This is a genomic window from Enterococcus sp. DIV0800, assembly GCF_050559735.1.
In the GTDB taxonomy this organism is placed as follows: Bacteria; Bacillota; Bacilli; order Lactobacillales; family Enterococcaceae; genus Enterococcus_A; species Enterococcus_A devriesei.
In genome coordinates, this window is the sequence record NZ_CP187898.1 from 1,325,340 (window position 1) to 1,440,682 (window position 115,343).

Below are 115,343 nucleotides of genomic sequence, written 5' to 3' on the forward strand. Positions count from 1 at the left end.
TCGCTAAATCAACTTCACGATTTGCCACTAAAATCCCACCAAAAATTGAAGTTGGATCTGCTTCATAAGCAAATTGATACGCTTCGAAAATCGTTTTGCCACTGCCGATGCCACAAGGATTCATATGCTTCAAGGCGACTACCGTTGGTTCGCTGAATTCACGAGCGATGCGGATCGCCGCATCGGCATCCTTGATATTATTATAAGAGAGTTCTTTGCCGTGAAGCTGCTGCGCGTTGGCAATAGAATAAGGAATAGGTAAGGCGTTTTGATAAAAGGCCGCTTGCTGGTGACTATTTTCGCCGTAACGCAATGTTTGTTTCAGTTCATAAGTCAGCGTTAATTTTTCTGGTTCTGTTTCTGCCACTTGCTGGCTTAAATATTCTGCAATGAGCGCGTCATAGGCTGCAGTGTGGCGGAAAACTTTCGCGGCTAAGCTCTTCCGTGTCGCTAAACTTGTTTCCCCTTGTTCTTTTAACTCATCTAATACGCGAGGATAATCTTTTGGATCAACAACCACTGTCACAGCGTTGAAGTTTTTCGCCGCTGAACGCAGCATACTTGGTCCACCGATATCAATATTTTCAATCGCGTCGGCTTCTGTGACTTCAGGCTTTAAGATCGTTTCCTTGAAAGGATACAAGTTCACACAGACAAAATCGATCGGTTGGATATCATGAGCCTTCATAGCATCCAGATGGCTAGCTACGTCGCGTCGGCCTAATAATCCGCCATGGATTTTTGGATGCAGCGTCTTTACACGGCCATCCATCATTTCAGGAAATCCTGTCACTTCGTCAATGCTCAAGGTTGGAATTCCCGCCTCGTCTAAAGCTTTTTTCGTCCCGCCGGTGGAAACGATCTCGATTCCAGCTTGAACCAATCCTTTAGTAAACTCAATAATCCCTGTTTTATCTGAAACACTAATTAATGCTCTTTTCATCATGATTCTCCTTTACAATTTCCGCTAAAACTTGCGGATAAAGATGATGTTCCGCTTGATGAATTTTTTCTTCCAAGCTCTCCAAAGTATCAGTTGCAGCCACGGCTACCCTGCTTTGTGCGATGATTGGTCCAGTATCGACACCATCATCGACGTAATGAATCGTTACTCCTGTTTCAGACACACCTGCTTCATAAGCGTCTTTGATCCCATGCAGTCCAGGAAAATTAGGCAGTAGAGCCGGATGGATATTAATAATAGCTTGCGGAAAGGCAGCGAGTAATTCCTTTCCTACGATCCGCATATACCCCGCCAAAACTACCAATTCAACATCGTAATCCTTCAATAATTTCAACAGCGCTGCCTCGTAGCTCCGCTTGTCAGTGAATTCTTTAAGTTTGAAACTCTCACAAGGAATATTAAATTTTTTTCCCCGCTCTAAAACATACGCATCACGATGATCCGAAAACAGTAAAACCAGTTCGCCAGCGATTTTTTGATCTTTGAATGCTTGAGCAATCACTTCAAAATTCGAGCCATTTCCTGATGCTAAGACAGCGACTTTCATGCCCTTGCTCCTTTAAAAATGATTGGTTCCGCTCCATTTTCAATGACTTTACCAATCACAAAGGCCTCTTCATCACGAGCAGTCAAATCAGCTTGTAATTCCTCTAATTTTCCCGGGGCAACCGCTAAAACCATACCGATCCCCATATTGAAAATTTCGTACATTTCTTTTTCTGGTATTTCCCCGTATTTTGCTAACGCGTCAAAAATCGGCAAGACCGGCCATGTTCCTAATTCAATTTCACAAGCTAGATTATCCGGCAACATCCGTGGCAGATTTTCTACAAATCCGCCGCCAGTCACATGAGCGATTCCTGTAACTAACTCCTTTTTAACTAAAGGTAAGACCGCATCGACATAGATTCGTGTCGGCGTCAATAATTCCTCGCCTAGTTCTTGAGTCAATTCCGGTAATTTTTCATTGATTGAAAAGCTATTTGTTTCAAAGAAAATTTTACGGACGAGCGAATAGCCGTTGGAGTGAATGCCTGATGAAGGCAAACCTACCAAGAGATCGCCGGTGTTGATTTTTTCACCAGTGATCATTTGACTTTTTTCTGCGATCCCAACGGTGAAGCCGGCTAAATCATAATCGTCTTCCCCGTACATCCCCGGCATCTCAGCCGTCTCGCCACCAATCAAGGCCGCCCCCGCTTGGACGCAACCTTCTGCCACACCAGCCACCACTTGCTCCAAGCGAGCCGGAATATTTTTTCCTGTAGCAATGTAATCTAAAAAGTAAAGTGGCTCCGCGCCTTGGGCCACAATGTCATTGACACACATCGCCACACAGTCGATCCCGATCGTGTCATGTTTGTCTGCTTGGATTGCCACCATTAATTTTGTGCCTACACCATCTGTTCCAGAAACTAACACCGGCTCTTTTAATTGAAACGAACTTAAATCAAAGCAGCCGCCAAACCCACCGATTGCCCCCATTACACCTAAGCGTTCCGTTCTATTTACATGCTTTTTGATCCGTTCAACCACTTCATAACCAGCCTCAACATCTACGCCAGCCTTAGAATATGCATTTCCCACACGATCCGCTCCTTATTCATATTAAAGTATTCATTTTTCTCGAAAGCAAAAAATGAGTTTGATCTTCATGCCGTATACCATTCGACTATTTTTTATTCATAGGGCTTATTCCTAATCTTAGAAATCATTTTTCAAAAAACGAAAAATGACTCTTATTGTCATAGCGTATACCATTATTTTAATAAAACGAGGTTTTTTCTTTCAAAGTTGCTTGATAATGTGCTTCGTAATCGTATAACGGTGTTGGATAATCACCATTAAAGTACGCCATACATAGCCCTGAATAAGGTGCGTCAAATTTTAAGCCGATTGCATTGATCAAGCCGTCTTCACTTAAAAAGGACAAGGAGTCAGCTCCAATCATTTCTCGCATTTCTTCAATGGAATGATTCGCGGCAATCAATTCTTTCCGCGTTTGAATATCGATTCCATAGAAACAAGGATAACGTAACGGCGGTGAAGCGATTCGAACATGAACTTCCTTTGCACCTGCTTCTTTCAAAAGATTGACGATTCGACGGCTAGTGGTTCCCCGAACGATAGAATCGTCTACCATGATCACTCGTTTCCCTTCAACTACGCCACGAACGGCAGACAGTTTCATTCTTACCCCTTGTTCGCGTAATTCTTGTGTTGGTTGGATAAAGGTTCGAGCGACATATTGGTTTTTTACCAAGCCCATCTCATAAGGAATTCCTGATTCTTCTGCGTAACCGCTGGCTGCTGATAATGAAGAATTCGGCACGCCGACTACCATGTCAGCTTCGATTGCTGATTCTTTCGCTAAAATACGTCCCATATTTTTGCGGGCGCTATGAACATTGACGCCGGCAATATTAGAATCCGGACGAGCAAAGTAAATATATTCCATTGAGCAAATCGCGTGCTGCGTTTCCTGCGTAAATTGTTCCACTCTTAGTCCGTCGTCGTCGATTGTAATAATTTCTCCGGGATTAACATCTTGGATAAAGCTTGCACCAACGACTTCCAGCGCACAAGTTTCCGAAGCGACTACATACGCCCCATTGACCATTTGTCCGATTGACAATGGGCGAAAACCGTTAGGGTCAAGGGCTGCAACCATTGAATCTTCCGTTAACATCAAATAGGCGAAACCACCTTTGACGGTATTCAAAGCTTCCTTCATTCGCTCACAAAGCGTCGCTTTATGACTACGGCGAATTAAGTGCATCAAGATCTCCGTATCTGAATTGGAATGGAAAATCGCGCCATTTTGTTCTAATTCTTTTCGTAAACTTTTGGCGTTCGTCAAATTGCCATTATGGGCCAAGGCAAAAGCACCATCGTAAAAATTAAATAAGAAAGGCTGAATATTGTCCACGCTGCTATTGCCAGCTGTCGCATAACGAACGTGACCGATCGCAGCTTGACCAGTCAAATGGTTCAACTGCTGCTCATCCTTAAAAACTTCCGACAATAGACCTAGCCCGCGATGTCCGGTTAATTTCCCCGCATCATTACAGACGATCCCAGCACCTTCTTGTCCGCGATGCTGTAAACTATGCAAGCCAAAATAAGTGACGCGAGAGGCATCTGGATGACCCCAGATGCCAAAAACGCCACATTCTTCATTTAAACTTCTTACTTCATTAGACATGGAATGGCTTCCTCCCATAATTCTTGTGCCTGTTTTGTTGCTACGTTGATCGAAGCACCTTCTGCTGTCAAATGAATCTCGTCAGAATCAGTAACCGTCCCGATCATGACTGCTTTATTTCCAGCTAGCGCTTCAAATTCTGCTTGATTTTCTGGTTTAACGGTTAAAACAAAGCGTGATTGTGTCTCAGCAAAAAGATTTTCAACGGGCATCGCAACGGTTGCTTCCACTCCTAATTGATTAGTAAAAGCCGATTCAGCGATGGCTACCGCTAGTCCACCTTCCGCACAGTCATGGGCGCTGGCAATCAAACCGGCTTTAATTGCAGAAAGAACAAAGTCTTGATTGGCTTTTTCCACCGTTAAGTCAAAGTCCATTAATTGACCTTCAATCAATCCTTTTTGCATTTTTTGCAATTCACTGCCGTTGAAATCATTGCTAGTTTCACCAACAACATAAATCAAATCACCAGCTTGTTTAAATTCTTGCGTCGTAATATGACTCAAGTCTTCAATCAAACCAACCATTCCAATCATTGGTGTTGGATAGATGGCTTTGCCATTGGTTTCGTTATACATCGAGACATTGCCTGAGATAACCGGTGTATTCAATGTTCGACAAGCTTCAGAGATTCCGTCAGCTGATGTCCATAATTCCCAAAAGCCTTCTGGTTTTTCTGGTGAACCATAGTTCAAGCAATCGGTGATCGCCAAGGGTTGACCACCAGAAGCGACGATATTTCGGGCGGCTTCCGCTACCGCGATTTGTCCGCCGATTTCTGGATTCAAATACAAGTAACACGCATTACAGTCAGTGGTCATCGCCAGCGCTTTTTGGGTTCCACGAACTCGTAAAACAGCTGCGTCACTGCCGGGACGAACTACCGTATTGGTGCGTACTTGTGAGTCATAGGTTTCATAGATCATTCGCTTTGAAGCGATGGTTGGCTGTTGCAACAATTGTAGCAATACTTCCGAAGCATCCTTCACCTCCGGTTGATACTCGTCCATTGCAGCGAATTCTTTGATCCGGGCAGGTTCGCGTTTTTCATTTTGGTAAACCGGCGCGTCTTCAGCCAAAGCATCGACTGGTAAATTGGCGACTTCAACGTCGTGATGGTACAAACGATACAGCCCGTCATCCGTTACTTCACCAATCGTCACCGCATCTAGCTCATAACGTTTGAATAATTCCACGACTTCTGCTTCATGCCCTTGCTCAACACAAATCAGCATCCGCTCTTGTGACTCCGATAACATCATTTCGTAAGGGGTCATATGGGTTTCCCGTTGCGGTACATCATCTAAATAAAGCTTCAAGCCCGAACCAGCTTTTGAGGCCATTTCCGAACTAGATGAAACCAGACCAGCTGCTCCCATATCTTGGATACCGACTAAAATATCTGCATGATCCAAAATTAATTCCAAACAAGCTTCCAATAATAACTTTTCCATAAATGGATCGCCGACTTGAACCGCCGAACGTTGTTGTTCTTCTCCTTCAACAAATTCTTCAGAAGCGAAGGTCGCTCCGTGAATGCCGTCACGCCCTGTTTTAGCCCCTACATACATGATAGAATTGCCGACACCTTTAGCTTGACCCTTTTGAATGTCCTTGTGCTCCATCAAGCCGACACACATCGCATTCACTAAAGGATTCCCTTCGTAGCAAGGATCAAAGGCTACTTCGCCGCCGACTGTTGGGATACCGATACAATTTCCATAGCCGCTGATCCCAGCGACAATTTCTTCTACTAAATATTTCGTCCGAGGTGTGTTTAATTCACCAAAGCGTAACGAATCTAAAATTGCGATGGGACGAGCGCCCATGCTGAAAATATCACGGATGATCCCGCCGACACCTGTTGCCGCGCCTTCATAAGGCTCTACCGCCGAAGGATGATTATGACTTTCAGCTTTAAAGACAACTGCTTGTCCATCACCAATATCCACGATCCCGGCACCTTCACCGGGTCCTTGAAGAACCTGCGGCCCCTCCGTCGGAAATTTGCGTAGAACGGGCTTTGAATTTTTATACGAACAATGTTCGCTCCACATTACCGAAAATAGTCCTGTTTCAGTATAATTCGGCATGCGACCCAAGATATCTTCAGAAATCAAGCGATATTCTTCATCGGTCAAGCCCCATTCGGCATAGATTCGTTGTTCTTTGATTTCTTGCGCTGTCGGTTCTAATTTCATCATTAGTTTGCAGTCACCTTTCCGAAATTTTTTAAAATAGAGGCGAAGAATTTTTTGCCATCCTCAGAACCTAAAAGGATTTCCATCGCACGTTCCGGGTGTGGCATCATGCCTAAAACATTTCCTGCTTGATTAGTGATTCCGGCAATATTTTCTACACTGCCGTTAATATTTTCTCCTTCATAGGTAAAGACGATTTGATTGTTCGCCTTTAGCTCAGTCAAGGTCGCTTCATCACAATAATAATTTCCTTCACCGTGAGCGACCGGAATTTGAATGATCTCATCCGCTTCATATTCAGAAGTGAATTTTGTTTGGTTATTCACAACACGTAATGGAGTGATTTTGCTAATAAATTTTAAGGACTCATTGCGGCGTAATGCCCCGGGTAACAGACCTGCTTCCGTTAAAATTTGAAAGCCATTACATGTTCCAAAGACTGGTTTGCCTTCTTCAGCGAACCGAATAACTTCTGACATGATATTAGAAAAGCGAGAGATCGCGCCACAGCGTAAATAATCACCATAAGAAAAACCGCCAGGTAATAGTACACCATCAAAGCCAGCCAAGCTTGTTGCATCATGACGGACGTATTCGCAATCCGCCCCCATGATTTCCTTCATCGCCCAATACATGTCCATGTCGCAATTTGAGCCAGGAAAAACAATGACTGCAAATTTCATCTTAGACTTCCTCCATTGCTTGGATTTCATAACGATAAGTTTCCATATTCACGTTGGCTAATAATTTGTCGCAAATTTCCTCGATCATGTCTTCTACTGGGCGATCGCTTTTAGCGACTTTGATCTCAAAATATTTACCGATCCGTACCTCTTCAATTTCGTCATAACCTAAACGATGAACTGCCCCTTTGACTGCTTCTCCTTGGGGATCTAACACAGAATCCTTATATGTTACGTAGACTTTTACAAAATACATGCTTATTCTCCTCGCTTTTCTAATCGATTTAATACTTCTTGATACACAGGAATAATGTCGCCTAAGTCGCGACGATAAATATCTTTGTCTAAATGCTCTTGCGTTTTCTTGTCCCACAAACGACACGTATCAGGAGAAATCTCATCTGCTAAAAGAATCGTGCCATCCTTTTGCCGTCCAAATTCTAATTTAAAGTCGATGAGTTGAATCGCCATTGAATCAAACAATTCAATCAACGCTTGATCGACTTCTAAAGCCATGTGACGTAGTATTGCCAACTCTTCATCGGTCGCAATTTCCAAAAAGCGGATATGATCATCAATGATCATTGGATCGTCTAAGGCATCATTTTTGTAATAAAATTCGACAATTGGCTTTTTCAAAGCGGTTCCTTCTGGAATAGCCAAGCGTTTTGAAAAACTGCCCGCTGCTACATTTCGAACAACCACTTCTAAAGGAATGATTTCCACTGATTGAATCAATTGTTCAGTAGCTGAAAGTCGTTTGATAAAGTGATTCTTGATTCCTTTGCCCGCTAAAAAATCAAAGATTAAGCTGGTGATTTGATTATTTAGTTCGCCTTTACCATTGATTTGGTCTTTTTTTGCGCCATTCAAAGCAGTCGCTTGATTTAAATACTCGACCCAAATGGCCTCTGGATCATCTGTTTGAAATAATTGTTTTGCTTTTCCTTCATACAATAAAGTTCCTTTTTCCACCTTGTTACGCTCCCTTTTTGTGAACATTCGCTACAATTCGCATAAAATCATTCGCTTTTTTATTTCATCCTTAGTGTAACAACTGAAAAAAAATAATTCAACATTTTATCGGATATTATAATTCAAAAACATCTTCATCGTTCGTGTTTTACCAAGAACGCTCATTCCTTTTTCACAAACATTTTTGAGATAACGTTTACATTTTTTAAAATGGGTGGTATATTAAATGCGAATGATATTAATGGAGGAATTGCTTATGTTAGAGACGCCCTCAACAGCTCAAAAATTTCTAGATTCAATGACTGAAATCAACAAGCAACGACTACTGAACGCACTGTTAGGATTAGATAGTACCCATGCCTTGAATTGCAACACCAGCTTCTATTCTTACCGCAACTTAAAAAAAATCTTTAAACCAAATAAAGCTCAACCGATGCAAACACTACACTTTTCCAATACCACAAACGATCAATTAGTCATTCGACAATTGAAGCAGCATTCTTTCTTAAAGAATTCTTATCGAATCGAGATTCGGCTGAATTCCGTCTTATATGACTATCAATTGATTGATTGCTTGCTGCAGCAACTGAACGAAAGCTGCTGTACGGATTTGTTTTCTTACGCATAAAAGCAAAGACCTTCTTACCGAAAACGGCAAGAAGGTCTTTTTCTATTTAATGCCAACACGTTCGAAAACCTTGTCAACATTTTTTAAATGATAATTATAATCGAAAGCGTCGTCCAAATCAGCAGCAGATAAAATGCTGGTGATTTTTTCGTCGGCATCAAGCAATGGCCGGAACTGGGTTTGATTATCCCAAGCATACGCGGTCTTTGGTTGAACTAAGTCATACGCTTCTTCCCGGGTCATTCCCTTATCGATCAATTTCAACATAACCCGTTGGCTATAGATCAAGCCGAAGGTCGCATCCATATTACGCTTCATGTTCTCTGGGAAGACCGTCAAATTCTTAACGATATTGCCAAAACGGTGCAGCATATAATCTACTAAAATCGTCGTATCCGGTGTAATGATTCGTTCAGCTGAAGAATGGGAGATATCACGTTCATGCCACAAAGCCACATCTTCAAAGGCAGTAATTAAATGACCGCGAACGACCCGTGCCAAGCCGGTCATGTTTTCTGAACCGATCGGATTCCGTTTATGAGGCATCGCCGATGAACCTTTTTGTCCTTTAGCGAAAAATTCTTCCACCTCGCGGGTTTCCGATTTTTGCAAGCCGCGGATCTCTGTTGCAAAACGTTCAATCGAAGTCGCAATCAATGATAGGCTAGAAAAATACTCGGCATGTAAATCTCTGGGCAAGACTTGGGTAGAAATTTCTTGTGGGCGGATTCCTAATTTTTCACACACAAATTCTTCTACAAATGGCGGAATATTCGCGAAGGTTCCCACCGCACCAGAAATTTTTCCTGCTTCAACTCCTTTAGCCGCGTGTTCGAAGCGTTCGATGTTACGTTTCATTTCAGAATACCAAGTCGCCAATTTCAAACCAAAGGTCGTCGGTTCCGCGTGAACCCCGTGGGTCCGCCCCATCATAACCGTATTTTTATGTTCCAAGGCTTTTTCTCCAATGATGGCTAAAAAGTCTTGCAGATCTTGACGTAAGATATCATTGGCTTGTTTGTATAAGTATCCGTAGGCTGTATCTACCACATCGGTGCTTGTTAAGCCATAGTGAACCCATTTCCGTTCTTCACCTAGTGTTTCAGAAACCGCACGGGTGAAAGCAACGACATCGTGTTTAGTTGATTGTTCAATTTCTAAAATACGGTCAATATCAAAACCGGCATTTGCACGAATTTTCTCAACATCCGCCTTGGGAATCTCCCCTAGTTCCGCCCAAGCTTCATCCGCTAAAATTTCCACTTCCAGCCACGCATTATAACGATTCTCATCGCTCCAAATATTTGCCATTTCCGCTCTACTATATCGAGGTATCATGTTACGCTCCTTTTTTCTACTTAATGAAAGAATTTTTAATACTATCTGTTTTTAATCCCACGTCTCAGTCTTCTTGATATCATCCAAAGTTCGTTGGATACTATCCGTTAAAATAGTGATATGCCCCATCTTGCGACCTTTTTTCGGCATTGCTTTGCCGTAATAATGAAAGTGCCAGTCCGGCCACAAATCAATTAATTCATAGGTCTTTAAAAGATTCTCGCCTAAAATATTCACCATCACGGCATTCGATAATAATTTTGGTTCGCTTAAAGGCCAACCGCAAATCCCACGAATATGGGCCTCGAACTGACTCAACGAACAAGCTTCAATCGTATAATGGCCAGAATTATGTGGACGTGGTGCGATCTCGTTCACATATAAGGCACCAGCTTTGGTCAGGAAGAATTCTACACATAAGGTGCCGACTAATTCCACGCCTTCAGCGATAACTCTAGCGATTCGACTTGCTTCTTTAGCTACCGCCGTGTCAATTCCCGCCGGCGCGATCGTTTCATGCAAAATATTATTGCGATGGATATTTTCAACGACTGGAAACGTTACGTAGTCGCCGATATTATTTCCCGCTACTTGGACGGATAATTCTTTTTCAAAGGGAATCCATGCTTCTAAGACACAGGTCCCTTGACGCAGTAAATTCATGGAAGGTGCTAGGTCAGCTGTACTTTTTAAAACATATTGCCCATGACCGTCATAACCGCCACGAGTTGTTTTTAAGACGCACGGGTAGCCAATGCCTTCAATCGCATCTTGAATATCCGTCGGACTAATGATCGTCGCGTAAGGCGCGATCACAATATTATTATTTTCCAAGAAAGATTTTTCCATCAAACGGTCTTGACTGATGGCTAGTAAGTCCGTCCCTTGAGGAACATTAGCAAAATGCTGGATTTGATTGATCGTATCAACATCCACATTTTCAAATTCATAAGTAATTGCTTGTGATCTTCTAGCCATTTCTTCTAAAGCCATTTGATCATCATAATCGGCCACGATATGCCAATCTGAAACTTGCGCAGCTGGACAATCTTCTGTCGGATCAATGATTCCCGTTCGAAAACCCATTTCCTTCGCGCTGATAGCCATCATTCGGCCTAATTGCCCTCCGCCTACGATTCCAATCGTAGAGCCTGGTTGTAAAGGTTTAACCAAGTTGTTCACTACTTTCCACTACAGTTTGTGTCATTTGCTGACGTTTCTTTGCTAAACGTTCAGCTACCTTTTTATCATACATTGAAAGCATCTGAGCCGCAAGTAGTCCCGCATTCGTTGCCCCAGCTTTTCCAATCGCCGTCGTCGCCACCGGAATCCCGCCCGGCATCTGAACGATCGATAATAAGGAGTCTAAGCCATTTAAAGCCTTTGATTGCACTGGTACACCAATCACAGGCAAGGTCGTCTTAGCCGCTACCATGCCTGGTAAATGAGCGGCTCCTCCGGCTCCTGCAATAATAACTTTAATGCCGCGTTCTCTGGCCTTTTCCGCAAACTCAAACATTAGATCAGGCGTACGATGTGCTGAAACAACTTTTTTTTCATAAGAAATCTCCAACTCCTCGAGACTTTCACAAGCGTGTTTCATTGTTTCCCAATCAGAGGTACTCCCCATGATAACTGCAACTTCTGGATTCATGATTTGCTCCTTTCATTATTCATGCTTATTTTAGCAAGCAACTAAAGGGAAGTCAAAAGAGAATTCGAATATTATTTGATATTTACAATCTAATGTTCGTGTTTATTTCATAAAAAAGAAAACGCGGCAAACGCCGCGTTCTTTTTTAACTATTTTTACGATTATAACCGTGGAATAATAGATTCAATACAATCGCTGACAAACTACTCATCACGATTCCATTACCAGTAAACATTTGAACCGTTTCAGGCAGCTTCGCGAAAAGTGTCGGCATGGCGTTAAAACCTAAACCAAAACCAATTGAAATTGCGATAATCAATAAGTTTTTCTCATCGTTAAAATCAACTTTCGAAAGCATCTTCATCCCTTGGACCGCGACCATTCCAAACATCACGAGCATTCCCCCGCCTAAAACCGGCTCAGGAATAATTTGCGCCAAAGCTCCCACTTTAGGGAACAGGCCCAGAATAATCAAGAAGATAGCTGAAAAATAAATTGGACGACGGGTTTTGATGCCGGATAATTGAACCAACCCAACATTTTGTGAAAAACCAGTATAAGGGAACGTATTGAATAATCCGCCTAAAATAACTGCCAGGCCTTCTGCACGATACCCACGTTTCAAATCATCCTGAGATACTTTTTTGCCGGTAATATCGCCTAAAGCAAAGTAAACACCCGTTGACTCTACCATGCTGACGATGGAAATAATAATCATTAAGAGAATTGAAAATGGTTCAAACTTCGGTGTCCCAAAGTAAAAAGGCTGTGGGACATGGAACATCGGCGCATGACCAATCGCGGCTAGGTCGACTTGGCCTAATAATGCCGCTAAAATCGTGCCACCAACCAGTCCTACTAATACAGCGATTGAACGAATAAACCCGCGACCAAAAACTTGAACAGCTAAGATCAAGGCAATCGTAATAAAGGCTAATAGTAAATTGGTTGGATCGCCGAAAGTTTTAGCCGATGCATCGCCGCCACCTAATTTCGTTGTAGCAACTGGGATTAGTGTCAAACCAATCGTTGTAATGACTGTTCCAGTAACGATCGGCGGAAACAGCTTTTCAATCTTTGAAAAGAAGCCAGCAATTAAAACTACAAATATTCCAGCCGCAATGATCGACCCGTAGACTGTTCCGACACCCTGTGTTTGTCCAATCAAGATCAGTGGTGCTACTGCTTGGATGGCACAGCCTAGAACAACCGGCAGCCCGATCCCGAAAAATCTGTTGACTGTTAATTGCAAAAGTGTAGCTACCCCACACATGAAAATATCAATGGAAATCAAATACGTCATTTGCGCTTCATTAAAACCTAACCCCGTACCGATCAACAGCGGCACGGCCACAGCTCCTGCATACATGGCTAAAAGATGCTGCAACCCTAAAACTGCTGATTTTCCATTACTTGTTTCGTTTGTCACTCTATGCGTCCTCCTCGATAAATGTCACTTTACCGTCATGTAAGGAAGAGATTCTTGCTAAAGAGACGACTGGAATGTCCATGTCTTCAATCAGTTGGCGTCCATCCTGGAAGGATTTTTCAATTAAAATCCCGATCCCAGCCACGTTTGCTCCCGCTTGTTGACACAGTTCAATCAATCCTTTAGCCGCTTGGCCGTTCGCTAGAAAATCATCGACTAATAACACATTGTCCTCTGCAGAAAGGAATTTACGAGAAATTGAAATGGTGCTAGTTACTTGTTTTGTAAAAGAATAAACGGATGCAGTCAATAGCTCTTCGTCCATTGTTAGGCTTTTTGATTTACGGGCAAAGATCATCGGTACCTTTAAAGCTTGTGCGGCATAAACAGCCGGAGCAATCCCTGATGCTTCAATTGTCACTACTTTAGTGATCTTTTTTTCCGCGAATACTTCTGCCAGACGTTTCCCCATCGCATCCATCAATTCAGGATCTACTTGGTGCGTGATGAATTCATCGACTTTCAGAACACCTTCGCCTAAAACTCTGCCATTTTCTTTAATGCGATCTGTCAATTCTTTCATTATCCATTCTCCTTTTCCTATTTCAAATCGAGTACCATTCCATTTTATTTTCTTTACTATAGCAAGATATTTTGCCGGTCGCATGTCATCTGCTTAGTTAGCCATAAAAAAAGAATTGCATTCGTTCTTGTCGTTTTTTGATTAATACAAAAAACGCACCCCATCTGCAAAGCAAAAAAGGTACGCAACCGTACGATTTTTACTTATAGTCTTGCGTTTACGGCACAAGGTAGAAACTGTCATCCATATTATGACGATATATAAGTTCACTGCCAGTGAAAATTTTCACTGAAGTTTATGAAATATGAAAATTATTATAGCAGAAAGATTCTCACTGTAAACTAGAATCATTTCAAATGAGAAGAATTATAGCTGAATTAAATGAATATCTCACTTTATAATAAGAAGAAAGACGAAATCAATTCAAAAAAATTGGCAATTCAACTAGGATTTGAGAAGATAATAAAAACAAGGAAAATTTTTCTGACTCCTTTACTACATAGCCAGGAGCCTTATTAAAGAATAGATTAGGAGGTTCTTCTAATGATCGATTATTTCACAATATCCGATACTGGCGTAAAAAAAAGCGCACACGCCAGTAATTGGCTCGCGGTTGATAATCCCACCGATGCCGAAAAGGAACAGTTACACGAGGCCTATGATCTACCGAAAAACTTTTTTACCTTAGGTCAAAAATATTCCAATGTCTCCTTTTTCAAAAAATATCAAACCAAGGAAAAGAATCCACTATGCTTGATGCTCTTTGTTGATATCCAATCCGTGGATGAACCTGAATCTTTATCTTCAACAGTTTCGGTATTCTTGACTCCTGAAGTGCTGATAACCGTCAGTGATAATTCGCTAATTCAAGAAGTGCTGCAAAATTTCGAGACGGAAATCTTTACTAAAGCCGGCCTGATTCTCCATATGTTACAGACGATCAATGAACATTATCTGATTTTTTTACGAGAACAACGAAAGACTATCGAAGAAATCAGTCAAGGAACTGCTCACGGCTCTAATAAAAATATCCTTGAACAAACGACCCATACGGAAAAAAATCTCGTATACATCGACAATCTTTTAAAGGAACAATTAAAAACAATTGATCGATTATTGGATTCGAGTCTAGTGGCTTCCGATCGGGATTTAGCAATTGAAATCGAGTTACAGTCTAAACAGGCCACGACTTCTGTTCAAATTTATCGCGAGATGCTAGGCTCTATCAGCGGATTGATCAACAGTATGATGGATAATCGGCTGAACCAGCTAATGAAATTTCTAAACACGGCTTCTTTGCTCTTAGCATTACCAACGTTAATTTTTAGTCTATGGGGGATTAATACCGGTGGATTGCTCTGGCGTGATTCTGAGATTGGCTCCATCATGGTGGTGCTCTTAGCATTGATTGTTTCCATCGTTAGCGGCGTCTATTTATTTAAAAAGGATTATGACGCTTAAGTTAAGAAAGGCTTACGCGGACTCGCTCAGCTTTTTGCCAGTTTTTCTTCTCGCTTTATTGAGATTAGAAAAAGGGTATGCGTGACGACAATCAGAATCATTTTTCGTGTTTTTGGAAAAATGATTCCCTAATTAGGAGTCAGCTGAGCAATAAGACCAAACGATTTCTAAATTGTTTCTCAAATTTCGAAATAGTTTTGCTTATTGCCGATAAAGCTAGTTCGTGAAGCCGGACATGAATATGCCTGCTGTAAAGCGATTTATTCATTTGAAAATTTTATACTTTCTTCATAGTCAAAAAAACAGGCAGCGAGGATGTGAACGCTGCCTGTTTTAACTGTTTATTATTTCAATTCGTTCGCTACTGAGAAGTGTCCAATAACATCAGTGATTCGGTTCAAGTCAACGTTACCGCCAGAAACGACTGCAACGACTTTTTTGCCATTCACATATTTGTCTACTTTACCTGAAAGAATGGCTGCAGTTGCTAAAGCGCCTGCTCCTTCAACGACGATCTTCGTCCGTTGGATCAAATCTTTCATTGCAAGTTCAATTTCTTGTTCAGATACGGTTACCATATCGTCAACCAATTCTTCAACAACTTCAAAGGTTAGGTTTCCAGGAAATTCTACCGCACAACCGTCTGCGATTGTCGCACCAGTTTTGTAGCCAACTTTTTTGCCTTCGCGGAACGAAGCAGTCATCCCATGAATGTTGTCTGCCTGTACCCCAATGATATTGATATTTGGATTAAATGTTTTCATTGCTACCGCGATACCAGAAATCAATCCGCCGCCGCCGACAGGAACAACGACAGTATCCACATCCCAAATTGAATCTAGGATTTCAAGACCAATTGTTCCTTGTCCAGCCATCACGCATTCATCATCGTAAGGTGGGATATACGTCACACCTGTTTCTTCAACGATTTTTTCACAATATGCTTTTGCATCGTCAAAACCAGCACCATGAAGGATTACTTTGGAACCGTAGCCTTCCGTTGCTTCAACTTTCGCTTTAGGAGCTGTTTCAGGCATTACGATCGTGCTTTCGATTCCTAATAATCTAGAAGTCAACGCTACACCTTGTGCGTGGTTTCCAGCAGAAACCGCGATAACCCCTTTATCTTTTTCCGCTTGAGTTAAATGAGCAATCTTGTTGAAAGCTCCACGGAATTTAAATGATCCTGTTAATTGCATATTTTCTAATTTTAAGAAAACTTGACCGCCCGTTTGAGCCGTTAAGAACATTGATTGAATCAACGGTGTTACCCGTCCGTATTGTTTTACAACATTTTTTGCTTCATGGATATCTTCGATTGATACTGGTAATTTTGTCATTGTTTGAGTCATTACAGTACATCTCCCACTTCGGTATAAGTCACATCGATTGAATCTGCTAATGCTTTAGAAACTACTTTACCATTGTATACACTTAGACCTGAAACTAATGATTCGTCAGATTTCAACGCGGCTTCAAGACCTTTGACACTGACATCTTTAAGGAACGAGATATTACCTTTTGCTAACGCGATCGTTGCTGTTCTTGGTGTTGCACCAGGCATATTCGGTACAGCATAGTGGATCACGCCGTGTTTAGTGAAGACTGGGTCTGCATGGTTAGTTGGTTTGTCGATTGTTTCAACCGTACCACCTTGGTCAATCGCGATATCAACGATGACTGAACCTGGTTTCATTGATTCAACCATGTATTCTTTAACTAATTTTGGTGGCTTCGCTCCTGGAATCAAGACTGTCGAGATAAACACATCAGCTTCTTTGATTTTTTCTTCTAAGTTTTCAGTGTTTGAAACTAACACATCAACATTGTGATCTTTATAACGTTCTTGTAATTGTTTGATGCGGTTTTCGTTCACTTCAAGAATGATGACGTGGCAACCAATTCCAACAGCCATATCAGCTGAATTTTCTGCTGCGTTCCCGCCGCCTAAGATGACCACTGTTCCTGCTTCAACGCCGTCGATTCCTGGAAGTAAGATTCCTTCGCCGCCATGTTGTTTTTCTAAATAGTATTGACCTAGATTTACTGCACGACGTCCAGCGATCGCACTCATTGGTTTCAATAATTCTAATACGCCGTTGATTGAGATGTTTTCGCCTGACAAAGCTGTCACGCCAACTTCCATCATTTTTTCAACACAAGCTTTGTTAGCAGCTAAATGTAAGAAGCCCCAGATGATTTGACCTTTTTTGAAGTAGTGGTATTCACTTTCCATTGGTTCTTTTACTTTTACGATCAATTCAGCTGTCCAAGCAGTATCTGTATCAACGATTTTACCGCCAGCTTCAATATATTGTTCATTTGTAAAGCCTGAGCCTGCACCTGCGTTATCATCAACAAGTACTTCGTTTCCTGCTTCAACTAAAATTTTTACATTTTCAGGTGTCATACCTACACGTGCTTCACCTTGTTTTGGATCTTTAATTACGCCTATTTTCATAGCCATTCACTCCCAAAGATTATTTACCAAAGTTATTTAACCTTGGAACATGTTTAATATATCACAATGCTTTTTTTATACAACGATAAGCTTTCAAGTGTTATTGATATCTCATTTAGTTCAAAACAATATTCATTATTAGTTGATCTTATAAACAAAAAAAGCCGTTAAAACGGCTTTTTTAAATAAGAATTTTTTCATTTATTCGAAATGTGTTCTCCTTAAACTAGTCTAACAAATAAATATAATGGAATCGTTCTCGTTCTTTTATGTGATTCTTCGAATTTATTGATTTTTTATTATTTTCAAAAATAGTAGCATTACTAAGTAATTTTACTTTAAAAAGTGCAGGAAAGTTATTCCTTACAACCTGCAAGAACCGAACAAAAAAAGTCGAAGATTACTCTTCGACTTTTGCTTGGCAATCTGGGCATAACCCATAAACTTCTAAACGATGCTTGTTGATTTTATAGCCTGTCAACTTGCTGGATGCCATTTCAACATCTTCCAATCCTGGATAGAAAAAATCCACGATCTTACCACAATCTGTACAAATCGCATGATAATGCTGCTTGTTTGTAAAATCAAAACGACTAGCCGCATCTCCATAGTTCATCTCCTGCACAATCCCTATTTCGACAAATTTTCTCAAGTTATTGTACACAGTAGCCACACTCATATTGGGGAAGCGGCCTTCTAACGAGCGAAAAATCTCATCAGCTGTTGGATGACTGCGATACTGGATCAGATATTCTAAGATGGCATAACGTTGTGGCGTGATTCTTACTCCGCCGGCCTTTAATTCTTTGACCGCTTGATCAACTGCCTCATTAACCATATAAGCCCCTCCTCTATTGGATTCTCTATTAAAATGATACTATTATCTGAGGGGAAATACTAGTTGGATTCAAAAATTAATCTTTTTCGTAAACTTATCGGATTTATTGGAATAATTCAGTAGACAAATAACGTTCACCATTATCAGGCAGTAAAACCAATACTTTTTGACTAGAATCCATTTTTTTAGCTACTTCTAATGCCGCAAATAGTGCCGCTCCTGAAGAAATACCAACTAGAATTCCTTCTTTTTTGGCAATTTCTCTGGCAGTCTCCATGGCATCGCTGCTTTTCACCGGTAAAACTTCATCATAAATGTTAGTATTCAAAATACTTGGAACAAACCCAGCGCCAATTCCTTGGATTTTATGTGGACCAGATTGACCACCCTCTAAAACAGGAGATTCTTCCGGTTCTACCGCATAAATTTTAATATCCGAATACATCCGCTTCAATTCGTTACCAACACCTGTGATCGTACCACCTGTACCAACACCAGCAACAAATGCGTCTAAACCATTTTTTTCAAAGGCATTGACGATTTCTTTAGCTGTCGTTTCTTCATGAACTTTTGGATTCGCTGGATTGTCAAATTGAGCTGGGACGAACCAACCATTTTTTTCAGCTAACTCATTTGCCTTAGCAATCGCGCCTTTCATACCGTCCGCTCCGGGAGTTAAAACTAAATCTGCCCCATAAGCTTGCATTAATTTCCGGCGTTCAACGCTCATCGTTTCCGGCATTACTAACGTTACTGGATATCCTTTAGCAGCTCCGACCATAGCTAGACCAATTCCTGTATTTCCAGAAGTCGGTTCAATAATCGTCATACCTGCTGTCAATTTCCCAGAATGTTCGGCGTCTTCAATCATTCGTAAAGCAATCCGATCCTTCACACTTCCGCCTGGATTAAAGGATTCAACTTTAACGTATATTTCCGCCATCTCACTTGTTGTCATGTGGTTAAGTTTTACGATCGGTGTGTCGCCTATCGTTTCTAAAATAGATTGATAAATTTTTGTCATTTTATTTCGCTCCATTCCTTACCTTATGTAAGTTATATTAACGAAAAAAGAGCAAAGATGCGAGAATTTCGACTTTTAAAGCGCTTCAACCTAGAGTAACTTTAAAGATTTTTTCTAAATAAAATCTTCCCTCAGAGTTTTATTCAAGAAAAAAAGATGAAGCGTGTTGCTTCATCTTACCAATCAATTAAATAGTAATCGTTTCTCCAGGCATGATGGTGGTTGCAGAAGTCCAACCATTATCCGCCATTAACTGGTCGACACTAATTCCAAATTTTTCAGCGATTCCCCAAAAAGAATCCCCTGATTGGACTGTGTATGATTGACCACTTGTTTGTGTTGCTTCACTTCCATTAGAAACTGTTTGCTGTGTTTGTCCTTGATCGGTTGATTCAACCGCTGTACCGGCTCCTGGTGTATCAAAACGAGTCAAACCATACGTTTGAATCAATGAGATTAATTTTCCGGCATACCCAGGGTCTGTCGCATAGCGTCCCGTTAAATAGACTGCTGCATCTTGATAACTGTTCGTATGACTTTTCCATGCGCCTGCATAATAAGAACTTCTTAAAAGGCTCGCATGGGCCTGAAAAGATTCACTGTAGCTGCCGTACACAGCAAAAGGCTCATTCATCGTAACCCACTGACCATTTAAGTATTCTTGGGTACTCATAGTGACTGATGGACCACCGCTGTATTCTTTTACGCCAAATAAATTGTAATACGGAGCACTTGATAATGACGACGATCCAAAGCCCGTTTCAACTAATGCTTGAGCAACCATTATCGATGCGTATAAATCATTTGATGCAGACACTTGCATCGCAGAAGCACCTAGCTGTTCAATAAATGCCGATTGATTTTGTGTTTGCCCGACTTCCGCCGCATTCACTTTTACACTATTGATAGAAATCGCGGCTGGTGCAAGAATCATTGCCGTCCCTAGTAAAGGCGCACTCTTTTTCGCCCTACTTATCCGCTTTTCTTTTTTTTGTTCTCTTATATAATTGTTTCTCTCGATACGTGTTTTAAATTGGCTCATTTTTTACCTCCATGAAACCCTACCTACACTCTTCTTTTTACGTTACTTTGAAATTATAATCCAAGAATAATTAACAAACAATTCAAACAACGTTGTTTCGACAAATTGTCATTACTTCGTAACATGTGTAATGAAAAAGTAGTTATATTTCAGTTTAAATTCTATTGCTTTTTCGAAATACCTTATTTAAATCCGTTAAAAAAGTGAATCAGCTTAAAAACTGATCCACTTTAAAACACAATTGTCTTGTTTACATAATTATTTTATGCTTCGATAGGTTGATTTTGAAAAACCAATTGGTCATCAAATAATTCGATAGAAACTTTTGTCTTAGGCAGCACCCGGCCGGCAATAATTTCTTTTGCTAACGGTGTCTCTACTTCCCGTGTAATGAACCGTTTCAGTGGACGTGCGCCGTATTGCGGCTCGTAAGCTTTTTCAGCGATCCAGCTTTTCGCATCTTCTGTGATATCTAATTGAATTTCTTGTTCTTCTAAGCGATGCGATAAGTGTTGAACGATTTTTTCTACGATTCCTTTCACGTCTTCTAAGCTTAACGGCGTGAACAAAATTGTATCATCAATTCGATTCAAAAACTCTGGTTTAAAATGTCCTCGTAACAGACTTAACACTTGATCCTTCGTAGCTTCTGGAATGTTTCCATCAGCCGTTACCCCGTCCAACAGTACTTGAGAACCAATATTGCTAGTCATGATTAGGACCGTGTTTTTAAAATCGACTAAGCGGCCTTTCGAATCGGTCAGACGTCCGTCATCTAAGACTTGTAATAAAATGTTGAAAACGTCTGGATGCGCCTTTTCGATCTCGTCCAATAAAATAATCGTATACGGATTCCGACGAACAGCTTCCGTTAATTGTCCGCCTTCCTCATAACCAACATAACCTGGAGGTGCTCCAACTAGCCGTGACACAGAATGTTTCTCCATATATTCACTCATGTCGATTCTTACCATGTGATCCTCAGAGTCGAAAAGATTTTCCGCCAAAGCTTTGGCCAGTTCCGTCTTACCGACCCCCGTAGGCCCTAAGAATAAGAAAGAGCCTAGTGGGCGATTAGGATCTTGCAGCCCTGCCCGCGAGCGTAGTACCGCATCACTGACCGCATCCACTGCTTCATCTTGACCAATAACCCGTTTGTGCAGCGTGCTGTTCAAGCTTAGTAATTTTTCCCGCTCACCTTCGACCAATTTCGTGACTGGAATACCTGTCAAACGACCGACGACTTGTGCAATCTCATTTTCGGTGACGGACTCTTGCACCATCCGAATATCATTTTGTTGATTTTTTTCTTCCAAGTCGGCCAATTCTTTTTCCAAGTTCGGAATCGTGCCGTGACGAAGCACGGCCGCCCGTTCTAAATCGTAATTATTTTCCGCATCTTCCAACTCATGCTTGGCTTGGTCAATCTCTGCCCGTTTATTGGAAACGACATTGACTTCTTCTTTTTCCGTTTCCCATTGCAGTTTCATCGCATTGGTTTCTTCCCGTAAATCAGCTAGCTCTGCCTGTAAGCTTTCTAGCCGCTTCTTGCTGGCATCGTCGCTTTCCTTTTTCAATGCAGCTTCTTCAATCTCTAACTGCATTAAACGCCGTGTCACTTGATCTAGCTCCGTCGGCATTGAATTCATTTCCACCCGAATGCTAGCGCTAGCTTCATCCACCAAATCAATCGCTTTGTCCGGTAAAAAACGATCGGTAATATAGCGGTCTGATAAGGTCGCTGCTGCTACTAACGCATTGTCATGAATATTAACCCCGTGATGGATTTCAAAACGTTCCTTCAATCCCCGCAAAATACTGATGGTATCTTCGACGGTGGGTTCCTTGACTAAAACTTTTTGGAAACGACGCTCTAAAGCTTTGTCCTTTTCCATATACTGACGATATTCGTCTAAGGTAGTGGCACCGATCAAATGCAATTCCCCGCGAGCCAGCATAGGTTTCAACAAATTCCCCGCATCCATACTGCCTTCGATTTTCCCTGCACCCACGATGTTATGGATCTCATCAATGAAAAGTAAGATTCGACCATCGGATTTTTTGACTTCTTTTAGAACAGCTTTCAAACGCTCCTCAAATTCACCGCGGTATTTCGCACCGGCGATTAATGAGCCCATATCTAATGAGAAAACCGTTTTGTCTTTCAAATTCTCCGGTACGTCTTTTCGGACGATCCGTTGGGCCAAACCTTCGACAATCGCGGTTTTACCGACACCCGGTTCGCCAATCAGTACAGGATTGTTTTTAGTTTTTCTTGATAAAATCCGAATCACGTCACGAATCTCTTCGTCACGCCCAATAATCGGATCTTGCTTGCCGTTTTTTACTTGTTGAACTAAGTCTACGCCATATTTTTCTAGGGCTTTATACGTTTCTTCTTGATTTTGTGAGGTCACTCGATCCCCTCCTCGCATCTCTTCAATATTTTTCTGTACTTCTTTTTCATTTAATCCTTGTTGATTCAAATATTTCGTCAAGGAATAATTTTTTAGTTTCATTAACGCTAATAGGACGATTTCCGTTGATAAGAAGTCATCTTGAAATTTTTCTCTCAATTTATCTGCTTCATTTAATAAGTTGAACAAATTTTGACTAAGGTTTTGACCATACTGGACATTGCCGCCATTTACTGTAGGATAAGCGTCTAATGCTTGATCCACCTGTTGCTCAAACTGATCCACATCAATGCCTGCATCCGTATAAAAATTACGGCCAAAATGATTAGGCTGTAAAAATATTTTCCATAGGTGGGCAATGTCGATTTCTTGATGATGCCGCGTCACCGCGATTTGTTGCGCTTCAGCGATTGCTTCTTGTAAAGTCGTCGTCATTTTTTCGATATTCATATTCATACCTCCGACAATTATAATCTTTTACAATAATAGTATATTCTTTTGGTCAGTAAAGGTCAAATAATTAGGCAACCAAAAGACAAAATTAATTATTATGAAGAAAAAAGAATTAATGCTACAATTCTTTCAAAATAGAAAGAGAGTGATTCAATGATTTCTCGTGTGATTGGATTCGAAAAAGGTTTCCCGCTTTCTGAAGGAAACCATTTTGAAACGTATGAAGTAATGCTTCCAAAATTAAATAAATTTGATATCGTTGTGAAAAATTTAGCAGTTTCGATTAATCCTGTTGATACGAAGCTGAGACAAAGCGGCAAAGGAACGCAGCAGCCCCACGTTTTAGGCTACGATAGCGTTGGTATCATCACTCAACTTGGTGATAAAGTAGCACATTTACAAGTCGGCGATCGTGTTCTTTTCGCTGGTACTACAAAGCGTTTTGGCAGCTATAGCGAAAACCAAGTGATTGATTCTCGTTTAGTCGCAAGTTTGCCAAATGAACTCGCTACCGATGAAGCTGCCGCGATGCCTTTGACTTTTATCACTGCCTACGAAATGCTATTTGAAAAAATGGGATTGATTCCTGAAGAAAGTCAAAATCAAGGAACCATTTTGATTATTAATGGTGCTGGCGGAGTTGGCTCGGTGGCGACTCAATTAGCCAAGTGGGCAGGCTTGAAAGTTATTACGACTGCCTCGCGTAAAGAGACTAAAGACTGGTCTGAAAAGATGGGCGCCGATCATGTGATCGATCATCATAAAGATCTAACGAAACAATTAAAAAAAATCGGATTTACTCAACTGCCTTACATACTAATTCTTCATTCGACCGATCGCTATTTCACTGAAATGAGTGAACTACTAGAACCTTTCGGTCACCTTGGCTCGATCGTCGCAGCCAATAAAGATTTGGATTTGACTATTTTGAAAAATAAATCCGGCAGTTTTGACTGGGAGTATATGTTCGCTAAGACGGACTATGATTATAAAGTCGCTTCTCAAGGTGCTATCTTAGAATTATTGGTTCGTTTACTACAAGAGAAAAAAATTCACAGCACACTGACGAAGATCATTCCCGGATTTTCACCGGAGGTCTTCTACCAAGCCCATCAATTAGTGGAAGAAAACAACATGATCGGTAAATTAGTCGTTCACTATTAAAGCGGTCATTCCCTTCAAGAAAATTTTAGTTTATTTGCTAATCAACAGTTTTTATTCAAAAAAAAGGAAGCCGACAATCAACTGTCGGCTTCCTTTTTCGCTGCTTTAATTTCATGATTGATTTGCCGCTGCTTGTTAAATAGGACATAGATCATTCCGATTAGAAACGGCAGTAGATAGGTCGCGTACCGATATAATAGCAAAGAGGACACTGCATCAACTCTGCCAACAACATTTCTAAATAATAATACATAGACGAACTCAAAACCGCCGATACCCCCAGGAGCCGGTAAAACGCCGCCAAGAATAACCGTAAAGCTGATCAACGCGACCGTCAGGAAAAAATCGATTTCAGGATAATCTTGGACTAAAATAAAATATGGCAGTAAATACCAAACGACTAATTTCCCCATATTTGAACAAAAAACTCGCAGCACCGCACTCCGGTCACGAATAAACGTTTTAATCGCGCCTCTCAGTGAATAGATTTGTTCGTTTAGCCGATCGACGCCATCCCGTAATTTTTGCCGCTTTAAGAAACGATTACAAATAATTACAAAAAATACTTGCGCATTAATATTCAAACTTAAGAGTAGCAAGGTAGAAATAATTAGCAAAGTAACACCGATACCCGCAATCACTAAAAAAATACCGTTGGAAATATGTGCTTGGATCGCATCCCCTTTCACAATTAAAAAGACGAACGCCCAAACCATCAAGGCGATTTTATAAGTAATCATTCGCAGCGCACTAGTTCCCGTACCTTCAGAATATTTCAGCCCTTTTTTATGATAATAGATCACCTCGGATAAGATGGATCCCGTACCAAAAGTAATAACGCGATAAAAAGTCGAATAAGCTGAAGCAAAAAAACCATCCCGAATCGTGAATCCCGATTGAAACTCGCCAGCGATCGTCTTGATTGTATAGCCTTCAATAATTTGACTGATCAGACCCAAAGCAGTCCCGCCTAGTAGCACCGGTAAAGATGTTTTTCCTAATTCCGCAAATATCTCACCTAAAGAATCGCGAATCACGAAAACAATGACCCCAATCATCACGACAAACAATAAAATATTTAGAATCAGCTTTCGATTTATGGAAGATTTCATTTCTCAGCCTCAATTTCTATTTATTGTTCTAGCCTACCATAAAGAAACACGCAAAAAAAGAAAAAGCTTTAAGCGTGAGCTTAAAGCTTTTTTCTCAATATCAAAAGGATTATTTTCCGTTATTTTCAATAATCTTAACGATCACGTCAACGGCTTTTTCCATTGTTTGTAATGACACAAACTCGAAACGTCCGTGCATATTTTCAGCACCGGCGAAAATATTTGGTGTAGGAATTCCCATGAATGAAATTTTAGAGCCATCAGTCCCACCGCGGATTGGTTCGATGATTGGAGTGATGCCCACTTCTTCCATCGCGCCCTTCGCAAGTTCAATGACGCTCATATCTTTTTTGATAATTTCGCCCATGTTGTAGTATTGATCATACATGTTGATTTCAACACGTTCTTGATCAAATTGGCTATTCATTTTATTTTGAAGATCGGTAATCATTTGTTTGCGTTCTTCGAATTTATCATGATCATGGTCACGAATAATGTACGTCATCTTCGCTTCTTCTACATTGCCGTCTAACGCTAATAGGTGGAAGAATCCTTCACGACCATCCGTTTTTTCAGGACGGTCGCCTTCTGGTAATTGGTTATGGAAATCAATCGCCATTTGCAACGCGTTGATCATCGTATTTTTGGCTGTTCCTGGGTGAACATTTTTACCGTGCATAGTGATTTCAGCTTGAGCAGCACTGAAGGTTTCATATTGTAATTCGCCGATTGGGCCGCCATCCATTGTGTAAGCAAAATCAGTATTGAATTCTTTCACGTCAAATTTATCTGCGCCGATTCCGATTTCTTCATCGGGACCAAAGCCGACGCGCACTTCTCCATGCTTGATTTCTGGATGATTAATCAAATATTCCATAGCTGTCATGATCTCAGCGATCCCAGATTTGTCATCTGAACCAAGTAACGTAGAGCCGTCAGTCGTGATCAATGTTTGATCTTTATAATTTTTTAAGTTAGGAAAATCTTTGACATTCAATGTATATTTTCCGTCAGTGTCTAATTTAATAGTTGATTCGCCATCATAATTTTCAATGATTTGCGGATTCACGCCTTCAGCGTTAAAGTCAGCGGTATCCATGTGAGAGATAAAACCGATCGTCCGTGCTTCTTTGTCAATATTGCTTGGCAAAGTCGCGATCACATAGCCGTTCTTTTCATTGTAGGCAATCTCTTTCATGCCAATTTCTTCAAGCTCTTTCATTAGCTCGTGGGCAAAGGCTACCTGTGTTTGGGTTGAAGGTGTTGTGGTGCTTGTCGCATCAGAACGAGTTTCTGTTTTTACATAGTGTAAAAAACGTGGTAATAAATTTTCGTACATCTTACTCTCTCCTTTAATGCTATTTTATTTAAATGAGAAGGGATTAGTGGAAGTCTCAGACACATAGAAATCGACGTTCCAACCTTCTTCATTTTTCCATTGGTTAAACAGAGCCACCATTTTTTCTTTGCATAATGACTCGATATAATGACCCGGATCGATTACCAGCATTCCCGTCTCTTGCATTTCGTGGGCGGTGTGGTAATACACGTCTCCGGTAATATAAACATCAGCCTTCGCTGCTAGCGCATCACGAAAAAATTTCTCACCGCTACCGCCGCAGATGGCTACACGTTTGATACTTTCTTTTGATTGATGAGGATAAACGACTCGTAATCCTTCCAAATTAAAAACTTGTTTCACTTTCGCGATAAAATCTTCGGTAGGCATGGCCGTTTTTAATTCTCCAACTCGACCAATGCCGAAGTTTTCAGCCAAATTATCAAGTGAATAGATATCATAAGCAGGTTCCTCGTAAGGATGAGCCGCAATCATTGCTGCCACTACTGCTGTTTGCTTCGTCTCTGGGAAAATTACTTCAACCTTGCTTTCTTGAACTTGTTCCGGTGTATTCGCGGAGCCGATTGTTGGATTTGCTTGCTCATTTGGCGTAAAACGTCCGGTACCGTTCATGGTAAAAGAGGTTCCTTGATAATTTCCCTGTTGGCCTGCGCCAGCTTTAGCCAGCGCCTCGCGCATTTTCTTTGCATCAGTCTGGGGAACGTAGACTGCTAATTTTTTCATTTTAACCGTATGGGTATGAATCAGATAGTCGGTATCAATAACTTCGAGCAGTTGGCAAAACCAATCATTCAACCCATTATGAATAATGTCCATATTGGTATGCGCCGCAAAAACTGCGATGTCATGCTTAATCAAATCAGCATACATCTTCGTCTGCACATCATCTGTAGTCAATCGTGAGACCGGACGAAAAATCGGTGGATGTTTAACGATCAGTAAGTCGATCTTCTTTTCGATGGCTTCAGCTACAACGTTGGGGCGAACGTCCAAACTCATCATGATCCGTTTGACTTCTTTGTTCAAGGTGCCGATATGCAAACCAACTGGGTCCCCTTCTTCTGCTAACCACTCTGGACAATAATCATTGAAGCGTTGGATAAATTCATTTCCCTGCATCTGCAAGTACCTCCTTGATCCATTCGATTTCTTGACTGACTGCTTGAATCTTATCTGCCACATCTTGATCGCTTTGATGCAAGCTGGCTAAGATTTTTTCGCTTTTCGCTAGTTTATGTTGCCATTTTTCGATAAAAACCGGGCTGTGTTCTTGTAACAAAATGGGACCGAAAAAAAGTTCCTTCTCTGTATACTCAGGTGTAGTTGAGGCTTTCTCCGCCGCTAAAACTTCATAGATTTTATGATTTTCGGCAACGATTGCTTCTTCGATGATTTTATAACCCTCAGCGACTAACCAATGGCGTAATTGCGGTTCACCGACATTTGGTTGCAGAATCAAACGTTCCTTACCAGACAAACGATTTTTTTCTTTGCCTCGTTGCAAGATATCACGAATCAATACGCCCCCCATGCCGCAAATCGTTATAGCAGAAATTTCATCCGCTAATTCAACGGCTTCTAAACCATCAGCTAGGCGAACATCGATTTTTTCTTCCAAACCATTTTTCGCAACTTGCTTTTGAGCAGATTTAAAAGGCCCTGCTACGACTTCGCCGGCGATCCCATAAGAAATTTTATTTTGCAGCATCAGAGCCACAGGCAAATATGCGTGGTCCGAACCAATGTCGGCTAAGCGAGCACCTTGCGGGACATACTCTGCTGCTTTTTGTAAACGAATTGATAAATCCTTCGCGTTCATTTTTTCACATCCTAAATTTTATTATAACACTCCTTAAAAAAAGCGCCCCTAAAAAGAGCTGAATGACAGCGCTTTTTAATAGGGCGTTTGTTTTTTTCTAAGAGAAATTTCTTTTTTTAACCATTTCGACGATTTTCACCAATGACCCAAATCTCTTGGCTCAGATAGCGAATCCGCTCCATGATCCGTTTTGCCTTCAAAGGCTCTTCATCGCCACGTTGCGTGACCGATAAATGTTTTTCCAGCTGGTCCATGTTGAAGTTCGATGAGAAGAACGTCGGTAATTGTTCTTGCATACGATGCTGCAGAATAACGCCCAACACTTCGTCGCGAATCCACGCGCTCATTGAGTCTGCTCCGATGTCATCAATCATTAAAATCGGCGAACGTTTGACTTCATCCAATTTCGGACCGACTTTATCATTTGAGATTGCTTGTTTCATTTCACCGGCAAAGGTTGGAAAATGCAGTAAGGTTGTTTCAAATCCCTTAACCGCCAATTCATGCGCCACCGCACCTAATAAATAAGTTTTGCCTACCCCAAAATCGCCAACAAGAAATAGCGCCTTATGAAAGGTTTTTGGGCTGTTCTCGTATTGATTAATGAAGTCCAACGACGCTTCTAACGCTTCGCTGCGGCCAGAGGTGACTTCAAAGGTGCGGATAGACGCTTTACGAATATCCTTAGGCATATCTAAAGAATTGACTCGATTACGAATCTCTTCTTCTCGTTTCAGTCGTAACAGCTCATCCGTCGGCACATACGTCACGTCGATGAAGTGGAAATTCAAGCTTAGCTGTGGTTCATAGCCTGGTGCGATCATACTTGGATCACCGGCTAAATATTTTTTCTTTTCTTGTACAAATTCATAGAGCTTGGCGAAAGATTTTTCGATGTCTGTCTGCGATAGCTTCTCTTTATGGTCTTCGATAAAGTCACGAATATCCTTATCAGCTAAGACTTCTTCCATCATTTGACGATAACGGCCATCGACACCACGGCTTTTAATGATGCGATTCAATTCTTTTCCTACATCTTCCACTAGTCATCACCTTCTTTACTTAGATATTCTGCTAATTTGCGATTCAATTCCGCCTCTTTTTCAGGACTAAGCTTAGTTTCTTTCGGCGGCTGTTTAATATGTTCTGGTAAAGCTTCTTTGCGTCCGGTTCCACGTTTTTGATAACTAGGTCGGCTTGGCTGTGTTTTACGTATCAGCTTTTGGTTATTGTCTCGAACGTGGGCAATCGCTGCTTCCGGAGTCGTAATCTTTTTTTGAGCCCAATCGTTGGCAATCGCATTTAAATAATTAGCATTGATTACCGCCTGATTTTGAATCACCAAAATATAATTAACAATAATATTAATGACACTTTTCGGTAATAAATTACGGCCAATCAGTTCTTCTAACAACCGAACTTCCGTGTTGGTTTCATAACCGCCTTTTTCACGTTTAATCGCTCGTAAAAAGGTAACAGGTGGAATTTTTTTGCTTTGATTAATAATTTCCCGTTCTTGCTGAGAAAAGTTACTATCAATTTCTTCCGGCTCTTGTTCCGCTGGCTTCGCAGCAGCAATGACGGGGCTTTTTTCTTTATTCAACAATTGGCGTAAATAATTAAAATTCAATCCCTTTTTTTCACCGGCCGAAGCTTTAGCCACGTATTCCGCTAGATCCAATTCATTCAGACCATAGAGTGTATAAAACGTCTGGAGCTTCTCCCGTTCCTCAAGGCTGATAAACAGATTGAAACGTTTCAATTGTTGTGTAAACAACGTCCAATCGAAGTCTTCCTTTTCTGTAAAATTTTCCGCCGTTTGGTCTAACACTTCACTATGGCTGGCAAAAGCCGATTCATCAAGTCGATAAACATCGCGAAAGCGTTTCGTGATGTTTTGTGTCTTTTGCTTATCCACGGTGACTGGTTTGAAACGATTGATTAATCGTTCATAACGCCGGTCCCCGACCTTATCCATCAAAAGAAAAGACATTAACGGATCTTGAAAAAACTTGTCAGGCGCTAAGGGGATTCGCAGCTGATAAATCAGGTTCATGCCAATTTCATGATCTTCCTGCTGATACGTCTCTAACAATCCGATTCCTTCTAGTTTGTGGCGAGCTTTGACTAAATTCATTAAGCCTGTATCAAGTGTCGCCAATAAATCGGTGTGCATCAAGCTAGGACTTTTTCCCTCAATCATAAGATCGCTGACTAAATTTAAATATAAGCTTAAAGCCGTGCTGCCAATGATTGGCTGATAGAGGTACAGCAGTGCGTTTTGTTTACTTTGATCCAATTGTGGCTCACCGTAGACCGTATAAAAGGTACTGGGTTTAAGTTCATCTGCCACTAAAAAGCCTCCCTATTCTTCGTCTGGCGTCTTGGCTTTATCGACGATTTCTTGTAATTCTTTCAAGAAGACAGACATGTCTTTGAACTGGCGATACACACTGGCAAAGCGAATATACGCAATCTCATCCACTTCCATTAAGTCTTCCATGACGAATTCTCCGATCTGGCTCGTTGGGACTTCATTTTCTCCCATGCTGCGAACACGGTTTTCTACTCGATCCACGATTTGCTCCATCTGTTCCATTGCTACTGGTCGTTTTTCAGCGGAACGAATCAAGCCCCGTAAGATTTTATCTCGACTAAATTCTTCCCGGTCGCCATTGCGTTTGACTACTAATAACGGTGCGGCTTCGATCCGTTCAAAGGTTGTAAAACGGAAGCCACAGCTTTCACATTCTCTACGTCGGCGAATCGCTCGTCCATCATCAGTTTGGCGGCTATCAATCACTCGAGAATTATTATGGTTACATCTAGGACAACGCATTCCTTCACCCCACTCTTTCGTTCTTTTTTTGATTTTATTCTTTGTAATCAGCAATTTGCTGAATCATTTATTCTGTTATCTGTAAACTTCTTTAATCGGTTAATAAATAATGCAAAATCCTTTATATAACATGAGTTTAACATAACCAGCCGGCTAAAAAAAGCGTCGTAACGCTACGACGCCGAAAACTTTAAGAAACAAAATTATTTTCTTTTAGCCACTTTATGACTTGTTCTTGTGTTTTTTCTACTGACTGGCAATTATCAAAGACAAGATCGCCTCGACTTTTCTTTTCTTCTAACGAAAGCTGGCTGTTGATTCGCTTCAAAGCTTCTGATTTATCATACCCATCACGGTTCATGAGACGCTGTAATTGGATTTCTGATGTTACATAAACCACGGCTACTGCATCCATCAAGCCTTCGTAATGTCCTTCAAAAAGCAGCGGTATATCTACAATGACTAGAGCTGATTGCTCTTTCGCTTCTTCTACCTGCTGTTCAATTGCGCTGCGGATAAAGGGATCTAGGATTTGATTCAGCTGCTGACGTTTCTTTTCATCTGCAAAAACAATTTGTCCTAATTTCTTTCGATCCAGTTGACCATCCTTTTGCAAAATTTCCAATCCAAAAGTTGTTATCAAGGCCTTCAAGCCAGCAGTATTTGGTTCAACGACCTCGCGCGCCACGACGTCGCCATCAACAATCGGAAAACCTGCTTTGCGAAAGACCTTTACCACTGTTGATTTTCCACTTGCGATGCCACCAGTTACTCCTAATACATAGCTCATAGTTACACCTTCTTTAATTTCTGACAGTGAGGGCATAGATGTGTTCCCCGTTGCGCGACTTTTATTTTAATAATTGCCGTTCCGCAGCGCGGACACGGTTTTCCCGTTTGTCCATAGACATGCAACTCCTGTTGAAAATGTCCCGCTTCTCCTAAGGCATTCAAATAGGTTCTTATTGTTGTTCCGCCAGCTTCCTTTGCTTTGGCGATCACTTCGATGATGGCTTCCCGTAATTTTTTTACGGCTTGGGGGCTTAAAGAATTAGCTGGTTGTTCCGGATGAATTTTCGCTAACCACAATACTTCATCCACATAAATATTTCCTAAACCTGCTACGACTTTTTGATTTAACAGCAATGGCTTGATCATAGTCGCTGATTTTTTCAACTGATCTTTAAAATCCGCTAATGAAAAATCCTCATCCGTAGGTTCTGGTCCCAGCTGTGTCAGTCCTTTATAGTGCTTCGCCGTACCTTTTTTTAATAAGGCGATCCGACCAAATTTTCGGACATCATGATAGACCAATTCTGATCCATCGGTAAAGATAAAGCGAACATGGCTATGCTTATCTAATGGTTTCGCTTCTGAAAAGAATTCGTACTTGCCTTCCATTCGCAAATGAGACACCATTTCGTAATGAGATAATTGAAAAATCAAATATTTTCCACGACGCTCCACGTCTTCAATCGTTTCACCGATAATTTGCTGCTGAAATGTTTCTACTTCAGGCATTTCAATGATTCGCGGCCAATAAACATCGACTTTTGCGATCGTCTTGCCTTTGACTAAAGAAATTAATCCTTTTCGGACTGTTTCCACTTCTGGTAATTCAGGCATTGCTCTTCCTCCCCGATGTCACTCATTAAAAGAAGAAGCTGGAATCTCTCCCAGCCTCCGCTTATTTTGCTTCGTACCAAGTTTTGCCCCAATTGCTATCCGTTAGCAATGGCACATCTAATTGGACGGTATTTTCCATCACTTCTTTGACTAATTGATCTAATTGTTCTAGTTCACTTTCTGGCACTTCAAAGACCAATTCATCATGCACTTGCAATAGCATTGTTGCTTGCAGTTTTTCTGCTTCCAAACGCTTCGCCATCTCGATCATTGCTAACTTCAAAATATCTGCCGCACTGCCTTGAATAGGTGTGTTAATTGCGGTCCGCTCTGCAAAAGAACGTAGATTGAAATTACGGGCATTGATGTCTGGTAAATAGCGACGACGATTATACAAGGTCGCAGCGTAGCCTTTATCCTTCGCTTCACGAACGCTTTCTTCCATATAACGTTTAACATCTGGATAATTTTCAAAATACGTGTCGATATATTCTTGCGCGGCCTTTCGAGTAATTCCAAGATTTTGCGATAAGCCATAATCGGAGATTCCATAAACGATTCCAAAATTCACGGCTTTCGCATTGCGCCGCATGTTAGGCGTTACTTCATCTTCTGAGACATTAAAGACTCGCATCGCAGTACTGGTGTGGATATCCATCCCATCTCGAAAAGCCTGTTTCAAATGTTCATCACCAGAAATGTGCGCCAAGACCCGTAATTCGATTTGTGAATAGTCGGAAGAATAAATCACCCAATTTTCAGCTCGCGGCACAAAGGCTTGACGAATTTTTCGCCCTTCTTCTAAACGAATCGGAATATTTTGTAGATTCGGATCGACCGAACTTAAGCGGCCCGTTTGAGTCAAGGTTTGGATGTAGCGGGTATGGATTTTATTATCACTTTGGATCACCTTCAAAAGTCCTTCAACATAGGTCGATTGGATTTTTGCCAGCTGGCGATAATCTAAAATATGCTCCACGATTGGTGCCTGCTCACGAAGTTGTTCTAACACATCGACAGCCGTTGAATACCCCGTCTTGGTTTTCTTAATTACTGGCAGCTGCATTTTCTCAAATAAAATCACACCCAGCTGTTTCGGTGAATTAATATTAAATTCTTCCCCGGCATCTTGATAGATTTTTTCTTCGATTTCTTGTAATCGTTTGGAAAATTCGCCCCGCATGTTTTGCAAACGTTGCGCATCCACGGTAATTCCAGCAATCTCCATCTCAGCTAAAATTCGTGATAACGGCAATTCCATTTGATAGAACAATTTGTCTTGCTGCTTTTCTTCCAATTCCTTTTCTAATTTTTCACTAAGGAATTGAATCGCTTTGATCTTACGAGCCAAATGTCCGAAGAATACTTCCTCGTCCTCCGGCAAGCCCTTTTTCGCCCCTTTGCCGTAAACCTGCTCATCTGTTTGAATCTCCGTATAGCCATAATATTGAGCCACACCGGCGATATCATTGCTGTTGTCATTCGTGTCTAGTAAATAGGCCGCTAAAAGAGCATCAAAATTGATTCCTTCGGTTTTACCGACATACCGATTCAACGCAACATAGGTCCGCTTCGCATCGTAAACTTTTTTTCCATCCGCCTTCGCTAACCATTTCTTAAAGGCTGCATTTTCAAAAAGTTCCAACTCAGTCGTCACATAAATTTTCTCTTTACTGCCCCAAGCGACTCCCACAATATCAGAAAGATGGTAATTGTCATCCAGCATCTCAACATACAAAGCGGAATCAGCCGTAAACATCTCTTCATTGAAGGTGCTGACAACTTCAAAATGGATGTCTTCCAGCTCCACTTCCTCTTCTTCCACATTCAATTTGCTTAAAAAACCTTTGAAGTCCATTTCCTTGAAGAACGGAATCAATTTATCCAAATCTTTTCCGTTGTACACCAGTTCATCAATCGAAATTTCGACTGGCGCATCAACTTTAATGGTAGCCAATTCTTTCGAAAGAAACGCTTGATCTTTGTCGTTAATCAAATTTTCTTTCATTTTACTTTTTTTCAGCTCGTCGATATTTTCGTATACCCCTTCGACACTGCCAAATTGTTTCAATAATTTGATCGCGGTCTTCTCACCGACTTTAGTCACACCAGGATAGTTATCCGATGTATCGCCAGCTAGACCTTTCATATCGATGATTTGATTTGGCGTCAAGCCATCATATTTTTCCGCCACATGTTCAGGTGTGTAAGATTCAATTTCACTAACGCCTTTGACGGTAATATCAACTTTGACTTTGTCTGTCGCTAATTGCGTCAAATCTCGGTCCCCCGATAAGACTACTACCTCGAAACCCGCTTCTTCTCCCCGATGTGCCAATGTCCCGATGATATCATCCGCTTCGTAATTATCTAATTCGTAATGTTTCACGCCGAGCCCGACTAACAACTCACGTAAATATGGCATCTGCTCACGAAATTCTCCTGGCGTCTTTGAACGCCCGCCTTTATAATCTGAATACATCGCCGTCCGAAATGTCGTATTGCCAGCATCAAAAGCCACTAACACATGGGTTGGCTTTTCACGTTCCATCACGTTTTCAAACATATTGTTGAAGGCGTAGATAGCATTCGTGTGGAGTCCATTTTTATTTTTGAAACGCTCCAAAGAATTATGCAAGGCAAAAAAAGCCCGGAAAGCCACACTGTTTCCGTCAACTAATAATAATTTCTTTTCACTCATATACTCGACCCCTACTTCGTTTTAATGGATTTATTTTTCAAAACCGAAAAATAAGTTTCTTGCTCAGCACGATTATCATTCCGCTAAACTGCTTGATAAATATTTCTAACTTTTGTTTTCTAGCAGCTCAGCTCTTTAACTACTGCCAAAAGCGGAACTGAAACCTACTTCGTTTTAATGGATTTATTTTCATAAACTAAAAAATAAGTTTCTTGCTCTGTACGATTATCATCCCGCTAAATAGTTTGCTCGATGACTTTAGTTGATATTTCTCAGCAGTTCACCTGTCGAATATTGCTAACTAAAATTGAGCTAACTCGTTAAAATTAAAAGAATTTCGTACACCTACCATTCTACTAATCTCGCTAAAGCAAGAAGCAGAACTGGCAAGTCCTTCGCCCTTCATTTTAACAAAGTCTCTTATGAAAAGAAAAGAATGCGCCGGATTTTTTCAAATTAATTGTTGATCAATGAAACGAAAAAAATAGAGACGAGAAATCGTCTCTATTTGCTGCTTCCAAAGATTCGAAGGAATGAGATGAATAGGTTGATAAAGTCTAAATATAGCTGTAAGGCCATGAAAACGGCCACACCATTACCAGCTTCACCATTGGTTCCTTGATAAATCTTGCGGATCATTTGATTGTCATAGGCGGTGACTCCTGACATCACGACTACCATTAAAATTGAAATAAAGAAGTCAACCGCTCCACTGTGAAGTAAAAAGACATTTAACAGCATCGCGATGATAATCCCAAACAAACAACTTAATGCTGCCCGACCAAGTCCAGATAGATCCCGCTTTGTAAATGAACCCACCAGAGACATCACTAAGAAGGTTGCCGAGGCGGTCACAAAGGCTTGAGTCACTGTGCCAATGTCATACATTGCCAAGGTAACTGCTAACGTCAAACCATTCAAAGCGGAATATATGATAAAACCGCTGATTGCCAATGTCGGATTTTTTTGCGCCTTTACGCCAAGAAAAATAACTAACGCGATCTCGGCGATCCAGATTCCCCAAAAGCCTAAGGGAAAATTATTGATAAAGTTCTGCACTTGTTGCATCCATGGTCCTAATGCCATATATGAAATTACTGCGCTGATTCCGATTCCTAATGCTAGAAAGGCATAGATTTTTCCGTAGAAACGGTTCAGACCAGATACGCGTGTTTCTTGATTATTCATCATTTAAATCATCTCCTATTTGCGGTTGTGGCGGTTTCACCATGACCACCGCGTCTAAGATGCGTTTCTCTTCGTTGTCCGTTGCTTCGACAGCTTCAACAGAGATTGTCACGACATCTTTCATTTTATCCACTTTGATTACTTCAAACTCAAACGTCAATGTTTCATAATGAAATACCGGATCAATAAAATTGATCGAAAAATTCACTACATGAGAACCCGGTCCTGGTAAATGTTTAGAAATCGCACTTGTAATGATCCCCATCAACATGATTGATGGTACAAGCGGCTGTTCATACTCAGTTTCTTTCGCATAGTCGTGTTGGATGTACAAAGGATTTGCGTCATTTGTCAAACCAAGATATAAAAGAATCTGATTATCCTCGATCGATTCCGTTAACGATAACGAGTCACCTTCTTCGATTTCGTCGATCGTTTTGCCTACTTTCCGAGCCTTCATATTATACAAATTCATTCCCTCCGATATATGTTCTATTCAATATTTTAGCAGAATAGAAGGAAAACACAAGCTTGTAACTTCTTCCTAAATAGTTTCGTAAACTCTTTTTGAGAAAGGCAGCAAAGCAAACTGTCCACTCTATTTTTTAAAACCTACAGAAAGATTTAGAATCTACCTGTAGATGATTGATTTAACCTGCCAAAACTTGCAAAAAAGCTGAGACAGTAATTGTCTCAGCTTTTTGAGTCCGATTATAAAACGTTACGAGTGGTATTACTTAGTAAGTCTTCGTAAGCCCGTTCGAACTTTTGAACATCTCCGGCACCCATAAAGACGACTACCGCATTTTCATGATCCAATAATGGTGACATGTTTTCTTCTTTCAAAACTTGTCCGCCTTTTTGGATTTTTGCACCAAGGTCTTCGATTTTTACTTCGCCGGCTGTTTCACGAGCAGAAGAGAAAATATCACAAAGGTAAACGCGATCGGCACGATCTAACGCTTCAGCGAATTCGTCCATCAAAGCGATCGTCCGAGTGAAAGTATGAGGCTGGAATACCGCGATCAATTCTTTTTCAGGATATTTTTGACGAGCAGCATCGATTGTTGCTTTGATTTCTGCCGGATGATGCGCGTAGTCATCAACAATAATCATGTCCGCGACCTTTTTCTCAGTGAAGCGACGTTTTACGCCATTGAATGTTAACATTTCTTCTCTAACCTTATCCATGTCTAACTCTTCGAAGTATGCGACAGCAATGACAGATAATGCATTCAAAATGTTGTGCTTACCAAATGATGGGACAGCAAAACGACCGATGAATTTTTCATCGTGGTAGACATCAAAGGCAGAACCATTCGTCGTACGAACGATGTTGCGGGCTTGAATGTCATCATTGTCAGATAAACCATAGTAATAAACCGGTACATCCGCTTTTAATTTACGTAAGTATTCATCATCGCCGTATGCGAAGATCCCTTTTTTGACTTGTGAAGTCAACGTTTGGAACGCTTCAAATACATCAGCGATACTCTTGAAATAATCAGGATGATCGAAATCAATATTCGTCATGATTGCGTAATCTGGAGCATAGGCTAAAAAGTGACGTTGATATTCGCAGGCTTCAAAGGCGAAGAAGGTCGCATCTGGAACACCGTGTCCGGTACCATCTCCAATTAAATAGCTAGTTGGCGCTAAGCCGTTTAATACATGAGCCAACAAACCGGTCGTACTCGTTTTACCGTGGGAACCTGTTACCGCGATACTGGTGTAAGGTTGGATGAATTGTCCAATGAAGTCATGGTAACGAATGATTTCAAGACCTAATTCTTTTGCACGGGCGATTTCTTCATGGGTATCAGGAAACGCATTTCCTTGAATAATCGTCATGCCTTCTTTGATATTGTCTTTGCTAAATGGCAGAATCGTAATGCCGGCTTTTTCTAAATCACGTTGTGTGAAAAAATATTTTTCGACGTCAGAACCTTGTACATCAAAGCCTTTTTCATGTAAAACTAAAGCCAATGAGCTCATACCTGAGCCTTTGATTCCAACAAAATGATAAAGTGTGTCTTTATTATTCATTTAATCCTCTTCCTTATATGTACAAAATTGTTTGCGGTTCACATTATCATATAAAACGCTGAAAATAGCAATCTTTTATTCTCTAAGCAGGCGCCTCACTCATTATTGTTCAATTGTCGTCAAAAATTCCAGCTTTCCTTGACAACTTCCACAAATATAGCGTGTGGTATTGATTTTGCGACGTCGTTTGATTTTCTGCTGACAACTTTTGCATTGGTAGACTTGATATGTGACAGCGGCTAATGGCGGAGCAAAACGCGAACCACCCGTTTGTTTCAATAACTGTTTAAATTCTAAGTCCTTATGCTGATAACCTCGCCCAGCTAAATGTAAATGATAATGACACAGCTCATGCTTAATCACTTTGATCAACTCGGCTGTTCCATATTTTTCATACACCAACTGATTGAAATCTAAGTCATGGCTACTTAAATGATACCGGCCACCAGTGGTTCTTAAACGACGATTGAAGCTGGCTTTATGACAGAAAGGCTGTCGAAAAGAATCTTGTGAGATCTTTTCGACGAGCACTTGTAATTCTTGATTAGTCATTTTTTTCACTTTGAATCATCGTTAAGCTGATACGGCCCTTTTTGGTATCGACACCTTCGACCCAAACGGTTACCACATCACCGACAGAAACCACGTCGGTTGGATGCTTGACATAGCTTTTGCTTAGCTTGGAGATATGCACTAAACCATCTTGCTTTACACCAATATCAACGAAGGCGCCAAAGTCGATTACATTTCTAACCGTTCCTTGCAGCTCCATACCGGCCTGTAAATCCTCCATCGTCAAGACATCTTGACGTAATAACGGAGCTGGCATTTCATCACGCATATCGCGACCGGGTTGTAATAAGGCTTGCAAAATATCTTTGATCGTCTCTTTGCCAATCGTTAATTGTTTTTGCAACTCGCCAACGTCTAAGGCTTTGATTTTTTCAGTGGCTTCTGATGAACCTAATGATTTTAAGTCAACCTCAGCTAAAGCTAAAATTTCTTTCGCACTAGCATAGCTTTCCGGGTGGATCGCTGTCGTGTCTAAAATATTTTTTGCTCCTGGAATCCGTAAGAATCCAATTGCTTGTTCGTACGCTTTAGGTCCTAAGCGTGGCACTTTCTTTAATTGCGGACGCGAAGTGAAGGCACCGTTTTCGTCGCGGTAATTCAAAATATTTTGAGCCGTAGTCTTATTCAAGCCAGAAGCGTACGCCAATAATTGCGGGCTGGCCGTATTGACGTTGACTCCTACTTGGTTGACCGCTGTTTCGACGACGAAATCCAACTGTTCAGACAGACGTTTTTGGGAAACATCATGTTGGTATTGACCGACACCGACCGCTTTCGGATCGATCTTAACTAATTCTGACAAGGGATCTTGCAAACGGCGGGCAATGCTGACTGCACTCCGTTCTTCGACTTGCAGATCAGGAAATTCTCCCCGGGCAATGTCACTGGCAGAATAAACCGATGCGCCTGCTTCGTTGACAATCACATAAAAAACTTCTTGCTGAATTTGTTTCAACTGGTCTGCTACGAATAATTCTGATTCCCGACTAGCTGTCCCATTCCCGATAGCGACCATTTCAACACCGTACTCTTTGATCAAAGCTTGGAAAGCGGGGCCCGCGGCTTGCCGTTTTGCTTGCGCTGCCGGCTTGTGAGGGTAGATCACTTCGATAGCTAAGACTTTCCCAGTGGCATCTACTACCGCTAATTTACAACCTGTCCGATACGCTGGGTCAAACCCTAAGACAACTTTGCCCTTCAATGGCGGTTGCAACAGTAAATTCCGCAAGTTTTCGCCAAAAATACTGATGGCTTGCTCGTCGGCTTCTTCCGTCAACTCATTACGAATTTCCCGTTCGATCGCAGGTCCAATAAAACGTTTATAGCTGTCCTTGTATGCTTCGCGAACAAATTCTGCAGTAATCGAGCGGCTGTTTTGAATCAATTGACGTTCCAAATAGTCAAAGATTTTTTCTTCTTCCACAACGATAGCTACTTTCAAAATGTCTTCCTTTTCTCCCCGATTAGAAGCTAACACTCGATGAGAGACCATCTTATTGATTGGCTCATTGAAATCATAATACATTTCGTAGACGCCTTTTTCATCTTTCTCCGCGTCTTTGACTTTGCTTTGATAAACTCCTTTATTTTTTGTAAAGGTCCGGACCCATGTCCGAAAGTCGGGATTGTCGCTGATTTGCTCAGCAACGATCTCATGGGCACCTTGCAACGCTTCTTCCGCGTTTGCAACGTTCTCATTAATAAATTCACCCGCTTTACCATAGACATCGCCAGTTTGAGGGAAACTCATCAAATATTCGGCTAACGGCTCCAAGCCATTTTCTTTTGCGATCGTCGCTTTTGTCCGCCGCTTTTGCTTATAGGGACGATAGAGATCTTCAACTTTTTGCACTTTTACCGCTTGCTGGATTTTTTGTGCCAGCTCCGGCGTCAATTTACCTTGCTCGTCAATTAACCGTAAGACTTCCTGCTTACGCTTCTCTAAATTTTCTAAATAATTATAACGTTCTTCAATTTCACGAATTTGCACCTCGTCAAGCGTCCCGGTCATTTCTTTCCGATAACGGGCGATAAATGGAACCGTGTTTCCTTCGCTTAATAAGGTTAATACTACTTTGATCTGCTGCGGACGATAGCCCGTCAATTCGTTATTCAGTAGTTGAATGATTTCTTGGTTCAAACTCTCTGCCATTTCATTTCCTCATTTCATCCAAAATCTTATCTATTTTATCATATTTCCTTGAAGTTTGCTTTTTGTACCTCGAATCACTAGGACAAGATTTAGACCTTTCTTTTTTGTCGCAAATAGTTCGGCAATTCTGACAAAACCAGACCCGTCAAAGTCAGCAAAATTCCCGCAGCCGTTTTAGTCGTTAATTTCTCCCCTAAAAGCAAGACCGAAGCAACGGTCGTTAACATCGGAATCGTATAAATATAAACTGCTGCTCGTACAGCCCCTAAATTTTTCACCGAAAAATTCCACGTAACAAAACACAAGGCAGATGCCCCAATTCCTAAAAATAAAAGATTGCCAAGATTAGTCACTTCTGTCAGCCGCGTAACATCAAAACGATCCACACTTAAAAGAAAGACCGGTAGCATAAATAGCAAGCCGTAAAAAAAGACCCGCTGCGTGATCGCAATCGTCGAATAACCCGATCCGCTGATTCTTTTGATTAATAACGAGTATGAGGCCCAACAAACGGTCGCCAGCATCGCTAAGCCGTCGCCAATCGGGCTAACATTTAATGAGCCCGAAAAACTAATCAACGAAATACCAATCATGGAACAAACAAACCCCAACAAGAAAATACGCGGGATCGTTCCTTCTTTCAAAACAAAGCGGCTAATTAAAGCCGTCATAAACGGACTGATGGAACCAATCACGCCGACATTCATAGCTAAGGTATACGTCAGCGCCACATTTTCTAAATAATAATACAAAAAGACTCCAAACAAACCTGCTGCCATAAAGAAAAATTCTTGCTTCCAGCCTTTGAAAGGAATGAACTTCCGTGACGCTACGGTTAAGATGAAAAAGCCGATCAGAAACCGAATAAATAAAATTTCAATCGGCAAAAAATTTACCAACAATACTTTAGTAGAGATAAATGTCAGCGCCCAAATAACCACCGTTACCCCAGCCGACAAGTGACCCTTGACTGTTTCAGACATAAGCTCCTCCTTTATTAAAATACTATGCCATCTAAGTAAGCGAGTTGCAACCACCTCTGAGCTTTTATTCCACATCACTCAATATTAAGCCGAATCCAACAAAAAACGAGATTCAACACGAATCTCGCCTCTTTAATAATCCACTATTAAAATTCAGGCTGCCACGGTCCATTTAGATTCGGCAGCTCATAATCCGCCACCAAACCGGCTTGATCAAAAACAACGCCATGAAGACTTCCTCCGAAAACCGCTCCACCGTCAATACCGATTTTATTATCCGATTGCCATATGGCTGTCGTCTGCATATCATCGTAGAGCATCGGGGTGATTGTATGCCCAAAGACGATTATCTTGCCAGTTTTATTTTTTCCTTCGTGAAAAGGCTCGCGAATCCATAAAAAATCCTGTAAGGAAGTCTCATGCCAATCTTTAGTTAAATCCACTCCCGCATGCACAAATAGATACTTTCCCCATTCGCAATAGAATGGACGCTCTGCTAAAAAGTCCATTAGCTTTTTGTAGCGGCTGCGGATCATCATAGTGATCTCGGTCGGAGAATATTCCAGTGTCGCACCTTGATGTAACAAGCTCTCAATCGTTTCTTTTCCACCATTATAGAGATAACTAGGAAACCAATCTTCAGGCTTCTCCATAAAATCTAAGAAGTATTCTTCATGATTTCCTCGTAAGTAGACCGCTTGGTATTTTTCAACCAGTTCCATCCCTAAAAGCCAGCATTCCTTACTTTTTGGTCCGCGATCATTTAGATCACCAATCAAAATCAACTGCTGTTTCGCTGGTTCAAATTTTTGCAAAATCTCTTGAAACAACTCATATTCTCCGTGAACATCACCAATCACAAATACTTGATCCATTCCCATCCGCCCCTCTCAATCGAAGACCGCTTTAGTTACCAGACACGACAAAATAATTTCCGTCAGCATCCACAAAATTAAAAATGTATTCCTCGCCAATTTGTGTCAGATCGCCTAGTTGAACATCAACCGTTTGTAATTTTTTATACAAACTAATCATATCATCACTACCAAAAATTAATGCTGGCGATGGTTCCGTCGCTTCATCGTCATTCTTTTGAATAAATGCACGATCATAGATGACTAAATGAGTCGTACTTGCCTCACTCATTGCCACTTCTGCTACTTGCGAACCATCCAACTCCTCAAAACTTATCTCAATAAAGCCTAAACTCTGCCAAAAAGCACTCGCCTTTTTCACATCATCCGCATATAAAATCACTTTTACTTGTTCGTTAAACAAACGATTCACTCCCCATAATTAATCTTAGATCTTAATAGACTCAATATAACAAAGTGCGCGCTTTGATGCGAACACTTAGTATGAAAAAAGCGAATTCTTAATTGATCATTTTGAACTAACTAGCTTTCGTTACAGTTTTATTTATAAAATGGCCATTTCGTTTCAAACTAGATTGACCTAGGAAAAGATGGACTAACAGCTAAATCCTTAATAAGGAAGCATTTTTCAAAAACGAAAAAATGCTTCTATTTTCGTACGCATACGATTTTTCTATACCCGCTAAAGCAGGAAGAAAAACTCGCAGTCGATTCTACACAAAAGGGAATAAATTTTTTTCAAAAATTAATTTTTATTATCATCGACATATTATCCAACTAGACATCTTCCGTTATAGTTCATTTATAAAGTGATCAATTCATCCCAAACTAGATTAAACTGCGAAAAGTTGGACTAACAAAAAAAGCTTGGTTGCGCATACCAAGCTTTTGATGATTTATTATTGATTCACTTCGATTGACGCGTCTTTGTCTTCTAAGATTTCTCGATCTAAATCATGAATACGTGAGCTGGTTACCACACCGGCAACCATGCTGCCGCTGACGTTGACTGCGGTCCGAGCCATATCGATCATTGGCTCAACTGAAATGACTAATCCTACGATAGCAACCGGCAAGTTCATGGCTCCCAGTACGATCAATGATGCAAAAGTTGCACCACCACCGACTCCGGCTACGCCAAATGAACTGATCGTTACAATCGCCATTAACATAATAATGAATTTCAAATCAAACACGTTGACCCCAACGGTGGGTGCCACGATCGTAGCTAACATAGCTGGATAAACCCCAGCACAGCCGTTTTGACCAATCGAAATCCCAAAACTTCCGGCAAAGTTTGCGGTTGCTTCATCTACACCCAATGCTTTTGTTTGTGTTTCGATATTCATCGGCAACGTTCCGGCACTTGAACGTGATGTAAAGGCAAAGCTCAAGGCTGGAAAAGCCTTTTTAAAGAAATTGATTGGATTGACTCTAACACCCAGCAAAATAAGTGAGTGAACTAGTAAAACAACGATCAAGGCACTGTAAGAAGCCAAAATAAATTTCCCTAAGTTGACAATTGCTTCAAAATCACTCGTTGCTAAAACGTTGGTCATTAATGCGAAGACCCCATAAGGTGTTAGACGCAAAACCAAAGTAACGATACGCATAACGATTTTATATAAGCTTTCAATCAAGTTTGCAAAAAATTCTGCTTCCTTCGGTGCCTTGCGACGAACACCTAAAAAGGCGATACCGACAAAGGCCGCGAAAATAACCACGCCAATAGTACTTGTTGGGCGTGTTCCTGCGAAATCAGCAAAAACATTTGTTGGAATGAAAGATAAAATTTGTTGCGGAATTGAGAAGTTTTGGACCATATCCTGACGATCGGCCAATTCTTTGATCCGAGCTGTTTCTGCTGCTCCTTTGGTGAAGGTTGCTCCATCTAAATTGAAGATCATCACAGCTGCGATACCGATCAAGGCAGCGATTGCTGTTGTTGCTAACAGTGTAACTAAGACGTTCGCACTGATCTTACCCAGTTTCTTACTGGATTTCATCTTCGTAAAAGCACCTACGATAGAAATAAAAACTAACGGCATAACTAACATTTGTAATAAAGAAATATAACCATTACCGACGATCCCGATCCATTCCATCGCTTGAGAAATGATTTTGCTACCATTACCTAAAAGTAATTGTAAAATTCCGCCAAAAATAATTCCGGCGCCTAATCCAGCGAAAACTCGATTAGAAAATTTCACATGTCTTTTTTGCATTTGGTAGAAAGCCACAAGCAACGCAACGAATACTAAGATCACTAATACAGTGAACAGAGTTGTCATTGTATTCCTCCTTAAAATAACTTTCTATAATGACAAGTCTGTCAAAGGAAGTAAAGGTTCCCGGTGTCCATTCTTCAATGAAACACCCTAAAATATGATTGCGCAAATCCAATATTTTAGTGACTTTTTTAGTATAACTCAGATAAAATAATCTGTCTTATAAAAAGCATTATTACAGGAAAATTTTCAAGAAAAATTCCGACTGAAAGGATATCCAAATTTCTAAGATATCTTTCCAGTCGGAGGAAAATAAATAATTAAATTGTATTAGACGAAAAATTAATTTTAACGCCTGGTTTATCTAAAGCAATTTCCGTGATCTCATAGACCATCCGCTCGATCAAATTTAAAATAGGTCGAATCATCTCATTAGCTTCCGCTTCAGTCAAATCACTCTTTTGATTAATTTGGCGACCGATCACATGAATCACTTGCGACAAGACACCGCCAATAATAAATTCTTCAAACGGAAGAATAAATTCGATTCGAACTCCCATGATGCTATTTTCAGCAGGATAGGCCGGATCCGTTGAGTCCAATGGGCTAAAATTGATTAATAATTTCTGTTCGACTTTTTGATCTCTTGGAGGCAATCCATAATTAAAGGATTCTACAACCTCTTGATCCCGTTGCAATTCCATTTCGCACCTCCTATCCTCTATACCTTATGAACGACGTTCATCTTATTTTTATGCTAAAAATCGGATTGGAGCAGACATCTTTAATTTAATTATAGCTTTCTCCGACATAAATTTATAGCATTTCTTTCAAATTATTTATCCGATAGGTAGCTTTGATGTCTTGCTTAAAATGATCCAAATCATAAAAAACAGTTTTAGTTTTAGCATTATTCCCCGCTTCAATATCAAGCTTCCGATCGCCAATCATAAAGGTCTGTTCTCTATCAAGCTGATACTTTTCAATAAAATAATTGATCGCCGCTGGATCTGGCTTACGAGGAAAAGCAGAATCACTGCCTACCACCTCGGTGATCAATGAATCTAAGCCGTCTCGCTCTAATAATTTCCACGTCGCAGCAATTTGTCGATGAGTCAAAATAAAGTGCTGGCCGCCATTCGCTTTTAATCCTGTCAACACTTCCTTTGTCTCCTTAAAAGGAAGTGATTGATTCATATTTCGCACCTCGTATAAATGATAAGTTTCATCAAAAGTCGGCACCGGCAGCTGCCAATCGATAATCATTTGATGAATAGAATCTTCTTTGATTTTCTGATAAACCTTCGCCTCTTCTTGTGGCAAATTAAATTCCGTAAAAGTTTTCATTAATGCTTTAATCATCATCGGATACGTATCATACAACGTTCCATCAAAATCCCAAATATAATTCATGTTGCGCCTTTCTAATTAACATAATATTTTTACAAAATTATTTTTTCTTCGATTTGCAGCTTTCGATCAAATTTATAAACCATTGGTGAAGCATTGGGAATATCAATCTGATCCACCTGATCGATTGGAATATTCTCTAAAAACTGAACAAGCGCTCGCAAACTGTTGCCATGTCCACAGACCAAAACCGTTTTTTTCGCCAATAATTGTGGCGCCACTTGATCTTCCCACAGCGGACGAACACGCTTTGAAGTCATGTGCAAGCTTTCACCGGTAGGTATCAAGCGCGGATCCAGCTGATCGTAGCGACGGTCAAAATGATTATCTTGCGTTAAAGGCGGCACCTCGTCGAAACCGCGTCGCCATTTTTTGACTTGCGCCGCGCCAAAATCGCGGGCGATTAAATCCTTATTTTTTCCGACTAACGCGCCATAATGCCGTTCATTTAAGCGCCAAGTTTTATATTCCGGCACAAAGCTGGCATCTGCTTCAGCTAAAATCATTTTAGCTGTTTTGATGGAGCGTTTTAGAACAGACTCATAAGCGACGTCGATCAGTAAACCGGCTTCCTTGATTTTTTTACCTGCATCTTTAGCCTGCTGAATGCCTCGATCAGTTAAATTAACATCCAACCAACCTGTCCAATAATTTTCAAAATTTGCTTCACTTTCGCCGTGGCGAACCAAAATTAAGTTCATCTACTCACCTTCTCCTTGATAGAATAACAGAAAAAGCCTAGTTTTAGAAACTAGACCTTTTTGACAAATTGCGTATGACAATTTTTACACGTCACTTTGATTTTTCCCCGACCTTTCGGTGCCCGCATTTTTTGTTTACACTCTGGGCACTTAAAATAAGTATAGGGACTTTTCTTGCCTTTGAAAAAATCCTTCACTCGATTGAGCCACAGAAGAAATTTTTGATTTTCATTACTGCGAGGATAGATTTTCTTTGAACAAAAACGATAAATGACCAGCAAAAACGCAGCTAGAGCAATGATATTTCCGATATAGTAAGGGATCCAATGATCAAAGATCGTAAAGACTGCCCAGATGATCAGCAAAGCTTTATTGATTTGGTCTAGCCTACCATAACGTCCCCGCATCAAATACGCGTACTTTTGATACACATTCATCAAGCGCTGCATCCAACGATTTCCCAACAAAAATGCTCCCTTCCAAACTACTTACTTATTAAAAATTTTCGGACCTTTACGCATGTTTTTACGGTCATTCTTAGGTGTTTCCATTTTCTTCGAACGTCCGCCGCCTTGTTTATTTTTAATGATTTCTAGCATTTTTTCTTTTTGATTCATCCCTTACACCGCCTTTACTAATAATGTGACTGATTCCACATGATGGGTTTGAGGGAATAAATCAACTGGTTGAACTTTTACCGCTTGATACCCAAAAGCTTCATATCTTTTCAAATCGCGAGCCAATGTCGCTGGGTTGCAAGAGATATAAACAATTTTTTCTGGATTTGCGGCCACGGAAGCTTCAATGAATTTTTCATCCAAGCCTTTTCTTGGTGGATCAACAAAAACAACGGATGGTTCAATACCTTCACGAGCCCAACGTGGCATAATTTTTTCAGCTTTACCGACTTCATAATTGGCATTTTCGATCCCATTGCGTTTCGCGTTGGCTTTCGCATCCTCGATTGCTTGAGGAACGATTTCCACTCCGTAAACATGTTTGACTTTTTCTGCTAATGACAACCCAATCGTACCGATCCCACAGTAAGCATCTACGACGATGTCTTCTTTGTTCAAATCAGCCAGATCAATTGCGATTTGGTACAATACTTCAGTTTGCTCGGTATTGACTTGATAAAATGACTGAGATGAAATCCGATACGTTTTTCCTAACAACGTATCATCGATCGTCGTCTTGCCCAACAAGACTTTTTCTTCACGCCCCATAATGACATTGGTTTTTTCTGGATTGACATTTTGAATTACTGAAACTACTTCAGGCAATTCCTTTTTGATCACTTCTGCGATTTCTACGCCTTTAAAGAAACGCTCGGTCCGCGTGACCAAGATCACCATCATTTCATGGCTGTAATGTCCGCGGCGAATCACGATATGCCGAATGAAACCAGTATTGTCTCGTTCGTTATAGGCCTTTACGTTGAAACGTTGCAAGATGTCTCGCACAGTGATGATCGCTTGGTCGATTGCTGGATCTTGGATCAAATAATTTTCGATCGGCAGCAACGTATGCGAATTTTTACGGTAAAAGCCCGTCGTCAATTTATTTTCAACTTTTTGTACTGGAATCTGTGCTTTGTTGCGATAACCAAAAGGATCTTTCATCCCTAATGTCGTTTCAACAGGAAGTTCAGGCATCTTAGCGATTGATTTCAAAACTTTTTGAATTTGTTCTTGTTTGAAACTCAACTGATAGTCATAGGTCATATGGCTCAAAGGTGCGATTCCGCTTCTTAATAAGTCTAAGTCTTTTACTTCTTGGCGTTCAGGATTGTCATTGAACCGTTCCATAACTTTTCCATAGCCGAATTTTTTGCCGACTTTAACTGCTTTGATCGTCACCTTTTCGTCAGGTAACGCATTTTCAACAAAGAGCGGGAATCCTTCGATATGTGCAACGCCTAACCCTTCGTAAGACAGGTCATCAATTGTCACTGTATAGGTTTGATTTTTTTCTATCGTCATTGTATTCTCCTTTAAGACTGATTCACCTATCATAATGAATTCAAGCAAAAAAAGCAAGGTAACACGCTAGTTTTCCTCATTAAGAGTTTTGTAAGAATCCGCCGTTTTCCTTTCTTCACAAAAAAGAAGTGTGACCCTACTCAGTCACACCTCCGCTTACTATTCATCCTGATCTAGATCTTCGTCTTTGATTTTCTCAAATTCTTTAACCAATTCAATTCCCGCTTCTTTTTCCTCTGGATCAACGGTTCCTAAAATGGCATTGTCATCGATCTCATCGGTATTCGCGTAAAATTCAATATGCTGATGCAGATTTTCAAAACTCATTGGTGCATCGCCACCATACTCGCCGTCTAAATTAATCATCATTTTTTTATCTGTATCAATCAGGCTAGCATCTAAAAAGCTGGTTTTAACATAAAGAACCTTCGAATCATTCACATGCTTGCCGCCGTTTAAGACGAGGGTAATCAATCGAACGATTTCGAAAAGATTTGCCGTTTTAACGACGATCAATGAAAATTTTCCATCGTCTAATTTCGCATCTGGGGCAATCGTTTCAAAACCGCCGATGGAATTGGTCAAGCCTAAGAAAAACATCGAGGCATTGCCTTCGTATTCGCCGCCTTCATAAACTAAACGCATTTTAGTTGGCTTGATTCGAGGCAGCATTTCAGCGCCCTTCGCCAAATAAGCCAAGTAGCCAAAAATACTTTTTAGCTCAGATGGTACTTCATAGGTTAACTCAGTCAAAGAACCACCAGCTGCAATATTAATAAAATATGTGTCTGCTGCTTTACCGATATCCATCTTGACTGTCTGTTGTTTCTGGATGACTTCCGCCGCGGCTTTTACATTGCTGCGAGGAACTTTTAAAGCCCGGGCATAATCGTTGGTCGTACCTGCGGGAATGATCGCCATCTTAGGTCGTTTTTTTAGTCCAGCGATCCCATTGACTACTTCATTGATCGTGCCGTCCCCACCTGCGGCTACTACTAATTCAAAACCAGCTTTCGCCGCGCGGGTCGCCTCATTTTTTGCTGAATCGGGTTCCGGAGTCGTAGCAAAAGCACTGGCTTCATAGCCTGCTTTTTCAATGGCATCCAAGATATCCGCCAAATTATTACGCATGATCTCTTTTCCAGAAACTGGATTATAAATCAATCGTGCTTTCCTCATGATTTGCTCCTTGTTCATATTAAGGTATTCATTTTTCTCTCGAAAAATCAATCTTATTTTCACGCCGTATATCATTCCACTAAATAAGTTGAAGCTAAAAGTGGAACTGACATCCTTGTTCATATTAAGATACTCATTTTTTTAAAGTAAAACTGAATTTCTTATCGTTTTGCTAATTCCTCTTGAAGTAATTTGTTTACGACACCAGGATTAGCTTTACCTTTAGTTGCTTTCATAATTTGTCCGACTAAGAAACCAACTGCGCGATCTTTCCCGTTCTTGAAGTCTTCAACGGATTGCTCGTTGTTATCAAGCACTTCGTTGATCATTGGCAACAATTGAGCCGGATCAGATAATTGAACTAAACCTTTTGCTTCAACGACTTCTTTTGCTTCGCCACCGTTTTGGATCAACTCGCGGAAGACTTTCTTCGCGATTTTTGAGCTGATCGTGCCATCAGCGATCAATTTGATCATGCCGGCCAAATTATTCGGCGTTAATTTTGTCTCTGCTAATTCTAATTTTTCACTGTTTAGATAAGCGGAAACTTCACCCATCAACCAGTTAGAGGCTTGTTTAGCATCGGCCCCTTCTTTCAACGTGTCCTCAAAGAAGTCCGACATTTCACGACTTAGCGTTAGAACCATTGAATCATATTCTGGCAACCCAAGCTCATTCACGTAACGGTTTCGACGTGACGCTGGCATTTCCGGTAGTGACACCCGAACTTTTTCGATCCATTCATCATCAATCTCAAAACGTGGAATATCAGGTTCTGGGAAATAACGATAGTCACTTGATCCTTCTTTGACACGCATTAAAATGGTTTTGTTGGTGCCTTCATCGTAACGGCGAGTTTCTTGTTGGATCGTACCGCCAGAAAGTAAGACTTTCGTTTGACGTTGAACTTCAAAAACAAGACCTTTTTTCACAAAGCTGATTGAGTTCAAGTTTTTTAATTCAGTTTTTGTTCCAAATTCTTCTTGACCGTAAGGGCGTAAAGAAATATTAGCGTCACAACGCATTGAGCCTTCTTCCATCTTCACATCACTAACGCCGGTGAACTGGATGATTGAGCGTAGCGCTTCTAAATAAGCGTTAGCTTCTTCTGGTGAGCGCATATCTGCTTCGGAGACGATTTCGATTAATGGTGTTCCTTGACGGTTCAAGTCGACATATGAATAGCCGCCGATACCGTGCATATTTTTACCGGCATCTTCTTCTAAATGTACTCGCTCGATCCGAATCTTTTTCTTTTTACCGTTCACATCGATTTCAATCCAGCCATCATGTCCGATTGGTTCATCAAATTGAGAGATTTGATAAGCTTTGGGATTATCTGGGTAAAAATAGTTTTTACGGTCAAAGTGCATGTTTTTTGAGATTTCACAATTTAACGCTAATGCCGCTTTCATCCCAAATTCAATTGCCGCTTTATTCATGACTGGTAAAACGCCTGGATAACCCCAGTCGATAATGTTTGTATTCGTATTGGCTTCCGCACCAAAGTGAGCGGGCGCTGGTGAAAAGATTTTAGAGTTTGTTTTTAATTCCACATGGACTTCAAGTCCAATGACTGTTTCTAAATTCATTATTTGTCCCCCCCTAAAATCACTGGTTTTTGTTTATGGAAATCAGTCGCTTGTTCAAATGCATAGGCTGCTTTATACATGGTTGATTCATCAAAGTGTTTTCCGATGATTTGTAATCCGACAGGTAAGCCTTCTGAGAATCCAGCTGGAACAGACATCCCTGGTAGACCGGCTAAGTTGACGGGAATCGTCAAAATATCATTCATGTACATCGTGATTGGATCATTGATATTTTCACCAATGCCAAAAGCAACCGTTGGTGAGGTTGGGCCAATGATTAGATCGTAGTCTGCAAATACTTTGTCAAAGTCTTGTTTGATCAACGTCCGAACTTGTCCGGCTTTCTTAAAGTAAGCATCGTAATAGCCGGCAGAAAGAGAGAAGGTCCCTAACATGATCCGACGTTTGACTTCATCACCAAAGCCCTCTGTCCGTGTATTCACGTAAACATCTTCTAGATTTTGCACGTCTTCTGAGCGGAACCCGTAACGAATACCGTCAAAGCGTTGCAAGTTTGAACTTGCTTCAGATGAAGCAATAATATAGTAAACTTCTACCCCATATTTTGAGTGAGGCAAGCTGACTTCTTCAACCGTCGCGCCTAAAGCTTTAAAGGTCTCAACTGCTTTAACAATTGCTGCTTTGACCCCAGGTTCAATTCCTTCAGCCATGAATTCTTTTGGAACCGCAATTTTCATACCCTTAATGTCCCCAGTCAAACCGGCCGCGAAATCAGGGACTGAAGCGCCAGCAGAAGTGCCATCTTTAGGATCATAGCCACTGATTGCATTCAAAGCTAAGGCATTGTCCTTAACGGTCCGAGTGAATGGTCCAATTTGATCTAATGACGAAGCGAAGGCAATTAAGCCGAAACGCGACACGCGGCCATAGGTTGGTTTCAAACCAACGACCCCGTTAAAAGCAGCGGGTTGGCGGATACTACCACCGGTATCGCTACCTAAAGAAACAGGGACTTCACCAGCGGCCACTGCTGCTGCTGAACCGCCTGAAGAACCGCCGGGAACCTTCGTTTGATCCCACGCATTTTTTGTCTTTTTAAAATAAGAAGTTTCGCTTGAGCTACCCATCGCGAATTCATCCATATTTAATTTTCCAACTGGAATCAAGTCAGAGCTGTAAACTTTTTCCATAACAGTTGCATCGTAGATTGGATTGAAGTTTGACAGGATTTTCGATGCGGCAGTCGTTAAGATTCCTTTAGTAACGATATTGTCTTTAATTCCGATTGGAATACCCGCTAGCGGATTTTCCTCAGTGATTCCTTTTGCATCAACAGCTTTCGCCATTTCCAGCGCTTTTTCTTCATTCAATGTGATGAAAGCATCGATCTCTGTTTCGGTCGCTTTGATTCGATCAAAGGTTTCGCTTGTTAGATCAGTTGCTGTGATTTCTTTTGAAACAAGCAAACTGTGTAGTTCTTCAATTGATTTATCGAATAATTTTTCCATTATGCACCAGCCTCTCCGTTGTCGATGATTGCCGGAACTTTAATGAAGCCATCTTCGCTTTCCGGTACGTTTTTCATTAATTCATCACGGGACCAGCCTTCTGTGGCTACATCTTCTCGCATGACGTTGATCGTTTCTAACACGTTTGAAGTAAAGGGTACACCTTCTGTATCCACTTCCCCAAGTTGTTCCACCATGTCGATTATTTTTCCTAATTGATCGGTAAAACCGGTCAATTCATCATCTGAAAAAGAAAGTTTCGCAAGTTTTGCTACGTGTTTCACTTGTTCTTCATTGATTGCCATAATATCCCTCTTTCTTTTGTCAATTTTCAATCATTTTATCATAACTCTGTTAGAATTCACGTCTTTTTTCTTGAAATTTTTTGAAAAGTTGTACAATTCAAAAAAAATGTATAAAAAACCGGATTTCAGCAGACTTTACGCTTTTTTATAATACTCGTTCGTTAATAGAATCGTCAACAATCTTCTGACTTAAAATACTTATTCCTGATGACTTTCTTCGATTGCTTGGATCATTTGCTGTTCATCCCAGACTTCGATCCCCAAGCTCTGGGCTTTTGTCAATTTGCTACCCGCTTCTTCACCGGCCACCACGATATCAGTTTTCTTTGAAACGCTACCGGTGACTTTACCGCCAAGATTTTGGATTTTTTCTTTGGCATCTTCACGAGTGTACTCCACTAGTTTGCCGGTTAAAACGATAGTCTTATCTTTGAAAGGAGATTCGACGTTTTCCAATTGGCTCGCCCGAATGCCTTTGTATGCTAAATTCACTCCGCGCTCTTCGAGTTCCTGCATCAATTCGTGGACTTCCTCATTTTCAAAATAAGTGACCACGCTATCCGCGATCGTTTCTCCCATTGTATTTAATGAAACGATTTCCTCTTTTTCCGCTTTGCTTAATGCAGTTAAACTGCCGAAATGTTCTGCTAAGATTCCCGCCGCTTTTGCGCCTACATGACGAATACCTAAACCGAAGATCAATCGTTCAACTGAATTTTCACGACTTGCGTCGATCGCTTGCAAAATATTTTCTGCTGATTTGTTTTTGATCTTATCTAAAGTCAACAACTGTTCTTTATCTAAGGCATAAAGGTCCGCTACATCAGAAACCAAACCTTTATCAAACATTTGTGCTAGCACTCTCGGTCCTAAACCGTCAATATTCATGGCGTTGCGTGAAACGAAGTGACTCAAGCCTTCTTTGATTTGAGCCGGACATTTGGGGTTAATACAGCGTAGAGCAACTTCTTCATCCAAATGGACTAGCTCGCTATCACAAACGGGACAATGGGTTGGTACCGGATAAGGTTCGCTGTCTGCCGGACGTTTTTCTAAAATGACTTGCGCCACCTCCGGTATAATATCCCCGGCTTTATAAACTAAAATCGTGTCTTTTAAACGAATATCTTTTTTCTCGATGTAGTCGCTGTTATGCAGACTTGCCCGGCCAACGGTTGTTCCCGCTAAGCGGACCGGCTCCATGATCGCAGTTGGGGTTAAGACGCCCGTTCGCCCAATCGTCCAATCAATATCGAGTAGGGTTGTTTGTGCTTCTTCTGGCGGGAATTTATAAGCCGTTGCCCAACGCGGAGCTTTTACTGTAAAACCTAAATCATCTTGTAAGCTGAACTCATTAACTTTAATGACGATTCCATCGATCTCATAAGGTAATTGATCCCGTGTTTCATGAAAGTTTTCAATGTATTCCCAAACCTCTTCAATCGTTTCACAAACCCGATGCTCCGGATTGGTGCGAAACCCTAGACGAGCCATTTCATTCAAAGCATGATCTTGCGTCGTTGATTCTAGCGGTCCGAAATCAGCCAACGTGTATAAGAACGTGCTTAAATTCCGTTTGGCTGCGATTCGCGTATCCAGTTGTCGCAAACTTCCAGCCGCGGCATTGCGGGGATTGGCAAAAACTTCTTTACCTTCTTCTTCCCGCTGCTGATTTAATTTAACAAAAGAAGACTTAGGCATATAACATTCGCCTCGGACTTCGATTGATAATGGTTCTTTTAGCCGGATTGGAATCGATTTGACAGTTTTCAAATTCTCGGTGATGTTTTCACCGACTGAGCCATCGCCACGAGTAGCACCTTGGACAAAGACGCCATTATCATATTTCAATGAAATCGAAAGCCCATCAATTTTCAACTCAACACAATAAGAAACCGGATGCCCTACCGCTTTTTTTACCCGTTCATCAAAAGTAATCAGTTCTTCTTTACTAAAAACATCGTTCAGACTATATAGGGGAATGTCATGAACGACCTTTTCGAACCCCTCTAAGACCTTTCCGCCAACACGTTGAGTTGGAGATTCCGGTGTAATCAAGTCTGGGTATTCCGTTTCAATCTCGACTAATTCTTGATATTTTTTATCGTAAACAAAATCTTCCACTGAAGGCTGATCTTGTACATAATATTCGTGAGCATATTGATTCAATTCTGCTCGCAGCTCCGCTGAACGCGACTCGGCCGCTTGAAAAGTCATTGGTTCCAAGATGATCCCTCCTAAAAAATAATTCGTCTTTAGATTTTTTCAATCGGTGCAAAGGCAGCCAATAAACGTTTCACACCTTGCTGTGGAAAGGCAATATCCAATTCAACATCTTTTGAATTGCCGCTGACTTTCACCACGGTGCCGACGCCCCACTTTTTATGTTGGACCTTATCACCGGGATTCCAGCTTTCATTCTCGCCGCCGGAGGCCGTTTTATTCATGACCGGTTCCCGTGTGGCATGCTGATACTTAGGCTTCATTTGATTGCTATTATTTTTAAATGGACTGCCAAAAGTTGCAGCTTTTGGTTGCGGCTGCATCCCAACCGGATTTAAGAGACTCTCATCGATCTCCGCCACAAAACGGGAAGGCTGATTGTACTGGGTTTTTCCGTAAAGAGTTCGAGAAAAGGCATTGGTTAAAAATAAACTTTCTTCAGCCCGCGTGATCCCCACATAAGCCAAACGCCGTTCTTCCTCTAATTCCGCTTCTTCCATCAAAGAACGCGACAATGGGAAGATTTTTTCCTCCATCCCGATCAAGAAAACAATCGGAAATTCCAGTCCCTTCGCAGCATGGAGTGTCATTAGCGTAACTTGGGCACTTTCTTCTTGATAATCGTCTAAGTCAGAAACTAACGCCAAATCATTCAAGAAAATCGCCAGTTTTTCTTCTGGTGCGTTGGCTGCGTCATCCTCTTCCACAGCGTTGCGCTTATCAAATTCTTGTGTGACGGAACGAAATTCCTCCAAGTTTTCTAAACGTGATTCAGCTTCTAAGGTTCGTTGGTTTTTTAATTCGTCTAAATAACCTGTTCGTTCCAATACTTGATCGACTAATTCCGTTACTGGCAAATATGCGACCATTTCTTGAAATTGTGTGATCATTGTCGCAAATTCGCCGATCATACGGCCAGCTTTTCCAGAAATATTGGCTAAGTCAACGTTTTGAGCCGCCTCCACCATTGACCAATCATGCATCGTAGCAAAATTCCGTAACTTTTCAACGGAAGCTGCGCCAATTCCACGCTTCGGTGTGTTGATCACTCGTTCAAAGCTGACACCGTCACGAGGATTATTGATAATATTTAAGTAAGCAATTATATCCTTGATTTCTTTCCGATCGTAGAACTTATGTCCGCCTACCATTGTATAAGGCACATTTGATTTTACTAACGTGTCTTCAATCACCCGTGATTGAGCGTTAGTTCGATACAACACGGCAAAATCATTATAGCTGCGATTGTTAGTTTGGATTTCTTCTTTGATCTTACTAACGATGAATTGTGCTTCATCCCGTTCGCTATCGGCGCGATAATACGTGATTTTTTCGCCGCTTTGGTTGTCAGTCCAAAGGTTTTTGTCACGGCGATTGCTATTGTTTTTAATAACTTGATTGGCGGCATCTAAAATACTTTTAGTTGAACGATAATTTTGTTCTAGCAAAATGACCGTAGCATCATTATAATCCTTCTCAAAATCTAAAATATTTTGCATGTCCGCTCCGCGCCAACCGTAAATACTTTGGTCGGCATCCCCTACGACACATAAGTTGCGGAACCGGGCTGCCAACATATTTACCAAAGTGTATTGGGCATGGTTGGTATCTTGATACTCATCCACATGAAGATAATGAAATTTATTTTGATAATAGGTCAACACTTGATCATTATCTTCGAATAAACGAATCGTGTTCATGATCAGATCATCGAAGTCCATACTCTGATTGTTCCGTAACGCTTTTTGATACGCGTCATAACAACGAGCAACGATTTCCTCAAAAAAAGAGCCTTGGCGTTCGGCGTAGGTTTCCGGTGTCAATAATTCATTTTTCGCATTACTGATAGCTCCTAGAATCGAACGTGGATCGTATTTCTTCGGATCAATGTTCAATTCTTTTAGAATTCGTTTCATTAAGGTCAACTGGTCAGAGCCATCTAAGATCGTAAAGTTCCGATCATAACCGATTGCGTCTACATCCCGGCGCAAAATTCGGACACACATGGAGTGGAAAGTCGAGACCCATACATCTTGCCCACCTTGTCCTAAGATGCCATTCACTCGTTCCTTCATTTCCCGAGCGGCTTTATTGGTAAAGGTAATCGCTAAGATATTCCAGGGATTCACATTTTTTTCTTCTATTAAATAAGCAATTCGATGAGTCAGGACCCGCGTCTTTCCGCTTCCTGCTCCAGCCATAATTAATAGCGGGCCTTCTGTGTGAAGTACCGCCTCTTTTTGTTTAGGGTTTAGTCCTGCTAACAACTCCTGTTTGTTTGGCATGCAAAACGTCCTTTCTCTTTTCAATCTTTTTTATTATAGCATCTCAGAAAGTTTCGCGACACTAGCAACATTTTAAAAAAGCGAATTCATTGATTCATCCTTGTTTTTCTTTTAATTTCGCGCTAAATTTAATAAGGGTATGGAGGGAATTCATGAAAAACGAACACGAAATCAAACGTTTAGATAGTACGAAAGTTATTTTTATTTTAAAGGGCGTCCTAATTGGCGCGCTTGCAGGGATTATCGTCAGTCTGTTTCGCTTACTGATTGAAAAGATGATGGAACATGTGGTGACCCTCTATTTATGGTTTCACGACAATCCTCTATGGCTAATTCTTTGGGCCTTTGTGATGATCGCTTTTGCCGTTACAATCGGCGCCTTAATGAAATCCGATCCGAATATTAAAGGCAGCGGAATTCCACAAGTCGAAGGTACACTCCAAGGTGAGATCAAATTAAATTGGTTCTCAATTCTGTGGAAAAAATTTGTTGGTGGTGTCCTTTCCGTTGGTTCGGGGTTATTTTTAGGCCGCGAAGGACCTTCGATTCAATTAGGGGCAATGGTAGGGCAAGGCTTTAGTGAATACACCCACGCCTCCACTTCAGAGAAAAAAATCTTTATTTCTAGCGGCGCGGCAGCTGGTCTGGGAGCCGCTTTCAACGCACCGATTGCTGGTTTACTATTTGTAATCGAAGAAATCCACCATCATTTTTCACCCTTGATCTGGCTGACTTCACTAACAGCGGCACTGACTGCGAATCTCGTTTCACTGAATTTTTTTGGTTTAAAGCCGGTACTTTTCATCGCGGACGTTCCTTCGCTACCGTTGAAATACTATGGCTGGCTCGTTGTCTTAGGAATTATTTTAGGTATTTTGGGTTATCTATATCAAATTGTTTTATTGTCATTACCACGTTGGTACAAACATACACATTTGCCAGAGCATCTTTATGGACTCGTTCCTTTTCTATTGATTATTCCGATTGCTTTCTTTTTGCCAAATTATTTAGGCGGCGGCAATCAAATTGTCCTAATGATTGGGCAGCAAAATTTATCGTTGACCTTGTTGATTGGTTTATTTCTGTTACGCTTTATTTTTTCGATGGTTTCCTATGGAGCGAATCTTCCCGGAGGAATCTTTTTACCAATTCTTACCCTTGGCGCCTTAATTGGTGCGATCTACGGGACGATTTTGCATCAGTGGTTTGGGCTGGATAATAGCTTGATTCGTGACTTTGCCATTTTTGCCATGGCTGGCTACTTTACTGCCATTGGGAAAGCGCCTTTGACAGCTATTATTTTAGTGACTGAAATGGTGGGAAATATTACTCACTTGATGCCCTTAGCGGTTTGTTCCCTGACTGCCTATGTCATCAATGATCTTTTAGGTGGTAATCCAATTTATGAATCGCTACTTGAACGATTAGTCAAAGGTTATTTGCCTAGCATTACCGGCAATAAAACAATCATTGAATTTCCCGTCACCGCAGAAAGCACGTTAGACGGTACGATGGTTCGTGATTTCAACTGGCCAAAAGAGATGCTGCTGATCTCGATTCGCCGCGGCTCCTCCGAAATTCTGACTCATGGCGATACCGTTATGAAGGTTGGAGATTTATTGATGATTTTAACCGACGAAGGCTATACACAAAAAATAAAAACGTTGATTCGCGAACGTTCTCATGCAGCCGTCGCGAAAAAACAAGATAAAGCAATAAGAGGCTGAGCTGAGCTCAACCTCTTATTTTTTGTGCCATTTTTTCATTTACATAGACTGAAACTTGACCGTCATTAACGGGGAATGTTCCTTGTCCATTCTCATCTAATGTGATTTTTGCTTCATTATTTCCTAACAGATCGACAAAGATCTCGCCTTCATGAATCGCGCTGACGGTCATCTCTTTTTCACCACCACCAGCATTGGTCATGATGACTGCCATACCAGAATCCTTTTGATCAAAATCACCGGTACACGTCCAGCCAATAACATCAGGATCATCAAAATAATCAGCTTGGCTGCCAAAAATCAATTCTTCACGCAGCTTAATCAACGCATTTAAACCGTCGCCGACTGCCTCAGCATTTTCGGTTCCGTAAAGATCTCCCCAAAAAATCACCGGCGTTCCTTCGTTGCGTAGGAGAATCAGACTGTAGGCTTGAAGCTTGAACCAACCTTCCACCCATGACTCCAAACTTTGCCCTTGTTGCGTATCATGATTATCGACGAAGGTCACTGCCCAATCCGGTCGTGTCTCAATCAAAGTCCCGGCAAAGATTTGTCGCATATCAAAATTACCCATCGTTGAAGCCGCTTGAAATAAATTAAAGTGCAGTGGTACATCAAAAAGTGAAATCAAATTGCCAGATGAATCTAAATACTCTTGCAACTTTTCTAATTCATCCGACCAATATTCACCAACCACAAACAGATCAGAATCCTTTTCTTCCCGGCGATGCAAGATCCAATCAACAAATAAATCAAAGCGAATGTGTTTCACCGCATCCAAACGATAGCCATCGACACCGGTTAATTCTTGATACCATTTGCCCCATTTGTCTAGCTGTTCGACTGTTTCAGGATTTTCCATGTCCAGGTTACAGCCCATCAAATAATCAAAATTGCCATTTTCATCATCGACTTTTGGCTCCCAGCCTTTATCGGCAAAATTAAAGATCGCGTGGTCTTTTTCCCGTGCGTCATAATCGACACCAGAGAAATTTCTCCACGTCCATTGATACTCATTGTATTTTCCCTGACGTCCAGGGAAAGTAAATTTAGTCCACGCTTCAATTTCTTCTTCGCCGGAAGTTGGTTTTGTTCGATCGTCGAAGTGATAAGAAACTGCCGAAACAATCTCCGTTTCATCCGCACCCATGAAATGATCAAAAACAATATCGGCATAAATTTTTAGCCCAGCTTTTTTCAATGCAGCAATACTGCTTAAATACTCATCTTTTGTTCCATACTTGGTTTTAACGCTACCCTTTTGATCAAACTCACCTAGATCATAAAGATCATAAGTCCCGTAGCCAACATCATTAGCCCCTTCTGATCCTTTATAAGCAGGCGGCATCCAGATTGCGTTAATACCAAAGTGACGTAATTCTTCTGCTTTTTCGGCGAGTGTTTTCCAATGTGTGCCATCAGCAGGAAGATACCATTCAAATCCTTGTAAAATTGTTTGTTTTTCCATAACCTTCACCTCTATATCTATCATACAGAATGTGAACGATCCTTCAAAATAAGATGACCTGCAAATTATCGATAAATGATTTTGAACGTTTTTGGATGTTTGTGGTTGAATTATTAAATTTACTATGTTACTATATCATTGAAGGAGGATTGAAAATGCTTACAGAAGAACGACACAAAAAAATAATCGAATGGTTAGAGCGTGACGGAGTCGTGAAATCACAAGAGTTAATTCAGTGGTTAGACTCTTCAGAATCCACCGTACGGCGAGATTTACACGAGTTAGAAGAATTAGGAATTTTAGAGCGTGTTCACGGCGGGGCCAAGCGCCCCCAACATCTCGAGCAAGAGTTAGGAATGTTTGAAAAATCGTCCAAAAACGTTCAGCAAAAACAGTTGATTGCACAATATGCCGCTGAACAAATTGCTGAAGGCGATGTGATCTATCTTGATGCCGGAACGACTACCTCTGAGATGATCCCTTTTTTGAAAAATAAAACCGTCACCGTCGTCACGAACTCCGTTGGACTAGCCGCCCGTTTAGTAGAAGCGCAAATCGCAACGATTGTTTTAGGCGGCCGTATTAAATTGACTACTGATGCCGTTGTAGGATCGCAAGCGTTGGAACAATTAAAACAATATCGTTTCAACAAAGCCTTCATGGGTATGAATGGCGTCCATTTGGATAGCGGCTACTCAACACCAGATGCAGAAGAAGCCATTTTAAAAAGAGCAGCCATCAAGCAATCTGAAAAAGCTTTTATTTTAGTCGATCATAGCAAGTTCAATCAAACGAGCTTTGTCAGTGTCGCTCCATTGCCGGCAGCTTCAATCCTCACCGATACCTGTCCTTTGGTTATCCATGATCAAATCACAGAACAAACTATCTTAAAGGAGGTTTCTGTATGATCTATACAGTGACATTAAATCCTTCGATTGATTATATTGTGCATGTCGACCAATTAACGATCGGCGATGTCAATCGAATGAAAAATGACTTAAAATTACCCGGTGGTAAAGGCATCAATGTTTCAAGAATCTTGAAACGCATCAATAACGACTCCACTGCCTTAGGTTTTCTTGGCGGATTTACTGGATCGTTTATTGAAAATTGGATGACCAAAGAAGCCATCAAAACAAATTTCACCACCGTTGCTGACGACACCCGGATTAATATCAAGCTAAAAGCCGACCAAGAAACTGAAATCAATGGTCAAGGCCCTGCTGTTTCTCCTGAAGAAATGGCTGAATTGAAAAAAGTCTTAACCAACCTTAACGCTGATGACATCGTCGTTCTTTCTGGCAGCAAGCCAGCCAGTGTTCCTACTGGCTTTTATCAAGAATTGATCGAAATCGTCAAAGCCCAAGGCGCTTCATTCGTGATTGATACCACCGGCGCAGATTTAATGGATGCTTTAGAACAAGCACCGCTACTGGTCAAACCAAATAATCATGAATTGGCTGATTTATACCAAACCTCCTTTGACTCCGTTGAAGCAATCTATCCCTTCGGTCAACGTTTGCTAGACGAAGGTGCACAACACGCATTAGTTTCAATGGCCGGTGACGGCGCGTTGTTATTTACGAAGGACGGCATCTATCGCTCCAATGTGCTTAAACGAAACGTTAAAAACTCTGTTGGAGCTGGCGATTCAATGATTGCAGGTTTTGTCGGTAACTATACGAAAACGAAAGACCCAGTCGAAGCGTTCAAATGGGGCGTAGCGTGCGGCAGTGCTACAACCTTTTCAGATGATTTAGCCACTGCTGATTTTATTCAAGAATTATTACCAGAAGTTGAGATCACAAAAGTAAAATAGTTTGCTCTCGCTGCTTCTGTTAAAAAGTAAAAAAATGGAGGGACTACCATGCATATTAAAGATTTATTGATCAAAGAAGCCATGATCATGGATTTGCAGGCAACGACTAAAAAAGCCGCGATCGATGAAATGGTTCAAAAGATGTACGACGCTGGCCGCATTTCTGACATTGAGGTTTATAAAGAAGGAATTTTAAATCGGGAAGCGCAAACTTCAACCGGCTTAGGCGACGGCATCGCAATGCCCCACGCAAAAAATAGCGCGGTTAAGGAAGCGACGGTTTTATTTGCAAAAAGTAAAGCGGGCGTCGATTATGAATCATTAGACGGTCAACCTACTTACCTTTTCTTCATGATCGCTGCTCCAGAAGGTGCGAACGATACTCACTTACAAGCATTAGCCGCTCTTTCAAGACTATTGATTGATCCTGATTTTGTTGCGAAATTAAAATCAGCAGAAACACCTGAACAAGTTCAAGAAACTTTTGATACGGCTGAAAAGGCCAAAGAAGCAGAAGAAAAAGCGGAAGAACAAGCCGCCGCTTTAGAAAGTATCACGGATGAAAATCGTCGCTATCTTGTAGCTGTGACAGCCTGCCCTACCGGTATCGCTCACACCTATATGGCGGAGGACGCATTAAAGAAAAAAGCAAAAGAAATGGGCGTCGACATCAAAGTCGAAACTAACGGCTCTGAAGGAATCAAACATCGCCTAACCGCTGAAGATATCGCACGCGCAGATGGCGTCATCGTTGCGGCGGATAAAAAAGTTGAAATGAATCGTTTCAGCGGCAAAGAATTAGTCAATCGTCCAGTTAGCGACGGTATCCGCAAACCAGAAGAATTGATCAACTTAGCCTTAAGCGGAGGTGCTCCGATCTATCATGGCGATGGTGACAGTTCTTCAACTGATGAAGAAAAAAGCGACAACGGAACCATGGGACAACGGATCTATAAAGATTTAATGAACGGCGTTTCTCATATGTTGCCATTCGTTATCGGTGGCGGGATCATGATCGCATTGTCATTCATGATCGACCAATTTATGGGTGTCCCCCATTCAGAACTTGCTAATTTGGGAAATTACAACCAAGCTGCTAGCTGGTTCAACCAAATCGGTGGCGCAGCCTTCGGTTTCATGCTTCCTGTTTTAGCAGGATTCATCGCTTCAAGTATCGCTGACCGTCCTGGTTTGATCGTTGGGTTTGCAGCTGGTGCTTTAGCTAATACTGGCGGCGCTGGTTTCTTAGGCGCATTACTTGGTGGTTTTATCGCTGGGTATGTCATCATCTTCTTGAAGAAATTGTTTAAGAACTTGCCTAAATCACTTGAAGGAATCAAAGCAATTCTATTCTATCCTTTCTTTGGATTATTGATCACCGGCTTCTTGATGCTGTTAGTTAATATCCCTATGAAAGCGATCAACGATGCATTAAATGGTTTCTTGACTGGCCTTAGCGGATCAAATGCGATCTTACTTGGTGCTTTACTTGGTGGAATGATGGCGGTTGACTTAGGTGGTCCAATCAACAAAGCGGCCTACGTCTTCGGTACCGCAACACTTGCTTCAAGTGTCGCTCAAGGCGGATCAATCGTTATGGCGGCAGTTATGGCCGGCGGGATGGTTCCTCCATTAGCAATCTTTGTCGCTACTCGTCTGTTCAAAAATAAATTCGAAAAAGACCAAGTGGACGCAGGCTTGACCAACATTGTCATGGGCTTATCCTTCGTGACCGAAGGGGCGATCCCATTTGCGGCAGCCGATCCTATTCGGGTCATTCCAAGTTTCGTCGTAGGTTCAGCTTTAGCCGGCGGCTTAGTTGGAGCGGTTGGTATCAAATTATTGGCGCCACACGGCGGAATCTTCGTAGTTTTATTACTGAGCCATCCACTACTTTATCTAGTCTTCATCGCGATTGGCGCGATCGTTTCAGGAGTCATTTATGGCTTAGTGAAAAAGCCCGTTGCGAAATAGTTGCAAACAAAAAACCACTTTCGAAAATTTTCGAAAGTGGTTTTTTTCTTCCCTATCATTTATAACCAGCGATCTTTTCTGCGAACACGGACAGGCTGAGGTTTAGGTTCAATTGAAAAAAGAATCATTCCGATAAAGAACACTGCGATTGACAAAGGGATTTCTAATGATGCAAGTGGCAATCCAAAAATCATTCCAACGACTAATAAGCAACTACCCATAATCTTAATATATCTTAGATTCATAACTAACCTCTCCTTTTTGTGTTAAGTGTTAAATCTCCAGTATGTCCAATTGATTTTTAGCCGACACTTTTTTTTGATCAATAAATGACACAATCAAATGCTTTGCTTCTTTTTCTAATGAAAATGTTAAAGAATCATTTTTCCGGCTGACTTGATGGATCGTCATATCGTTTAACGCTGCCTTCAAATCTTCCAAAGGAAAATCCAAAAAGGCTTTTTTAGGAATAAACAATTGTAAAACAGCTGTGTAGTCTTTGTAACGGGCGTCCTGAATCTTGAATTCGATTGAATCCCGAATATAATACTCAAAAGCCGCTAAGCCTTTGTCTAACGTCAATTCAGGATATAAAATATGATAGTTCATCATACGTTCACTTTCATCATCGATCCAAGGAAAATAAGCGAGTGCATTTAGCCCGCCTTTCATTCGATTCACCCGGTATTGATTAGTTAAAAAATTATAGGTGCGTGTAACAAAATAGGAAGCTCGATTTTTTTCAGTTGGTTGAAACTGTTCATTTTGATACTGAACCGTTTGAATGACTGTATCTTCAAACGCAAATTCAATGTACGGCTGCTTCAACAATCCAATTCCGTTCGTATAAGACAGTTGCGAAATCCCTAATTGATCACGAAACAGTTGCTGAAATCTTAGATTAGGTTCTTCCTGCCACTGGAATGGGTCCTTGTATAATTCAAAAAAGACGCCGCCGCCAAGTTCACCCACTTTTTCAACTTGCTGGACCTCCAACAATAACGGCTTCGCAAATAATTTTTTATAGGACTCTCCTAGAAACAGCCACCAGCAAGACGTTAGACAAACCCCTTTATAAAAAACATCATAGCCTGGAAAATTATTACAATCCACCACTACATCGCCATTAAGCCCTTTCATTTTTGGTAACGCCTGTGTTTCTTCCGCGGACTCAAAGGAACGACGTTTTACTAGCTCACTAGTGTTATGATATAAATACTCGTCATACGAACGCAGGTAGGCGAATAAACCGTGCTGAATCAAACGTGCCTTTAAATAATCCAAATAAACCGTTTCCCAATAATAAAAGGTTTTTTCTCGGATGATCGACTTTTCAAAAAGAGTATCACCCAGTAAATGAATCGTCGTTTCTTCTTCAGGATTTTTTATTTGAAGCCAAAAATCCTCCTCCATACCAAAATTCTCAACGACTTGTTGCAATTCTTGATAGTCAAATGCTTGTTCAGAGCCGTTGATCGACATTTCATCTGGTTCCAGCAATAAACGACTCATAATCAACCAGTCAGCTAAGTGTGACTGAATATCAGATTGCTTTAAATCGCAAAGCTGGCTGACGCCATACAATTTTTGCTGTTTTGTCATTGCCTTCCCCTTTCTTCTTTCTCTATTTTAATTATATCTTAAAGATTTAAAAATCACTAAGAAATTGACCATTAAGTTTTCAAAAAATTGTATACTAGAATGAATTATGGTAAAAATAAAGCGGAGGTGTTCAGATGGGTTTAAAATTCGAAAGAGCCGATGATTTGGACAAGCTTTTTGAATCGTTTGCGGTTGATCCTGATAAAGAAGTCAAGAAAGATGCGGACATTCAAAAATTTTTAAAACCAAAGAACGACGACACAGACAAAAAAAAGGATCAAGCCTAAAGCTGATCCCTTGAAACTGTAGCCTTTGCTTAAACGCAGGCTGCAGTTTTTTATTTGATTGCGGCTTCAATTGCTTGCCAAGCCTCTTCTTTGCCTTGCTTTGTTTCAGAAGAAAAAAGGATGAAGGTGTCGCTTGGATCAAAATCCAATTTTTTCTTAATGGCGCTAGTGTGCTTGTTCCATTTTCCGCGAGGAATCTTATCGGCCTTCGTCGCTACGACGATCACTGGAATACCATAGTATTTCAGAAATTCGTACATCTGAATATCTTCTTTACTAGGATCATGACGAACGTCAACTAGAGAAACAACGGCTCTCAGTTGTTTCCGGCTAGTGATATAGGTCTCGATCATCTCGCCCCATTTTGCCCGCTCCGTTTTGGAAACTTTGGCATACCCATAGCCAGGTACGTCGACAAAATGTAAAGCATTTTCAATCAGATAAAAATTTAGCGTTTGAGTTTTGCCGGGTTTGCCAGAAGTCCGTGCAAGATTTTTACGATCAATTAAAGTATTGATGAAGGAAGATTTGCCAACATTGGAACGTCCAGCCAACGCGATTTCAGGTAAATCTGTTTCTGGATACTGTTTGGGCGAGACCGCACTAATTACGATCTCTGCATTATGAACTTTCATTCTTTCACGCCTTTCAAAAAAGGAGCTGGGACACGAATCTGTCGCAGCTCCTTTCATACATCTATTTTGGTGTTGCAACTTTTACTTTCGGATTCGCCTACTAACCGGCTTTTTTTTCGTCCGTTTGGTATTCAATCACTGGTTTACCAGAACCCTCGACTGAATCTTTCGTAACAACGACTTTAGCGATTGTTTCGTCAGAAGGAATATCGAACATAACATCCATCATGACATCCTCAATAATGGAGCGCAGTCCACGTGCCCCAGTATTCCTTGCAATTGCTTTGTCTGCAATGGCATTCAAGGCGTCTGGATCAAAAGATAACTCCGTTTCATCGTAAGAAAGTAATTTTTGATATTGCTTGACTAACGCATTTTTAGGTTCAGTCAAAATATGAACTAAATCTTCAGTCGTTAATTTTTCCAAAGCGGTTGTGACAGGTAACCGTCCAATGAATTCTGGAATTAAACCAAATTTCAACAAATCTTCTGAGATGATTTGTTGCATGATGCTTTCATCCTCATCGACTTTTTTGTTATTTGTTCCGAAACCGATCGTCTTTTCACCTAAACGGTTCTTGACGATTGTTTCAATCCCATCAAAGGCACCACCAACAATGAATAAAATATTCGTTGTATCGATTTGGATAAACTCTTGATGTGGATGCTTCCGTCCACCTTGAGGCGGCACGCTCGCAACGGTTCCTTCAAGAATCTTCAATAATGCTTGTTGAACACCTTCACCGGAAACATCACGAGTGATTGAGACATTCTCGCTTTTACGAGTAATCTTATCAATTTCGTCGATATAGATAATTCCCTTTTCCGCACGCTCAACATTATAATCTGCTGATTGTAGTAATTTTAAGAGGATATTCTCAACATCTTCCCCTACATAACCAGCTTCCGTCAAACTTGTCGCATCGGCAATTGCGAATGGAACGTTCAAAGTCCGAGCTAATGTTTGAGCTAAGAACGTTTTACCAGAACCAGTTGGTCCGATTAAACAAATATTACTTTTTTGCAATTCAACTTCATCGGTTCCATCGTTTTCAGTATTCACCCGTTTGTAATGGTTATATACCGCGACTGACAAAGCTTTTTTCGCTCGATCCTGTCCGATGACATATTGATTTAAAACATCTAATAGTTCTTTTGGTTTCGGTACATCGATAAATTCACGAATCGCTTCTTCGTGGAACTCTTCGTCGATAATCTCTTTACAAAGGTCGATACATTCATTACAGATGTATACTCCGGGACCCGCAACAACTTTTTTTACTTCTTCTTGGGTCTTGCCGCAAAATGAACAGCGAACTGTCTCACCTGCGCCTGTGCTTTCATACATAGCTGTCACCTCTTGTTTCTTTCTCTACAAGTGTTTCCACGATTGCAGTCTTTATCTATAATACCACAAAGCCTCAAAAAGACAAAGAAACCAAGAACAAATAGAAAGGATTTCTAAAGAAAAAAAAGCACCCTTTTAAAAGGGCGCTCTTAGCAAAAACTTATTTTTCAACAGCTGTTCCGGTTACTAATTCAACAGCTTTTTTCATTTTAATATCATGTTCTAGCATGTCTTCCGTTAGAACGCGGCTGATTTGTTCTTTAGGCATTTGATACATTTCAGCTAATTCATTGATTTCTTTTTCCACATCTTCTTTAGATGCTTCAATTTTTTCTGCTTCAACGATTGCTTCCATTACCAAGTTCGTTTTCACGCGGCCTTCAGCTTCGCCTTCAAATTGAGTATGCAAGTCTTCTTCTGTCGAACCAGTTAATTGATAGTACATTTCTGGTGAGATTCCTTGACGTTGCATGTTGTTTAAGAATTCATCCATTGAACGGTGCACTTCATCGTGAACCATTACGTGTGGTAATTCAACGATTTCCGCATTATCAACAGCTTGTTTGATAGCTGCTTCGTCTTTTGCTTCTTTCGCTGCTTCCGCTTTTTGTTTTGTTAATTCGTCACGGTATTTGGCTTTTAATTCGTCTAAAGAATTTACTTCTTCGTCAACGTCTTTTGCAAAATCATCGTCTAATTCAGGAAGTTCTTTAGCTTTTACTTCGTGAATTGTTACTTTAAAGACCGCTTCTTTACCAGCAAGATCTTCCGCTTGGTAATCTTCTGGGAAAGTGACAGTTACGTCTAAGCTTTCGCCAGCTTTGTGACCAACTAATTGTTCTTCAAAGCCAGGGATAAATGAGCCTGAACCTAGTTCAAGTGAGTAGTTTTCGCCTTTGCCGCCTTCAAATGGTTCGTCACCAACGAAGCCTTCAAAATCGATTACAGTTGTATCGCCGTTTTCAGCAGCTTCATCTTCTTTGATAACTAATTCTGCTTGCGCCTCTTGTTCTGATTTCACACGTGCATCCACGTCTTCTTCAGATACTTCCACTTCTTGTTTAGGAACTTCAAGTTCTTTGTAGTCGCCTAGTTTCACTTCAGGTTTCACTGTTACTTCAGCTTTAATAACCCAAGCTTCGCCTTTTTCCATGCTGTCTACATCGATTTTTGGTTGAGAAACTGGATCGATACCTGCTTCTTTAACCGCTGCTTCATAAGCAACTGGTAATACATCGTTTAATGCATCTTCATACAATGCTTCTTCACCGTACATCCGGTTAAATACTTGGCGAGATACTTTTCCTTTACGGAAGCCAGGTACATTAAGATTTTTCTTTACTTTGTTGAATGCATTTGTTAATCCCTTTTGAATTTCTGCTTGTTCAATCGAGAAAGTTAACACACCATCATTGGTGCCTGTTTTTTCAAAATTTGCAGTCACGTTTGTTCCCTCCGAATACTAATATACTTGCATTTTGCATACCTTTAAATAGTACACTACTGGTTCTTAATTGTAAATATAAAGCTTTTGCTCTCGGCATTTTTTAATGATAATCAAACATCGTTTGTCTAATTTTTTGCCGAATCGCTTCCACCTGTTCATCTAACTCCGCAAGGCTGCCTGAATATTCCGCTAAATAACTTTCCGCCCACGCATCTGGCTTCATAAAAGAGTATTGTAAAGGATACAAAAAGGCCATCTCCAGTTTCAACTGCTCCAATAAATTTGCCAAAAGAATCGGGTCGTTATCCTCTAAGCGGTTCGTCAAACGAGCTTCAATCTCTTGCTGCAAGCTATCATCAAAAGCGGTCTCGGCTGGCGAAAGTTCAACAATCTCATCTTGAATAGTCAAATAGCGAACTTTTTCGATTACGCCAACACGTCCTAAATTTTCAAACAGATAGCTGCGAACGAGCGGGGCAACATTGGGATCAAGCATCCATTTTTCTGCCCAGCTTTTCAAACGTTCTTCAGATAAGGCCTTGACCTTTCGTACTAATTGCAACTGCTCCATCGAGGACAATTCCGGCAACTTGATTAATTCAGTCTCCAAACTTTTGATCGCCGCTTGCTGCTGCTTTTGATAAAAATCCTCTTGATCGTCGATTCGCAGGTTCCAAAGATTTTGCTGTTCCTCGGTGAGCATTTTATTTTTTTGTGCCCGCCATAAAAATTCGCGGGCTGCGAAAAAATTGTGTGTATAAAGTTGAATCTGTAAATATAGATCCAGCGTCTCTAGGGTTTCTAGATAGCTATCTTGTTCGTCACCAGCATATTCTAGCGCCTCCGTAAAATTCCCCTGCTCCAATGCTAGACTAGCAATCAAATGGTTCAGCTTGATCGACGGCGCTTCTTCATAAGCCAGCTTATAATTTTCTAATGCCGTTACGTAGTCTCCGGTAGAAAAAGCTTCTTCGGCCAAGGTTAAATAATAGTGATCTTTATTTGGAAAATCGATCGGCTTCATGCTTCTGAAAAATCCTCTCTAGCTGTTACTAAATTTATCGTCACAACACTTGTATCGGAGAAATAATCCCCGAGGTGTTGCTTGTTCGGTGTAAAAATTGCTACTAAATAACCTAACATAAAAAATGATCCTCGTAGAATGAAACGGCAGGCGCCTTCCCGCACCAACACAGTTTTCCAACTAAGCACGGCTTCGGTAAAGCAAACCACTCGGATACCAAAAATCATTTTGCCGATTGTTTGACCATGATTTAATTTCGTCAATAAAATAAAATACGCTAAGTAAATGACTAACGCCGAAATGCCATAAATACTTATTAAATCTGTACTTTTATTCCAACCTAGCAGATTTGCCGGCAACCCTAACAAAATGCCGGTGATAGCCGAGATACAAAGCAGATCAATCAAATAAGCAAAAAAACGAATCCAAAAGCCACTATAAAAATAATCAGGATAATGGTTGAAGACTGGCCCTTGCTTTGGTTTTTTTAATAATTGTTGGACGGGACCTACCGCTGGTCGGTGTGTCATTTCTTCAGTCATCTTTATTCACCTCCATAAAGATACATCGCTTTAGGAGCTTGTGGAGTGCCGACACTTTCAACAATATTCCTTACTAAATCTTCTTGTTTTGGTTTGATTCCTTGGAGTTCTGCCAAGCTATTGCCTAGCCAAGTATTCATGAAATTGGTTGATCCACTAGTATAGGTAATCACTTTCGCACCACTTAACCCATGATCTTTTTGTAATGCTTTCAACGCTTGGTCGGGATAGCCAATCGCATCAACTAAACCATTTTCCACCGCTTGAGCACCATCATAAATCCGACCATCCGCTAGTTTACGAACATCTGCTTCATTCATTTTGCGACCTTCAGCCACTGTTTTAACAAAACGACCATACATGCTATCAACAAACGCTTGCAGCACTTCTTTGTCTTCCTTTGTTTGAGGACGGGAAGCCGAGCCAATATCTTTTAACGCACCACTTTTGATCGTTGCATCCGTAATGCCGAGCTTTTCCATCAAGCCAGAATAATTCATACTAGACATAATCACACCGATTGAGCCGGTCATAGTATCCTCGGTCGCAAAGATTCGGTCAGAATTTGCTGCGATATAGTACCCGCCGCTAGCTGCCTGACTCTCCATTGACGCATAGATTGGAATCTTCTTGTCCTGTTGTAACGCCTTCAATGCTCGGGTAATCTCTGCCGTCTCATAAACAGCTCCACCAGGTGAATTGATTTCTAGCAAAATTCCTTTCACCGTATCATCTTTTTTGATTTTTGCCAGTTGTTTCATAAATGCCTCGTGATTGTAACCACCACTTGAAAATAAGCCACTGGTACCGTCGTTGATAATCGTTCCTTCTACCACTAACTTGACGATTTTTTCTTTGCTGGAGCCATCGACTTCTGTTTTTTCCTGAGGCTCATTCGTGCCATATAATAGTTCGTTTACTTGGCTCAACTCTTTTTTGTCCTCAGCTTTTCGGCTAAGCGTCGAAGATACTACGGAAAATACCAGAAGTACTACCGCAATCCCAACTGCAACCCAACGTCTCTTATTCATTTGATTTCCCCCTTATTAATATAGATTTCGAATGACCAACACTTTTTCGATAGGACCCTCACCCTTCATCTTTTCTGCTTTTTCTAATAAAGAATAGCCGCCGAAAAGCTCATGGGTCAAGGGATCTTCGATTTTAAAGGATTGCGCTTCCTCGATACTTAAGGCATCCGGGGTAATCTCTTGGATACTATCCCAACCTGTATCTAAAAATATTTTCGTTTCATCATTAATTTCTGGGTTGTCATTCAGCTGGGCTAAAAATTGACGGAGCTGGCCGACGGTTAAATTTTCTGGTTGATTCATGCTGTTTCCTCCTTATCAAATCTGTGAAGAAATTACTCGTTCAAATTCCACGTCTCCTCACTAAACGCTTTCGATAAAAAATCCCCTTAGAAGGGTACCTCCTCATTTTACCTTATTCTCTCAATAGATGAAACGCAGAAAGTTTTTTTGTTTTGCTAACTGTTTTTTCGCAAATTACATATATACCAATTTTTAAAAAATAAAAAAATATTTGACTAGACGACGAGTTTATATTATATTATTCATTGTTTCCGATGTTAAAACAAAAAAATCTCAGCTACACCAATGAGATAGCGCCAGACCTTTGATAGAGGTGACGAGGAAGAAGCTTATCGAAATATTCGGCGGGTGGCTTCAGGGCAGCTGTGCTCTACAGATCATTACAAAACTTTTATAAAAAAACAAAAAAATGGTCAGACAGATCGGAAACATATAATGATAGGAAAGTAGGAAGACATTATGTGTGGAATCGTAGGAATTGTAGGCAATGAACAAGCAACTAATATTTTAGTGAATGGATTAGAAAAACTGGAGTATCGCGGATATGACTCTGCTGGAATCTTCGTAGCAGATCAACAGAATGACTATTTAATCAAATCACAAGGACGGATCAAAGAATTAGCGGACAAGATTAGCGCAGATGTCCACGGCACAATTGGGATCGGTCATACACGCTGGGCAACCCACGGCGAACCAAGCGAAGAAAATGCTCATCCCCATACTTCACAAAGCAAACGTTTCGTCTTAGTTCATAATGGTGTGATTGAAAACTATGATGATTTGAAAGCCAATTTTTTAGCAGAAGATACCTTTTACGGTGAGACCGATACAGAAATCGCAGTTCACTTAGTAGAATACTTTGCTGAAAAAGGTCTTTCGACCAAAGAAGCCTTCCGTAAAGCATTAGCGGAGATTCATGGCTCTTATGCCTTTGGCTTGATCGACAAAGAAGATCGTGAGACTATCTATGTTGCGAAAAACAAAAGTCCGTTATTGATTGGATTAGGCGACGGCTTCAACGTTGTCTGTAGCGACGCGATGGCGATGCTGGAACAAACTAACCAATTCGTTGAGATTAATGATGGCGAAATGGTTATCGTAACTAAAGACCATGTTGAAATCGAAGACCAAACAGGCAACGAAATCCAACGTGCACCTTATGAAGCGAAAATCGATCTTTCTGACATGGAAAAAGGAACCTATCCTTATTACATGCTAAAAGAAATTGATGAACAACCCGCTACGATGCGACGGATCATCAGTGAATACACTGATGAAACAGGAACCGTTGTTATCGAAGATCAATTATTACAAAGTTTATTAAATAGTGATCGAATTTATATCGTTGCTTGCGGAACGAGCAATAACGCAGGATGGGCCAGCAAGCAAATCATTGAAGGTCTAGCCAACATTCCAGTAGAGATCCATCTATCCAGTGAATTTGGTTATAATATGCCGTTGCTTTCAGAGAAACCATTCTTTATCTACTTAACTCAAAGTGGTGAGACTGCTGATAGCCGCCAAGTATTAGTGAAGACGAATGAATTAGGCTACCCTTCTCTTACAGTGACGAATGTGGCCGGTTCAACCTTGTCTCGTGAAGCGACTTATACAATGCTTCTACACGCTGGACCAGAGATTGCCGTCGCTTCAACTAAAGCCTATACAGCGCAAATTGCCGCTTTGACTGTCTTAGCCAAAGCAGTTGGTGAAGCGAAAGACGTGGTAGCCGCTAAATCTTTTGATTTGACGAAAGAGTTGGGTATTGCAGCCAACGCGATGGATGTCATGATCGCTGAAAAAGCTATGATTGAAGAAATTGCCGCAGAATATTTAGCAACCACTCGCAACGCCTTTTATATTGGGCGTGCCGAAGACTATTATGTTTCAATGGAAGTTGCTTTGAAATTGAAAGAAATTTCTTACATCCAAGCAGAAGGCTTTGCAGCTGGCGAATTGAAGCACGGAACGATCGCTTTAGTGGAAGAAGGAACACCAGTGATTGGTATTATCACTGAAGCAGTAACCGCACCTCATACACGAGGAAATCTGCGAGAAGTTGAAAGTCGCGGAGCTCACACCTTAGTGATCGTTTCTGAAGAATTAAGCAAAGACGGCGACCAAATTATTTTACCCGTCGTTCATCAATTCTTACGTCCGTTAGTCTCTGTGATTCCTGGACAATTGATTGCTTATTACGCAACCTTATTACGGGGCTATGATGTTGATAAGCCACGTAACTTAGCAAAATCAGTCACTGTTGAATAATCAGTCGATAAACAAAAAAAACACCTTTTGGACATTCTCATTTAGGATTGTCAAAAGGTGTTTTTGCTTCTTAATAATAAATTTGGACTTCTTTAATTAATCTAGCCCAATTTCTGCACGAACGACCACCGCGATTTTTTCAACGTAGTAGTTTACTTTTTCATCAGTCGGTGCTTCCGCCATCACTCGTAGCAATGGTTCTGTTCCAGAAGGACGAACCAAGATACGTCCATCGCCATTCATTTCAGCTTCAGCTTCGTCGATTGCTTGTTTAATTGCGGGAACATCCATCGCGCCGTATTTATCACTAACACGAATATTGACTAATTTTTGCGGATAAATCGTTACTTCCCCAGCTAGCTCAGAAAGCTTCTTACCTGTTTGTTTCATGATATTTAATAATTGAACGCCTGTTAACATACCATCACCAGTCGTATTGTAATCTAAGAACAATACGTGACCTGATTGTTCGCCACCAAGATTGTAATCATTTTTACGCATTTCTTCCACAACATAACGGTCACCGACTTGAGTGATGACGTCGGATAAGCCAATTTCTTCGATCGCTTTATGGAAACCTAGATTACTCATAACGGTCGTCACAACGGTGTCTTTCTTCAAGCGTTTACGTTCAGCTAAATATTTCGCACAAATAAACATGATCCGGTCGCCGTCCACGATATTACCTAATTCATCTACTGCAATCACCCGGTCGCCATCTCCATCAAAGGCCAAGCCGACATCGGCTCCCTTTTCAACAACCATTTCTGCTAATTTTTCAGGATGCGTTGAACCAACACCGTCATTGATATTCAAGCCATTTGGTGAAGTCCCCATCGTATAAAAATCTGTTTCTAAATCCGCAAACAAGCGATTAACACTCGTTGAAGTCGCACCATTAGCGGCATCTACACAGACTGTTAAGCCAGACAAATCTCCTGAAATGGTTTGAACTAAGAATTGCGAGTATTTTAACAACCCTTCGTGGAATTCATCCAACGTTCCTAAGCCTTCAGCAGAAGGACGTGGTAACTTGTCTTCTTCCGCATCTAATAATGCTTCGATTTCCGCTTCTTGTTCGTCGACTAATTTAAAACCATCTGCTCCGAAAAATTTGATGCCGTTATCTTCGGCTGGATTGTGTGAAGCAGAAATCATGACACCGGCTGCAGCCTTTTGTAAACGTGTCAAATAAGCAACACCCGGCGTTGAAATGACGCCTAATTGAAAGACTTCGATCCCTACTGAAAGTAAACCTGAGATCAATGCTGTTTCCAACAATTCTCCTGAGATTCGAGTATCACGCCCAACTAAAACCCGTGGCCGTCCCTCGCTTTCTTGGTGTTGGCTTAAAACATAACCGCCGCAGCGTCCCAACTTGAAAGCTAATTCCGGTGTTAACTCCTTATTCGCGATTCCGCGTACTCCATCTGTTCCAAAATATTTACCCATTAAATTATATTTCCCTTCTTCATCTAATTCGTTGATTGTGTTGTCGATTCAGCAGATGATTCTGTTGTACTGGATTGTGAACTCGTCGAATCCACAGAACTGGCTGCTTCGCTTGAATCTTCTTTTTCTGATGAACTAGAATGATTTGCATTACTTGATTCTGATTCTTGTGTGTTTTTAAATACTGGTGTGACCTGTGCACTGACCGTTTTTGGATTCACTTGATAATTATCGGAAACAGGAACATCAATTAATTTTTTAACCGTTCCTTGGATTTGACTAACATCTACCGGTACTCCGATACTGTCTATTTGATCAAGTGCAGACTGTAAGCCTGTTATTGTTGCCTTCGTTCGGCTCAAATCAATCTTCACACTCTCTACCGCCGCTGGCAGCTGTCCTTCTTGGATCGGATAAAGTGAAACCTCTTTACTTGGGGTTTGAATTTCAAATGAGACCGTCACATTTTGAGGCTCTGATTGAATCGGCAAAGCCTCACCACTGGAATTTAAGGCTTGAATCTGTGCCTGAACACTCTCTTGATCAGTGGAAAGCTTGCTCGTATCCACCGATGCCACCACACGATCAATTTCCTTCATCGTGTTTTCTCCGGTAGTAATTTCGACTTTAGCAGGTTCCACTGACATCTCGCCGATCTTTAAACCATTGTTGCTGGTCGTACTGCTTAATACTGGTGACACATCGAATTGCTTTTTCTCTCTTTTCTCAATCGTTACCGAAATGGTCTCCGGCTCGATCGTCGCAAATAGTGAACTTGCTAAATTTTTCGTCTTTAAGCGGACTTCGTGAGTGCCAGAAGAAAGCTTAGTTAAATCAGCTACCACACTAAAGTCTCTTGTATCAGGGTCCACTTCTTTATTTAATTGGATTCGGTTCGCTCCGCTTAATTTGACTGAGACATTTGATGAAAAACCATGAACAAAATACTCATCCGAATCATATAAAACATTGATCGGTACATTTTGAATGGCTTCTTCGTAATTCGTTTCAGAAGAAATCAAACGACTGACGTTTTGGCTATTCACATTGAAAAAAAGAATCAAACTAAACACCAGTGAAATCAAGATATACGGCAGATTGCCTTTTTTAAACTTGATAATCATTTTTGGCCTCCTTTAGTAAACCCTTCTAAAAAGGTTTGTAAGAGACTCTTTTTGCCAGTGCTCTTTTCATCCGGCAACAACTCCCGCCGCATGACAGCCAAGTATTCCTCTTGTGACAAATCATGGAGAAAATCATTGTTCAAGGTAATACTCACTCCACCAGTTTCTTCAGACACGATAAAAGTCAACGCGTCGCTGACTTCACTAATACCTACTGCAGCACGATGACGAGTCCCAAATTCTTTTGGGATCAGCATACTGTCTGACAGCGGCAAATAGGCAGAGGCTACAGCGAGTTTGCCATTTTTCACAATGACTGCACCATCGTGTAACGGCGTGTTAGGAATGAAGATGTTGATTAGCAATTCTCCAGTAATATCCGCATCTAAGGCAATCCCCGTTTCAATGTACTCTTCCAAGCCGGTGAAACGCTGGATTGTGACAAGAGCACCGATTTTTCGCTTAGACATGTATTGGATTGCTTTGTCGAAAGCTAAAATCATTCGTTCATCATCACGCTCTTCCTTTTTCGATGTTTTGAAAAAAGAACTTCGACCCAAATGCTCCAAGCCACGTCGCACTTCCGGCTGAAAGATGACGATGGCCGCGATCACCCCGTAAGTAATGATCTGATTCATTAGCCATGACAAGGTATGCAGACCGATGAGTTCCGCCAATATCCGAATACCAATAAAGATCGCCACGCCCTTGATCAATTGGACGGCTTTTGTACCGCGAACCAATTCAAACAAACGATAGATCAAAAACCAGACGACAAATATATCTAAAAGGTTGACGATAATATCCCAAGTTGAAAGATTCTCAGAAAAAAAGCTAAGCCAATATTCTGGTTTGAATAATTCAATTAGACGATTAGGCATAGATAACCTCTCTTTCTATACAAAATTCTTTACAATTATACCACAGTGGTACAGCTCTAGCATAAAATTTAAGAAGAGCCTTAGCCAAGCTAAGACTCTTCTTATAAATTTACTTGTTTCGTTTTTCAGCACGCGCCGCTCTCCGAGCCGCGCGACGGGCTTCCGCTTCAGGATCAACGGTCCGTTCTCGCTTAGGCTTTTCAGCTACCGCTGTGTTAGCTTCTGCTGAAACCCCAGCAAGCTTCGCACGGATTTTCTCTTCTTGTCCAGCTAAACGGGCATAGTTGTAAAAACGAGTCTCCGCATCGTTGACTGTCTTTTGGTATAACCGTTGTGCATCATCCGGTTGCACTCGTTCTAAGGCAGAAAAACGAACTTGCTGTTTCATGAAACTGATCATCGTTTCGAAGTTCGGCTTCTTATAATCCAAGGTCATTGGATTTTTACCCTTTTCACGTTGAGCCGGATTGTAACGATATAAAGACCAATAGCCAGATTCGACGGCTTCTTTGGCTTCTCGCAAGGTTTGACTCATTCCACCTCGTAAACCGTGATTGATACATGGTGTATAGGCGATGATTAATGACGGTCCAGGGAATTTTTCTGCTTCTTCTAAGGCTTTGATGGTTTGCATTTGGTTCGCGCCTGAGGCAATTTGTGCCACATAAACATTCCCATAGGTCATGGCCATCATTCCTAAATCTTTCTTCGATTGATACTTCCCGCCAGCCGAGAATTTTGCGATTGCTGATGCTGGTGTTGCTTTAGACGTTTGTCCCCCAGTATTAGAATAGACTTCATTGTCCATAACTAGAATATTAACATCTGCACCACTAGCCAAGATATGATCGATCCCGCCAAAGCCGATATCGTACGCCCAGCCATCGCCACCAAACATCCATTGACTCGTTTTGACAAATAGATCACGATTGTCGTAAATATCAGCCAATCTAGCATCTGTTAGACCTTCTGTTTCAAGAGCAGCCGTTAATTTGGTTGCCCGTTGCTGCGTACCTTCAGATTCAAACATGTGATCCATCCAGTCTTCCATCAATTCACGTAACTCATCGGAAACTAGGTCTAAGACATCATTGATTTTATCCGCTAATTCTTTTCGACGAGTTTGGTTGGCCAAGAACATCCCATAGCCATATTCTGCATTGTCTTCGAATAAAGAGTTGGACCAAGCAGGCCCTTGTCCTTTGTCATTGGTTGTGTATGGGCTAACTGGTGCTGCCGCACCCCAAATCGAAGAACAGCCCGTCGCGTTGGCAATCATCATCCGGTCACCAAACATTTGCGTCATTAATTTCACGTAAGGCGTTTCACCACATCCCGCACAGGCACCAGAGAATTCTAACAATGGCTTATTAAATTGGGAACCTAAAACAGAATTCATTTTAGCTGGATTGGCTTTTTGTTTCAACGTCATCGAAAACGCCCAATTGATTGCTTGTTCTTTTTCTTCTTCATAAGGCTTCATAACTAAAGCTTTTCCTTTTGCTGGACAAGCTTCGACACAAAGCCCACAGCCGGTACAATCTTCCACCGATACTTGAATCCGGTATTTCAATCCGTCTGCTCCACGCATCTCACGGACAATGTAGCCTTCCGGCGCTTCAGCCATTTCTTCGTCATCTGCTAAAAACGGACGAATCGCCGCATGTGGACAGACAAAGGAACACTCATTACACATCGTACAGCGATCGCTAAGCCAATGGGGAACTTCCAAAGCGACTCCGCGTTTTTCAAATTGAGTCGTTCCCGTGGGAATCGTCCCGTCGGTCATACCGTTAGCAACTAAATCATTGACTGTTAGATCATTGCCACGTTGTGAATTCATTGGTTCAACAATTTCCTCAACATATTGAGAAACGGGCGTCTTACGGATTTTTTTCGGAATCTCAACGGTTTTCCATGCTTCAGGAATTTGTACTTGATGTAATAATTCAACGGTTTGATCGATTGCCGCGATATTTTTTTCGACGATCTCTAGCGATTTGCGGCGATAGCTTTTATCCGCTTCGGCTTTTAAGATATCTAATACCTCATCAAAAGGAATAATTCCTGTCAAACTGAAGAATGCTGTTTCCATGACTGTATTGATGCGTGAACCCAATCCAACTTCCATCGCCAAATTCGCCGCATTAATCGTATAGAACTGAATCTCATTTTCCGAGATATAGCGTTTCATTTTGGCTGGTAATAGTTTATCCATCTGCTTGTCATTCCACATTGTATTCATTAGGAAAATTCCGCCAGGTTTTAACCCCTTCAACAAATCATAGGTATGGATATAAGCTGGTGTATGACAAGCGATAAAATCTGCGCTTTCGACTAGATAGGTCGAGCGGATTGGCGTATCGCCAAACCGGAGATGAGAAACTGTCAGTCCACCAGATTTCTTCGAGTCATAACTAAAATAGCCTTGTGCATATTTATCAGTATGGTCCCCGATGATCTTAATCGCTGATTTGTTCGCGCCAACGGTTCCATCAGAACCAAACCCCCAGAATTTTGCTTGGAAGGTGTTTGGATTCGTTAAATCCACGATACCTTTCGATTCTAGTGACATATGGGTGACATCATCCACGATCCCGATCGTAAAACGCTTCTTCACTTGCTGTTTGTCCTTCAACAGCTCATCGTAAACGGCAATAATTTGATCCGGTGTCACGTCTTTTGACCCTAATCCAAAACGGCCACCAATAATTTTCGGACGAATATCTGCTTCGTACATTACGCCTTGAATATCTAATAATAACGGCTCGCCGTCAGCACCTGGTTCCTTTGAACGATCTAATACCGCGATTGATTTGACTGAATCAGGAAGTTTTTCTAGAAAATTTTCCGTTGGAAATGGGCGGTACAAATGAATGTTCAAAAAGCCGACTTTACGACCATTAGCATTCAAATAGTCCACCGTTTGTTCAATCGTTTGAGCCACTGAGCCCATTGCCACAATGACTTCTTCCGCATCCTCAGCCCCATAATAAGTCACAAGGTCATAATTAGTGCCGCGTAATTGATTGATTTCAAACATATATTTTTGAACAATTGAAGGCAGCTTATCGTAATAGCGATTAACGGTTTCCCGTTGTTGAAAATGGACATCTGGATTCTGATTGGTCCCGCTGATCGTCGGATGATTCGGATTCATACTGCGCTTACGAAAAGCTTTCAGTTTTTCTTGGTCGATCAAAGATGCTAACTCGTCATAGTCCAGCACTTCAACCTTTTGAATCTCGTGACTTGTACGGAAACCGTCAAAAAAGTTCATGAAGGGTACGCTGCCTTCGATTGCAGCTAAATGTGCCACCGCTGACAAGTCCATGACTTCTTGAACACTACTTTCTTGTAACATCGCAAATCCTGTTTGACGAGCGGCCATCACATCCCCATGATCGCCAAAAATATTTAGTGCGTTAGTTGTGACTGCTCGACTGGCAACATGAAAGACCCCAGGTAATAATTCACCAGCGATTTTATACATGTTGGGAATCATTAATAGTAATCCTTGTGACGCTGTATAGGTCGTCGTTAACGCACCGGTTTTTAAAGCTCCGTGAACGACTCCTGCCGCCCCAGCCTCCGATTGCATCTCTGTGATTGAAACTGGCTGACCAAATATATTTTTCTTTCCTTGTGACGCCCATTGGTCAACAAGTTCAGCCATAGTTGAACTAGGAGTAATTGGATAAATGGCGGCTAATTCCGTGAAGGCATATGAAATATACGCCGCAGCTGTATTTCCATCCATCGTTTTTTTCTTACGCATGTTTCTCCCCCGTATTCTATCTTTAGCGGATTTTTTGTTCCCGCAATTTTGTCATAAAACGTACAACTAACTTATTTTCTACCAAAAAATTGCAGCCTATTTAAGATAATCGTTAATGTTGCACGCGTGCTTTTATAATCTTTATAACAACGGATTCATTATAAACTAACATTTATTATTTTTAAACCTACCCTATGCTCTTTTTAACTTTTCTAATTAAAAAGAGTTTGTTTTCTAAGAAATGTTTTGTAAACTAATAGGTGAAGGATGTGAATAACGATGGATACTACTGTTATCAATGCAAAGCTAGTCAATGACTTCAACGGTATCAAAATTGGTTCAGCCAACGCGCCAAAGCGGATCATTGAATTTATTAATCTTCGTTGCCCTTACTGTAAAAAATGGTTTGAAGACTCTCAAGCCACTTTGGCACAGGCCGTTGCTGAAGGTAAAGTTCAACGAATCATTAAATTATTAGACAAAGATAAAATCAGCCTACAACGAGGCAATGTCATGCACGAGTACATCAGCGTTGATCCTAAAAAAGCCTTGCTGCAGATTCAGCAAGCCTACGAGACCCAAGAGGTTTGGGAAGATTTTGAATTAGAAGCCGTTGCCACTTACGCTGAAAAAACATTGCACTTGTCACAACATGCTAATCAAGAATTGCAACAAGAAATTCGTAATGAAGCTCAGCAAGCCAACATTCAGTTTGTTCCGACGATTATTTTAGGGGAACACATCTTTGATGAATCGATTGATCAAGCAACTTTAGCAACCTATCTAAATGAATAGAACCACTTAAAAAGGAACCGTTTGAAAATCAAACGGTTCCTTTTCTTAGATTATCTGCAAAATCATTGATCTTTCGAATGCGATGATTAATGCCTGATTTAGAAATCGCGCCGGAAGGGATCATCTCCCCTAACTCTTTCAAACTGATCTCCGGATTTTGAATTCGCAGCTCAGCGATCTCTTGTAATTTCTCAGGTAGCGACTGTAAGCCTACCGTTGCTTCGATGAAATGAATATTGTTGATTTGTTTCGATGCGGCATCAATCGTTTTATTCATATTAGCAGTCTCGCAATTGACTAGACGATTGACTGAATTACGCATATCCCGCACGATTCGAACATCTTCAAACTTCAGCATCGAATTAGTCGCGCCGATCAAAGTAAGAAAATCAGCAATCTTCTCAGCGCCCTTTAAATAAGTAATATAGCCATTTCTTCGTTCCAAAGTACGAGCATTCAAATCAAATTGATTGAGCAAATCACAAATATCTTGGTTATGTTCCTCATAAATCGACGAAATTTCTAAATGATAGCGGCTCGTTTCGGGATTATTCACTGACCCGGAGGCTAAAAAGGCTCCCCGTAAATAGGCGCGTGTTTTTTCATCAGAACGCTTGATTTCATCAGAAATATGGGCCTGAAACATCATGCCATCCATAATATCTAAATCTAGTAGTACGCTTTGTGTTTCCTGCTTTAATCGTACGATGTATACATTGTTTTTCTTTAGCTTCATTTTACGACGAACTAATAATTCACTGCGTACGCCGTAGTGCTCCTTCAGTAAGGTAAAAATCCGTCGAGCAATCGCGGCATTCTCTGTTTGGACGTTCAAAACAAATTGATGATTACTCAAACTTAATGAGCCGTTCATCCGAATCAGCGCGGCCAGCTCTGCTTGAGCTAGATTTTTTTGGACGGCCAGACCCGTTAATTCTTTTTTTACTTCTGCTGCAAAAGACATGACGAGCCCTCCTTTATTTCAAATTCCACTTAAATTTTTGCTCCAAAAACAATTCGGAACAATTCATCTACAACTTTGTCGCCGTCATGAAATACACCGCCATCACGCAACTTTAAAAAGTCCGTCGAGACCACGCGGCAGCCTTCTTCCCGTAAGCCATTAAAGTCATGGGTCACTTGGACTAAATATTCGTCGTAGACTTCTGGATCCATATAACCTTCAGGAACTTTTTCCGTATTCACTAATACTGTATTGATAAATTGACTATCCAAATGCTGATGCAATACTCGGATATGGTCAGCATCACTAAAGTGTTCTGTTTCACCTTTTTGAGTCATGATGTTACAGATATAGACGACTTCGGCCTCCGTCGTTTTCACCGCATTGCCTAATTCCTCGATTACTAGATTCGGTAAAATACTGGTAAATAATGAGCCCGGGCCGAGCACCACCATATCTGCCTCTTGGATTGCTTGAACCACTTTACGAGCAGCGTGGATCGCTTTATCGCCATTTTTTTCTGTTACGTAGACTTTTTCAATCGTCTTTCGATCCAGCGCAATCTTCGATTCACCCACAGCGCTTGTACCATCGGTAAAATCAGCATGCAATACTAACGGTGTTTCCGAAGAAGGATAAACATGACCATCCACGTGTAGCATCAAAGAAAGCAATTGAATCGCTTCATAAGTACTGTTACGCATCTCAGACAAAGCAGCAATCAGCAAGTTACCGATCGTATGATTAGCCAAAAATTTATCGTCCTTGTGGAAACGATATTGAAAAAGATCCTCATAAAGTTTCGGCATGTCAGAAAGTGATGCCAAGACATTTCGCAAATCCCCCGGTGGCGCCATGTCAACCGAATCACGTAGTTCGCCGCTGCTGCCACCATCGTCAGCTACCGTTACTACTGCTGTGATATCGGCACTCTGATTGCGTAAACTTTTTAAAATAACTGGCAGACCAGTGCCGCCGCCAATCACCACGATTTTAGGTTTGCGGATACGATACGTTTTCATTTTCACGATCGATTCACCGTCTCTTTCCGCTTGTCCTTGTCACGATGAGTAATATTGACTTTGTAATCTGCATCCTTCAAGGCTTTGCCAACTCGTTCAGACAACGCGACCGAACGGTGTTGTCCACCGGTACATCCAATCGCCACCGTCAAAGAGCTCTTTCCTTCTTTAACGTAGCCAGGCATAATATCCATCAATAATTTTACGAAGGTTGTATAAAAGCTCTCCGTTTCAGGAAAAGACATCACGTAATCATAGACCGGCTTATCTAACCCTGTCTGTGGTCTTAATTCAGGAATATAATGGGGGTTTGGTAAGAAACGAACATCCATGACGATATCTGCATCGATTGGCAAGCCGTACTTGAAGCCAAAAGAAACTACCTCAATATGAAAACCAGCATCATCATTTCCTTTGTAAGATTGATTGATTTTTTCCCGTAGTTGACGCGGTGTCAAATCCGTCGTATCGATCATCAAAGTTGCACGAGCCTTTAAATCCTCCAAGATCGCCCGCTCTTTGCGAATCCCCTCAGTAATCATCCCGTCCATTGCCAATGGATGGGCCCTGCGTGTTTCTTTATAGCGAGAAACCAGTTCCTCATCAGAACAATCTAAAAATAAAATGCTTGTATCGATAAATCCGGTATTCTCTATTTCTACCAACATATTCTGAATGTCTTCAAAAAATGAACGTGAACGTAAATCAACTACTAATGCAATTTTTGTTACTTTACCAGACTCACGAATCAACTCCCAGAATTTCGGAATCAATCCCGGCGGCATATTATCCACACAAAAATAGCCCATATCTTCAAAACTTTGAATCGCCACAGTTTTCCCTGCGCCACTCATCCCAGTAATGACAACTAAATGCAAACTCTCAGTCATTCGTGTCACTCCTCTCTCAATTTTAAGGTTATTTATTTTTGTTTTCGTTACGTATATTGATCTTCACTATATGATTGCATTGAAAATCAAAATTTTTTCAAATAAAAAGACGCCAAAGAAACTAACCGTAGCTTCTTTCGCTATCTAATAAATTATAACATTCCTGGCGTGTCTTTGCTACTTTTTTGTCATTCTTTATAGAATCATAATCAACGAAGCAATCGCTATAAGCTGAAATCATTTTTTATGAGAAAGGCTTTTGCGAACTCGCTCAGCTTTTTACCAGTTTTTCTGCTCGCTTTATTAAGATTAGAAAAATAGTATGCGTAACGACAATCAAAATCATTTTTCGTGTTTTTGAAAAAATGATTCCCTAATTAGGAGTCCGCTAAGCAATCAAACAAAACTTTTAATAAATGACTGAGAAACACAAAGTTTTAACTTTGATGTTGAACAGTTCCTACTTGGTGCTTCTCAAATTTCGAAATCGTTTTGCTTATTACCAATAATGCTAGTTCATGAAGCCGGACATGGATAAACCTGCTGTAAAGCGATTTATTCATGTTGAAAATTTATTCTTTCTTTATAAATCAAAAAAACAGACCTTCTATTTAGAAGATCTGTTAGCTAAAGCTATTTCAATCGTGCGATCCGCCAAAATAGATTGCGCATCGATTACCGGGTACGGGTCGTTTTTAGTCAACTCGTGCACTAAAGATAACTCAGTACAGCCTAAAATTGCATTTTGACAGCCATATTTTTCAAAAACATCGGAAAGGATTTCTAAATACAGCTCGCTATTGATGAAGTCATTTTCTTTCACATCGTGATAAATCAAATGATTTACTTTCGCTTGTAATTCTTGGTCAGGAGCCAAAACTTCAAAGCCTTTTGCTTCCAACTCATTTTGATAAACTTTAGCACTCATCGTTCCAGCGGTCGCCAGTACGGCAATCTTTTCTCCTGGTTGATGATGTTTCACCACTTCCCTGACGGCTTCCCGAGGCATGTGTAGGATTGGAATCTTCGTTGCCGCTTGTAATTCCTCAAAAAAATAATGGGCGGTATTACAAGTCAAGACAATAAAATCTGGCTGCAATAAATTTTGCTTTTCGATATCATCTAATAAAAACGGCAACGGACTATCCGCGTGATGATCTAAGATATAAGCTGTCCGATCTGGGACAGTCGCATGATTGAACATGACGTAATTTAAATATTCTTGGTCGTTATGGGCATGAGTCCGCTGATTTAGGATTCTGACGAAACTTTCCGTAGCCATGGTTCCCATTCCCCCCAAGATACTAAAGAAATTTTCCATAATTACCCTTCTTTCTCTTTAAAGAATAGGTCAAAACGTCCTTTATATTTACTAAACATGTATTTCATCAAGACCCAACGCATGAAGGACATATCTTTTTTATAAAAGACCGTTGTACCCCATTGTTTATTTTTGATTAAGGCTAAGGCTTTTTCTTTATCATCGTTATTTCGCGCAAATTTCTCGAAAACGCCTTTAGGTACACCCATCCACAACATTGAGGTTGCTGATTCAGCTTTCCCGTAGATCGTTGTCTCAAATGGTTTTTCAAAGACACGATCTTCCGTTACGTATTGGGCTAAATTGAAGCCATTTAACGTCACAAAGAAACTGCTGCGGCCTTGACGCAAGTTGATCTCAAATAATTTATATTCTCCGTCTCGCGGATCATATTTCATATCAAAGTTAGCGAAGCCGGTGTAATTGATTCTTTCTAAAAAGCCTTTGATCGTTTGATAGATTTTTTCATTGTATTCAGGCATGATCGCCACGTAGTTACCGATCGCTTCTGGAGAAGGATCTTCTAACAACGGATGACCCAGACACATCATACGAACTTGATGATTTTGATCAACATATGCATTTAGTACGCGCATATTGCTGTCGTCGCCGGGAATAAAATCTTGGGCGATCATTTCGCTGGTGTAACCCGCTTGATAAATCCGTTCGATAATCACATCAAACTCATCTCGTGTATCCAAGATAAAGGCTTTCTTCCGTCCTTCAAAATCAACGGATAGCCATTCTACACTGTTGGCTGGTTTCAAGGCTACTGGAAAATCAAATGGCAAACTCTGTTTCAATTTACCGGCTTCCAGCATTTCTTCACGAATAATGAAGGTATTTGGATAAGGCAGTTCATATTTTTCACAAATTTCATAGAAGCTGACTTTACTGATTAAACGTTGCAATAAATCAAACTCAATATAAGGGCAAATAAACCATTCAGAAAGTTCTTCTTTGTGTTGCGAAACCAATTCTGCGTACCCATCGCCACAAGCGATCAATAAATACTTCGTCGCAGGATCGTTATAAGTATTCTTACCAAGTTCACGCATTTGCTCCATAAATGCTGGGTCTTTATCGAATCCCGGAACTACGTGAACATTCACGATTTTGCTATATTTTGTTGGCGCCAGCTGTAAGCCAGCATAAGCTTCAGAAACGATTCCGTAGGCTTCGTGAAACGAACGAGCCATGCCGTAAACATTGATATCGCTTCCTAGTAGAATCGGTACAAATTTTTGATTTTCATTCATATTTTCTTACACCTTCTCATTCTAAATCCTTGATAATCATACCATAAAGAAAAATGCAAGCAAAGGAGAATCCTTCACTTGCATCAAGCCTTAGTAGTAATTTATTTTTTGAGAACTCGTTTCAAATAATGACCGGTGTAACTTTCTGGTACTTCAGCGATTTCTTCCGGCGTTCCAGTCGCTAAAATCGTACCACCGCCATCGCCGCCTTCTGGTCCAAGATCAATTACATAATCAGCCGATTTAATCACATCTAAATTGTGTTCAATCACTAGTACCGTGTTCCCGGCATCAACGAATCGTTCAAGAACTTTTAGCAGACGAGCGATATCATCTGTATGGAGTCCCGTCGTTGGTTCATCTAAAATATAGAAATTTTTACCGTTAGAACTCTTATGCAACTCGCTGGCTAGCTTCATCCGCTGAGCTTCTCCACCGGATAACGTTGTCGCCGGTTGGCCCATCGTAACATAGCCGAGACCAACATCAACGATTGTTTGCAGCTTGCGATGAATCTTAGGAATATGTTTGAAGAATTCGACCGCATCTTCCACAGTCATTTCTAAAATATCCGCGATGTTCTTTCCTTTGTAATGAACCTCCAACGTTTCAGAATTATAACGTTTGCCATGACAAACTTCGCAAGGCACATAAACATCAGGTAAGAAGTGCATCTCAATCTTAATAATCCCGTCTCCGCGACAAGCTTCACAACGTCCACCCTTCACATTAAAGCTGAAACGGCCCTTCTTGTAGCCGCGAATTTTCGCTTCATTGGTTTGCGCAAACAAATCACGAATATTATCAAACACGCTCGTATAAGTGGCTGGATTGCTTCGTGGTGTCCGACCAATCGGGCTTTGATCAATATCGACTAGTTTTTCAATATTGTTGTAGCCAGTAATTTTTTTGAATTTCCCGGGCTTGTTTGAATTACGATTCAATTTTTGAGCCAAAGCTTTTTTCAAAATTTGGTTCACTAAGGTAGATTTTCCTGAGCCGGAAACACCCGTTACTGCCACAAACTTTCCTAAAGGAAACTCAACGTCGATATTCTTCAAGTTGTTTTCTGCAGCACCAGTTACTTTGACCTTTTTGCCATTCCCTTTGCGGCGTTCAGTTGGTACGGCTATTTCGCGTTTTCCTGATAAATATTGACCGGTTAAAGAAGCGGGATTGTTTTCTACTTCTTGCGGCGTCCCAGCCGCAACGATTTCTCCCCCTTGATCGCCAGCACCAGGGCCGACATCGATTAAGTAATCAGCTGCTCGCATCGTATCTTCATCATGTTCCACGACAATCAAGGTATTTCCTAGATCACGCATTTTCTTTAAGGATTCAATCAAGCGATCATTATCTCGCTGATGCAACCCAATCGACGGTTCATCTAAGATATAAAGAACCCCCGACAAATTAGAACCAATTTGAGTCGCTAAACGGATTCGTTGTGCTTCACCACCAGATAAGGTGCCTGATGCCCGACTCAATGTTAAATAGTCCAATCCGACATTTCGTAAAAAGCTCAAACGATCCTTGATTTCTTTTAAAATTGGTTTAGCGATCACTTTTTCTTGTTCGCTTAAAACAACTGTATCGAAGAAATCTAACGTGCCATTGATGGAATCTTCACTGACATTTCCAATGTTTTGTCCATTGATCTGAACCGATAACGCTTGTGGATTCAAACGATATCCGTGACACGTTTGACAAGTTAATTCCGTCATATATAGACGCATTTGATCCCGTGTAAAATCACTATTGGTTTCCGCATAGCGCCGATTGATGTTGTTAATGATCCCTTCAAAGGGAACCTCAACATCTCGTACGCCGCCAAAATCATTTTCATAATGGAAATGAAAGTTTTCACCATTCGAGCCATTCAAGATAATCTCTTGATGTTCTTTCGGCAAGTCTTCAAAGGGTGTGTCCATATCAATCCCGAAACTTAGCGAAGCTTGCTCCAGCATTTGCGGATAATATTGCGAGCTGATGGGATTCCAAGGAATCAACGCACCTTCGCGCAGTGTTTTGCTTTGATCAGGAATCACTAAATCCATATCGACTTCCAACTTGACTCCCAAGCCGTCACAATCTGGACAGGCGCCAAATGGAGCATTGAATGAAAAAAGTCGCGGTTCAAGTTCACCGACAGTGAAGCCACAATAAGGACAGGCATAATGTTCACTAAAGAGCATTTCCTTTTCCCCAATTACGTCAACTAACGCATAACCGTCAGCCAATCGCAAAGCGGCTTCAAAGGAATCAAACAACCGGGAACGAATGCCTTCTTTAACCACGATACGGTCTACGATGATTTCAATATCATGTTTTTTGTTTTTCGTTAACTCCGGCGCTTCGGTCACATCATACATTTCTCCATCCACACGCATGCGAACGTAGCCTTCTCGTTGGATCATTTCAAAAACCTTTTTGTGTTGTCCCTTTTTCTTAGCCACAACTGGCGCAAGAATTTGAATTTTAGTTCGTTCTGGTAATTCCAATACCTTATCTACCATTTGTTCAACCGATTGAGAGGTGATCTCGATATGGTCGTTGGGACAAATGGGATGCCCAACACGCGCATATAATAACCGTAAATAATCATTAATCTCGGTGACCGTTCCCACCGTTGAACGTGGATTTTTGCTAGTCGTCTTTTGGTCAATTGAAATCGCCGGACTCAGTCCATCAATACTATCTACATCTGGCTTATCCATTTGACCTAAAAATTGGCGAGCGTAAGCAGACAAACTTTCAACATAACGCCGTTGTCCTTCAGCGTATAAGGTATCAAAAGCCAATGAGCTTTTCCCAGACCCAGACAAACCAGTAACAACTACCATCTTGTCACGAGGAATCGTAACGTCAACATTTTTTAAATTATGAGCACGCGCTCCATGAATTACAATCTTATCATTTGCCATTTAATAACCTCAATTTCATTGTATTCGTTTTTATCACGGACATTCATCCATCTTACTCTGCTGCTTTTAATTCTAATATCGTATCACGCAAAGTTGCGGCTGTTTCGAAGTCCAGCGTCTTCGCGGCTTCACGCATCTCATCTTCCATTTTAGCGATTAATTCTTTTCGTTCTGCTTTCGATAGGTCTTCATATGAAGTCGTTTCATACGTTCCCTTATCTTCAGCCACTTTGCTGATAGAAATCAGATCCCGAATTTCCTTAATGATCGTTGTTGGCACGATGCCGTGCTCTTCATTGTATTGATTTTGGATTCCACGTCTCCGAGCGGTTTCATCGATCGCCCGTTGCATCGAATCAGTCACCTTATCTGCGTACATGATGACTTTCCCGGAAGAGTTGCGGGCAGCGCGTCCAATGGTTTGGACAAGGGAACGTTCGCTCCGCAAGAAGCCTTCTTTATCAGCATCTAAGATTGCTACTAGTGACACTTCTGGTACGTCGATTCCTTCACGAAGCAAATTAATCCCGATCAAGACATCAAATTTTCCTAAACGTAAGTCACGAATAATTTCTGTTCGTTCCAATGTTTTGATGTCACTATGGAGATATTTGACTTTGATTCCTAGTTCTTTGAAGTAATCGGTCAAGTCTTCTGACATCTTTTTCGTCAAGGTCGTCACGAAGACCCGTTCGTTTCTTTCCGCTCGTTCATTAATCTCTCCAACCAGATCATCAATTTGACCCATAATCGGTCGGACATCAATCACGGGATCTAACAAGCCCGTTGGCCGAATGATCTGTTCTACTACTGTATCAGTCTGTTCATGCTCATAAGGTCCCGGCGTGGCAGACACGTAAGTAATCTGATTGACCCGTTCTTCAAACTCTTCTAACCGTAACGGCCGGTTGTCTAGAGCAGACGGCAAACGGAAGCCATAATCAACTAACATTTGTTTACGAGCGCGGTCACCGTTATACATGCCGCGAACTTGCGGCATCGTCACGTGAGATTCGTCGATCACCATTAGGAAATCGTCTGGGAAAAAGTCGATCAACGTGTAAGGTGGTTCGCCTTCTTTACGGCCATCCATATGACGGGAATAATTTTCGATTCCTGAGGTATAACCCATTTCTCGCAGCATTTCAATATCATAGTTTGTTCGCTGTTCTAAGCGCTGGGCTTCTAACAGCTTATTCTCACTGCGTAAAACCTCTAAACGATCTGCCAACTCAGCTTGAATATTGCTGATGGCAACTTCCATGTGGTCTTCATTTGTCAAAAAGTGGGTAGCTGGGAAAATCGCTACGTGTTCGGTTTCGCCGGTTATTTCCCCCGTCAATGCGTCAACTTCGCGAATCCGTTCGATTTCATCACCGAAAAACTCAACTCTCAGCGCACGTTCGTCGCGAGAAGCGGGGAAAATTTCGACAACATCTCCGCGAACACGAAAACGGCCCCGTTGAAAATCAATGTCGTTCCGTTCAAATTGAATATCGATTAAATTGCGCAATAATTGATTGCGATCCATTTCCATCCCGACACGCAAAGAAACCACCTGTTCCATGTATTCCTTGGGTGAACCCAAACCAAAAATACAAGAAACAGAAGCAACAACGATTACATCATTTCTTTCCAGTAATGAGCTAGTGGCGGAATGACGTAGTTTATCGATTTCATCATTAATACTAGAATCTTTTTCAATATATGTATCACTGGAAGGTACATATGCCTCAGGCTGGTAGTAGTCATAATAGCTGACAAAGTATTCCACCGCGTTGTTAGGAAAAAACTCTTTGAATTCTCCATATAACTGACCTGCTAATGTTTTATTGTGAGCGATAATCAAGGTAGGCTTGTTGACTTCCTTGATGACATTTGAAATGGTATAGGTCTTACCAGTACCGGTTGCACCTAAAAGTATTTGTGCTTTCTTTCCATTGACGATGCCTTCTGATAATTGCGCAATTGCTTCAGGCTGATCGCCAGCAGGCTGATATTTTGAATGAAGGTCAAACGTATTGTCTGTGACTCTTTCAATCATACAAAAATCCCCCTTTTTCAATTAATAATCTATGATTTCTCATTTTAAAATTATAGCATACCGAACATATTTTCGCCATTTTTTGTTCTTACTAAAACGAATCTTAAAAAAGCACATGTCACATTTCATTACATGTCGTGTGAAGAATATTTAGCTTTTTTTCATTCCAACAAGGAACCCACTTGTATTTTGGCATTAAACTAACATATAATAAATGGATGATAAGTAATTAGGAGGATTATTATGAGAAAAAACAAATTAATTCCTTTCGTTGTTTGCTTAATGGCAAGTCTTTTTACAATTGGCTTTGCTAGCAAAACACACGCCGCGGAAAAAACACATAAAATTGGGACCGACTTAACCTTCGCCCCTTTTGAATTTCAAAACTCTGACGGTGAATATGTTGGAATCGATGTGGACTTACTGAACCAAATCGCCAAAGATCAAAACTTCAAAGTTGATCTGCGTCCATTAGGCTTTGACAGTTCGATCCAAGGCGTCCAATCGGATCAGCTCGATGGCATGATCGCCGGCATGAGTATTACGGATGAGCGGAAAAAAACTTTTGACTTTTCTGATCCTTACTTTGATAGCGGGATTCAAATGGCAGTCAAAAATGATAATACGGATATCAAAGATTACAATGATCTAAAAGGCAAAACGGTCTCTGCTAAAATCGGAACAGAGAGCGCGACTTTCTTGAATGACAATAAAGACAAATATGGCTACGAAGTAAAACAATACGAAGCCGCCGACGCGATGTATAACGCGTTGAACAACGGAAACGTCGAAGCGATCTTTGATGATTATCCCGTTCTTGGTTATGCGGTAACCAATGGTCAGCCTTTTAAATTGGTCGGTGATCCTGAAGAAGGCAGCTCTTATGGTTTTGCGGTAAAAAAAGGTGAAAATAAAGAGTTGCTCGAAAAATTCAACAAAGGATTAAAAGATTTAAAGAAAAACGGCAGCTATGACAAGATCGTCAGTGAATATATTTCTAGCGGTTCTGAGAATCAAGCAGCCTCTTCGGAAATGAAAAAAATCGAACCGAAGAAAGACGTGTACACGATTGCTAGCGACTCAGCCTTCGCACCGTTTGAATATCAAGACAGTGACGGCAAATACAAAGGGATCGACGTTGATTTAATGAAACGGATCGCTGAGCTGCAAGGCTTCAAGATCGATTTCAAATTCATCGGCTTCTCTTCTGCGATGCAAGCGTTAGAATCCGGTCAAGCGGACGGCATGATCGCCGGCATGACGATCACCGATGAACGAAAAGCCAACTACGACTTTTCTGACCCATACTTCCAAAGCGGGATTCAATTAGCGGTCGCAAAAGACAACAAGGATATCAAAGCCTACAAAGATTTAAAAGGCAAAACAGTTGGCGCGAAAGTTGGAACAGAAAGCGCGGACTTCTTGGAAGCTCACAAAGACGAATATGGTTATACGATTAAAAGTTTTGATGCAGCTGATCAATTATATGACGCATTGAAAATCGGCTCGATCGACGCCATGATGGATGACTACCCAGTTATCGGTTATGCGGTTAAACAAGGGCAAGACTTAAAAACACCAATCAAGCGCGAAGTCGGCGGCGAATATGGCTTTGCGGTGAATAAAGGGCAAAATCCTGAGCTAAGAGAAATGTTCACTGAAGGCTTGAAAGAATTAAAACGAACTGGTGAATATGACAAGATCGTGAATCAGTATATCGGTTCAGGCAGCGAAGAAAAGAAAGAAACTGTCGATGAATCAACCATTACCGGTTTGATCAAAAATAACTACAAATCCCTATTAGAAGGTTTATGGAAAACCATCGTCTTAGCGTTAGTTTCCTTTGCTTTAGCCTTGATCTTAGGTGTCATTTTCGGATTGTTCCGGGTCTCTCCTTCAAGAGCATTGCGGACCATTGCCGGGATTTACATTGATATCATCCGCGGAATTCCAATGATGGTATTGGCCTTCTTCATTTTCTTCGGTCTACCGGGAATCACGGGGATAAAAATTCCTGACTTTGCCGCTGGGATTATTACCTTAACCTTGAATGCCAGTGCCTATATCGCTGAGATCGTCCGAGGCGGGATCAACGCTGTACCAGTTGGCCAAATGGAAGCCTCACGAAGCTTAGGGCTTTCTTACAACCGAACCATGCAAAAAATTATTTTACCGCAAGCCGTGAAGATCATGATCCCTTCTTTCATCAATCAATTTGTTATTAGTTTGAAGGATACCACGATTATTTCTGCTATCGGTGTGGTAGAACTATTGCAAACCGGAAAAATCATCGTGGCACGGACCACACAAAGTTCTTACGTGTATTTGATCATCGCGATCATGTACTTGATTTTAATTACGATCTTAACTAAGTTAGCGAACCGTTTAGATAAGAAGGTGAAATAAGATGGATAAAAAAATAGTAGTCAATCATTTAGTTAAAAAATTCGGCGACAACACGGTGTTGAACGACTTGAATATCAGTATTAGCGAAGGTGAAGTTGTTTGTATTATCGGCCCATCTGGTTCAGGAAAAAGTACCTTCCTGCGTTGTATGAATCGTCTGGAAGAACCAACTTCTGGTGAAATTATTATTGACGGACAAGACTTGACGGACCCTCATACTGATATCAATCTAGTCCGTCAGCATATCGGCATGGTGTTCCAGCATTTTAACCTGTTCCCTCACTTGACTGTGCTGCAAAATATCACCTTAGCGCCACTAGATTTAAAAGGTGAAGCAAAAGAGGCTGCAAATAAACGAGCGGTTGAATTATTGACCCAAGTTGGTCTAGCCGAGAAAAAGGATGATTACCCTCATAGTCTTTCCGGCGGACAGAAACAGCGGGTAGCTATTGCTCGCGCGTTAGCGATGAATCCTGACGTGATGCTGTTTGACGAACCGACTTCCGCCCTCGATCCTGAGATGGTGGGCGATGTACTTCGGGTTATGAAGGATTTAGCGTTACAAGGAATGACGATGGTAATTGTGACCCATGAAATGGGCTTCGCCAAAGAAGTAGCCGACCGTGTAATCTTTACTGACGGCGGCAAGATTTTAGAAGACGGCACTCCAGAACAAGTCTTTAACAATCCTCACAATCCAAGAACTCAAGACTTCTTAAATAAAGTCTTAAATGTATAAAATGAAACCCGAGAAATCAACTTTAGATTTCTCGGGTTTTTCTATAATCTAATAAGCTTCGATAAATCCTTTCTCTCGTCACTGGTGCTTGACTGCGAATGATTCCATCCTCAAATGAAAAAGCCAATTCAGTCACTCTTTTTAACTCCTCAGCCGATGGAAAAAGTGACAAATCTTCATAGCTCGTTGGTAAGCCCAAGCTTTCAAATAATTTCCGGTATTTTTTTAATTCAGCGTCTCGCCCTTCACTTTGTAGATGCTGCAAAGTTGTTAAAGCAATAATTTGCCCATGGCTACCTTTGATCTCACTCCCCCAAAGACTGACCATGCCATTATGTAACGCGTGAGCAATACTCAAGCCGCCTGATTCAAAACCAATCCCGCTTAATAAAGTATTCGCCTCGACCACCGCTTCAAAAGCTGGCGTAACGGTTCCCTTTTCATTGGCTTCGACTGCCGCTTCGGCAAACGCCAACAATACTTGCTGACATTTTTCAGCGATAGCCTCTGCCGCCAAGGTCGGTACGGTTCCTAAAGTATTCACTCCAGCATTTTCACGAACCGTCCGTGCTTCAACAAAGGTTGAAAGCCCGTCAGCAATCCCTGCCTTTAAAAATTGAACCGGACTATTGATTAGGATGGCCGTATCCACTAAAACTAAATCAGGGCTTTGACGATAATAATTATATTTTTCAAAATGTCCCTCAACATAGCTAACCGAGATCCGCGAAGTCGGCGCATCAGTTGAGGCAGCGGTGGGAATCACGACGCAGCGCAAATTATTCTCAAAAGCCAACGCCTTTCCTAAATCAATCGCTCGACCACCACCTAAAGCAACGACATAATCAAAATCTTGCTCAATGTATGGCTCCTCTACTAGCCAAAACGCAAGATCTCCACCGCGATCTGTCAATTCTTTTAATAATTTTTCACCGATCATTTGATAGACAAAACGGTCCGTTACCAATAATCCTTTTGCTCCAAAGGCTAAAATATCCTCCAAATGATTCCATACAACATTTTTTCCTTGACGATAGGTCATAGGACTTGCGAAAACTTTCTCCATGCGTGGCTTCCTTTCCTTCAATCATTTATTGAAACAATCATAGCAAGACAAACAGCCGCTGACAAGCCAACGTTGATTTTACTTTACAGAAAGAGCCACCGTAAGAAAGGCTTTCGCGAACTCGCTCAGCTTTTGAGCAATAAGACCAAACTATTGATAAATGACTGAGAAACACAAAGTTTTAACTTTGATGTTGAACAGTTCCTACTTGGTGCTTCTCAAATTTCGAAATCGTTTTACTTATTGCCGATAAAATTAGTTCGTGAAGCCGGACATTGATGTACCTGCTGTAAAGCGATTTATTCATGCGGAAATTTTATACTTTCCTTATAGTCAAAAAAGCACGCGACCAAAAGGCCACGTGCTTAGTAAATCCTATTATTTTTCGATTTCAGTTACGATACCTGAACCAACGGTCCGTCCACCTTCACGAATAGAGAAGGTTGTACCTTGTTCTACCGCGATTGGATGGATCAAATCAACGTCGATGGTTACGTTATCGCCTGGCATTACCATTTCAGTACCTTCTGGTAATATAATGTTACCGGTAACGTCGGTTGTACGGAAGTAGAATTGAGGACGATAGTTGTTAAAGAATGGTGTATGACGTCCGCCTTCTTCTTTGGTCAATACGTAAACTTCAGCTTTGAATTTTGTATGTGGTGTGATTGAACCTGGTTTAGCAAGAACTTGGCCACGTTCGATTTCATCACGAGTGATACCACGTAATAGAACCCCAACGTTATCGCCGGCTTCACCATAATCCAATGTTTTACGGAACATTTCAAGTCCGGTAACGACCGCTTTTTGAACTTCAGGTTTGATCCCGATGATTTCAATTTCGTCGCCGACTTTGACTTCACCACGATCGATACGACCAGATGCGACGGTACCGCGACCTGTGATTGAAAAGACATCTTCCACTGGTAACAAGAATGGTTTGTCGTTGTCACGTTCTGGAGTTGGAATGTATTCATCAACAGTATCCATTAAGTCAAGGATAACTTGTTCTTGTTCTGGATCGCCTTCTAAAGCTTTCAAAGCAGAGCCTTTAAGAACAGGAATATCATCGCCTGGGAAACCATATTCAGAAAGTAATTCACGAACTTCCATTTCAACTAAATCGATCAATTCTTCGTCATCTACTAAGTCAACTTTGTTCAAGAAGACGATCAAGTATTTAACACCTACTTGACGTGATAACAAAATATGTTCACGTGTTTGTGGCATTGGGCCATCAGTAGCTGATACAACTAAGATTGCGCCATCCATTTGAGCAGCACCGGTGATCATGTTTTTAACATAGTCCGCGTGTCCTGGAGCGTCGATGTGAGCATAGTGACGTTTTTCTGTTTCGTATTCTACGTGTGCGGTATTGATAGTGATACCACGTTCACGTTCTTCTGGTGCAGCATCGATACTAGCGTAGTCTTGAGGGTTTGCTAGACCTTTTTTACCTAATACCGTAGTGATTGCTGCCGTCAATGTTGTTTTACCATGATCGACGTGACCGATGGTACCAATATTAACGTGTGGTTTACTTCTATCATAATGTTCTTTTGCCATAATAAACAAACCTCCTAGAAAGTGTAAAAATTCTTACGGATATAGTGTAAAACATTTTTAACAAAATGAAAAAGATTTACACTTTTACTTTTTGTAAGTAACCGTCTGACAGTATAATACATCAGAATTGGTCAAACTCCAAATAATATGTTTCACTTGTATGAGAGTACATTACATTTTCTGAAAGCTTTACAAAATTGTAAGAAATGCCGTTTTATAAAGGATGATAGTATACAGAGAATATGATTCTTGGTTTAATAATAGTATAGATTGTTTTTATAGGATGGAGGATGTTTATGGAAGACTTTCAGCAACAATTAGCTCAATTTCCTATTGAGCTGAGAAAAGCATGGAGCGTTGGCTTCGTGTTCGTCAAGGAAGCTGACCATTATTGGCATTTTCCCGCTAGGCAGTGGGAGGACAAGCAAATTCAAAACTATTTTTTTGAACGTTTTAATCAATCGAGCTCGTTTGTTTCTTATCCTGAATTAGGATTAAAACAACTAGTCATTAAAAATCGGCCGGAGCTCCTGATTATCATCCCTTATAGCCCTGAATAGAATTTTTCCCATAGAAAATCCGCCCGAAATCAGAGAACGTTCTGATTCTGGGCGGATTCTTTTATACTAGCAAATTGTATAATGTTTTGTTCTGGCTTAATTCAATATACGTTGAGTCAAATTCTTTCAATCGATTCAGTAACTCCGGTAACGTTTCTGGTTTTTCCAACAATACTCCGATAACCACCGGTCCAGTTCCCCGATTGCCTTTTTTCGTGTACTCAAAACGAGTAATGTCATCGCCCTTCCCTAGAATATCCGAGACGAATTCTTTCAGCGCTCCGGGACGTTGTGGAAAATTCACTACAAAGTAATGCTTCAGACCTTCATAGATCAAGGACCGTTCTTCGATCTCCGCCATGCGATTGATATCGTTGTTGCCGCCGCTAATGACACAAATCACCGTTTTTCCTTTAAGCTGATCCTTCATTAATTCTAAAGCTGCCACACTCAGCGCCCCAGCCGGTTCAACCACGATCGCTTGTTTACCATATAAATCTAAAATCGTTGAACAGATCAGTCCTTCATCTACTGACCTTAAGTCATCCACATACTTTTTACTGTGTGAATAGGTAATATCACCGACTTGCTGAACCGCTGCCCCATCAACGAATTTATCGATTTCAGCTAACTTAACAGGTTGGTCTTCTTCAAACGCCGCTTGCATGGAAGACGCGCCTTTTGGTTCCACCCCGATCACCTTTGTGGAGGGCGAGGTGCTTTTCACATAAGCGGAAACACCGCTGATCAATCCACCACCACCGATCGCTGTGATCACATAATCGGGTTTGTAACCTTCACTTTCAGCATCTGCCATCATTTCTAATGCTAACGTTCCTTGTCCTGCAATGATATTTCTATCATTAAAGGGATCGATAAAAGTCATATCGTTTTCTTTACAAAATGCTCTTGCGGCCGTAGCGGAAGCGTCAAAGGTATCACCAACCAAATGAATGTCTGCGAACTCGCCGCCAAAAAATTTTACTTGCGAAACCTTTTGATGCGGCGTGGTGGTGGGCATAAAAATAGCGGCTTTTGTTTTTAATTCATGGCAAGTATAGGCGACGCCTTGTGCGTGATTGCCCGCACTGGCACATACTACCCCTTTTTTTAATTCTGACTCAGGAAGCTTCTTAATCGCATAATAGGCGCCCCGTAATTTAAATGAACGAACCTTTTGTAGATCCTCTCGTTTCAGCAGAACAGTTGCCTGATACTTTTCAGATAAATAGCGATCATATTGCAACGGCGTATGATTCACAGCGTTCTTCAATAATTGATAGGCACTGCGAACCTCTGTATCATTGATCAATTCCATCGCTGCACCCCCTATTAATCTTTGCGACTCACAAATGGCATCATTTTTCTTAATTCACTACCGACTTCTTCAATTTGATGACCGGCACTTTCCTTACGCATCTGATTGAATTCAGGGAAACCAGCTTTATTGTCGTCGATAAAGCCTTTGGCAAATTTACCATTTTGAATATCCGTTAAAACATCCTTCATCCCCGCTTTGGCTGTCTCTGTAATTACTCGTGGACCAGAAACATAGTCACCATATTCAGCGGTATTTGAGATAGAGTTACGCATTTTCGCGAAACCACCCTCATAGATCAAATCAACGATTAACTTCATTTCATGACATACTTCGAAATAAGCCAACTCTGGTTGGTAGCCTGCTTCGACTAGGGTTTCAAAACCGGCCTCGATCATACTTGTTAAACCACCACAAAGCACTGCTTGTTCACCAAATAGATCGGTTTCCGTTTCTTCCTTAAAGGTTGTTTCCAAAACGCCTACTCGTGTCGCGCCAATGCCTTTAGCGTAAGACAACGCCAACTCTTGAGCAGTTCCTGTTGCATCTTGATAAACAGCGAATAAGGCTGGTACCGCAAAGCCTTCTGTAAAGGTACGACGAACCAAGTGTCCGGGACCTTTTGGTGCTACTAAGAAAACATCCACATTTTTAGGTGGATTGATAACATCAAAATGAATATTAAAGCCGTGGGCAAAGACCAACGCGTCGCCTTCATCTAAATTCGGTGCGATTTCGTTTTCGTATAATGTTCCTTGGATTTCATCTGGAGCTAAAATCATGACTACTTCGGCTTTCTTGGCTGCTTCGGCAACTGGCAACACGTCAAACCCGTCTTCTCGCGCCGCTTCAGCAGATTTTCCTTCGCGAATCCCGATCACGACTTGGTGGCCTGTGTCTCTAAGGTTTTGAGCGTGAGCGTGGCCTTGTGAACCGTAACCCACGACTGCAATTGTTTTTCCCTCTAAAGCATCCTTCGCTACTGCATCATCATAATAAACTTTAACCATAATTTTTCCTCCAATTTTTTAAACTATATTAATAGCAAAATCAAAAAATGAATTTGCGTTTAACCTCTGCTAAATCCGGTCACACCGGTTCGTGCTAACTGTTTAATGCCGTAAGGTCTCAAAACATCGATGCAGGCGTTAACTTTTTCACTTGAACCAGCAACTTGAACAACGATTGTTTTCAAACCGACATCCACTACATCCGCTCGAAAAGGTTCAATCATCGCTTGAATCTCTGAACGAGCCACGGCTGGCGCATTGACTTTAATCAAAGCCAATTCCCTTTCCAAATGCGGTTCATCTGTCACATCCGATACCTTCACTACATCGATCTGCTTGTTCAATTGTTTGGTTACTTGCTCGACATCGGCTAAGGTCTCAGCTTGGATAATGATTGTCATCCGAGATTCTCCGTCTTTCTCTGTCCGTCCAACGGAAACACTATCCATATTTACCTGCCGCCGATTTAATACACTGGTGATCCGACTAAGCACCCCTACTTGGTTGTGAACCATCGCTGTAATCATCCGTCTCATTTAATCAACCCCCAACATCTGATCATTTGGCATCCCAGCAGGAATCATTGGTAGCACGTGTTCTCGGTTACAGATCATCACTTCTATCAGCATCGGCCCAGCTGTTGCAAAGGCTTCTGTCAGCTCTACTTCCAAAGTGGCCGGGTTCGAGATTTTTCTACCGGCAATGCCATAAGCTTCTGCCATTTTCATAAAGTCTGGCTGCTCATTGAAAACCGATTGAGAGCGTCGTTCATTAAAGAAGGTTTCTTGCCATTGGCGAACCATCCCCAGGGAACGATTATTCAATAGAATAAATTTGATGTCTAAATCGTTTTGGTTTAGAATCGCCAATTCCTGATTGGTCATTTGGAAGCCGCCATCGCCAACAAAGACCACTACCGTTTCCTTTTTCTTGGCAAACTTCACGCCGATGCCCGCGGGTATTCCATAGCCCATCGTTCCTAGGCCGCCGCTGGTAATCAGCTGTCTAGGAAATTGGAAAGGATAAAATTGCGCCGCCCACATTTGATGCTGCCCAACATCAGTTACGACATAAGCCTTTCCTTCAGTAATCCGACCAACGATTTCTACCACTTCTTGTGGTTTGATTTTTTGTTCATCCCGTTTGTATTTCAACGGATATTTCTCTTTGCGGGCTTGACACTCGATTCGCCATTCTGCGTAATCAGGTGAATCCAGCTCGATTTCAAGCATTTGCTGCAAAGCGATTTTCGCATCGCCTACGATTGGAATATCCGTCTTGATGATCTTACCGATTTCCACCGGATCGACATCGATATGCGCGACCTTGGCATGGGGTGCGAAGGCTTCCGGTGAACAAGCTAAGCGATCATCGAAACGACTACCAATATTGATCAATAGATCGGTTTCCATCATGGCAATATTGGCGGCATAGGTTCCGTGCATTCCCCCCATGCCAAGAAAACTCGGATGTTCATGAGGAAGTAAACCTAAACCTAGCAAAGTTGTCACCGTCGGCAATTGATACTTTTCAACAAATTGCCGTAGTTCTTTTCCGCCATTTGCGGCCACGACTCCGCCACCTGCTAAAACAAGTGGTTTCTTCGCCTTTTTCAATAAGTTCATTAACCGTTCGATTTGTAAGACAGAAGGATTTTTGGTCGGCTGGTAGCTTTCTAAATGAACCATTTGATCCATCTTAGGGTTGGCCCTTAATACTGTGATATCCTTTGGCAAATCAATCAACACCGGACCTTTTCTGCCAGTCGTTGCAATATGGAAGGCTTCATTGATGATCCTTGGCAATTCCTCAATATCCCGAACTTGATAATTGTTTTTTGTGATTGGTACAGTGATTCCTAACATATCTGCTTCTTGAAAAGCATCCTTGCCAATTCCCGGCGTGGTTACTTGACCTGTAATAACTACCAATGGTACAGAATCGATCATCGCATCAGCGATTCCCGTCACAACATTAGTGGCTCCAGGTCCGCTTGTTACGATTACGACGCCGGGATTGCCAGTCGCTTTCGCATAGCCTTCAGCCGCATGTACGGCCCCCTGCTCGTGGCGTGTCAAAATGTTAGGAATCGTTTCATCATAAAGTGCGTCATACAGCGGTAGGACAGACCCACCGGGATAGCCGAAAATTAATTCGACTCCTTGATTTTCTAAACATTTGATCAATAGATCGGCTCCAGATTGCAGCTCTTCAGCTGCGATTTCTTGCTTCATTTCTTTCACCCCTATTCCCCCTAACTCCTTATGTGATGTATTTTCTTTAAAAAAGATGCTTGTTGTTCCTGTGGTAGCGACTTGACTATACCGCTTATTCTTCCGGTAATTTCATGACCCCGCCCGTATGTGCTGACGTTACTAAGGCTGAGTAACGCGCCAACCAGCCTTTTTTGACTTTTGGCTGAAATTTTGTCAGTGTTTCTTGTCGCTTTGCCAATTCTTCTGGAGTTACAGCCACATTTAACGTCCGATTGGTCAAATCGATCGTTATTTCATCGTCGTCTTGAACCAAAGCAATCGGTCCGCCTGCAGCGGCTTCTGGAGAAACGTGACCCACAGCGATACCGCGAGTTGCCCCAGAAAAACGGCCATCGGTAATCAACGCCACATCTTTTCCTAAGCCTCGCCCAACGATACTAGAGGTCGGTGCCAGCATCTCCGGCATTCCCGGTCCGCCCTTTGGTCCTTCATAACGAATCACCACGACATGCCCTTTCGTGACGGCATGATTATCAATGGCTTCGACTGCCTCATCATGAGAAGCAAAACAGATGGCTTTGCCCTTAAAAACTTTGATACTTGGATCAACTCCGCCGACTTTGATAACACTGCCTTCTGGTGCGATATTGCCATAAAGAATCGAAAGACCGCCGACCGGACTATATGGCGCGCTTTTCGGATGAATCACTTCCTCGTTCATGATTTTAGCCGAGGCCACATTCTCACGTAACGTTTTACCAGTGACGGTGATTCGATCAGAATGAATCGCACCGTCGATTGAGACTAATTCATTAATAATCGCCGGTACACCACCTGCTTCATGTACATCGTGCATCGAATAACTAGAAGAAGGAGCGATTTTAGAAAGATAGGGAACTCGTTTGGCGATCTGATTGATGTCTGCTTGATCGTAATCGATTTCCGCCTCATTAGCGATGGCTAACGTATGAAGCACTGTGTTGGTTGAGCCCCCCATCGCCATGTCTAAAGCAAAAGCATCGTCAATCGCTTCTTTAGTCACAATGTCTCGCGGTTTAATTTGCTTTTTCACAAGATTCATTAAATGCTTCGCAGATTCACGGACCAGCTCCCGCCGTTCATCAGAGACCGCTAAGACGGTGCCGTTACCAGGTAAAGCCAGCCCTAAAATTTCGAGCAAGCAGTTCATTGAATTAGCGGTAAACATCCCGGCACAAGACCCACAGGTTGGACAAGCATTTTGTTCCATAAAGAGAAAATCTTCTTTCGACATTTGCCCCTCCTTAAAAGCCCCCACTGCTTCAAACATCGAGGAAAGTGTAGTTTGATGGCCACGAGGATCAATCCCCGCCTTCATCGGTCCGCCTGAACAAAAAATTGAAGGAACATTCGTTCGAACAGCTGCCATGATCATTCCCGGTGTGATTTTGTCACAATTAGGAATGTAAAAAACGCCGTCAAACCAATGAGCATTAATAACTGTCTCTGCTGCATCTGCAATTAGTTCACGGCTTGGAAGAGAATAACGCATGCCTATATGACCCATCGCGATCCCGTCATCTACGCCGATTGTATTGAATTCAAAGGGAATCCCACCAGCTTCGCGAATCGCTTCCTTCGCTACATCTGCCAACTCCCGCAAATGAACATGTCCCGGTACAATATCAATGTAAGAATTACAGACTGCAATAAAGGGCTTATCCATATCGTGGATATTTTTAACTTGACCGGTCGCATACAATAGGCTTCTGGCGGGTGCCGCCTCAATCCCTTTTTTAATTTGATCACTTCTCATAGTCACATCTCCCTGCTTGTAATAGAGGCTTTCATTGATTATCAAAAAGCCCAAATAGTATCATCAGATTTTTTGGTATTTCATAAAAAAGAGCATCCCATCAATAAATGGGATGCTCTTGCAAGAATCCCATTTCTAACGCAAACAGGACTCAAACTAACGGATTGTACGTTTCCGCGTTCTAAGTCCTGAACTCAATAATTAATAAGACGATGCCATCAAAATTATTGTATTTACTCTTGCGCATGAAAATCGACTCCTTAATTTTCTAATAATACCTTAATCATTTTTTTATACTATACAGTTGATAAGATTAAAAGTCAATGAATTTTCAGAATGTTTTCTCACTAAGCTATTTTTTGGTTTTTCACAGCAAAAAAAGGACCTGTAACAAAATTCTTGTCATAGGTCCTTTTTACGAATAAATGGTGTTCCAATAGTAGCCGCTTCGGTAATAAATCGAACACTTCTGTCATAACCTCTTAACTAGCAAATTGGCTATTATAAAGATTCGCGTAAAAGTCGCCTTTCTTCATTAAGCTACGATGACTCCCCTGTTCAATGATCGTTCCATCCTTCATTACCAGAATCAAATCTGCATTCTTAATAGTAGACAGTCGGTGGGCGATTACAAAACTTGTCCGTTCCGAAGTTAATTGATCCATTGCTTGTTGGATCATTCCCTCCGTCCGGGTATCAACACTTGACGTCGCTTCATCTAAGATCAACAATTGCGGATCAGCTAAAATCGCCCGTGCAATTGTTAATAGCTGCTGCTGGCCTTGCGAGATCTGAGTGCCATCTGACGAAATGACTGTGTCATACCCATTTGGCAAAGTTCGAATGAAATGATGACACTGAGCATCTTTGGCTGCTTGGATGATTTCTTGTCGTGTTACATCGGGTCGGCTATAAGCAATATTTTCTGCCACCGTTCCTTCAAACAACCAAGTATCTTGTAAAACCATCCCAAATTTCTGACGAATCGCCGCTCGTGAGAAATGCGTAATATTCTTGCCATCCACTTCAATTTGACCATTAGTTAATTCATAAAAACGCATCAGTAAATTGATCATGGTCGTTTTCCCAGCACCGGTGGGACCGACGATCGCTACCATTTGTTTAGGCTTCACTTTGAAATTGACATCTTCCATCAATAATCGCTCAGGCGTATACCCAAAGGCAACCCGTTTAAAACGAACTTCGCCACGTAATTTTTCCGGAACCGAAAGATTCAAACCGTCTGCTACTTCTTCTTCTTGATCTAATATTTCAAAGATGCGTTCTAAAGCCGCAAAAGCACTTTGCAGACTATTGATCACGTAAGAAACCTGTGTAATCGGTTCAGAGACTTGATTCACGTATTGGAGATAGGCTTGCACTAGACCAATCGATAATTGACCATTAATCACCATGATTCCTCCCACAACTGCGCTAGTCACAAAACCTAATTGGTTGATTAAACGAATCAAAGGATTGATGGCGAAACTGACAAACTGCGCTTTTTTGAAAGCCTGAAACTGGGCTTCATTTAATTCGTCCAATTCTGCAGCTGTTTCCTGTTGGCGATTATATGCTTTGATCAAAAGATTTCCAGAATAATTTTCCTCGGCTTTTGTTCCAACGGCCCCTAGAGCCTCTTGATTCTGAGAAAAATAATCTTGATTTTTGTGAGCAAGATAATTCGTCAACGTAAGGCTAATGATCAAAATAACGATGATTGAAAGTGTTAATAAGGGACTCAGATAGAACATCAAGCCTAGCCCAATCACAATTGATAAAACGGCCGAGATCAGTTGCATCAAACCTACTTGTAATACTTCCGATACTTTATCTAAATCCAGTGTTGCTCGTGTTAAAACGTCCCCGGTCTTGTATTGATCAAAAAATTTCATTGGTAAACGATTCAATTTATCCGTCAATAATTTTCTCAAGCGCAAAGTCAACGTTTCGGCAACACTAGCCATGGTGTATTCTTGCAAAAGTGAGAATAACGCAACCCCACCCCAAGTCAGAAATAAAAATAGAACAGGGCGAAGCAGTGCAGCAAACAAATTTTCTAAACTCACTTGCTTGTCACGAACTAGTGCAATGATCGCATCTAGACCCCAACCTAAAATTAACGGCGTGATTGCCATCAAAGTCGCAAAACAGACAGCCGATGTGATAATAATCAAAAAACGACCTTTTTGTTCAAATAATAATTTCAACAAACGAACGCCCGTTTTTTTGAATTCTTTTGGTGTTTCTGTTGCTTGTTGTTTTCCCTCAACTTGCTTGATGCTCATGCTTGTTCCCCTCCATTCCTTGAGACTTCGCAAACTCCTGATACACTTGACAAGTCTTCAGCAACTCCTCATGCGTTCCCTTACCTGCGATCCTACCCTTTTCTAGAACAATAATCTGATCCACATCCTTAATGGTCGAGAGCCGTTGAGCAACGATCACGATTGCGGCCTCCGTTAATTCTTGTTTTAAGGCTTTCCGCAGTTTTGCATCTGTTTGATAATCTAAAGCCGAAAAACTATCATCAAAGAAGTACAGATCAGCTGGTTTGATTAATGCGCGAGCAATACTTAACCGCTGTTTCTGCCCGCCCGAAAAATTATTTCCTTTTTGTGCCACAAAAGCGTCATATTGTCCATCTAAATGATTAATAAAGTCTTCGGCTTGAGCGATTCTGGCAGCTTGTTTCATTTCTTCTATTGTCGCTTGCGGATTGCCAAAAAGGAAATTATCTTTGACCGTTCCACTAAATAGAAAGGCTTTTTGTGGAACATAGCTGATCCTTGCTCTCAGCGCCTCTTGAGTAACATCTTGAATTGAGTCACCTAAGAAGCGAATCTCACCTTTTGTGGTATCCTTCAAACGCAACAGCGCTTTGGCAATTGTACTTTTACCCGAGCCTGTTCCACCGACGATCGCCGTCACACCTTTCGGAATTTCAAAAGTAATATCTGATAATACGGCCTCTTCAGCACCGCTATAGGCAAAATCAACATGATCAAAGACCGCGATTGGTGAATCTGCTCTTGGTTCAAAAGAAACCTTCTGGCCATCAACAATTTCTTCTTCTTTTGCTAACACTTCACCAACCCGTTCCAATGAAGCCAACGCTTTGGGGATCATTACGATCACCATTGCAGCCATCGTCAAAAACCATAAACTTAGAATAGTATACTCGCTAATAGCTGTTAAACTCCCAATCGGTACGTTTCCTTGAAGCACTAATACGCCACCAAAAGCTAAAACAGCGGTCATTCCAATTCCCATTACTAAATTGACAGTCGGGTTTAAGACAGCAAATAATTTATTTACCCGGATCATGACATCCGCATAGTTAGAAAATGTTTTATCCGTCCGCTCTTTTTCAAAGTTCGTTTTATTAAAAGCGCGGATCACTCGTACGCCAGTGTAAAATTCTCTCAAGATCTGCATCATTTTATCCATCCGTTGTTGCATCACGTCAGCTAAAGGAATCGCTTTTTTAATTACTAATAACGAGACCACTGAAAATAAAACGATCGATGCGATCGGAATCCAAATAAAGCGCCACGATATGACTCCTGTCAAAATAATTGAAGCAAGACAAATCAACGGTGCGGGAATAATCATTTGAAAGACCATCATCATAATTTGCTGAATATTCGTAATATCACTAGTTGTCCGAGCTAGCAAAGTCGGCGTTCCAAACTCATCCATATCGGCGATCGATAGTTGTTGGGTCTTGTCCACTAACCGTTTCCGCAAAAAATAGCCGAAACGCCCGGCTAGAATGGCAGAAAAATAGCTAGCGATAATTGAAACGATCCCCGTTAAAATAGCAATCCCAAGCATGAATGCGCCGTTGCGCCAAATCGCTCCTTGGTCCTGCGTTAAAATACCTTCATCAATAATTTCAGCTACATAGTAAGGAATCATCAACGTCCCAACAGCCTGCACAATCATTAAGATGAAGGTGATGAAGAACATCCTCTGATATTCTTTGAAAAAGATTTTGAATAATTTCATCTTTTTTCCCTCCTTCTCTTATGATAGGATAAACTGTAACGTAACGTCACAGTCAAGCAGAAAGAGAGAACTTTTTATGAAAAAATATTTGACCATTAGCGAGATGGCAAAGTACGCTGGAATCAGTCGCCGAACCCTGATTTATTACGATCAAATAGACTTATTCAAACCCGCAAAAATTGGTGATAATGGTTATCGCTATTATGGAATCGATCAATATTTCGAGTTAGATGTCATTCTTTTATTGAAAAATCTCGATGTCGCCCTGGAAGATATTCATGTATTTTTGAAGAATCGAAACGTGGATTATGTGCTAGCTGGCTTTATACGACAAAAGCAGATAGTAGATGAGCAGATTACTAAGTTGAAGACCATTCGTAATTCATTAGACAGCTACATTGAACGGTACTCGACCTTAAAGGACTTTGATTTAGAATCGATTACCTATTCTTATCGCGAAGCAGAATCTTTCGTCATCTCAGAAACGATCGAACACTTTGATGATATCGACTCCGTACAAATTTACGGACGCTTTTACTCATCTGTCGAAAGCAGCGATTTATTCAGTGGTTATCCAATTGGTTTCTTAGTTGACGGTTCCGCGTTCTATGAAGCAAATTTCCATGCCGCACCCTATCGAGCCTTGGTTAAGATTCCGGAGGACAGATTGCAGATCTACAATCAACAACAAGTCGTCCAGCGGCCGGCTGGTTATTACGTTTCTGGCTTTATGAAAGACGAGATTCATCACATTAATACGTTCAATAACCGTTTTAGAAATTATTTAAAGGAAAATGGCTTAGAGTTAAATGGTGATATTTGGGAATTACTGTGGCAAGATGAAACTACCTCTGAGCATCCCGAAGATCAAGTGTTTGAGGTATTGATTCCGGTGAAACACAAATAAAGAGACTAAACAACTGTCTAGTCTCTTCGTTAGGGCGAGAGATGGGAATCGAACCCACGCGTGTCGGAACCACAATCCGATGCGTTAACCACTTCGCCACACTCGCCATGTTGCTATTCAATTTCAAATAAAAAACTAAGATGAAATACCATCTTAGCTCTTTAATACCGGCGGCCGGGGTCGAACCGGCACGCCCGTGAGGGCACTGGATTTTGAGTCCAGCGCGTCTGCCAATTCCGCCACGCCGGCATATCAATAATATTAATTTTAGTACTAAGGCGGTAACCGGATTTGAACCGGTGATGAAGGTTTTGCAGACCTCTGCCTTACCACTTGGCTATACCGCCATTATACTATTGTTTTAATCTCAGAACAAGTTTTTCAAGAAATTTTCTTGATACTTTCTGAGAAACTGGGGTAGCTGGATTCGAACCAACGCATGAGGGAGTCAAAGTCCCTTGCCTTACCGCTTGGCTATACCCCAATAATAAAAAGGGCGAACGATGGGAATCGAACCCACGAGTGCCGGAGCCACAATCCGGTGCGTTAACCACTTCGCCACGATCGCCATATCAATAAAAAACAGGGGCAGCAGGAATTGAACCCACACTAACGGTTTTGGAGACCGCTGTTCTACCTTTAAACTATGCCCCTGAAACAAATGGAGGAGAGTGGATTCGAACCACTGAACCCTAAGGAACGGATTTACAGTCCGTCGCGTTTAGCCACTTCGCTACTCCTCCATGGTGGCGCGGGACAGAATCGAACTGCCGACACACGGAGCTTCAATCCGTTGCTCTACCAACTGAGCTACCGCGCCATATATAATAGTTTAAAGTTTTTAATCAAATGGCGGTCCCGACGGGATTTGAACCCGCGATCTCCTGCGTGACAGGCAGGCATGTTAACCCCTACACCACGGAACCGAATGGGGGTTAACGGGTTCGAACCGCTGACCCTCTGCTTGTAAGGCAGATGCTCTCCCAGCTGAGCTAAACCCCCATATATTTAATTAAATGACCCGTACGGGACTCGAACCCGTGTTACCGCCGTGAAAGGGCGGTGTCTTAACCGCTTGACCAACGGGCCAGTAAAAAATATTGTTACGGAGAGTAAGGGATTCGAACCCTTGAGACAGGAATACCCGCCTACATGATTTCCAATCATGCTCCTTCGGCCACTCGGACAACTCTCCAAGATAGGAGCACAAAGGCCCAATACTCTTTTTTCTCTTTCGAGAAACTCCGGCAGTAGGACTCGAACCTACGACATCATGATTAACAGTCATGCGCTACTACCAACTGAGCTATGCCGGAATAATACCGCGTGGCGACGTCCTAATCTCACAAGGGGCAACCCCTCACTACAATCGGCGCTAAGAAGCTTAACTTCTGTGTTCGACATGGGAACAGGTGTATCCTTCCCGCTATCGCCACCACACTATTTGTTTGAGTAAACTTCGTTCACTCAAAACTGGATCAGAAACGTTTTTAAACAACCTTGAATCAATTTTTGGTTAAGTCCTCGATCGATTAGTATCAGTCCGCTCCGTACATCACTGCACTTCCACTCCTGACCTATCTACCTGATCATCTCTCAGGGATCTTACTTTCTTAAAGAAATGGGAAATCTCATCTTGAGGTGGGCTTCACACTTAGATGCTTTCAGCGTTTATCCCTTCCCTACATAGCTACCCAGCGATGCCTCTGGCGAGACAACTGGTACACCAGCGGTAAGTCCATCCCGGTCCTCTCGTACTAAGGACAGATCCTCTCAAATTTCCAACGCCCGCGACGGATAGGGACCGAACTGTCTCACGACGTTCTGAACCCAGCTCGCGTGCCGCTTTAATGGGCGAACAGCCCAACCCTTGGGACCGACTACAGCCCCAGGATGCGACGAGCCGACATCGAGGTGCCAAACCTCCCCGTCGATGTGGACTCTTGGGGGAGATAAGCCTGTTATCCCCAGGGTAGCTTTTATCCGTTGAGCGATGGCCCTTCCATGCGGAACCACCGGATCACTAAGCCCGACTTTCGTCCCTGCTCGACTTGTAGGTCTCGCAGTCAAGCTCCCTTGTGCCTTTACACTCTGCGAATGATTTCCAACCATTCTGAGGGAACCTTTGGGCGCCTCCGTTACTCTTTAGGAGGCGACCGCCCCAGTCAAACTGCCCATCTGACACTGTCTCCCACCACGATTAGTGGTGCGGGTTAGAGTGGTCATAACACAGGGGTAGTATCCCACCAGCGCCTCTGTCGAAACTAGCGTCCCGACTTCTACGGCTCCTACCTATCCTGTACATGTGGTACAAACACTCAATATCAAACTGCAGTAAAGCTCCATGGGGTCTTTCCGTCCTGTCGCGGGTAACCTGCATCTTCACAGGTACTAAAATTTCACCGAGTCTCTCGTTGAGACAGTGCCCAAATCGTTACGCCTTTCGTGCGGGTCGGAACTTACCCGACAAGGAATTTCGCTACCTTAGGACCGTTATAGTTACGGCCGCCGTTTACTGGGGCTTCAATTCGTACCTTCGCTTACGCTAAGCACTCCTCTTAACCTTCCAGCACCGGGCAGGCGTCAGCCCCTATACGTCATCTTTCGATTTTGCAGAGACCTGTGTTTTTGATAAACAGTCGCTTGGGCCTA

General features: G+C 41.4%; 94 protein-coding genes, 13 tRNA genes, 2 rRNA genes and 1 riboswitch (2 of these 110 cut by a window edge). Of the genes, 14 read left to right on the top strand and 95 right to left on the bottom strand.

Annotation, left to right across the window (positions count from 1 at the left end; genetic code table 11):
• The 8 genes from purH to purC form a co-directional block, all read right to left on the bottom strand.
• Positions 1-943 carry the 5' portion of a bifunctional phosphoribosylaminoimidazolecarboxamide formyltransferase/IMP cyclohydrolase gene (gene purH, locus IGI54_RS06430; protein ID WP_430620219.1) on the bottom strand. Its footprint begins 590 nt before the window's first position, so the window shows 943 of its 1,533 coding nt (coding positions 1-943); its start codon is at positions 941-943; its stop codon lies beyond the left edge, outside the window.
• Positions 924-1,511, bottom strand: coding sequence for a phosphoribosylglycinamide formyltransferase (gene purN / locus IGI54_RS06435; RefSeq protein WP_430620220.1), 588 nt, complete (start codon positions 1,509-1,511; stop codon positions 924-926). Before purN ends, purH begins: the two co-directional genes overlap by 20 nt.
• Positions 1,508-2,551, bottom strand: coding sequence for a phosphoribosylformylglycinamidine cyclo-ligase (purM, locus tag IGI54_RS06440; RefSeq protein ID WP_430620221.1), 1,044 nt, complete (start codon positions 2,549-2,551; stop codon positions 1,508-1,510). The genes purN and purM overlap by 4 nt, the downstream gene beginning before the upstream one ends.
• A 178-nt stretch (positions 2,552-2,729) precedes the next feature.
• Entirely contained in the window at positions 2,730-4,169 is a 1,440-nt protein-coding gene (gene purF / locus IGI54_RS06445; protein ID WP_430620222.1) for an amidophosphoribosyltransferase, read from the bottom strand.
• Positions 4,154-6,373: a phosphoribosylformylglycinamidine synthase subunit PurL gene (purL, locus tag IGI54_RS06450; protein WP_430620223.1), complete on the bottom strand. Its 2,220-nt coding sequence runs from the start codon at positions 6,371-6,373 to the stop codon at positions 4,154-4,156. Before purL ends, purF begins: the two co-directional genes overlap by 16 nt.
• Positions 6,373-7,053 (bottom strand): phosphoribosylformylglycinamidine synthase subunit PurQ, encoded by a 681-nt coding sequence (gene purQ / locus IGI54_RS06455; RefSeq protein ID WP_430620224.1) that lies wholly within the window; start codon positions 7,051-7,053, stop codon positions 6,373-6,375. Before purQ ends, purL begins: the two co-directional genes overlap by 1 nt.
• Before the next feature lies 1 nt (position 7,054).
• The gene (purS, locus tag IGI54_RS06460) at positions 7,055-7,309 is read right to left on the bottom strand and encodes a phosphoribosylformylglycinamidine synthase subunit PurS (protein ID WP_430620225.1); all 255 of its coding nucleotides are present in this window, start codon (positions 7,307-7,309) and stop codon (positions 7,055-7,057) included.
• A 2-nt stretch (positions 7,310-7,311) separates the two neighbouring features.
• The gene (purC, locus tag IGI54_RS06465) at positions 7,312-8,028 is read right to left on the bottom strand and encodes a phosphoribosylaminoimidazolesuccinocarboxamide synthase (RefSeq protein ID WP_430620226.1); all 717 of its coding nucleotides are present in this window, start codon (positions 8,026-8,028) and stop codon (positions 7,312-7,314) included.
• Positions 8,029-8,254: 226 nt separating this feature from the next.
• Here purC and IGI54_RS06470 point away from each other — a divergent pair, with 226 nt between their 5' ends.
• Positions 8,255-8,656 (top strand): hypothetical protein, encoded by a 402-nt coding sequence (locus tag IGI54_RS06470; protein WP_430620227.1) that lies wholly within the window; start codon positions 8,255-8,257, stop codon positions 8,654-8,656.
• A 42-nt stretch (positions 8,657-8,698) separates the two neighbouring features.
• Here IGI54_RS06470 and purB read toward each other — a convergent pair whose 3' ends face one another.
• The 5 genes from purB to IGI54_RS06495 form a co-directional block, all read right to left on the bottom strand.
• Positions 8,699-9,994: an adenylosuccinate lyase gene (purB, locus tag IGI54_RS06475; protein WP_430620228.1), complete on the bottom strand. Its 1,296-nt coding sequence runs from the start codon at positions 9,992-9,994 to the stop codon at positions 8,699-8,701.
• 51 nt (positions 9,995-10,045) lie between these two features.
• Positions 10,046-11,167, bottom strand: a complete 1,122-nt coding sequence (purK, locus tag IGI54_RS06480; protein WP_430620229.1) for a 5-(carboxyamino)imidazole ribonucleotide synthase — start codon at positions 11,165-11,167, stop codon at positions 10,046-10,048.
• Positions 11,160-11,648 carry a 5-(carboxyamino)imidazole ribonucleotide mutase gene (gene purE, locus IGI54_RS06485; protein ID WP_379945540.1) on the bottom strand — a complete coding sequence of 163 codons (489 nt, stop codon included), beginning with the start codon at positions 11,646-11,648 and terminating at the stop codon, positions 11,160-11,162. The genes purK and purE overlap by 8 nt, the downstream gene beginning before the upstream one ends.
• Positions 11,649-11,793: 145 nt before the next feature.
• Positions 11,794-13,077 carry a nucleobase:cation symporter-2 family protein gene (locus tag IGI54_RS06490; protein ID WP_071862734.1) on the bottom strand — a complete coding sequence of 428 codons (1,284 nt, stop codon included), beginning with the start codon at positions 13,075-13,077 and terminating at the stop codon, positions 11,794-11,796.
• 1 nt (position 13,078) lies between these two features.
• Complete coding sequence (locus IGI54_RS06495; RefSeq protein ID WP_071862735.1) at positions 13,079-13,660, bottom strand: xanthine phosphoribosyltransferase; 582 nt, start codon at positions 13,658-13,660, stop codon at positions 13,079-13,081.
• 186 nt (positions 13,661-13,846) lie between these two features.
• Positions 13,847-13,944: riboswitch (purine riboswitch) on the bottom strand.
• A gap of 259 nt (positions 13,945-14,203) precedes the next feature.
• Between IGI54_RS06495 and IGI54_RS06500 the strand changes: the two genes are divergently transcribed.
• A complete protein-coding gene (locus tag IGI54_RS06500) occupies positions 14,204-15,121 on the top strand; it encodes a magnesium transporter CorA family protein (RefSeq protein WP_311899604.1) in 918 nt (305 codons plus the stop codon).
• A 344-nt stretch (positions 15,122-15,465) separates the two neighbouring features.
• Here IGI54_RS06500 and tdcB read toward each other — a convergent pair whose 3' ends face one another.
• From tdcB to clpB, 6 genes are all read right to left on the bottom strand, one after another.
• Positions 15,466-16,473, bottom strand: coding sequence for a bifunctional threonine ammonia-lyase/L-serine ammonia-lyase TdcB (gene tdcB, locus IGI54_RS06505; protein WP_071862737.1), 1,008 nt, complete (start codon positions 16,471-16,473; stop codon positions 15,466-15,468).
• The gene (gene ald, locus IGI54_RS06510; RefSeq protein WP_216429052.1) at positions 16,473-17,582 is read right to left on the bottom strand and encodes an alanine dehydrogenase; all 1,110 of its coding nucleotides are present in this window, start codon (positions 17,580-17,582) and stop codon (positions 16,473-16,475) included. Before ald ends, tdcB begins: the two co-directional genes overlap by 1 nt.
• Positions 17,583-17,982: 400 nt before the next feature.
• Positions 17,983-18,420 carry a Fur family transcriptional regulator gene (locus IGI54_RS06515; protein ID WP_071862739.1) on the bottom strand — a complete coding sequence of 146 codons (438 nt, stop codon included), beginning with the start codon at positions 18,418-18,420 and terminating at the stop codon, positions 17,983-17,985.
• A gap of 103 nt (positions 18,421-18,523) precedes the next feature.
• Positions 18,524-19,444 (bottom strand): cysteine synthase A, encoded by a 921-nt coding sequence (gene cysK, locus IGI54_RS06520; RefSeq protein ID WP_313630958.1) that lies wholly within the window; start codon positions 19,442-19,444, stop codon positions 18,524-18,526.
• Positions 19,445-19,631: 187 nt separating this feature from the next.
• Positions 19,632-20,486, bottom strand: a complete 855-nt coding sequence (locus tag IGI54_RS06525; protein WP_430620230.1) for a glucosaminidase domain-containing protein — start codon at positions 20,484-20,486, stop codon at positions 19,632-19,634.
• Between the two features lie 263 nt (positions 20,487-20,749).
• Positions 20,750-23,353, bottom strand: coding sequence for an ATP-dependent chaperone ClpB (gene clpB / locus IGI54_RS06530; RefSeq protein ID WP_430620231.1), 2,604 nt, complete (start codon positions 23,351-23,353; stop codon positions 20,750-20,752).
• Positions 23,354-23,509: 156 nt separating this feature from the next.
• Between clpB and IGI54_RS06535 the strand changes: the two genes are divergently transcribed.
• Positions 23,510-24,520, top strand: a complete 1,011-nt coding sequence (locus IGI54_RS06535) for a zinc-binding alcohol dehydrogenase family protein (RefSeq protein ID WP_216429048.1) — start codon at positions 23,510-23,512, stop codon at positions 24,518-24,520.
• A gap of 77 nt (positions 24,521-24,597) precedes the next feature.
• On the opposite strand, the gene IGI54_RS06540 is transcribed toward IGI54_RS06535, so the two are convergent.
• The 31 genes from IGI54_RS06540 to pcrA all read right to left on the bottom strand — a co-directional run bounded on the left by IGI54_RS06540 (position 24,598) and on the right by pcrA (position 59,168).
• Positions 24,598-25,632 carry a lysylphosphatidylglycerol synthase transmembrane domain-containing protein gene (locus tag IGI54_RS06540; RefSeq protein ID WP_430620232.1) on the bottom strand — a complete coding sequence of 345 codons (1,035 nt, stop codon included), beginning with the start codon at positions 25,630-25,632 and terminating at the stop codon, positions 24,598-24,600.
• 109 nt (positions 25,633-25,741) lie between these two features.
• On the bottom strand, positions 25,742-26,971 hold the full coding sequence (pepT, locus tag IGI54_RS06545) for a peptidase T (protein ID WP_430620233.1): 1,230 nt from the start codon (positions 26,969-26,971) through the stop codon (positions 25,742-25,744).
• A 24-nt stretch (positions 26,972-26,995) separates the two neighbouring features.
• Positions 26,996-28,117: a Nif3-like dinuclear metal center hexameric protein gene (locus tag IGI54_RS06550; RefSeq protein ID WP_430620234.1), complete on the bottom strand. Its 1,122-nt coding sequence runs from the start codon at positions 28,115-28,117 to the stop codon at positions 26,996-26,998.
• On the bottom strand, positions 28,098-28,811 hold the full coding sequence (locus IGI54_RS06555; protein WP_430620235.1) for a tRNA (adenine(22)-N(1))-methyltransferase: 714 nt from the start codon (positions 28,809-28,811) through the stop codon (positions 28,098-28,100). Before IGI54_RS06555 ends, IGI54_RS06550 begins: the two co-directional genes overlap by 20 nt.
• A 116-nt stretch (positions 28,812-28,927) precedes the next feature.
• On the bottom strand, positions 28,928-29,854 hold the full coding sequence (gene dnaI, locus IGI54_RS06560) for a primosomal protein DnaI (protein ID WP_430620236.1): 927 nt from the start codon (positions 29,852-29,854) through the stop codon (positions 28,928-28,930).
• Positions 29,854-31,164 (bottom strand): DnaD domain protein, encoded by a 1,311-nt coding sequence (locus tag IGI54_RS06565; protein ID WP_430620237.1) that lies wholly within the window; start codon positions 31,162-31,164, stop codon positions 29,854-29,856. Before IGI54_RS06565 ends, dnaI begins: the two co-directional genes overlap by 1 nt.
• A gap of 12 nt (positions 31,165-31,176) precedes the next feature.
• Entirely contained in the window at positions 31,177-31,650 is a 474-nt protein-coding gene (nrdR, locus tag IGI54_RS06570; protein ID WP_071862750.1) for a transcriptional regulator NrdR, read from the bottom strand.
• 190 nt (positions 31,651-31,840) lie between these two features.
• Positions 31,841-32,440 (bottom strand): dephospho-CoA kinase, encoded by a 600-nt coding sequence (coaE, locus tag IGI54_RS06575; RefSeq protein WP_216429035.1) that lies wholly within the window; start codon positions 32,438-32,440, stop codon positions 31,841-31,843.
• Between the two features lie 2 nt (positions 32,441-32,442).
• A complete protein-coding gene (gene mutM / locus IGI54_RS06580) occupies positions 32,443-33,276 on the bottom strand; it encodes a DNA-formamidopyrimidine glycosylase (protein ID WP_216429034.1) in 834 nt (277 codons plus the stop codon).
• A gap of 61 nt (positions 33,277-33,337) precedes the next feature.
• Positions 33,338-35,977 (bottom strand): DNA polymerase I, encoded by a 2,640-nt coding sequence (gene polA, locus IGI54_RS06585; RefSeq protein ID WP_430620238.1) that lies wholly within the window; start codon positions 35,975-35,977, stop codon positions 33,338-33,340.
• Positions 35,978-36,481: 504 nt separating this feature from the next.
• Positions 36,482-37,165 (bottom strand): Bax inhibitor-1/YccA family protein, encoded by a 684-nt coding sequence (locus tag IGI54_RS06590; RefSeq protein WP_430621482.1) that lies wholly within the window; start codon positions 37,163-37,165, stop codon positions 36,482-36,484.
• Positions 37,158-37,640, bottom strand: a complete 483-nt coding sequence (locus IGI54_RS06595) for a MaoC/PaaZ C-terminal domain-containing protein (protein WP_071862754.1) — start codon at positions 37,638-37,640, stop codon at positions 37,158-37,160. The genes IGI54_RS06590 and IGI54_RS06595 overlap by 8 nt, the downstream gene beginning before the upstream one ends.
• A 236-nt stretch (positions 37,641-37,876) precedes the next feature.
• Positions 37,877-39,211, bottom strand: a complete 1,335-nt coding sequence (gene murC, locus IGI54_RS06600) for a UDP-N-acetylmuramate--L-alanine ligase (RefSeq protein WP_071862755.1) — start codon at positions 39,209-39,211, stop codon at positions 37,877-37,879.
• Between the two features lie 102 nt (positions 39,212-39,313).
• Positions 39,314-39,763, bottom strand: a complete 450-nt coding sequence (locus IGI54_RS06605; RefSeq protein WP_430621483.1) for a SprT family protein — start codon at positions 39,761-39,763, stop codon at positions 39,314-39,316.
• Positions 39,756-41,936 carry a Tex family protein gene (locus IGI54_RS06610; protein WP_430620239.1) on the bottom strand — a complete coding sequence of 727 codons (2,181 nt, stop codon included), beginning with the start codon at positions 41,934-41,936 and terminating at the stop codon, positions 39,756-39,758. Before IGI54_RS06610 ends, IGI54_RS06605 begins: the two co-directional genes overlap by 8 nt.
• An 89-nt stretch (positions 41,937-42,025) precedes the next feature.
• Positions 42,026-42,919, bottom strand: a complete 894-nt coding sequence (locus IGI54_RS06615) for a DMT family transporter (protein ID WP_216429030.1) — start codon at positions 42,917-42,919, stop codon at positions 42,026-42,028.
• 146 nt (positions 42,920-43,065) lie between these two features.
• Positions 43,066-43,794 carry a metallophosphoesterase family protein gene (locus IGI54_RS06620; protein ID WP_430620240.1) on the bottom strand — a complete coding sequence of 243 codons (729 nt, stop codon included), beginning with the start codon at positions 43,792-43,794 and terminating at the stop codon, positions 43,066-43,068.
• Between the two features lie 31 nt (positions 43,795-43,825).
• Positions 43,826-44,197 (bottom strand): VOC family protein, encoded by a 372-nt coding sequence (locus tag IGI54_RS06625; RefSeq protein WP_216429028.1) that lies wholly within the window; start codon positions 44,195-44,197, stop codon positions 43,826-43,828.
• Between the two features lie 496 nt (positions 44,198-44,693).
• Positions 44,694-46,085, bottom strand: a complete 1,392-nt coding sequence (locus IGI54_RS06630; RefSeq protein WP_071862759.1) for an L-cystine transporter — start codon at positions 46,083-46,085, stop codon at positions 44,694-44,696.
• Between the two features lie 257 nt (positions 46,086-46,342).
• Positions 46,343-46,726: a DUF1149 family protein gene (locus IGI54_RS06635; protein ID WP_379945555.1), complete on the bottom strand. Its 384-nt coding sequence runs from the start codon at positions 46,724-46,726 to the stop codon at positions 46,343-46,345.
• A 112-nt stretch (positions 46,727-46,838) separates the two neighbouring features.
• Entirely contained in the window at positions 46,839-47,435 is a 597-nt protein-coding gene (locus IGI54_RS06640; RefSeq protein ID WP_430620241.1) for an HAD-IA family hydrolase, read from the bottom strand.
• A 29-nt stretch (positions 47,436-47,464) separates the two neighbouring features.
• Positions 47,465-48,133, bottom strand: a complete 669-nt coding sequence (locus IGI54_RS06645; RefSeq protein WP_430620242.1) for a 2,3-bisphosphoglycerate-dependent phosphoglycerate mutase — start codon at positions 48,131-48,133, stop codon at positions 47,465-47,467.
• Between the two features lie 50 nt (positions 48,134-48,183).
• A complete protein-coding gene (locus IGI54_RS06650; protein WP_313631001.1) occupies positions 48,184-48,582 on the bottom strand; it encodes a hypothetical protein in 399 nt (132 codons plus the stop codon).
• 39 nt (positions 48,583-48,621) lie between these two features.
• A complete protein-coding gene (locus tag IGI54_RS06655) occupies positions 48,622-48,750 on the bottom strand; it encodes a hypothetical protein (protein WP_071862763.1) in 129 nt (42 codons plus the stop codon).
• Positions 48,751-48,753: 3 nt separating this feature from the next.
• On the bottom strand, positions 48,754-50,115 hold the full coding sequence (rlmD, locus tag IGI54_RS06660; protein ID WP_430620243.1) for a 23S rRNA (uracil(1939)-C(5))-methyltransferase RlmD: 1,362 nt from the start codon (positions 50,113-50,115) through the stop codon (positions 48,754-48,756).
• Positions 50,116-50,274: 159 nt separating this feature from the next.
• The gene (locus IGI54_RS06665) at positions 50,275-51,294 is read right to left on the bottom strand and encodes a diacylglycerol kinase (RefSeq protein WP_071862764.1); all 1,020 of its coding nucleotides are present in this window, start codon (positions 51,292-51,294) and stop codon (positions 50,275-50,277) included.
• A gap of 161 nt (positions 51,295-51,455) precedes the next feature.
• Entirely contained in the window at positions 51,456-52,886 is a 1,431-nt protein-coding gene (gene gatB / locus IGI54_RS06670; protein WP_216429019.1) for an Asp-tRNA(Asn)/Glu-tRNA(Gln) amidotransferase subunit GatB, read from the bottom strand.
• Positions 52,886-54,355 carry an Asp-tRNA(Asn)/Glu-tRNA(Gln) amidotransferase subunit GatA gene (gene gatA / locus IGI54_RS06675; protein ID WP_430620244.1) on the bottom strand — a complete coding sequence of 490 codons (1,470 nt, stop codon included), beginning with the start codon at positions 54,353-54,355 and terminating at the stop codon, positions 52,886-52,888. The genes gatB and gatA overlap by 1 nt, the downstream gene beginning before the upstream one ends.
• Positions 54,355-54,660 carry an Asp-tRNA(Asn)/Glu-tRNA(Gln) amidotransferase subunit GatC gene (gene gatC, locus IGI54_RS06680; RefSeq protein WP_071862767.1) on the bottom strand — a complete coding sequence of 102 codons (306 nt, stop codon included), beginning with the start codon at positions 54,658-54,660 and terminating at the stop codon, positions 54,355-54,357. The genes gatA and gatC overlap by 1 nt, the downstream gene beginning before the upstream one ends.
• 198 nt (positions 54,661-54,858) lie before the next feature.
• Positions 54,859-56,877 carry an NAD-dependent DNA ligase LigA gene (ligA, locus tag IGI54_RS06685; protein WP_430621484.1) on the bottom strand — a complete coding sequence of 673 codons (2,019 nt, stop codon included), beginning with the start codon at positions 56,875-56,877 and terminating at the stop codon, positions 54,859-54,861.
• A 38-nt stretch (positions 56,878-56,915) separates the two neighbouring features.
• Positions 56,916-59,168 carry a DNA helicase PcrA gene (gene pcrA, locus IGI54_RS06690; RefSeq protein ID WP_430620245.1) on the bottom strand — a complete coding sequence of 751 codons (2,253 nt, stop codon included), beginning with the start codon at positions 59,166-59,168 and terminating at the stop codon, positions 56,916-56,918.
• 152 nt (positions 59,169-59,320) lie between these two features.
• Between pcrA and IGI54_RS06695 the strand changes: the two genes are divergently transcribed.
• Positions 59,321-60,895, top strand: a complete 1,575-nt coding sequence (locus IGI54_RS06695; protein ID WP_430620246.1) for a ClC family H(+)/Cl(-) exchange transporter — start codon at positions 59,321-59,323, stop codon at positions 60,893-60,895.
• Between the two features lie 7 nt (positions 60,896-60,902).
• Here IGI54_RS06695 and IGI54_RS06700 read toward each other — a convergent pair whose 3' ends face one another.
• Positions 60,903-62,363, bottom strand: a complete 1,461-nt coding sequence (locus IGI54_RS06700; protein WP_430620247.1) for an alpha-amylase — start codon at positions 62,361-62,363, stop codon at positions 60,903-60,905.
• 155 nt (positions 62,364-62,518) lie between these two features.
• Between IGI54_RS06700 and IGI54_RS06705 the strand changes: the two genes are divergently transcribed.
• The 3 genes from IGI54_RS06705 to IGI54_RS06715 are packed head-to-tail and all read left to right on the top strand — an operon-like array spanning position 62,519 to position 66,156.
• Complete coding sequence (locus tag IGI54_RS06705) at positions 62,519-63,271, top strand: DeoR/GlpR family DNA-binding transcription regulator (RefSeq protein ID WP_430620248.1); 753 nt, start codon at positions 62,519-62,521, stop codon at positions 63,269-63,271.
• Complete coding sequence (gene pfkB / locus IGI54_RS06710; RefSeq protein ID WP_071862773.1) at positions 63,268-64,182, top strand: 1-phosphofructokinase; 915 nt, start codon at positions 63,268-63,270, stop codon at positions 64,180-64,182. Before IGI54_RS06705 ends, pfkB begins: the two co-directional genes overlap by 4 nt.
• A 48-nt stretch (positions 64,183-64,230) precedes the next feature.
• Positions 64,231-66,156: a PTS fructose transporter subunit IIABC gene (locus tag IGI54_RS06715; RefSeq protein WP_430620249.1), complete on the top strand. Its 1,926-nt coding sequence runs from the start codon at positions 64,231-64,233 to the stop codon at positions 66,154-66,156.
• 59 nt (positions 66,157-66,215) lie between these two features.
• On the opposite strand, the gene IGI54_RS06720 is transcribed toward IGI54_RS06715, so the two are convergent.
• Both IGI54_RS06720 and IGI54_RS06725 read right to left on the bottom strand, forming a co-directional pair.
• Positions 66,216-66,401 carry a hypothetical protein gene (locus tag IGI54_RS06720; protein WP_071862775.1) on the bottom strand — a complete coding sequence of 62 codons (186 nt, stop codon included), beginning with the start codon at positions 66,399-66,401 and terminating at the stop codon, positions 66,216-66,218.
• Between the two features lie 28 nt (positions 66,402-66,429).
• The gene (locus IGI54_RS06725) at positions 66,430-67,758 is read right to left on the bottom strand and encodes a hypothetical protein (RefSeq protein ID WP_430620250.1); all 1,329 of its coding nucleotides are present in this window, start codon (positions 67,756-67,758) and stop codon (positions 66,430-66,432) included.
• Between the two features lie 134 nt (positions 67,759-67,892).
• On the opposite strand from IGI54_RS06725, the gene IGI54_RS06730 reads away from it, so the two are divergent.
• Positions 67,893-68,045 (top strand): SPJ_0845 family protein, encoded by a 153-nt coding sequence (locus IGI54_RS06730; RefSeq protein ID WP_169818953.1) that lies wholly within the window; start codon positions 67,893-67,895, stop codon positions 68,043-68,045.
• Between the two features lie 50 nt (positions 68,046-68,095).
• On the opposite strand, the gene yihA is transcribed toward IGI54_RS06730, so the two are convergent.
• The 7 genes from yihA to IGI54_RS06765 form a co-directional block, all read right to left on the bottom strand.
• Positions 68,096-68,680 (bottom strand): ribosome biogenesis GTP-binding protein YihA/YsxC, encoded by a 585-nt coding sequence (gene yihA, locus IGI54_RS06735; protein ID WP_216429003.1) that lies wholly within the window; start codon positions 68,678-68,680, stop codon positions 68,096-68,098.
• Between the two features lie 100 nt (positions 68,681-68,780).
• A complete protein-coding gene (gene clpX, locus IGI54_RS06740; RefSeq protein ID WP_430620251.1) occupies positions 68,781-70,028 on the bottom strand; it encodes an ATP-dependent Clp protease ATP-binding subunit ClpX in 1,248 nt (415 codons plus the stop codon).
• Positions 70,029-70,188: 160 nt separating this feature from the next.
• Positions 70,189-71,472, bottom strand: a complete 1,284-nt coding sequence (tig, locus tag IGI54_RS06745) for a trigger factor (protein ID WP_071862780.1) — start codon at positions 71,470-71,472, stop codon at positions 70,189-70,191.
• Positions 71,473-71,575: 103 nt separating this feature from the next.
• Positions 71,576-72,499 (bottom strand): tetratricopeptide repeat protein, encoded by a 924-nt coding sequence (locus IGI54_RS06750; protein WP_430620252.1) that lies wholly within the window; start codon positions 72,497-72,499, stop codon positions 71,576-71,578.
• Entirely contained in the window at positions 72,496-73,029 is a 534-nt protein-coding gene (locus IGI54_RS06755) for an RDD family protein (RefSeq protein ID WP_430621485.1), read from the bottom strand. The genes IGI54_RS06750 and IGI54_RS06755 overlap by 4 nt, the downstream gene beginning before the upstream one ends.
• A 14-nt stretch (positions 73,030-73,043) precedes the next feature.
• Positions 73,044-74,072, bottom strand: a complete 1,029-nt coding sequence (sppA, locus tag IGI54_RS06760) for a signal peptide peptidase SppA (RefSeq protein WP_315306511.1) — start codon at positions 74,070-74,072, stop codon at positions 73,044-73,046.
• A 15-nt stretch (positions 74,073-74,087) separates the two neighbouring features.
• Positions 74,088-74,375 (bottom strand): hypothetical protein, encoded by a 288-nt coding sequence (locus IGI54_RS06765; RefSeq protein WP_379945570.1) that lies wholly within the window; start codon positions 74,373-74,375, stop codon positions 74,088-74,090.
• 459 nt (positions 74,376-74,834) lie between these two features.
• Here IGI54_RS06765 and glmS point away from each other — a divergent pair, with 459 nt between their 5' ends.
• Complete coding sequence (glmS, locus tag IGI54_RS06770) at positions 74,835-76,643, top strand: glutamine--fructose-6-phosphate transaminase (isomerizing) (protein ID WP_430620253.1); 1,809 nt, start codon at positions 74,835-74,837, stop codon at positions 76,641-76,643.
• A gap of 96 nt (positions 76,644-76,739) precedes the next feature.
• Here glmS and glmM read toward each other — a convergent pair whose 3' ends face one another.
• The 4 genes from glmM to nifJ form a co-directional block, all read right to left on the bottom strand.
• Positions 76,740-78,095: a phosphoglucosamine mutase gene (gene glmM, locus IGI54_RS06775; protein ID WP_430620254.1), complete on the bottom strand. Its 1,356-nt coding sequence runs from the start codon at positions 78,093-78,095 to the stop codon at positions 76,740-76,742.
• 23 nt (positions 78,096-78,118) lie between these two features.
• Complete coding sequence (locus IGI54_RS06780; RefSeq protein ID WP_216428994.1) at positions 78,119-79,219, bottom strand: CdaR family protein; 1,101 nt, start codon at positions 79,217-79,219, stop codon at positions 78,119-78,121.
• A complete protein-coding gene (gene cdaA / locus IGI54_RS06785; RefSeq protein ID WP_071862788.1) occupies positions 79,216-80,100 on the bottom strand; it encodes a diadenylate cyclase CdaA in 885 nt (294 codons plus the stop codon). The genes IGI54_RS06780 and cdaA overlap by 4 nt, the downstream gene beginning before the upstream one ends.
• A 109-nt stretch (positions 80,101-80,209) precedes the next feature.
• Positions 80,210-83,878, bottom strand: coding sequence for a pyruvate:ferredoxin (flavodoxin) oxidoreductase (gene nifJ, locus IGI54_RS06790; RefSeq protein WP_430620255.1), 3,669 nt, complete (start codon positions 83,876-83,878; stop codon positions 80,210-80,212).
• Positions 83,879-84,157: 279 nt separating this feature from the next.
• Here nifJ and IGI54_RS06795 point away from each other — a divergent pair, with 279 nt between their 5' ends.
• Complete coding sequence (locus IGI54_RS06795) at positions 84,158-84,673, top strand: DsbA family protein (RefSeq protein ID WP_430620256.1); 516 nt, start codon at positions 84,158-84,160, stop codon at positions 84,671-84,673.
• Between the two features lie 28 nt (positions 84,674-84,701).
• On the opposite strand, the gene whiA is transcribed toward IGI54_RS06795, so the two are convergent.
• From whiA to uvrB, 7 genes are all read right to left on the bottom strand, one after another.
• The gene (gene whiA / locus IGI54_RS06800; protein ID WP_216428985.1) at positions 84,702-85,637 is read right to left on the bottom strand and encodes a DNA-binding protein WhiA; all 936 of its coding nucleotides are present in this window, start codon (positions 85,635-85,637) and stop codon (positions 84,702-84,704) included.
• A 29-nt stretch (positions 85,638-85,666) separates the two neighbouring features.
• Complete coding sequence (locus IGI54_RS06805) at positions 85,667-86,665, bottom strand: gluconeogenesis factor YvcK family protein (RefSeq protein WP_071862792.1); 999 nt, start codon at positions 86,663-86,665, stop codon at positions 85,667-85,669.
• Positions 86,662-87,549 carry an RNase adapter RapZ gene (rapZ, locus tag IGI54_RS06810; protein WP_071862793.1) on the bottom strand — a complete coding sequence of 296 codons (888 nt, stop codon included), beginning with the start codon at positions 87,547-87,549 and terminating at the stop codon, positions 86,662-86,664. The genes IGI54_RS06805 and rapZ overlap by 4 nt, the downstream gene beginning before the upstream one ends.
• A gap of 607 nt (positions 87,550-88,156) precedes the next feature.
• The gene (locus IGI54_RS06815; RefSeq protein WP_071862794.1) at positions 88,157-88,870 is read right to left on the bottom strand and encodes an amino acid racemase; all 714 of its coding nucleotides are present in this window, start codon (positions 88,868-88,870) and stop codon (positions 88,157-88,159) included.
• 2 nt (positions 88,871-88,872) lie between these two features.
• The gene (locus tag IGI54_RS06820) at positions 88,873-90,129 is read right to left on the bottom strand and encodes a carboxylate--amine ligase (protein ID WP_430620257.1); all 1,257 of its coding nucleotides are present in this window, start codon (positions 90,127-90,129) and stop codon (positions 88,873-88,875) included.
• Positions 90,130-90,230: 101 nt separating this feature from the next.
• Positions 90,231-93,053, bottom strand: a complete 2,823-nt coding sequence (uvrA, locus tag IGI54_RS06825) for an excinuclease ABC subunit UvrA (protein WP_430620258.1) — start codon at positions 93,051-93,053, stop codon at positions 90,231-90,233.
• 52 nt (positions 93,054-93,105) lie between these two features.
• Positions 93,106-95,097: an excinuclease ABC subunit UvrB gene (gene uvrB / locus IGI54_RS06830; RefSeq protein ID WP_313630992.1), complete on the bottom strand. Its 1,992-nt coding sequence runs from the start codon at positions 95,095-95,097 to the stop codon at positions 93,106-93,108.
• 243 nt (positions 95,098-95,340) lie between these two features.
• On the opposite strand from uvrB, the gene IGI54_RS06835 reads away from it, so the two are divergent.
• Entirely contained in the window at positions 95,341-97,503 is a 2,163-nt protein-coding gene (locus tag IGI54_RS06835; protein WP_430620259.1) for an amino acid ABC transporter substrate-binding protein/permease, read from the top strand.
• 1 nt (position 97,504) lies between these two features.
• Positions 97,505-98,242, top strand: a complete 738-nt coding sequence (locus tag IGI54_RS06840) for an amino acid ABC transporter ATP-binding protein (RefSeq protein ID WP_430620260.1) — start codon at positions 97,505-97,507, stop codon at positions 98,240-98,242.
• Between the two features lie 22 nt (positions 98,243-98,264).
• Here the strand turns inward: IGI54_RS06840 and IGI54_RS06845 are convergent, their stop codons facing one another.
• Together IGI54_RS06845 and tuf are read right to left on the bottom strand one after the other, a co-directional pair.
• Complete coding sequence (locus IGI54_RS06845; protein ID WP_430620261.1) at positions 98,265-99,308, bottom strand: glycerol dehydrogenase; 1,044 nt, start codon at positions 99,306-99,308, stop codon at positions 98,265-98,267.
• A gap of 378 nt (positions 99,309-99,686) precedes the next feature.
• Entirely contained in the window at positions 99,687-100,874 is a 1,188-nt protein-coding gene (gene tuf, locus IGI54_RS06850) for an elongation factor Tu (RefSeq protein WP_430620262.1), read from the bottom strand.
• 296 nt (positions 100,875-101,170) lie between these two features.
• On the opposite strand from tuf, the gene IGI54_RS06855 reads away from it, so the two are divergent.
• Positions 101,171-101,434 carry a hypothetical protein gene (locus IGI54_RS06855; RefSeq protein WP_071862802.1) on the top strand — a complete coding sequence of 88 codons (264 nt, stop codon included), beginning with the start codon at positions 101,171-101,173 and terminating at the stop codon, positions 101,432-101,434.
• A 61-nt stretch (positions 101,435-101,495) separates the two neighbouring features.
• Here the strand turns inward: IGI54_RS06855 and ilvA are convergent, their stop codons facing one another.
• From ilvA to IGI54_RS06890, 7 genes are all read right to left on the bottom strand, one after another.
• Entirely contained in the window at positions 101,496-102,752 is a 1,257-nt protein-coding gene (ilvA, locus tag IGI54_RS06860) for a threonine ammonia-lyase IlvA (RefSeq protein ID WP_430620263.1), read from the bottom strand.
• A gap of 14 nt (positions 102,753-102,766) precedes the next feature.
• Positions 102,767-103,762, bottom strand: coding sequence for a ketol-acid reductoisomerase (gene ilvC / locus IGI54_RS06865; protein WP_071862804.1), 996 nt, complete (start codon positions 103,760-103,762; stop codon positions 102,767-102,769).
• Positions 103,763-103,821: 59 nt separating this feature from the next.
• Positions 103,822-104,298 (bottom strand): acetolactate synthase small subunit, encoded by a 477-nt coding sequence (ilvN, locus tag IGI54_RS06870; protein ID WP_430620264.1) that lies wholly within the window; start codon positions 104,296-104,298, stop codon positions 103,822-103,824.
• Entirely contained in the window at positions 104,299-105,996 is a 1,698-nt protein-coding gene (gene ilvB / locus IGI54_RS06875) for a biosynthetic-type acetolactate synthase large subunit (RefSeq protein WP_430621486.1), read from the bottom strand. It lies immediately after the preceding gene.
• A 94-nt stretch (positions 105,997-106,090) separates the two neighbouring features.
• Positions 106,091-107,773, bottom strand: coding sequence for a dihydroxy-acid dehydratase (gene ilvD, locus IGI54_RS06880; RefSeq protein ID WP_430620265.1), 1,683 nt, complete (start codon positions 107,771-107,773; stop codon positions 106,091-106,093).
• Between the two features lie 482 nt (positions 107,774-108,255).
• Positions 108,256-110,061, bottom strand: coding sequence for an ABC transporter ATP-binding protein (locus IGI54_RS06885; RefSeq protein WP_430620266.1), 1,806 nt, complete (start codon positions 110,059-110,061; stop codon positions 108,256-108,258).
• Positions 110,042-111,784, bottom strand: coding sequence for an ABC transporter ATP-binding protein (locus IGI54_RS06890; RefSeq protein WP_430620267.1), 1,743 nt, complete (start codon positions 111,782-111,784; stop codon positions 110,042-110,044). Before IGI54_RS06890 ends, IGI54_RS06885 begins: the two co-directional genes overlap by 20 nt.
• Before the next feature lie 76 nt (positions 111,785-111,860).
• On the opposite strand from IGI54_RS06890, the gene IGI54_RS06895 reads away from it, so the two are divergent.
• A complete protein-coding gene (locus tag IGI54_RS06895) occupies positions 111,861-112,691 on the top strand; it encodes a MerR family DNA-binding transcriptional regulator (RefSeq protein WP_430620268.1) in 831 nt (276 codons plus the stop codon).
• Positions 112,692-112,724: 33 nt separating this feature from the next.
• On the opposite strand, the gene IGI54_RS06900 is transcribed toward IGI54_RS06895, so the two are convergent.
• From IGI54_RS06900 to IGI54_RS06970, 15 genes are all read right to left on the bottom strand, one after another.
• Positions 112,725-112,797, bottom strand: a tRNA-His gene (locus IGI54_RS06900).
• A gap of 59 nt (positions 112,798-112,856) precedes the next feature.
• Positions 112,857-112,940 (bottom strand) — tRNA-Leu (locus IGI54_RS06905).
• 27 nt (positions 112,941-112,967) lie between these two features.
• Positions 112,968-113,038: transfer RNA gene (locus tag IGI54_RS06910), tRNA-Cys, on the bottom strand.
• Positions 113,039-113,103: 65 nt separating this feature from the next.
• Positions 113,104-113,175 (bottom strand) — tRNA-Gln (locus IGI54_RS06915).
• Positions 113,176-113,186: 11 nt separating this feature from the next.
• A tRNA-His gene (locus IGI54_RS06920) sits at positions 113,187-113,259 on the bottom strand.
• Positions 113,260-113,274: 15 nt separating this feature from the next.
• Positions 113,275-113,345: transfer RNA gene (locus IGI54_RS06925), tRNA-Trp, on the bottom strand.
• An 8-nt stretch (positions 113,346-113,353) separates the two neighbouring features.
• Positions 113,354-113,434: transfer RNA gene (locus IGI54_RS06930), tRNA-Tyr, on the bottom strand.
• A 1-nt stretch (position 113,435) separates the two neighbouring features.
• A tRNA-Phe gene (locus IGI54_RS06935) sits at positions 113,436-113,511 on the bottom strand.
• A 30-nt stretch (positions 113,512-113,541) separates the two neighbouring features.
• A tRNA-Asp gene (locus tag IGI54_RS06940) sits at positions 113,542-113,617 on the bottom strand.
• 3 nt (positions 113,618-113,620) lie between these two features.
• A tRNA-Val gene (locus tag IGI54_RS06945) sits at positions 113,621-113,693 on the bottom strand.
• Between the two features lie 15 nt (positions 113,694-113,708).
• Positions 113,709-113,780: transfer RNA gene (locus IGI54_RS06950), tRNA-Glu, on the bottom strand.
• 17 nt (positions 113,781-113,797) lie between these two features.
• Positions 113,798-113,886 (bottom strand) — tRNA-Ser (locus IGI54_RS06955).
• A gap of 47 nt (positions 113,887-113,933) precedes the next feature.
• A tRNA-Asn gene (locus IGI54_RS06960) sits at positions 113,934-114,007 on the bottom strand.
• An 8-nt stretch (positions 114,008-114,015) separates the two neighbouring features.
• A 5S ribosomal RNA gene (rrf, locus tag IGI54_RS06965) occupies positions 114,016-114,131 on the bottom strand.
• Between the two features lie 72 nt (positions 114,132-114,203).
• A 23S ribosomal RNA gene (locus IGI54_RS06970) occupies positions 114,204-115,343 on the bottom strand (it continues 1,773 nt past the right edge of the window).

Bases quoted from the DNA above. Each gene is read 5' to 3' on its own strand.
- purN (WP_430620220.1), bottom strand. From the start codon at position 1,511: ATGAAAGTCGCTGTCTTAGCATCAGGAAATGGCTCGAATTTTGAAGTG.
- purF (WP_430620222.1), bottom strand. From the start codon at position 4,169: ATGTCTAATGAAGTAAGAAGTTTAAATGAAGAATGTGGCGTTTTTGGC.
- purL (WP_430620223.1), bottom strand. From the start codon at position 6,373: ATGATGAAATTAGAACCGACAGCGCAAGAAATCAAAGAACAACGAATC.
- purQ (WP_430620224.1), bottom strand. From the start codon at position 7,053: ATGAAATTTGCAGTCATTGTTTTTCCTGGCTCAAATTGCGACATGGAC.
- purS (WP_430620225.1), bottom strand. From the start codon at position 7,309: ATGTATTTTGTAAAAGTCTACGTAACATATAAGGATTCTGTGTTAGAT.
- IGI54_RS06470 (WP_430620227.1), top strand. From the start codon at position 8,255: ATGCGAATGATATTAATGGAGGAATTGCTTATGTTAGAGACGCCCTCA.
- purB (WP_430620228.1), bottom strand. From the start codon at position 9,994: ATGATACCTCGATATAGTAGAGCGGAAATGGCAAATATTTGGAGCGAT.
- purE (WP_379945540.1), bottom strand. From the start codon at position 11,648: ATGAATCCAGAAGTTGCAGTTATCATGGGGAGTACCTCTGATTGGGAA.
- IGI54_RS06495 (WP_071862735.1), bottom strand. From the start codon at position 13,660: ATGAAAGAATTGACAGATCGCATTAAAGAAAATGGCAGAGTTTTAGGC.
- IGI54_RS06500 (WP_311899604.1), top strand. From the start codon at position 14,204: ATGATCGATTATTTCACAATATCCGATACTGGCGTAAAAAAAAGCGCA.
- tdcB (WP_071862737.1), bottom strand. From the start codon at position 16,473: ATGACTCAAACAATGACAAAATTACCAGTATCAATCGAAGATATCCAT.
- ald (WP_216429052.1), bottom strand. From the start codon at position 17,582: ATGAAAATAGGCGTAATTAAAGATCCAAAACAAGGTGAAGCACGTGTA.
- IGI54_RS06515 (WP_071862739.1), bottom strand. From the start codon at position 18,420: ATGGTTAATGAGGCAGTTGATCAAGCGGTCAAAGAATTAAAGGCCGGC.
- cysK (WP_313630958.1), bottom strand. From the start codon at position 19,444: ATGACAAAAATTTATCAATCTATTTTAGAAACGATAGGCGACACACCG.
- IGI54_RS06525 (WP_430620230.1), bottom strand. From the start codon at position 20,486: ATGAGCCAATTTAAAACACGTATCGAGAGAAACAATTATATAAGAGAA.
- clpB (WP_430620231.1), bottom strand. From the start codon at position 23,353: ATGAATATCGAAAAAATGACGACGACTTTACAAGAAGCAATCGCTGAA.
- IGI54_RS06535 (WP_216429048.1), top strand. From the start codon at position 23,510: ATGATTTCTCGTGTGATTGGATTCGAAAAAGGTTTCCCGCTTTCTGAA.
- IGI54_RS06540 (WP_430620232.1), bottom strand. From the start codon at position 25,632: ATGAAATCTTCCATAAATCGAAAGCTGATTCTAAATATTTTATTGTTT.
- pepT (WP_430620233.1), bottom strand. From the start codon at position 26,971: ATGTACGAAAATTTATTACCACGTTTTTTACACTATGTAAAAACAGAA.
- IGI54_RS06555 (WP_430620235.1), bottom strand. From the start codon at position 28,811: ATGAACGCGAAGGATTTATCAATTCGTTTACAAAAAGCAGCAGAGTAT.
- nrdR (WP_071862750.1), bottom strand. From the start codon at position 31,650: ATGCGTTGTCCTAGATGTAACCATAATAATTCTCGAGTGATTGATAGC.
- coaE (WP_216429035.1), bottom strand. From the start codon at position 32,440: ATGAGCTATGTATTAGGAGTAACTGGTGGCATCGCAAGTGGAAAATCA.
- mutM (WP_216429034.1), bottom strand. From the start codon at position 33,276: ATGCCTGAATTACCAGAAGTGGAAACAGTCCGAAAAGGATTAATTTCT.
- polA (WP_430620238.1), bottom strand. From the start codon at position 35,977: ATGAGTGAAAAGAAATTATTATTAGTTGACGGAAACAGTGTGGCTTTC.
- IGI54_RS06590 (WP_430621482.1), bottom strand. From the start codon at position 37,165: ATGAATAATCAAGAAACACGCGTATCTGGTCTGAACCGTTTCTACGGA.
- IGI54_RS06595 (WP_071862754.1), bottom strand. From the start codon at position 37,640: ATGAATTTGTATAATATGAAGGCTCGGAAAGTAGGCAAAACGATCGAC.
- murC (WP_071862755.1), bottom strand. From the start codon at position 39,211: ATGAATAATAAAGACACACTTTATCATTTTGTTGGAATCAAAGGCTCA.
- IGI54_RS06605 (WP_430621483.1), bottom strand. From the start codon at position 39,763: ATGACTAATCAAGAATTACAAGTGCTCGTCGAAAAGATCTCACAAGAT.
- IGI54_RS06610 (WP_430620239.1), bottom strand. From the start codon at position 41,936: ATGGCAGAGAGTTTGAACCAAGAAATCATTCAACTACTGAATAACGAA.
- IGI54_RS06615 (WP_216429030.1), bottom strand. From the start codon at position 42,919: ATGTCTGAAACAGTCAAGGGTCACTTGTCGGCTGGGGTAACGGTGGTT.
- IGI54_RS06620 (WP_430620240.1), bottom strand. From the start codon at position 43,794: ATGGATCAAGTATTTGTGATTGGTGATGTTCACGGAGAATATGAGTTG.
- IGI54_RS06630 (WP_071862759.1), bottom strand. From the start codon at position 46,085: ATGACAACTCTGTTCACTGTATTAGTGATCTTAGTATTCGTTGCGTTG.
- IGI54_RS06635 (WP_379945555.1), bottom strand. From the start codon at position 46,726: ATGGAATTGCAACGGGATCAAGAGGTTGTAGAATCCTTTAATTATGGA.
- IGI54_RS06640 (WP_430620241.1), bottom strand. From the start codon at position 47,435: ATGAATTATATTTGGGATTTTGATGGAACGTTGTATGATACGTATCCG.
- IGI54_RS06645 (WP_430620242.1), bottom strand. From the start codon at position 48,133: ATGAACTTAATTTTGGTTCGCCACGGCGAAAGTGAAGCAAATTTTGAA.
- IGI54_RS06650 (WP_313631001.1), bottom strand. From the start codon at position 48,582: ATGCAGCGCTTGATGAATGTGTATCAAAAGTACGCGTATTTGATGCGG.
- IGI54_RS06655 (WP_071862763.1), bottom strand. From the start codon at position 48,750: ATGAATCAAAAAGAAAAAATGCTAGAAATCATTAAAAATAAACAAGGC.
- rlmD (WP_430620243.1), bottom strand. From the start codon at position 50,115: ATGACGATAGAAAAAAATCAAACCTATACAGTGACAATTGATGACCTG.
- IGI54_RS06665 (WP_071862764.1), bottom strand. From the start codon at position 51,294: ATGAGGAAAGCACGATTGATTTATAATCCAGTTTCTGGAAAAGAGATC.
- gatB (WP_216429019.1), bottom strand. From the start codon at position 52,886: ATGAATTTAGAAACAGTCATTGGACTTGAAGTCCATGTGGAATTAAAA.
- gatA (WP_430620244.1), bottom strand. From the start codon at position 54,355: ATGGAAAAATTATTCGATAAATCAATTGAAGAACTACACAGTTTGCTT.
- gatC (WP_071862767.1), bottom strand. From the start codon at position 54,660: ATGGCAATCAATGAAGAACAAGTGAAACACGTAGCAAAACTTGCGAAA.
- ligA (WP_430621484.1), bottom strand. From the start codon at position 56,877: ATGACTTTTCAAGCGGCCGAGTCGCGTTCAGCGGAGCTGCGAGCAGAA.
- pcrA (WP_430620245.1), bottom strand. From the start codon at position 59,168: ATGCCAAACAAACAGGAGTTGTTAGCAGGACTAAACCCTAAACAAAAA.
- IGI54_RS06695 (WP_430620246.1), top strand. From the start codon at position 59,321: ATGAAAAACGAACACGAAATCAAACGTTTAGATAGTACGAAAGTTATT.
- IGI54_RS06700 (WP_430620247.1), bottom strand. From the start codon at position 62,363: ATGGAAAAACAAACAATTTTACAAGGATTTGAATGGTATCTTCCTGCT.
- IGI54_RS06705 (WP_430620248.1), top strand. From the start codon at position 62,519: ATGCTTACAGAAGAACGACACAAAAAAATAATCGAATGGTTAGAGCGT.
- pfkB (WP_071862773.1), top strand. From the start codon at position 63,268: ATGATCTATACAGTGACATTAAATCCTTCGATTGATTATATTGTGCAT.
- IGI54_RS06715 (WP_430620249.1), top strand. From the start codon at position 64,231: ATGCATATTAAAGATTTATTGATCAAAGAAGCCATGATCATGGATTTG.
- IGI54_RS06720 (WP_071862775.1), bottom strand. From the start codon at position 66,401: ATGAATCTAAGATATATTAAGATTATGGGTAGTTGCTTATTAGTCGTT.
- IGI54_RS06725 (WP_430620250.1), bottom strand. From the start codon at position 67,758: ATGACAAAACAGCAAAAATTGTATGGCGTCAGCCAGCTTTGCGATTTA.
- IGI54_RS06730 (WP_169818953.1), top strand. From the start codon at position 67,893: ATGGGTTTAAAATTCGAAAGAGCCGATGATTTGGACAAGCTTTTTGAA.
- yihA (WP_216429003.1), bottom strand. From the start codon at position 68,680: ATGAAAGTTCATAATGCAGAGATCGTAATTAGTGCGGTCTCGCCCAAA.
- clpX (WP_430620251.1), bottom strand. From the start codon at position 70,028: ATGTATGAAAGCACAGGCGCAGGTGAGACAGTTCGCTGTTCATTTTGC.
- IGI54_RS06750 (WP_430620252.1), bottom strand. From the start codon at position 72,499: ATGAAGCCGATCGATTTTCCAAATAAAGATCACTATTATTTAACCTTG.
- IGI54_RS06755 (WP_430621485.1), bottom strand. From the start codon at position 73,029: ATGACACACCGACCAGCGGTAGGTCCCGTCCAACAATTATTAAAAAAA.
- sppA (WP_315306511.1), bottom strand. From the start codon at position 74,072: ATGAATAAGAGACGTTGGGTTGCAGTTGGGATTGCGGTAGTACTTCTG.
- IGI54_RS06765 (WP_379945570.1), bottom strand. From the start codon at position 74,375: ATGAATCAACCAGAAAATTTAACCGTCGGCCAGCTCCGTCAATTTTTA.
- glmS (WP_430620253.1), top strand. From the start codon at position 74,835: ATGTGTGGAATCGTAGGAATTGTAGGCAATGAACAAGCAACTAATATT.
- glmM (WP_430620254.1), bottom strand. From the start codon at position 78,095: ATGGGTAAATATTTTGGAACAGATGGAGTACGCGGAATCGCGAATAAG.
- IGI54_RS06780 (WP_216428994.1), bottom strand. From the start codon at position 79,219: ATGATTATCAAGTTTAAAAAAGGCAATCTGCCGTATATCTTGATTTCA.
- cdaA (WP_071862788.1), bottom strand. From the start codon at position 80,100: ATGCCTAATCGTCTAATTGAATTATTCAAACCAGAATATTGGCTTAGC.
- nifJ (WP_430620255.1), bottom strand. From the start codon at position 83,878: ATGCGTAAGAAAAAAACGATGGATGGAAATACAGCTGCGGCGTATATT.
- IGI54_RS06795 (WP_430620256.1), top strand. From the start codon at position 84,158: ATGGATACTACTGTTATCAATGCAAAGCTAGTCAATGACTTCAACGGT.
- whiA (WP_216428985.1), bottom strand. From the start codon at position 85,637: ATGTCTTTTGCAGCAGAAGTAAAAAAAGAATTAACGGGTCTGGCCGTC.
- rapZ (WP_071862793.1), bottom strand. From the start codon at position 87,549: ATGACTGAGAGTTTGCATTTAGTTGTCATTACTGGGATGAGTGGCGCA.
- IGI54_RS06815 (WP_071862794.1), bottom strand. From the start codon at position 88,870: ATGGAAAATTTCTTTAGTATCTTGGGGGGAATGGGAACCATGGCTACG.
- IGI54_RS06820 (WP_430620257.1), bottom strand. From the start codon at position 90,129: ATGAATGAAAATCAAAAATTTGTACCGATTCTACTAGGAAGCGATATC.
- uvrA (WP_430620258.1), bottom strand. From the start codon at position 93,053: ATGGCAAATGATAAGATTGTAATTCATGGAGCGCGTGCTCATAATTTA.
- uvrB (WP_313630992.1), bottom strand. From the start codon at position 95,097: ATGATTGAAAGAGTCACAGACAATACGTTTGACCTTCATTCAAAATAT.
- IGI54_RS06835 (WP_430620259.1), top strand. From the start codon at position 95,341: ATGAGAAAAAACAAATTAATTCCTTTCGTTGTTTGCTTAATGGCAAGT.
- IGI54_RS06840 (WP_430620260.1), top strand. From the start codon at position 97,505: ATGGATAAAAAAATAGTAGTCAATCATTTAGTTAAAAAATTCGGCGAC.
- IGI54_RS06845 (WP_430620261.1), bottom strand. From the start codon at position 99,308: ATGGAGAAAGTTTTCGCAAGTCCTATGACCTATCGTCAAGGAAAAAAT.
- tuf (WP_430620262.1), bottom strand. From the start codon at position 100,874: ATGGCAAAAGAACATTATGATAGAAGTAAACCACACGTTAATATTGGT.
- IGI54_RS06855 (WP_071862802.1), top strand. From the start codon at position 101,171: ATGGAAGACTTTCAGCAACAATTAGCTCAATTTCCTATTGAGCTGAGA.
- ilvA (WP_430620263.1), bottom strand. From the start codon at position 102,752: ATGGAATTGATCAATGATACAGAGGTTCGCAGTGCCTATCAATTATTG.
- ilvC (WP_071862804.1), bottom strand. From the start codon at position 103,762: ATGGTTAAAGTTTATTATGATGATGCAGTAGCGAAGGATGCTTTAGAG.
- ilvN (WP_430620264.1), bottom strand. From the start codon at position 104,298: ATGAGACGGATGATTACAGCGATGGTTCACAACCAAGTAGGGGTGCTT.
- ilvB (WP_430621486.1), bottom strand. From the start codon at position 105,996: ATGAAGCAAGAAATCGCAGCTGAAGAGCTGCAATCTGGAGCCGATCTA.
- ilvD (WP_430620265.1), bottom strand. From the start codon at position 107,773: ATGAGAAGTGATCAAATTAAAAAAGGGATTGAGGCGGCACCCGCCAGA.
- IGI54_RS06885 (WP_430620266.1), bottom strand. From the start codon at position 110,061: ATGAGCATCAAGCAAGTTGAGGGAAAACAACAAGCAACAGAAACACCA.
- IGI54_RS06890 (WP_430620267.1), bottom strand. From the start codon at position 111,784: ATGAAATTATTCAAAATCTTTTTCAAAGAATATCAGAGGATGTTCTTC.
- IGI54_RS06895 (WP_430620268.1), top strand. From the start codon at position 111,861: ATGAAAAAATATTTGACCATTAGCGAGATGGCAAAGTACGCTGGAATC.